Origin of the sequence: Arachidicoccus rhizosphaerae, from assembly GCF_900107765.1 — a bacterium.
Classification (GTDB): Bacteria; Bacteroidota; Bacteroidia; order Chitinophagales; family Chitinophagaceae; genus Arachidicoccus; species Arachidicoccus rhizosphaerae.
Map to the genome: position 1 here is coordinate 115343 of NZ_FNQY01000007.1, position 106433 is coordinate 221775.

A 106433-nucleotide genomic window follows, 5' to 3' on the forward strand; every position below is an offset into this window, starting at 1 on the left:
ATGTTACCATCTTCATCCATTTGTAAACCGCCGTCAAGAGGATCAGCTGCGAATAAATTCGCATTAAGACTGCTCATTGGTCCAGATCCGTACATTGCAGGAATGTTTGCCATAGCAATATTGTTGAAGCTTTTAATTCCACTAAGGTTGATGGTTGTGCCGTCATCTAATGTTCCAACAATATTGGACAATTTGTAAACTGGAGTGAAGGGTAAATTCGGGTCAGTTTCAACAGTTATATCCAATTTTCCAGTATATGGAGAACCGACTGCTGCATTAGTTAAAGAATTATGTAAAATGGATGCAACATTTACAGTTATTGTGTCATTGGCAGATCCTTCAGTACAACCATCTCTAGATGATCTGGCGTAGAAATTATGTGTGCCAGCCGTTAATCCTGTTTGAGTGGTAGAAACAGTAGAGCCTGTGCCATTTGGATTATCGTACCATAAAATTGCGTCATTATTTGCATTCTGAGCTGCAGTTAGAGTTACACTTTTCCCTACATAAGTATAAATTGTAGAATGTGCTACATTATTCGTTTGTGGGGCCGGAACTAGTACACCCATTGAGTAAATGGCTAGAGTGCCATTCCCAAGTAGAGATGACGTTTGGGCAATCCCGCCATAAGTTATTTTAATTCGGTCAAAATCACCAGCACTTGTTCCTTGAACTGGAGCTGTAATGATTGTCTTGGTAGTTGAACCAGGGAGTAGAGCTAGATTAATTAAACTTGAATTTACTGCAACTGGATCTCCTACTGCGGTAGTGCCATTATAGGCTTGTATGGTAAAACCTGATAGCAAATCTAAGTTTAAAACTCCTCCAGACGGATTATTAAATACCACACGTACACTATCTCCAGCTTTACCAGGAGTGCTTAAAATATCTGTTAGATAAGCTTCACTTAAGGCATTTACCCCAGTGCTAAGAGTGGCTGCTGTATTATCATCATTGTCAAAGGCATTGGCTTCATCAGCTACTGTAGATGTCACATTGGCCAATGCGACACCGCTTGCGGCTTCAACTCCAGATAGATAATCAATATTTGTTGGGCAGCCAGCATTTCCAGCTTCTGAATTTAAAACATAGGCATGGAATAAATCCGTAGTCGATAATAGACTTACGGCTGCAGACAATTTAATATACACTCCATTGCAATTAGAAGGAGCTACTATAGCTAATTCATTAGTTCCTGAGCCATTTAAAAGGGTTACTAAATTCGTAGAAGTGTAAACGGAAGTAGGTGTTGTGACCCATGCTCCCAAAAAGCCTGTGGGGGCCATTGTAAATGTCCCTATTTCAATATTTCCAAGTGCCGAAACTAAATCTGAGCTAGTAGAGAATTTTATATAAATGGTTTTTCCAGCAGAGATTGTTTCTAAATTATCTCGGGTTCCATCAGTAGAAAACCCAAGATATTGGGTACTATGGGTTAATCCTAATACTTCTGCTGTAAGATCTAACGTTGAATATGTTTGCGTGTTTCCATCTATTGCATTCTCAGGGTTAGTTACACTAGCTAATAATAGTGTCGCATCAGTAGATTGGAAGTTGGCATATTCCCTAACTAAATGTGTCTGTGCACTAGCCGTTCCGATTAGTCCGCAAACACCGGCGAGGCTAGCAAGAGCCAGTATTCGTTTTGGATTTCTAAGTAAAAATGTTTTCATGGTACAATTGAATTTTGCTGTTATGAATATGATTGAAGTGTAAAGTTATTTTTGGTATTGTCAATTGCTGACAATGCGATTGGTAGTAAGGGACTTACAGCAAGATAATTATGGCAGGTTTTAAATAAAAAATCACCGGAACTATGAAGGGATTTCATAACTCAGGTGATAATGAATTGAATTACTATATGTTAGAAAATTGCTTTCTTAATTATATGTTCTGCTTTGGCTTGCTTATATTCTTGAAAAATGTCCAAAGTACTGATAAAGAATTTTTAATTGTTAGTTTAAAAAGGCGATAGATATCAGTTTAATGTATGTCGTACTCTTTTTATTTACTTATCTATTTTATTGTGTTTTTATTCTTTCTCCTTTTATTATTTTCAGGCTTTGTGCTTTAAATAAAAATCATATAATCACTGGGTCAGATTGAGGTAGGTATCCATCATGGTCACCAGTTTCTCTTTTAGCTTTTGCTGTAGTAATTCAGGGCCCAGTACTTTTACCTGATTGCCCCAGCCAAAAATCCAGTCTACCAACTCTGCATTAATACCAAGATTCATACACATTTCCCATTTCCCGCTTGACATTTGACCAAACCTTTGCGTGCAATGCCAGAACCTGTTACTGATATAGGATCCTGCAGAGTTATTAAACTCTAATTTTATCTCATAAAGCTCATGATCAAAATTGGGAGCCACTCCAAAACGTTTATTGGCTTCAGCATAAAAGTGATCCATATATTTCTGGATGCTGAATATATTTTCAAGTATATCAAACTGTTTGATGGCGGATAAATCGTAAATCATGAGCTCAAGTGAACTTTCTATTAGTAGAAGAATATAGATGCTCCCATTATGATAGAGAATTTGCATGGGCATCATGATAACGGGTAACTTCATTTGAGAATTGGTAGTCTTCGTATTGACGTCTACCTGCATAATCTTTAATTTCCGACTATGCTGCATGGCCCAGATTAAGGTGTCCAGATTATGCTGTTCCGTTTCACTATACACATACTCGTTAAAACTGGATGTTTTTATCTGAGCCTGTGGCATGGACTGCATGTGGTATTCAAACTTACTCTTACTTTGGGCCTTAAATAAAACTTCTTCTATTTTCTCAATTGATCCCTGCCTTTTCTGTGTTAAGGCGCAGGGCGCAAGGTTTTTTAATAACAAAAAGCTTTTAATGTCACTTTCGCCAAATTCATGGGCGCTTTTGTCATATTCAAATTTCCAGGTCTTTTTGTTATAATCTCCGTCAATAGTAATAATCCTGCCATCATTTAATGGAAGGTTCTTAATTTCTTCTAGGTACCGATATAAGGTACGATCAGAGATTTCGATATTTTCATACCGAATCCAGTCCCGCATACTCTCGAAAGTCACGGGAAATCTTTTGATCTTTTCAATTATCCTTGTTATCGCACTCAATTTGTCAAGCATGCAAATAATATATATTTCTAATTCATCAGATTAAAAAATATACCTTCCCTATTAGGTCTATTGTTCAGGTATGGGAACAATAGGCCCTTTCATGTTGCTTGTTAGGTTGTGCGTCAGTGGAGTATTTGTTCAAAATAACCGGTTGGTAGGGTTATTTAATCTAATATCAAGCTAAGGGTATAGACATATTGATATTCAAACGGTTATTTTGACTTCGTTTTACACCACGAAAATAGATCGACGATTGTCAGAATCTGACAATATAATTATCTGTAATGTATAAATCGTGAATGCAAAGCCTGTTTAGTTGAATTTTCCTCATTTTGCCTCCCCTTTTAATTTTGTGCTAGCCTTTATTCTGGTGTCTAATGTTGTTTAATGCCAGTCCGCGTCTGTTTGTATTTCAAAAGAAAACTGGGCAAAACCCCGTAAGTGTTTTCTTTTCAATTATAAAGTTAAGGGATTATGTTACATGTTGGCCGATAAAATAAAAATAATAGAGAAAATGTTTTGATATTGGAAACGTATGGCAAAAAAGTATAACTCCTTTAAGAAGCTGCATTAATTAACTGTCAATGTAGTTTCTTAAAGGAGGAGGAGCAATAAAAAAACTGACATCAAATTATTAATTATTTAATGTCAGTTCTTCTGTTTAGCATGTATAAAAAATCTATCAACTATCTGACAAATTCAAAAAATTGGTGTTCTGCTTCCAGGAAGTACCGGCCTTTTTTCAGTTGACTGATTTTAAAATGCGCCTGGTTATCCTTTGCTGTTTGGATGAGTAATAATTTTCTGGCATGACTGAAGACTTTAACCGGACCAGATGCGCCGCTGACAATCATGGTATTTTCTTTTTCATCAATGACGAGTTCTATCATCTTCTTGTTTGTGTTTTCTGGAGTGGTTGCTTCTGCGACTCCTTGGATTTGTTTCAAGAGTTTTAATGCGGTCCTGTCCTCCTTATTACTACCTTGTAAAACGCTCGTAAATGATTTTACCTGTAGCCCTTCTAGGGGTAAATCCATATATTTTCTAATGTTTTGTAGCCAGTTGATATAAAAAGGCTACAAAGGTGATGAGATCTAATTGGTTCCTAAGGAAAAGCTTATTACTCTTTTTCAATCGACACCTGGAATTTAGTTTCCCATGGAATTTATGCTAAATTAGCATTAATTATTATGCCAAAGAGTCGATGATGTAAAAAATAATTCATAATTAACATTTATTATTAATATGTTTTTATGATTTGCATATTGAATATTAGTAAGTTATGTAGTAAAATAATAAACATGTCAGAAAAGATAATTCTGGATCAGCAATTTGAATACCTGTCTCAGCAGTCGCAGGGGTGGCCATCGGAGGTAAATGAATTCGAAAACTGCATGTTTTCTAACTGTAATTTCAAGGAAGCTGATTTTTCAACCCTAAAATTCTACGAGTGCCGGTTTGAAAACTGTGATCTGAGCTTGGCTAAGGTGGAACAGACTATATTTCAACAGGTGCAGTTTGAAGGATGTAAGCTTAGCGGTGTTTTATTTGATAGTTGTCACCCGTTTGCCCTGGAAATATCCTTTGCTGATTCTAAGCTGGATCACAGCAGTTTTTATGCCCTTAAAATGAGCAAGGCGAATTTTCTGAACTGTTCGCTTCGGGGGGTAGATTTTACCGGTGCCCAATTGAAGGATGCCCGGTTTACAGGCTCTGACTTATGGGAGGCTAAATTTGATCATACGCTATTACAGAAAGCTGATTTTAGCGGTGCCATACATTATCAGATCAATCCTGAACAAAATCAGATAAAAGGTGCAGTTTTCTCTAGGGATGGACTAGAGGGCTTATTATCCATTTATCAGATTAAGATTGTATCCTAGCAATATTTATAAAGAGGAAATAAAGATTCTCTTCATTAAAAATAATCCACTAGTGTGATTTTGGGTGCATTAATTATTTTTACTTAATTGCTCCTGTACGCTTTGTTTATATTTCTCACCAATTTTAATCTCCAGATCACCGATCCAGATACTACTGAGTGAAAAAGAAGAAATAACATCCATTGCTGCGATAAAGGATCGTTGTATCCGCATAAACTTTTCTGGTGGAAGTTTAGCCAGTAATGATTTTTGAGTACTCAGGGTAATTATTGGCTTTAAGCCAGGTGTCTTTAAATGAATAGCTGCGTAATCTTTCAATCCCTGAATATATTTTATATCAGGGATGGCAACGCGGACCTGTTTGTAGCCGCTTTTTACAATAAGGGACTCGTAGTCATCGGAAGAATCATTAAGCGTTTTCGGGGTTAAATTTGTTTTTGCTTTTAATGCGGCTTTAAGGAATTCCTCATATTCGAAGGGCTTTAATAAATAATCCAAAGCATTTACCTGATAACTTTCATAAGCATATTGGTTGAAGGCAGTCGTGAATATAATTTTAGGAGGAGACGCCGTTTTACTCTTTTTTAAGGCCTGAGCCAGTTCTATTCCTGAACTGCCCGGCATATGTATATCCATGAAAACAATATCGACATTTTCTGTGAGGATAGCCTGCAGTCCTAAAGATGCTTTCTGGTAGGAGCCAATAAGTCTTAAGAAACCGGTTTGTTGCACGAAAGAATTGATCAGCTCCAGTGCTAATGGTTCGTCATCAATAGTGATGCAGTTGAGTATCATGACAATTGTAACTTAAAATTTAATTCAAATAAATGCCTGTCCTGGTGCTTTTTTATTTGCAGGTCATATTTCCCATTATATAGTAAGTCTAATCTTCTGATGGTATTTTGTATGCCAATACCGCCATGTTTTTTGGGGTTATCTTCCATTGGATCTGATGGCTCTTTATACGAATTGATTGTCTTTAGCCCGATGCCATCATCAAACTGTTCGACATGAATGCTTATCCGGCCGCCACTTTCTTCATGCAGGCCATGCTTAAAAGTATTTTCTATAAAAGGGATCAGCAGCATGGGCGCCAGGTCCATGGGTTTTACGGGTGAAGGGTACTTAAAATCTATCTGGGTATCTGTAGGTAGCCTAAGCCGCATTACCTCAATATAATTTAGGATAAAAGTCAGTTCTTTGTCCAGATTTGTCTTAGGTTGCGCCGTTTCATAAAGGCTATAGCGCATTATTTTTGACAGCATGGAAAGGGCGCTGCGGGATTTATCTGCCTCTTTATAACTCAATGCATAAATGGTGTTGATGGTATTAAAGAAAAAATGAGGATGGATTTGTGCTTTTAAAGTAGAGAGCTCCATACTAAAATTTTCTCTTTCCAGCTTTAGCAAGGCCTTATTATCTTTATTTACTTTTGTTATCAGGGAGATGCTGGTACTAATTCCCAGTGTTATAACCGTTGTTGCCAGACCAAAACGGTCAAAATAACTTTTTTCCATGCCTTTGAGCCAAATGCCTTGCATCTGGGTGGGCAAATCAAGAATATTATCGACCCCTGCCATAAAAAATCCTGCAGAAATCATTATAATGCCAATAGTCAATGTATACAAACTGTAGTGTTGTTTAAGCAATAGTTTGGGTACTAATAAGTAGGCATTCAAATAATAAGCCACTAACATTAGTAAAAAGTGGACAACCTGTTTTATTACAAAATCACCGGGAAGAGCGGGGACATTGTACCGGTAGGATGGGTAGATAAATAATAGTATGGCTACCAGTATCCATATTAGTAGATGTAATATTAGTTTTAGATATAAATCTTTAGATAGTCCCTTCATTGTCTTTTATAAAATCGTGTTGCAAAATTAATCCTAAACACTTCTTAGGGTTGTCGAAAAAGGGAAAATCATTTTTTCCCTTAAATGCTGATTAAAACTAAGCGTTTAATAATCAAGAATATCGATAGATTTTGATAGTTTGTCGATTAGTCCCAAAATCAACAATCAATTTCCGCATTTCGAAAACGATACGGCCTGAGGCTAATATACTTTCGCGCAGAATTTAAAATTGATAACCATTCAAGGAGTTAAATCGTGCTTAAAAAGAATCTTTTTTACCATTTCTTACCTGTATTACTTTGTTTACTTATATGTACGCTTGGGTCCATCAATTTTTCAGGTTTTGGGCAGCGGATGAATGCAAAGGACTCCAGGGTGTCGGTTATTCAGGGAAAAATTTTAGACAGTGAAGATCGTCCGGTTTCTGGGGTGGATGTTTTTATTGGAGGAAGTGGTAAAAAAGCAGAGAGCGATAGCATGGGGTGTTTCAGTGTGCACTTTCACAATAGCCCGAAACCGAAGCGTGACGGTATGATGGATAAAAAAGACAAATCTGAAATTGTCCTGATTTTCAGTAAAATAGGCTATGGTGATATAAAAAGAAAAATTGAACTTCCTATTGATAAGGAACAAGTTTTATCCATCCGGATGACTGAAGGGAAAACCCGACAGTTAGATGATGTTGCCGTAAATAGTAAATCTGCTATCCAGACGGTGAGAGAGTCTCCATTTAATGTGGTAGCGCTGAATGCCACTTCAAAATATAACTCTACGATGGATCTCGGGCATCTGCTGGGAAAAGCCTCAGGGGTGAAATTAAGAGAAGCCGGAGGGCTGGGATCGGAACTGAACGTTTCCATTAATGGATTTACTGGCAGAAATATCAAAGTTTTTATTGATGGTGTAGCTATGCAAGGAAATTCTTCTTCTTTTCAACTGAATAATATTCCAGTATCTTTTGCAGAAAGAATAGAAGTCTACAAAGGGGTCGTTCCAATAGAATTTGGTTCTGATGCGATCGGGGGCGCCATTAATATTGTAACGAACAGAACCACCAATACCTTTTTGGATGCTTCCTATTCATATGGCTCCTTTAATACACATAAAACCAATGTTATTTTTGGACACACCACACCCAAAGGTTTTTCTTTTCAGGTAAACGCCTATCAGAATTATTCTGATAATAGTTATAAAATAAAAAGCCGTCTGATGACTGCGGGCGGTAATATCGGACGAGATACTTTATGGTTTAAACGCTTCCATGGAGCCTATCATAATGAAGGGATGGTGGCCAAATTAGGGTGGGTAGGCAAAAAATGGGCAGACCGTCTCTTTTTCGGTGCTACTGTAAGCCAGGATTACCGGGAAATTCAAAATGCGCCAGGTGATATAGAACTCGTTTACGGGGATGTCCTGGCTAAGTCCAAGGGGATACAGCCCAATGTAGAATATTATAAAAGGGATTTGATTGTCAAAGGATTAACGGTTAGGTTTTCCGGCAATTATAATTTTACCAATAATCATACGGTGGATACCTCCAGTTATAAATATAACTGGCTTGGACAGAGAGTGATGGCCATGAGTAAAGGGGAAAGAGGAATTGATGGGCTGGCCGATTATGATAACAATAACTATGCGACGTCCTTGAATCTTAGTTACCGGATCAATAAGGTTCACTCCTTTACGGTAAATGATGCCCAGACAGGATATGCAAGAAAAATAGAATCAGATCTGCCTGAGGAGCAGCTGAGTGAATTTGAGAAAATGCGCAGAAAAAGTCTTAAGAACGTTTTAGGCCTGGCTTATCGATTTAGACCCAATAATAATTGGAATACCAACCTATTTGTGAAAAATTATTATCAAAAGGTCGATGGCCCTTATAATAAAGGTGACGAGGCGCATCCTGATTATGCGCTCCGGTCAGAAAGTGGTAATACAACAGGTTATGGTTTTGCGGCTACTTATTTTTTTAAGGATCTGCAGTTTAAAGCATCTTTGGAAAAAGCCTATAGGTTACCTTCTGATAAGGAGCTTTTCGGAGATGAAACAGAAGAAGCAGGTAATGCGGACCTAAAACCGGAGCAATCTTTAAATTATAATTTAGGTATAACCCTAAATAAGCAGCTACCAGGTAAAGACGTGCTATACGTGGACGTCAGTGGCTATTACCGCGATACTAAGGATTATATCCAAAGAATTATCCTTCCGAGATCCGAAGTTTACTCTGCAGTAAATTTCGGAAATACCAGAAATCTTGGAGTAGATATCGAGGCACGTTATTATTACAAGGATAAAGCCATGATCGGGGGCACTTTTACGACCATGGACCTGTATAATAATGAACCCAACAGAGACGCCTTAGGAGATGTCACAAGTGCAACCTATAAGGATCATATGCCAAATGTTCCTTATAGGTTCGGTAATCTGGATGCCGCTTATTATTGGCATGGGCTGGGAGGAAAAGGCAATGTATTAAATATTGAATATAGTCTTAATTATGTAGGGAAATTTTATTTGAACTGGGAAAGCCTTGGAAATGCCTCCAGTAAATTAGTAATGCCAACCCAGATCTCTCATGACCTGAGTATTACCTATACCATGCACCAGGGTAAATACAATCTTACTTTAGAAGCGCAAAATCTTACGGGAGCAGAACTATCAGATAATTTTGGTATACTAAAACCCGGGCGAGCCATTTATGGAAAATTCAGGGTTTATTTAATGTCAAGGAAAAAACAACAGGACGATAGCCCCGTCAGCAGACACAGGCATGGCCGTTCCAGGGAATGAAGAAATTAAAAATCCTGAAAACTAACCTAAAAATCGGATCAAATTTTTCAAATCTATAATCGTAAAAATTAAAAATTAATAAAATGAAACATTTCTCCTCGAAGTTAATGGGTTACTGTGCGGCCGTGATTTTAATGGCAGGCTACAGCAGTTGTAGCAAAAGTGATGTTAGCGGAAGCGATTCCACGACTCCGGAAACAGAATCCAGTAGTAAATATTTTGTGGCAGCTACCATTGACGGGTTTACTTATGTAATGGCTGTCAATGATTTATCTAAAGATACCACTATTACGACCCAATATCCGGGAACCATTGAGCATGAAGGTACATATACTCAATGGGGGTATAATGGAACAACCGCGTTATTTGCGATCGAATACAGACAGGGCAATCCGGCTCCTGGCTCCGTATTTCAGTTAAGTGCAGCAGGTGCATTAACTCAGACCAATGATTTTATTCTGGATAAGGGCTTCAATACAATTGGATCCTTTAGTCATTACCTTGTAGCAGCGGCCAATAATGAAACCCTTACTTCGCCATATGCTGATAAAACAGGCTCGGTATTTTATGCCTTTGATCTGGATAATGATAATTTAATCACTCCTTATCAAGTTTTAGCTGAGAACTTTATTGGAGACCAGACCGCGAATTTTGTAGGAGTCGCTGACGCCGGAAGTGATAACTTTTTCACATCCGTTATGCTGACGGCCACGACAGATGAGCATCCCGTAAATTTGGATAGTATTTACGTCGCAAGAATAGGGGCTGATATGCAGGTACAGCAAATTTATAAAGACGATCGCCTTAGCTACTCTGGAGGGAAATTCAAATCAGCCAGATATGGACAACTGGCCAACGATGGAGACGGCAATACTTATGTTTTCTCAACTGGTTATGATGAAACCACTAAGAAGTCTGGTGCGCTGCGTATTAATAAAGGAGCAGATAGCTTTGATCAGGACTATTATTTTGATATTGAGTCCGCAACAGGTGGCTATAAATTGCGCAAAGTCTGGAATATTAAAGGCGATTATTTCTTGTTAGAACTCTATAATGAAACCGACGGAGTAACGTCTAATACCAGCGCTACTCACTATGCAATAGCGAATATGCAGGCTAAAACAGCCACTTTGATTACAACAGGTTTCCCAAGTATCGATAACATTACGGCTACAGGTTGGCCCTTTACGGCAGATGGGAAAGCCTATATCCCGGTTGTGACTACCAGCGGTTATCCAACTGTATATGTGGTAGATCCTGCTACTGCAGTAGCGACAAAGGGTATTTCGATTTCTGATGTAACTGCAATACCTGGTTTGGGTAAATTGACCGCTCAATCCGGCCTTTAATAAATAAAACAGGCTTGGTAAGACAACGGTCTTACCAAGCTTATAATCATCGTTTAAAATTTATTATTTAAATGAAAAAAATATTCATACTGGCAGCAGCCTTATATGCTGGTCAGCTTTTTGCCCAGGATGCAAAACTAATGGATCGCTCTTTTTGGAGTACCAGTCCGAACCTAGAGACTATTCAGCAAGAATTTACGGCTGAGCATTTCAATTTTGCCGATATTAAAACCGGGGAAGATCCGTTGAATCTGGCTATCAATAATAATGCCGATGGGGCAATTATTAAATATCTGGCTACCAGGCCAAGTGTCGACTTACAAAGAGGGATTCATGAGGGTAGAACCTATTTACATTCTGCTGCCTCAAAGGGGAATGCGGAAGCTGTAGATATTCTTCTGAAGCAAGGTGCTGATATGTATTATGAGGATGTGCATAATCAGACTGCTTTAACCTTCGCTGCCTTTATGGGTAAAATAAATCTGCCTGTATTAGAAGCTTTTGTCTCAAACGGACTGGATATTCAGAAAAAATATGAAAATAAGTCTGATGCCAATATTTTATTGTTGGCTGCTTCAGCTGACAGTGGTCTTTTGATGACAAATTATCTGGTTAGTAAAGGTGTCTCACTGCAATCTACGGATAATGAAGGAAATACAGTAGCTGATTATGGCGCTAAGTTGGGGAATGTGGCTGTTGTTAAAGCACTTATTAAAAAAGGAAGCAAAATTGATAATAATGCCTTATTTATGGCAGCCCAGGGTCCTTTCAGGAGTGCGAATACCATTGAGATTTATAGATATCTGGTAGAGGATGTGAAACTGGATCCCAAAGCAGTTAATGGCAAAGGTCAGAATATATTACATCAAATAGTCACTAAACAGAATCAGGAAGAGATTATTAAGTATTTTGTTAATAAAGGAGCAGATATTAATCTGGCTGACAGGGAAGGTACAACTCCGTTTATGGGCGCAGCCGCTATCAAAGATGCTAAAACGCTTTCTTTCCTACTAACTAAAGTAAAGGATATTAATGCGGCGAGTAAGGAAGGAAAAACTGCGCTGATGAATGCTGTTCAAAACGGCAATGCTGCAGGTGTGGAACTTCTTTTAAAGGGGGGAGCGAAGATAGACGTTGTTGACAAACAAGGAAATCCGCTAGGATATTATTTGATCGAGTCTATTAAAAAGCCAAGAGGTAATAAAGGAATGCCACAGATGGCATCTCAAAATGGAAAACCGAATGCCGGATTTGCCGGTAGAGGGAATGCCGGATTTGGTGCAGGTCAAAATGGGAAGGCTGTAAACCCAATAGCAGATTTTAAAGGGAAATTGAACTTACTGAAAGCTGCCGGCCTTGACTTTACACTACCGCTAAAAGAAGGTGGAACGCTTTATCATTTGGCCATAGAAAAAAATAATTTGGAATTGTTAAAGGCTATGCAAGGTTTGGGTATTGATGTAAATGCTAAAAATAATGAAGGTTTAACGCCGCTGCATCAAGCGGCGATGCATGTGAGTAGCCCGGATATATTAGAATATTTATTGTCGGTGGGAGCAGATAAGCGCATTCTTACAGGTTTTGATGAGTCTGCTTATGATCTTGCAAGTGAGAACGAGCAGTTAAAGGCAAACGGAGCTTCTTTGGAATTCTTACAATAAAAAATAGGTAAAATGAAACATCAAATAAAGCTTCTTCTACTAATGATGGTTTTTCTGGCTGGCGTAAAGAAAAATGCGCAGGCACAGGGTCCCGTAAAATATAAATGCATGGTTCAGATGAATAATTATTTAGGACCTGCTGCTTATATCGCGGTGTATTTAGTGGATAAGGATAATGTATACCAAAAGACGCTCTATGTCATAGGAGAAGATGCCAAGTGGTATCCTGATCTTAAAAAATGGCATAAGGCGTTTAATAATAAAAAAACAAATATCAGTGCGATAACAGGCGCCTCTATTTCAGGTGGAGATAGAAGTGTGGTCACGTTGGATGTGGATCCTTCTAAATTCGGGACCGGTTATAAAATTGTTTTTGAAAGCGCAGTTGAGGGAAAGGACTATCATCAGATTGATGCGGAAGTGGCTTTGACGCCAGAAGGATTGGCTGCAAAAACAGAAGGTAAAGGGTATATCCGTTATGTTCGGTTCAGCACAAAATAGGATTAAATCAACATCAGCATGATTGTATCAATTTGGAGAAATAGCCATCTTGCATTGGCTATTTCTTCTTTTTTAGTTTTGTTAGTGGCCTGTGTAACGGGTATATGCCTGGCCTTTGAGCCGGTTATTCAAAAGACGGCCGGCTTTAAAAGTGCGGCACTAGATACGTTGAATGTAGGCCAGGTTATAGGCGTGGTAAAATCAACCTATCCCGATGCAACTGCAATTGAACTAGATGATAATGGTTTTGTTAGTGTACGCTACACGAACCCCCGGCAAAAGGAGGTTCATGATTATATAAATCCGGTGGATGGAAAAGTGCTCGGCCCGGTGCATACGCAGTCTCCATTTTTTCAATGGATGACAGCTGCCCACAGATCCTTGTTTTTACATGAAACCGGTAGGGTGATTGTGGGTATTACCGCTTTTTTATTATTAATGATCGCTCTGTCAGGCATTGCATTAATTATTAAAAGGCAAAACGGATTCATGCGTTTTTTTGCAAGGATGGAAAAAAAGACAGGTGCGGCATATTATCATGCGACCTTCGGTCGGCTTTGTCTTATTTTTATTCTGTTTATAGCTATATCCGGAACTTATCTGGCTGTTTACAGATATCAGTCCCCCCAGCCCAAAGCCACACAGCATATTGATGAAAATAAACTGACGGAGGACCCCGTTTTAAATACAGCGGAATTTTCGGTTTTTCGTAAACAACCTTTCAGGAATGTAAAGCTTTTGCAGTTTCCTTTTTCTGATTTCCCGGAAGATTATTATTACCTGCAGTTAAAGGATAGGGAGCTTTGCGTCAATCAGTTCAATGGAGTAGTCCTTTCGGAGGTTTATTATTCCACCGCCTATCAGTTGCAAGTGCTTAGTTTGAGATGGCATACAGGCAGGAATTCAATTATCTGGGCCATTCTATTAGCGATTAGTTCCGGATACATCCTGTTTTTTATTTATTCAGGTTTTCGAATCACGCTAAATAGAAGGCAGGGGCGGTTAAAAAATAAATGGAGAGCAAATCAAGCTGACATCATAATCCTTGTGGGCTCAGAAAACGGTTCCACCTTTAGGTTTGGGAAGATGGTATATCAGCAATTAATAAGGCAAAATCAAAAAGTTTATATCACGAATTTATCTCAATATCAAAGGTTTGATCAGGCGAAGCATTTGCTGATTATGACAAGCACCTATGGTCAAGGAGTAGCTCCTTCAAATGCGGTTAAATTTATAGATAGGCTGAAAGACCCGAAATTACAGCCGTCGCAAAAAGTCTTTTGTTCGGTGGTGGGATTTGGATCCAGGGCCTATCCGGATTATTGTAAATATGGGTCAGATCTCCATGAACTGCTTTTGGGTGCTGCGTGGAGCGAGCATCTACTGCCTTTTATGACGGTCAATGATGTCTCACTTCAGGACTTTGAAGAGTGGTTGAGGGCCTGGTCAGAAAAAGCAGGTATTTTAATCGAGTTGGATAAGAATGCCTTTAAAACCCAATCCGTTAATCTAAATGAATTTAAAGTACTGGACAATTCCGGGTTGAATACGGAACAGAACTTTACCATGCAGCTATGTCCGGCAAAAAATAATTTTAATAAAAAGCACATTCAATCAGGTGATTTACTAATTGTTTATCCTAAAGGCGACCATAGAGAGCGGCTGTACTCAATAGGCCTTGTCGGAGAGAAGATTGTTTTGTCTGTTAAATTAATGCCTGGAGGATTGGGTTCAGGATATTTATATGCGCACCAAAAGGGAGACATAATAAAGGCAAAGGTGCTGAAAAACAGCCATTTTCATTTTCCAAACAAGGCGAAGCGACTCATTATGATTTCTAATGGTACAGGAATCGCTCCTTTTTTAGGCCATATTTATGAAAATAAGCGGGGGATTCCAATTACGCTGTTTTGTGGTTTCAGGACCTGGGATACCTTTAATTTATATAAAGATACAGTGGAGGAAGCCATAACCCAAGGACGTTTGGAGAATTATTGTGTTGCGCTTTCCAGAGAGAGACAGCAGGTGAGGGATTTTATAAATGAAAATAATAAAATAGGACTTCAAAAATATGTCAGCCATCTGCTGGTGGATAGTGGCGCGGAACTGATTGAAGGCATCAGGCAAAATGCTGTTATTATGATTTGCGGTTCACTAGCCATGCAAAAAGACGTATTGCAGATTATTGATACCTTATGTTTGAATAATCATTTACCTGACTGCCAGTCGCTCATTGATAGCGGTCAAATTCTCTCTGATTGTTATTAAAAGAATCCTATTTAAAAGCTGGATCAAGTAATATAAAATGAAAAATAAGGCTCACCATAAAGGTCGTATGACTCGTCTGGTTTTCGTTATGGCCATACTTATTACAGGTCTGCCGCCGGTTATTTCGGGGCAGGCCAATAGTTCTTCATTGGCTGTCAAGCGGACCGCTACTTTAATGGGCAGTAAATTTGATATTACCATAGTTGCCAAAGATTCTATTACTGCACAGAGACTGATAGATAGTGCCATTGAAGAAATCTCCAGAATTGAATCTTTAATTTCTGAGTGGAAATCAAATTCCGAAGTCTCGATGGTGAATAGAAATGCAGGTATTAAACCTGTTAAAGTAAGTAAAGAATTATTTGACTTAACCAAAAGAGCGTTGAATTATTCCCTTATGAGTCGAGGTGCTTTTGATATAAGTTTTGCCTCACTAAATAAAGTCTGGCGGTTTGACGGTTCTATTACCACTATTCCCTCCAAAGAAGAGGTATTGAAATCAATTGAAAAAGTAGGTTTTCAACATATTATTTTAGACTCCCTTGAATCCACTATTTATTTACAGTTATCGGGCATGAAAATAGGATTTGGCTCCATCGGAAAAGGGTACGCTGCCGATAAAGCCATGGAGCTAATGCGCAAAAAAGGAGTCAAGGCAGGTATTATCAATGCCGCCGGAGATATGCAGACCTGGGGTGTACAACCTAACGGGAAGCAATGGACGGTTGGGCTGACAAATCCATTTAAGAAAAGGAAAACTATAAAAAAACTTAATTTAAGTGATATGGCTATCACCACATCCGGAAGCTATGAACATTTTATTGAGCTAAATGGTGTCCGCTACAGCCATATAATTAATCCTGTAACCGGATATCCGGTTACAGGATTGGCTAGTGTTACTATATTAGGACCAAATGCGGAGATATGTAATGCTATTAGTACTTCAGTTATGGTGATGGGTTTAAAACAAGGTTTGTCATTGATCGGACAATTTCCGGGATATCAGTATATAATCATTACAGATAAAGGGAAGATGTATAAAAACAAAGGACAGCACTTTTAGGCATTGTATTTTTAAGGTTGTATGTATGTCATATGACCTGTATGTTTTAGCAAAAACTATTCATCCTGTGCCATTACGGCAAGTACTTTAATAAAAGGCCAGTAACCTATTAACTGTATATAATTTACAGGGGATACTGAGTTTGATGTGTTTTGTGCCATTTTTATATCGTTTTCCAAAAGGTCAACTCGCTTACCAATTGGTGATTTTGAGACGTAGACCGGAAGTTTCCAAATTCTAAGCATCTAACCAAGATACAAGTGAAATATGATATCGACATCCACTTATCCTATTGATAGAGTTATGCTGATTAAATTTTAGTTGTTATCAATTTGGAAGAGATTCGGAAGCGGCGGACTGCTGCTCCTTTTCAGAAACCTCCATTTCACCTGTACCATCTATAAGTTCTTTGGAGAATGTTCTGGAGGATTTAAGGCCCATGGATTTTAATTTAACAGCCTGATCCACTAAGTTACCTTTGCCTGTCATCATCTGCCCCATGGCTTTTTGGTAGGTAGACTGGGCCTTGCCTAATTGATCCCCCACTGCTTCCATTGACTGGCTGAACCCAACCAGTTTTTCATAGATGCGTTCCCCTTGCTTTACAATTTCCAGGGCATGCTGACTCTGCATTTCTCTTTTCCAGAGGTCATCCATCAGTTTCAGACAAGCGATCAGATTCGTTGGACTGATCAGCAGAATCCTTTTACTATAGGCATGTGCCCAGAGCGCAGGGTCTTCATGGATGCCGAGTAAATATGCCGGCTCAATGGGTACGAATAGCATGGTAAAATCAAGGGCCTCTTCGATCTGGTCATAGTTTTTGCCATGCAGCTGATCTATGTGCTGATACATGGATTGCAAGTGCTCTTTGAGTGCCAGTTCTTGCTGCTGCTTTGTCTCAGCGGCAACGTATCTGTCATAAGCCAGTAAAGAAACCTTAGAGTCTACGATTATGGTTCTGGAACCCGGAAGTTTAATGAGTACATCGGGCCTTAACTGTTTACCTACAGCATCTCTGATGGTATTTTGTAAGAAGTATTGCCGGTCTCTTACCAGACCGGACTGTTCGAGAATGCTTTCAAGGATCATCTCGCCCCAGTTACCTTGCTTTTTTACTTGTCCTTTTAGTGCCGTGGCCAGATTGTTAGCCTGTTCACTTACCTGATTGGTCTGTTTGATTAATTCAGATATTTTCGTCTCCAGCTGAGTCCTGTCTTTAATGTCCTGCAAATGCGTATCCTGAATGGCTTTTTTAAAGCCGGCGATATTTTCGGTTAAAGGCTGCAAAATAGCGTCCAGGTTGGTTTTATTGGCCTCGGTAAATTGCTGGGTGCGGTCCTTTAATATATCGGTGGCTATTTTTTCAAATTCCAGATGGGCCTTTTCATGGAGTTGCTCAATTTGCGCTTGTTGTTTGCGCTCATTTTCCAGCAAGCTTCGGTTCTGAGCCATTAAATCGGCTTTTTCCGTGCGTAGTTCCATCAGGGCATCTTGCAGACGACTGACCTGCTGACTTTTGTAGTCCGCGTCTGTAGATAACTCCTGATGGCGCAGTTCACCGGCTTCCAGTCTGGCCCTTAAAGAGGCCAGCGTTTGGTGGAGATTTTTATTTTCTTCACGCAGTTCATGATAGCGCGCCTCACCTTCCTTTTCTTTTTGCGTTAAAGCCTGGATCTGCAGTTGCGCCTGGATCAATTTCTCTTTTTCAACAGCCAGGGTCTGCGCTGCCAGTTGACGCTCCTGCGTTTCCCTTTGGTAGGCAGCCTTAGCTACCCAGCTGCTTCGCATCCATAAAAACAGGATAATGCCACCCAGGATAAGACCTGCCATAAAGACGATTCCAATGATGAAGGTTTCCATAATCAATGCTATAATTTATACTAAGTAAAGGTAATAAATTTAGGATTGATGCGACATGTTTTTTGTTGTGCCCTGCATTGAACGGGGCAAAAGAATCAACAACAGGGTTAAGGCAGTGGCCAAATATCCGCATTGTAGTCTGTAAGTTATTGGTTACCATTTGATTTTTTGCATATAATCCGCTTTTTAACCCGGTGGAATGGTCAGCGTCTGGACTTAAACAATCCGATTTATGTTTAATTGCTTTAATTTTGGAGGATGAAACATGTTGTTTTTAAGGATTTAGGCAGGATGTCCTATAAGGATGCCTGGGATTTTCAAGAGGCGAAACTGCTCGAGAAAACCACCCTCAAAAGAGAAGGGCAGGCAGATAAAATCCAAAATGAACTCTTTTTTGTAGAGCATAACCCTGTTTATACCTTAGGAAAAAGCGGTCATGAAGAAAATGTACTCATCTCAAAAGAAAACCTGGAAAAAAGAGGGATAGAATATTTTCATATCAACCGGGGAGGAGATATCACCTATCACGGACCCGGACAGATTGTGGGGTATCCCATCATCGACCTGGAGCAGTTCAAAACAGATCTGGGCTGGTATTTACGCTCTTTGGAGGAGGTGATGATCTTAACCCTGGCCGATTATGGATTAAAAGGAGACAGAAGCCCGGGAGAGACAGGTGTCTGGCTGGATCCGGACAAAAAAGGCTTTGAAAGAAAAATCTGTGCCATGGGTATCCGCTGCAGCCGCTGGGTTACCATGCATGGCTTCGCCTTTAATGTCAATACGGATATGCATTATTTTGATTTTATAATTCCCTGTGGTATCCAGGGTAAGAGAGCAACGTCTCTTCAACAGGAACTCGGCCATCCTGTGGATATGGAGGAAGTGAAATCCCGGATGAAAAAACATTTTGCGGAGGTCTTCCAGGCGGAATTAGCAGAACTTTAAGGGTTGATATTTGTTACAGTGTTGCAATTTGTGTCATTTTGCAAAATGCAATGACGTTGCAATTGCGTTAATACGGTGTCATTGTAGCAATTAAACAATTCAGTCAACGCCCGGTAATGAAGTGGCAAAGGCCGAAAATCAGGGTCTCCTCCATTACCCGGAAATAAATAAAACACAATGCAGTATAGAACGGCAAAGTATCCTTTATCCCTTTCCTTTTCTCCTTCTTCTTTTTTTTCTGTTACTATCTTCCTGGTCCTGTTGTTGGTGCTGGGCAGCACGGGGCAGCTGAATGCTAAAACACCCAAAAGCCTGCTAGGCACTGATTCAGTGAGCGGTCATGCTTTTACTGCATCATCTGGAGAGGATGTCTTTACGGAAGGAACGCTGGAAGGCGTTATTACGGATAAAAAGACCGGAGCGCCTATTTCAGGAGCCTCTATATTCATTCCGGATTTAAAAATAGGCGCCGTAACGGACAGCGCCGGTCATTATGCTTTTAAGCATCTGCCCAAAGGCATCTATCTGGTACATATAACCGCTATCGGCTATGGCGCGGTCAACCAAAAACTGAATTTCGATCATCCCCAGCATCTGAATGTGACCATGCAGGAGTCCTGGGTAGAAGCCGACCAGGTCATCGTAACCGGGCTTTCTAAGGCTACTACCTTAAAAAGAGATCCTGTGCCGATGGTGGCCGTCAGTAAGACTTATATGGATATCCATGCGGCTTCCGGTAACGTCATTGCTGAACTGGCTAGTGTGCCTGGCGTAAGCGCCGTCACAACAGGCCCTAATGTGGCCAAGCCCTTCATCAGAGGACTGGGTTATAACAGGGTGGTGACCGCAGAGAATGGCATCCGGCTGGAAGGACAGCAGTGGGGTGATGAACATGGCATCGAAGTCGATCAGAATGCCATCAATAACGCAGAAATTATTAAAGGACCGGCCAGTTTAAGTTTTGGGCCGGATGCCATAGGCGGCGTCGTGAATCTGATCACCGCACCTACGGTGCCGGAAGGTTCTATTAAAGGCTCTGTCACCGGCCTTTATGGAACCAATAATGGGCTTGTGAATGGCTCTGTCGCTTTACAGGGCAATCAGGGCGGCTTTGTCTGGGGCGCGGTGGCCTCTGCTAAAAATGCCAAGAACTATCAAAATCAGCATGACGGCCGGGTGTATGGTACTAATTTTAAAGAAAGGGATGCCCGTTTTATGGTAGGTCTGAATAAAAAATGGGGTTATAGTTATCTGCACGCTTCCCTTTTCGATGATGAGCAGGCGATTCCTGACGGTAGCAGGGATTCAGCCACCAGGGCTTTTACCAGACAGATAACTGAAGCGGATGAGCAAAGGCAGATTGTTCCGGCCTCCGTTTTAAATAGCTATGATATCCCTACGCTGCACCAAAGAGTACAACTTTACCGCATTTACAATACCAGTAATATTAAATTAGGGGGTGGTAACCTCCTATTGAATCTGGGCTATCAGTATAGCCACCGCAGAGAATTTACCCATCCTGAAAAACCGGAACTTCCTGGTTTAAACCTGGAGCTACAGACATATACCTATGACGCCAAATATAATTTTGTGATGGGCACCGGCTATGAAGCTACCGTGGGTATCAACGGCATGTATCAGGATAACGGCTTTGGGGAAGGTACGGATTTTCCGATTCCGGCCTATCATCAGTTTGATTTCGGGCCATTTTTTGTAATAAAAAGAACGTTTAATAAACTGGATCTTTCTGCGGGTGCCAGATATGATACGCGGTCCTTTAAAGGGAAGGCGGCTTATATAGATAATACAGATGAGACCTATCCCAGACTCTATACCGGGGCTGATCCTTTAAACCAGCCCGGTGTTGAGCAGCAGTTCCAGGCCATGAAGCGAAATTTCAATGGTCCTTCCGGCAGCCTGGGTGCTACTTATAATTTCTCCAATAGCTTCCTTTTAAAAGGTAATATTTCTACGGGTTTCAGATCTCCCAGCATAGCGGAACTCTCTGCCAACGGGGCAGATCCCGGCAGTCAGATTTACCATGTAGGCAATCAGGATTTTAAACCGGAATACAGTGTACAAGGTGATCTGGGTGCCTTTTTAACCCAGCCTAAATGGACGGCCAGCGCTGAGCTTTTCGTCAATCATATTGAAAACTATATTTACCAGCAACAGCTTTTGGATGCCACCGGGCAGCCCGAAAGAGTGGACGCCGGCGGCAACAGCGATCCTAATGGTCAGTATAGCAAGTTTGGCTATGTACAAAGTAAAGCAAGGATCATGGGGGGAGAATTTAATATCGATATTCATCCCTTTAAATGGCTGCATTTTGCCAACTCCATGACACTTACCTATGGTACCAACCTGGGCACCGGAACCCCGGTAGCTGACAGTTTAAAATACCTGCCATTTATTCCGCCCATGCACACCCATTCTGAACTGAGAGGGGAGTGGCAGGAAGGTTTTGGCCCCTTTAAAAATCTCTATGCCTTCTGCGGTTTTGATCATTATAATCAGCAGGATCGTTTTTTTGCCGCCTATGGAACGGAGACTTATACTGCCGGTTATAACCTCCTGGGTGCTGGCATCGGAGCAAAGGTTGCCTCTGCCAAAGGCAGGGAGCTGTTCTCTTTATATATCGAAGGCACTAACCTGTTGGATAAGAGCTACCAATCGAATATGAGCCGGTTAAAATATTTCGATAACCCGAATGTACCGGAAGGTGTCCAGCCCGGTATTTTTAATATGGGCAGAAATATCAGTTTCAAAGTCGTTGTTCCGCTGTCCTTTAAAACGCTGACAAAAGTTGCCGGTTAAATAGCGGCAACGGGTTTAAAATCATCTCTTTAGCGGATGAAAATTGTCGGATTAACTGTGGCCGGCCAGTCCCTTCTCTCAAAAAGGTATTTTTGGAGAAGGGATTTGTCTTTTTAGAAGCAAAGTAAGGGTAAGGACCCCGATTGCCGGGCAGAAGGCCGTATAAGTGTTACAGATACAATCAATTAATGCTGCACAGTTAATTTTAACGCTATGAAGGTTAATTTACGGGCATATAAGCTCGGTCAATCTGCTTAATTTTAGCCTGTTTTAAGGGAAAACCTGACGATAAATTTATTGGATATGAAAGCAAGCAGCGCTTTACACCTGAGCATGGTATTTTTGATGTTATGGCTTTTTGCCAGTCCTGCCCTTGCGCAGAACGGGGATCAGATTCTGGATGGGATAGGGGAGACGGGTCTTGTGGCCCGGTATATCTTTAAAGGAGATATCAAGGACTGGTCTCGCAATAATCTGCATGCCACGTATAAAAACGGGGCCGCGTCCTTTGTCAAAGATAAACAGTTCGGTGAGGTCGTGATGCTGCCCGGACAAAAGAACGCTTCTATCAGTTTGCCTGAGGGCACTTTGTCTGATATGGAATCCATCAGTATTTCCTGTTGGGTATATCTGCCTGCCGGCAAGGGTGGGGGCTATTTATTTGATTTTGGAACAGATAGCAATCGGCATTTTTATCTGAGCATGGATAAGGCCGGATGGACCAGCGGCTTAAAATCGGGTCGCTATAAAGTAAGCGTGGAAAATAATCAGGCCCTGGAGCCCGGTCACTGGCAGCACCTGGTGGTGGTAGCAGATATGGCCGCAAAATCTTTCCAGGCTTATCTCAACGGAGAACCGGCCGGACATCCGGGGCAGCTTTCAGGGGATCTGACCGGTTTTCTGGATAATCTTTCAGGTGATGCAAGGCTGCATATTGGCAGTTCCATTAATCAGGATAATAGCCCGCTCGCCGCGCGCCTGCATGATTTTAGAATCTACCGCATTGCGCTGACCAGTCAGCAGGTGGGCGCTATCTATACGGGGGCGCTTAACGGGGAGCATCAGAGCAGGGTCAATCAGCATAAAATGGAAGATGATCTGCCAAGATTTGCAAAGGGTCAGCCTGAGCTCTATAATCAGTATCTGACGGGGGTGGAGGACGTGTCGGTCACTACCCAGGCAGGCGATCTGCCCAGGTTGCCAAGTTATGTGAAAGGTACCTACCGTAAAGATATAGAAGGCCCCTTGGTGCGCGTCATCTGGCCCACGCCTACAGATAATAGTCAGGCGGCAAAAGCAGGGACCTATACCCTAACCGGTCAGGTGCCGGGAACGGAGCTGCACCCTAAAGCGCATATCCATGTCGTTGACAGCAAAGCTATACCTGCCCCTGCGTTAAGTCTCGTTCCCTTCGGGCTTGATAAGGTAAGGCTCGATGCAGACAGAAACGGACATCCGACAAAGTTTATAGAGAACCGAGATAAATTTATTACGGTTCTTGCAAAGACAGACCCTAATTCTTTTTTGTATATGTTCCGTCATGCCTTCGGGCGTCCGCAGCCTGCCGGCGCAGAGCCGCTGGGGGTATGGGATAGTAAAGACTGTAAACTCAGAGGTCATGCTACGGGGCATTATTTATCGGCCCTGGCACAGGCCTACGCCTCAACCGGGTATGATCCGGCACTGCAGGCAATATTTCGCCAGAAAATGACCTATATGGTAGAGGTGCTGGACACCCTGGCCGGACTATCCGGCAGGCCTGTTAAGGCAGGGAGTGCCTATCAGGCCGATCCGGTACTGGTACCTGTTGGACCCGGTAAATCTGATTATAATTCAGATTTAAGTGATACCGGCATCCGTCACGATTACTGGAACTGGGGGGTAGGCTTTATCAGTGCTTATCCGCCCGATCAGTTTATCATGCTGGAAAAAGGCGCTAAATACGGTACCCAGCCGGATCAGATCTGGGCGCCTTACTATACCTTACACAAAATACTGGCCGGTCTTTTAGAGGTCTATAAAGTAACCGGTAATAAAAAAGCGTTGCATATCGCCAAGGCAATGGGTGACTGGGTCTATGACCGGTTAAGTAAACTGCCGCAGCAGACACTGATTAAAATGTGGAATACATATATTGCCGGTGAATACGGTGGGATGAATGACGTGATGGCCGGTTTATATGAAGTAACCGGGGAGAAAAAGTATTTAAAAACAGCGCAGCTTTTCGATAATATCCGTGTTTTCTATGGGGACAGTACCCATAGCGGAGGGCTGGCTAAAAATGTGGATTTATTCAGGGGGCTGCATGCCAATCAGCATATCCCGCAGATTGTAGGCAGCATAGAAACCTACCGGGCTACCGGTGATCCGGATTATTATAAAATCGCAGATAATTTCTGGTATAAAGCGGTCAATGATTATATGTACAGCATCGGCGGGGTGGCCGGCGCACGCAATCCGGCCAACGCGGAATGCTTTATCAGCCAGCCTTCGACCCTTTATGAAAACGGATTTTCTGCCGGTGGTCAGAATGAAACCTGTGCTACCTATAATATGCTGAAATTAACAGATGACCTTTTCATGTTCGGGCAGGATGCGGCGCTGATGGATTATTATGAAAGAGCACTCTATAATGATATCCTGGCATCAGTGGCGGAAAACAGCCCGGCCAATACCTACCATATACCGCTAAGGCCGGCTTCCCGTAAGCAGTTTGGTAATGCGGACATGACTGGGTTTACCTGTTGCAATGGAACGGCGCTTGAGAGCAGTACCAAACTGCAAAACTCCATTTATTTTAAGGGTAAGGACAACCAGTCGCTGTATGTGAATTTATATATTCCTTCCACCCTGGACTGGGCAGATAAGCAGATCAAGGTAGTGCAATCCACCAGTTTTCCTTATGAGGATCAAACAGATCTGACCATACAGGGAAAAGGCAACTTTGATTTATATGTCCGGGTACCCGGATGGGCCAAAAAAGGCTTCACTATTAAAATCAACGGGAAAGTGCAACAGCTCAAGGCGACCCCAGGCACTTATGTCAAACTGAGCAGATCCTGGAAGGATGGCGATAGAGTCACCCTGATCATGCCTTTTCAGTTTCACCTGGATCCAGTGATGGATCAGCCCAATATTGCCAGTTTGTTTTATGGCCCTGTTTTACTGGCCGCACAGGAGACGGAGCCCAGAACCCAGTGGCGTGATATTACCCTGGACCCGGATGATCTGGGTAAAGACATCAAAGGCGATCCCCGCAAACTAAGATTTGAAATCGGCGGTGTTCAGTTTAAACCGTTTTATGACAGTTATGAAAGGTATTCCGTTTATCTGAATGTGCACCTGCAACCTAAGGCGCAATAAGGGTAATAGGCGGCGCTGGTAAAGTGCAGATCAGCGCAGATCAGCGCCGCTTTACCAGCTCTATTAGTTTAATATTCTGACGGTCATAGGTATAACTGATAAAGACATGGCCATTCGGGGCCTGGATAACGGCGGGATAACTGTATTCTCCTTTGTCATGTGCTTCCAGCATCAGTATATCCTGCCAGTTAATACCATCCATTGAAATGGCGACATTTAAATGAGCCCTCCCGTCCCACCAGTTTTTACCGCTGCCGGCAGGGTTATAGACCAGCAGCTGGGTGCCGTCTTTTAAGGTGACGGCGTCAATGCCTGAGTTCGGATTACGTAGCGCCGTTTTCTCAAGTTTTGACCAGTGCAGGGCATCCCCGGACCAGGACTGAAGGATATAATTCTGATTGCTTCTAAGCAGTGCCTGATAGCGCTTACCATGATCATAGCTGAGTATCGTTGGTTGAATAACACCCCAGGAGTTGGCGCTGTCGATAGGGTAGGAAGACCAGCTGTGCTCGCCGTCTTTTGTGATTTCTACTGCCGCATACCATTTACCATTTTCCTGTTCCACGCTACTGGGGCAAAGCAGCACGCTTCCAGGACCTGGAACCGGTTTGTTTTTGATAGGACCTAATATGCCTGCAGGAAGCGCCTGCGCGTGGCTCCAGTCTTGCCCGTTGTTGCGGGATATTTTATAGTATCCTTTCCAGGTCCTGGGGCTGCTGCCTTTTTTGTAATATAACAGAATGCTGCCGTCTTTACGGGTATATAGCACCGGGTTCCATAAAGGTACCCGGGCCCCGCCCGAAGTGGAGGCGTCCGGATCGCCAGTGGCAACCTGAACAGGCCCTGTATAAACCCCTGGGCCTGACCGGCTGGTCACCCAAATACCCACATCCTCTGCCCCCTCATGGCTGCCCCCGAAGCAGGCGATAAGCAGCCTGCCGTCAGCGGTCATGGTAAGCGTGGACGCATGGCAACTGGCAAAAGGCGCGTGATTAAAAACAAGACTGCTGTCCAGAATCTGCCAGGTGGCTTTCGTCTTTTCGTGTAGTAAGACGTCTGTCTGCTGCGCTTTTAGAGGCGCTACCAGGCTCAGTCCGAGTCCGAGCGTGACTCCGAGTCCGAGTGCCGTGGTAAGCCGTAAAATACTTATAGGATTGCTTTTATGGGAGGGTGTCATTGCGGCCTGGTTTTAAAAAGTGTTGTATGAAGGTAGATTCAGCAGACTAAAGGTAATATAATAGAAAAACAGAGCGGACATGAAAGGTGCTATACCGGTCAGTTCGCTCTGTTTTTTCAAAATCCTTAATGGGTTAATAGCCTGCGCCATCCTTTTGAAAGGCTGCTGCTTTTTGCTCCGGACTTAAATGTTTGTATTGGTAAATGGCATTTTCCCAGTCTCCGTAATTGGGGTTGGGCAGCACGATAAACCGCTTGCCGAAGAGTTCTTTGTTATTTAGCACGGCAGCAGCACGGGCAGCCTCACTGGGGTGGTTGTCAAATAAAGCGGAGAAGTCCGTCAGGTTATCACCAAGCAGCAGGGCGATGGTGTAATTTTGGGCAATACTGTCTCTGCGCGCCTGCTTGCTGGAACTGCCGCTCATCGTCAAAAGATGTGCAGCATCTGCATTTGGGAAGTTGAACTTTTGCAGGTTTTTAAGGGTGGCTGCCCTTGCCGCCTGATCCCTGTTGGTGACGTAAAAAATCGTGACTCCCTGGCTTGCTGCCTGATAAAAAAAATGCCAGGCGCCCGGGATGGTGTCGGCCGAAGCTTTACTGACCCATTCATTCCAGCTGGCCGGATCAAAATCCTTGCCCTGCAAGGCCTGATGGATGGCGTAAGGACTATTGTCTAAAAAGGTTTCATCAATATCGGTGACAATAGCCAGTGGCCGGGCAGGCTTCTGAGTCGTCAGTATCTCTTGCAGCCTGAGATCAGCCAGCTGATAAGCCTGCAAGCTTAAGGCTTTATATTCTGCGGACTTCTGCATCCATACTGCGGTAAATAATTTAGCGTCACTGATGCTATGCGCTGTGCTGCCGGTAGCCTGCACGCCATCATTTTTAATGGTGATACAGCCGTATCCTGCCCCTAGCAGTAAACTTAAAAATATAGCGGATCGTTTTATTCTTTTCATGATCATCTGCTTTAGTCAATCCTTCACCATTGCCTGCATGCTCAGAGCAGGTCAGGCTGATTACATTTTATCTACAATTTTCTTATAGCTGGTCGTAATACCCCGGATAATAGAAGAACTCAGGCCTCTGTGCTCCATTTCGTTGAGCCCTGCGATGGTGCAGCCTTTAGGGGTGGTTACCTTGTCAATTTCCTGCTCCGGATGCGTATGATGCTGCAGTAATAAGTCTGCGGCCCCTTTGACCGTCTGAGCGGCGATGACGGCGGCTACTTTGGCATTAAACCCGATCTCTACACCGCCCTGGATATTGGCCCTGATATAGCGCATGGCAAAGGCCGTTCCACAGGCACCCAGTACCGTTGCTGCATCCATTAGTTTTTCATCTATTTCTACGGTTTTACCCAGCTGGTTAAATAAATCTGTTACAAATTTTTGCTGTACATTGGATACCTTATGCATACAGGTACAGGTCATGCTCTCCTGAATGGCGATGGCCGTATTGGGCATGGCCCTTACGATGGGGAGTTTATCTGCCGTCAGTTCCACTAGGTCCTGAATCCAGATGCCGGTTACCACGCTGATCAGGGTGTGACGGCTGCCATCCAAAACCGGGCTGATTTCCTGAATGATTTCGCTGACCTGGAAAGGCTTAATAGCCAGGATAATATAATCGGCGCTGGCTACGGCCTTTTGGTTATCATTTAATACATGGACGCCTTTTTCTTTTAATCCATCTAAAAGTGCGGTGTTCCTTCTGGTGACATATAAATTCTCAGCCGTGATAAAACCGCTGTTCAGTAATCCTTCTGCGATGGCGGATCCAAGGTTGCCGCCACCGATAATCGCAATACTAGACATGAAAATATTATTTAATGATGAGTGGATGCTTGTTTTTGACGCTAGTTTCCATTATTTGCCTCGAGTTGACCCAGGGCAAATTTGATCCGGCTAACGGTTTGTTTAGCTCCTATTGTTGAGGCTATATCAAATACATGCGGCCCGAATTTACCCCCAACCAGCATAATGCGCAGGGGCAGCATCAGTTCGCCCGGCTTTAACTGACTGGCCGCAGCCAGTTCCTTAAAACTATTCTCCAGGTTTTCGGGGGTAAAATCCTGAGTGAGTTCATAACTGCGGATCAGCTCAACAAAAAAGCTGTTCTTTTGTTCATTCCATTTTTTAAGGATGGCGTCCAGATCCAGTGTAGTGGGTGCCTTAAAGAAAAAGCCGGTTTGTTCCACAAAATCGGTGAGCAGCGTACAACGGTCTTTTACCTGATCTATGATGCTTAAGAGTGTGTCGTTATTCCCTGTTGTATCAATACCTGCGTTATGCAGGTAATACTGCACATGCGGCAACAGCTTATCAGCACTACTTTTTTTAATCCATTCCTTATTGAACCAGAGCGCCTTTTCATAATTAAATTTAGCGCCCTTTTTATGGATACGTTCTACAGAGAACTTTTCCAGGAGTTCTTCCATGGAAAATACTTCCTGCTCCGTTCCGTCATTCCAGCCCAGGACGGCCAGCATATTGACAAAAGCCTCCGGTAGAAATCCGAGTTCTCTGTAACCCTTGGTAAAGTCTCCGGTTCTGGGGTCTGTCCAGTTCATGGCAAAGACCGGAAATCCCAGTCGGTCGCCGTCTCTTTTGGAAAGCTTGCCGTTGCCGTCCGGTTTCATGATCAGCGGAAGATGTGCCCAGGTGACCATGTTTTCCAGGCCAAACAGGTATTTCCAAAGCAGAATATGAACCGGAGAGCTGGGAAGCCACTCTTCTCCCCGGAAACTATGGGTGATTTGCATCAGGTGATCATCTACGACAACCGCTAGGTGGTAGGTAGGCATACCATCTGCTTTCAGCAGCACCTTATCGTCCGTCTCTGAACTGTTGAATTCTACTTCACCGCGAATCAGATCAGTAAAACGAAGGGTCTCATTCTCAGGCGCCTTGATTCTGATTACATAAGGGGTGCCGCCGGCGATTAAGTCTTTAGTTTCTTGTTCGCTGATTGTTAGTGAGTTGCGCATTTTGTCCCGCAGCGTACTATCATATCTGGGGGACGGGTTGGCTTCGGTTTTATAGTCATTACGCATGGCTTCCAGTTCCTCAGGGGTATCGAATGCATAGTAGGCGTGACCGTCTTTTACGAGTTGTTCTGCGTACTGGCCGTAAATAGCCTTACGCTCACTCTGGCGGTAAGGGCCATACGGGCCGCCGGTGGCCGGACTCTCATCCGGATTCAGTCCACACCAGGCAAGTGTGTCATATATATACTGTTCAGCACCCTCCACAAACCTGGTCCGGTCTGTATCTTCAATACGCAGGATAAACTCCCCGTTGTGCTGCCGGGTAAACAGATAATTAAAGAGGACGGTACGTACACCGCCAAGATGCAGCCCTCCGGTAGGGGATGGGGCAAACCGGGTTCTTACTTTTTTGCTAGAATTCGTCATTTTGTCTATGTTATCCATAAAGCGCAAAGATAAGGTGATTCGAAATAAGCCCACCTGCAAAATGCAGGGGTCTATTGCGCTCTATTATAGATGGGCTGAAAACCTGAAATATCAGAAAATAAAGTAAAGACAAGATTTTGTTAAGTATTGGTTCGTTTGAGGTGCCTTGGCCACTGATTTGACGGGGCCAGCATCAATTTTGCCGGATATGGGATATGCAGTACATTGCAAAGGCAATCACGCGCAATCATCAGGGGGGAGCCCCCAATATTTAAAATACCTACCATGAAACATTTACCCTTACCCAGTAAGCTATTTATAGAAAACAGGCGCCGTTTTGTCAAAGAAATGAAACCAGATAGTATCGCGATCTTTAACAGCAATGATCAGATGCCTGAAAATGCGGACGCCACCCTTGGATTTGTCCAAAATAGCGACCTGTATTGGCTCACCGGTATAGAGCAGGAGGATACCATGCTGTTGTTGTTTCCGGATCATCCGGATCCAAGCTGGCAGGAAGTGCTGGTGTTAGTCCGTCCCAATGAACTCAAGGAAAAATGGATTGGTCATAGGCTGACTGCGGCGGAAGGGAAAGAAATTGCCGGGGTTCAGGCTGTTATCTGGCTGGATGAGCTGGAAAGCTTTCTACCCGGACTTATGCATATAGCGGAGTATGTTTATTTGAATACCAATGAACACGATAAGGGTGCCACGCAGGTGGCTACCAGGGATTACCGGTTTATAGAACAAATAAAGGCACGCTACCCTTTGCATCACTATGAAAGAGCGGCCAAAGTCACCCGCCGGCTTAGGATGGTTAAAACGGCTGAGGAAGTAGCCGTGATTCAAAAAGCCATTGATATTACAGATCAGACCTTTAGAAGGCTGCTGGGCTTTATCAAACCAGGGGTATATGAATACGAGATAGAAGCAGAGATCCTGCATGAATTTATACGTAACCGTGCCAGCTCAGAAGCTTATCCCAGCATTATTGCCAGTGGAGACCGGGCCAGAATCCTGCACTATATCGATAACAACCAGATATGTGAATCTGGGGAACTTATCTTAATGGATTTTGGTGCCCGTTATGGCGGCTATAATGCAGATCTGACAAGAACGATCCCTGTCAGCGGCGTGTTTACCAAAAGGCAAAAGGAACTCTATAACGGCTGTTTGGCACTACATAAATACTGCGCTTCCCTGTTAAAGCCCGGTATTACACTGGATAAATATCATGAAAAAGTGGGTCAGGAGGCTACCAGGATCTTCCTTAAACTGGGATTATTGAAAAAAGAAGATATCAAAAACGAGGATCCGGGCAATAAGGCTTACAGAAAATATCTCTATCATGGCATCTCTCATCATCTGGGGGTCGATGTGCATGATGTGCACGATAAATACACGCCGCTGAAAGTAGGAGCCGTACTGACTATTGAACCTGGTATTTATATACCGGAAGAACAGACCGGCATCCGGATAGAAAATAATTATTTACTCACCAGAAGCGGCAATAAGGATCTGATGAAAAATATACCTATTACGGTGGACGAAATAGAGCGGCTGATGAAAAGAAAGTAAAGCATTCTAATAACAGATATTGAATTAGGCTGTTGAGAATTTGAGGGGCATTGTATGCCCCTTTTTTTCTGATTTACCGTTCTTTTGTACCCTGCTTCTGACTCCTGACATTTTTCAATATTAACCTGGGTTCAAATTAAAGAGAAGAACAGCGTTTTTGGAGTGATGGAGCTAACTGTATGTTCGGTACTCATGGTGGTTTCCCATGAGTTTTCATACCTTCGTTGTATGTTACGCAAATATCCGATTGGCTTGGGCATTCAGCCTGCCAGTCTTGAAGGTTTTGTGTTTAATTATTGAGGGAATAATGGACTTAGAAAAGACAAAGGGGCCTGGTTTCGGGGTCAAAACTCCAGCAAGAGCCCTTTTAAGGACTCAATTCTATATAAAATGCTGCTTCCGGCCAAATCCAGCATTTTATTTGTAGTTTTGTTTCCCTTAAAATTTATTCATGAGAAAACACATAGCCAATTGTTTTACCCTGTTAAATCTGGTATTTGGATGCTTAGCAATAATTCAGATACTGGCGGGATTACCCGGTCTGGGGTTAAGCTTTGCTGCTGGAGGGGCGGCTGAGGCGGATCTGGTAGCCCGTATGTGCGTGGCTTCATTGTTTATCTGTCTTGCAGGGGTCGTGGATTTCTTAGACGGCCTGATTGCCCGCCTGTTAGGGGCTGCCTCCGAGATGGGTAAGCAGTTGGATTCATTGGCTGATTTAGTGAGCTTTGGGGTCGCTCCCGGCCTTATCCTATACCAGTTTCTGCTAATCGCCTTTAGTAACGGCAACCTGGCAGCCGGAGCGTCCATGAATTATTGGTATTTACTGCCTGCTTTGCTGGTACCACTGGCAGGCGCTTATAGACTGGCCCGGTTTAATCTGGGAACCCATTTTTCGACTGAATTTGAAGGTCTCCCGATTCCTGCAGGCGGTATTCTGATTGCCTCTTTTCCCCTGATTTTTAAAAATACAGACAATCAAGCGCTCCAGCAGCTGATGCATACCTCCTGGTTCTGGTATGCAGTGACACTAATAGTGAGTTTTTTAATGATATCTACCATTGCGATGATGAGCCTGAAATTCAAGAACTTATCGTTTATTCAAAACTGGCCTAAATTCTTACTGCTAATACTGGCCATCGTTTTAGGGATTAGTCTTCATTGGTTGGCAGTGCCACTGGTATTTATTGTATATATATTACTGTCTGTCATAATGTTACGAAAAGGCACTCCCTTATAAAATGAGTGGAAATTAAAATTAATGTTTAACCAACGTTTTACAGTTTCCCTGATTAAAATTTCAAACAATTCCGTTATTTTTACAAACTATAATTTAATCCTATATGCCTCAGTTTCATTTTATAGAGCAATCCGGATTTTACAAAGGCAAGGTAAGAGATGTCTATTATATTGGTACGGACCGTCTGGTGATGGTGGCCAGTAACCGGATCTCTGCTTTTGATGTGATTTTACCCAGACCAATCCCCTATAAAGGACAGGTCTTAAACCAGGTGGCAGCTTATATGCTGAATGCTACCAGAGATATCTGCCCCAACTGGCTGCAGGCTACGCCGGCGCCCAATGTGTCCGTTGGACGCACCTGTATTCCCTTTAAAATTGAAATGGTCGTCAGAGGAAATCTGACGGGGCATGCCTGGCGTACTTATAACAGTGGTCTTAGAGAACTCTGTGGGGTTAAGTTGCCGGAAGGCTTAAAAGAAAATGACTTTTTCCCAGAGCCTATCATTACGCCATCTACCAAAGCAGATGAAGGCCATGACGAAGATATCTCAAAAGAACAGATTATTGCTACTGGCCTGTGTACGGCAGAGCAGTGGGAACAGTTGTCCGCTTATGCACTGGCGCTTTTTGCAAGAGGCCGGCAGATGGCAGATAAACAAGGACTCATCTTAGTAGACACTAAGTATGAATTTGGGTTATTGGATAATCAGATATACCTGATGGATGAAATCCATACGCCGGATTCTTCCAGATATTTTTATAAGGAAGGATTTGAAGAGCGGCAGGCGTCGGGAGAAAGACAAAAGCAGCTCAGTAAGGAGTTTGTCCGGGAATGGCTCATCGAAAATAATTTTATGGGTAAAGAAGGACAGACGGTGCCGGAGATGACAGACAGCTGGGTCAATCAGATTTCTAAAAGATATATTGAGTTATTTGAAAAGGTAACAGGACAGAAGTTCCTGCCTCAGGATTGGTCTGAGCAGCAGGTGCTGAATGCAATTAATAAAGAGCTGGGACACTAAGTGGGAGAAGACTTCCATAAAAAGACAAAAATTTACATTATGATAATTACCGTAAGAGAGAAGACCCCTGAATTAGGGCAAAACAATTATGTAGCTCCAACGGCTACTTTGATAGGTGATGTTAAAGCGGGAGATGATTGCAGTTTTTGGTTCGGCAGTGTCGTCAGAGGCGATGTGAACTCAATCAGGCTGGGAAATAAAGTAAATGTCCAGGATAATGTGGTGATTCACTGTACCTATGAGAAGTCTGAAACCATCATTGGTAATAATGTCTCAATTGGTCATAACGCAGTAGTGCATGGCTGCACGATTTATGATAATGTATTGGTGGGGATCAGTGCTGTTATTATGGATGGAGCCATCATTCATAAGAATTCCATTATAGCAGCGGGCGCTGTGGTGCTTAAAAATACCATTGTAGAAGAAGGATGTATTTATGCCGGTGTTCCTGCGAAAAAAATACGGGAAATATCTCCGGATTTACTGGAAGGAGAAATTGAGCGAATTGCCGATAATTATTTGCTGTATACCAGCTGGTATAAAGAAGATAATGTACCTAAATAAAAGGCAGATCCGGGTTTAGCCATTTAGAGGTTAAGCTGGGCAGATAAAGTTTTCGTAAGAGGTGTAGACAGGAGCCGCTAAACGGCATCCTTTCGCACCTTTTTTTATGAGGTACCGGGGGAAGCATTTGCTGTAATAAGGATAAGGAAGCGGTCAGGTTAATAGGTGATTTCTGAGATGGTATCCAGAATTTTACAATAACTGATATAGCGCTCTTCGGCAATTTCGCCCATCACCACCGCTCTTGTAACGGCGCAGTCCGGTTCGTCCAGATGCAGGCAGTTATTAAATTTGCAATCATGAAGTCTGGAGCGCATCTCTGGAAAATAATGAGACAGCTCTTGCCGGGAAATGTCCAGTACCCCGAATTCTCTGATGCCGGGGGTATCAATTACCCGGCCGCCAAAGGGTAGATCAATCATTTCCGAGAAGGTAGTTGTATGCATACCTTTACCACTCCAGCCACTGACAGCACCCGTTTTAAGGGTGACATCCGGATGGACGGCATTAATAAAAGTGGATTTGCCTACACCGGAATGTCCGCTGATCAAGGTGGTTTTGTCTTTGAGCAGGTATTTTAAATCTCTCAGGCCCTGCTGCGTTTCCATACTGATCAGCATGACTTTATAACCGATTCTGGTATATAGGTCATTGTATAGCTCCAGCAGGTCGATTTCTTTTTTGCGGTAGATATCGATTTTATTGAATACCAGTATAGCAGGTACGTGAAAGGCTTCAGCTGAGATTAAAAACCGGTCGATGAAACCTCCGGAAGTCTTTGGATTGCGCAAAGTGGCAAATAAAAGCGTCTGGTCCAGATTGGCGCCGACAATATGATGCTGGTTCTTATTGTGCGGCGAGACCCTTGCAATATAATTATCCCTTTCTTTTATCTCGGTAATGACGACCGACTGCTCGGATTCTGTGTCTGGAATGATTTCTACTATATCTCCGACGGCAATGGGATTGGTGGACGTGATGCCTTCCAGTTTCATGGCGCCTTTGATGCGCGCACGATAGGATTTTCCGTCATGCGTCTTGACGATATACCAGCTACCTGTAGATTTATAGACAATTGCTTGCAATGGTCGTAGGCTTTTATTGTGGATACGAAGATATTACAATTGCCCGAAATTGCTTCTTGATGGGTATAAAATGTGGAAATGGCCAAAATCTTCCCTGGACTTGTTTGTTTTTTTGAATTGGACGGCGTTGATATATATGTTTTTATTTTTACTAATTTTCTTTGCCTTAAAATACCCAAATCAGGGTAATAATGCTGATTTGAAAAAGTCTGAAGTTTTGTTAACCGCTTGTGTTACATAATTCAAATTGTCATATAAGGCCATATGACTGGCTCCATCTATTATCATTATTTCTTTGGGCTGCGCGGCTTTCTCAAAGGCGTCCTTTGTCATCCATAATGTTGCTGCCTCGGATCCAGAAATCATGAGTAGTGGTCTGGGTGTTATTTGTCGGATGAAGGCAAAGGCGTCAAAGGTTGCGATCAGCTCTACACTTTGCCAGGTCAGCGTTTTAGCAGATCTGGGGTGTTGTCCCCTGTCCGTATTGTAATATTCCCAGCCTTCGTATACATGTTGACCGAGTGTTCTGGCCTCCTCTTCGTTTGCAGGGAACAAAGGAAAGGAGCCAGCAAGAGCACCCTTAAGGACTGCTGCCTTATCTGATGCTGCTGCATTCAACATGTTCGCGATAACTGACGGAGCTTGTTTTCCATCTCCGCCATATCTGAGTTGTCTGTGAATGTCAGCGGCAATTACAGTAGCTACGGCCTTAACGCGTATATCAGAAGCGGCAGCGCTAATTACGTAGCCGCCTGAAGCACAAATGCCGAATAGCCCGATTTTATCAGGATCCACTATATCTAAAGTACTTAAATAGGTTACCGCACATTTGAAATCTTCGACACGCTGCCCGGGATCTTCCTGTCCGCGTGGATAACCTTCACTCTCTCCCTGATAAGCTGCATCAAAGGTTAAAACAATCCACCCTCTTTCGGAAAAAAGTCTGGCATATAAAGCGGCCGTCTGCTCTTTAACCCCGCTGCCGGGGTGGCCGACAATAATGCCAGCCGTTGGGAAAGTAGCTGACTGTGGAATGTATAATTCTGCTGCGATATTCAAGCCTTTGGATTGAAAGCAGACTGCTTGTCTTCCTGTTATGTTCGTTCCCATCATTTATTTTTTTATTGGTGATAAAGTCTTTTTACTTGTGCAGGTTGGTAATTCGGGGCTGGGGCTTTGCTAGGGCTCCGGTTTGCCAGGAAGCCTTTTTGTTCCTGGTCAAAATGATGATGCCGAAAAATAAACCTGTTCATAATTTTTGTCACTTACCTGGGGTAAATGTTACGGTAAAATTATGCTGCCAGGATGCGGAGTAAAGCGGTCAGTTTATTGAACCGGTCAAATGTCCGTCTGAAGCCTGATTTTCAGCTATTGAACCGGACAGGGAAGGTCATCACATTAGGGAAAGGCAGTACTTGTTTTGTTAATCTAGTGTTATGTAGTTGCTGGTGAGTCATCCTTCTAATAAACGATTATTATGATTATTTGATACTATAATTAATTATTATTATGATTATTTAAAAATATAATTTATTATTATTATGATTATTTGATAATTGCCTATATTTGCTTTAGTTTTAAATTTTAAAAAGAATGATTATTCAGCGAAGCTTGCAAAAAGCAATTTATAATCGAATGTTCAAGGGAAAGGCTATACTGCTTTTCGGACCCAGACAATGTGGTAAATCAACCTTGATACATCAAATATTAGAAGATAGGCCCTTTTTATACCTTAATGGTGATGAAGGAAGTACCCGGGAGGCATTAACAAATACCAATGTACCTCTATTGAAGACAATTATTGGAAATCATAATATAGTATTTATTGATGAGGCCCAACGGATTCCAAATATTGGACTGACTTTAAAAATTATTACTGACCAGATAAAAGATATACAGGTAATTGCAACGGCGTCTTCTGCCTTCGAGTTAGCGAATCGTGTTAATGAGTCTTTGACAGGAAGAAAGTATGAATTTATGCTTTATCCCCTGAGTTTTGCGGAAATGGTCACACACGATGGTTTTTTGCATGAAAAGGTCATGATTGAGCATAGATTGATATATGGATATTATCCAGAAATTGTGGTGAATCCCGGTGATGAGAAATATTTGTTGAAATCCTTATCTAGTAGTTATTTATATAAGGATTTATTGGTGCTTGATAATATTAAAAAGCATTCAGTCCTGGAGAAACTTTTAAGAGCATTAGCACTCCAGATTGGGAGTGAGGCGAATGTCAATGAAATTGCTGGTATTGTGGGCGTTTCTCGCTTGACCGTTGAGAAATATATTGATCTATTGGAAAAGGCATTTGTCATATTTACTTTACCTGCTTTAAGCAGGAATGTTAGAAATGAGATAAAGAAAGGGAGGAAGGTCTATTTTTATGACTGCGGCGTCAGAAATGCAATTATTAATAATTTTAAACCAGTATCGCAAAGAACAGACGTCGGCGGACTCTGGGAAAATTTTGTAATAGCGGAAAGAATAAAATATTTGCAGTATCAGGGTATTGATGTTAAGCAATATTTTTGGCGAACCACACAACAACAAGAAGTCGATTTGATTGAAGAACATGAAGGAGGAGATCTTTTTGCATTTGAATTTAAATGGAATAAAAAGGCCAAAGTAAGGTTCCCCAGTACATTCGTTGATAACTATCCGAATGTAAAAACTTTTGCGATCTCTCCGGAAAATATCGAAACATTCTTATTGAAAATGCCTGAATAAATGGAGCAGTCCATGATGGAGTCCTGCTGCCAGTGGAGCACTAGGTCTTGGACGTGAATCAGCAGTGGCATTGGAAGCTGTTGTTATCAAAGATAAGGAATTTTTATCTGGCCTGATGCAAATGGGCACCGGCCACGTGATGGGACTGGAAAATAAAATGGCGGATACTGATCAGACAACCGCAAAAGTAATTATGCTTTTTAAACGACCCAGAATTTCATAAAGTTAGTTTTGCAAATTCTAATTGTCCTGAAAAAAATGAATCTGTTCATTATTTTTACTGATTACCTGGGATAAATGTTACTGTAAAATTATGCTGTCATGATGGGGTGTAAAGCAGCAAGTTTATTGAACCGGTCAAATGGCCATCTGAAGTCTGATTTTTAGTCAGTGAACCGGACAAGTATCTGCGTCTAGTCACTTTAAGACCAGCTTCAGATAAAGCTGCTAAAAAGGGGAAATAAAAAGTATGCGTTTGATTCTTTACTAAAGACGCTGGAACGGATTTAGATAAGCTAAGACGAGAAGTGGTTCGTACAGACCGCTTCTAAATGGTGAGGGGTTACCAGCAATAAACAAGGGGACCAAATTTGGCCCCCTTGTTTATTGCTGGTAAAGTATTTGTCCCTGCCTAAAAAATAATGGAGGGTTGTGCTGTGTGTCAATTTATTGGACTTGTGATTCGCTATCTTCCAGGGCACGGGTAATCTTTTCTTTTTTGTACCACTTAAAGCCTATAATGGAGAGAATGCTGATAGGGATTACCATCAGATATAAAATGCCTTTATTGAGCCCGGCTGCTGGACCGTCACCAAGTTGCTGGGCAGTCTTGGTACATAGTGCACATTGTGCCATCAGTTGAGTACTTCCTGCTAATAATAATACAGCCAGTAGTACGAGCCCGGTGTATATTTTTTTTAGGCTGTATTTTACCATTGATTGTTGTCCATTATTCATCTGATCCTCCTTCATTTTAAAAATACGCGAATAGCATTGTGACAAAGCTATGCTTTCTTTAGCTAACGCTCTGCTTTGCTGCTTTTGTTTGTTTCAGCTTCCGGTAGCCCTGAAAAACACTCATAAAGAAGCCGATAACCATAACGATTACACCTAACCAGACTGCTCCAATCAGCGGGAACTCAATGACTTTTAAGGTTAAGGAGTCGTTTAAGGAATTGCTTTCCTTAACGCCAATCTCCAGTTTGCCGTCCTTGTCATTTAATACCTTATTGAACCTGATCACCAGACCCTGTGCGAGCACCGTGTCGGCAATGACACTTGCTTTGTCCTTATCAATCAATACTTTAGGTGTAGCCGGGAATTTTGAGCCATCTTTAGTAATAACGGTCATGTCAAGTCCCATTTCCATACTGGAATCACTGCCCATTTTGGTTGCAGACTGTGTGACATTCACTTTATTTAAGACGATCATCCCGTTTGAGTAAAAGGTGGTGTCTCCGACTGCCAGTTCTGCCGGCCTGAAAGTGGTGGTATCTGTTCCTTCCTGCTGCCAGGAAGAAACGTATGTATAAATATCCTTATTCCAGTAATGTTTGGAATCTGGCGTTGCGCCATAACCTTCCTGCTGGCGGTTGTTCTTTAACCAATAAGGATGTAAGGTAAATTCTTCTCCATTGGTTTTACCCTTAAAATGAATGGTGAAAACCCTTTGTTTATCCCTGGTATTCATGGAATCCCCCATAAAGGTGACCATATATTTACCCATATCAATAGGGACGCCTTTAAATAAGGTGATATTTTCTGCGGGATCTTCTGTATCTGTTTTTTCAAATAAGGCGATTCCTGTAGTATTATGACTGAGAATCAGCTCTTTACTCGATGAAATGAGTACCCCGAACAGCAGGAGTCCAAAACCAATATGTGCCACACTGGCACCAGCGGTTTTAATTTTACCACCCAGTACAGCAACGATATAACTGAAATTACCCACGATGGCATAGAGCGCAGAAAAGGTAGCCAGGTAAATAGCGACCAGAAATCCAGCGCCGTGCGTATAATAGTCCAGTTTGAAAATAAGGCAAAAGATAATAGTGAGTGCCAGTGCGATCACGGTTGGAATCGTAAGGCTTTTGGCAAGTTGCTTGCCAGTTGATTTTTTATATTTAAAGAACTGTGTAATAGCCGTTAAAATGCCGACGACAAAGGCGATAAAAATCTGAATCTTATTGTAAGCAAATTTGGGGTCTTCCGGTTGTGCGATCTTGGTGCCGAAGATTTTATTGAAAACCGGCATGGAAGTCTGCCCAATGATCATTAATGCGGATAAAAAAAGCACCAGTGATCCAATAAACATCCAGAATTCCCGGCTGTATAACTCTTCTTCCTTTTTTACAGTGGGCATGGTGTTTTTGTTCTTAAAGAACAGGTACATGGCCGGTAAGAAAAATACCAGAATAAAACTGATAAGCTGTGCACTCATGTCAGCTCCGGTAAAGGCATGCACAGAGGTATCTCCTAGGATGCCACTTCTGGTAAGGAAAGTGGAATAAAGTACAAAACTGAAAGAAAGGATATAAAATATATAGGTGGTCCTTAAAGAATATTTGGAATGATTATACACCAGGTTACAGTGCAGACCGGCGACCATAATCAGCCAGGGAACCATGGAGGCGTTTTCAACCGGATCCCAAGCCCAGTAACCGCCAAAGTTCAGGCTCTCATATGCCCAGGCGCCACCCATCATAATACCCAGACTTAATATACCGCCACTGAAAGCAGCCCAGGACAAGGCGGGTTTGGTCCAGCTATGATCCTTATTCATCAGACCGCTGAAACAATAAGCAAAAGGTACAATGGTAGAAGCGAAGCCTAAAAACAGGATGGGCGGATGGATGACCATCCAGTAGTTTTGAAGCGTAGCATTTAATCCCTGCCCGTCTTTAAGATATTTTAGGTAGTCCTGCTTAAACAGGCCAGTTGCCTGGTCAATAAATACAGGTGCATTGTCTAATATCCCTTTTTGACGCATTAAAAGAAAGGGATCGCTACCGATTTTAAGGCCAAATACATAGACGCCGATAATCATGGTGGCGAGGCAGAACTGGGCAAAACTGACAACTGTCATCACCGGTGCTTCCCATTTGCCTCCCTTGCGGATTACGATGATTCCTAAAAGGCAATGCCAGAAAGTCCATAATAGGAAAGAGCCTTCCTGCCCTTCCCATAGACAGGAGAAGATATATTCTGTCTGGAGCGTTTTATCAGAATGACTCCAGGCATAATAATATTCAAATAAGTTATTGGAAAGAATATAATAGAGGCAACCAATGGTGGTAACTACTGCTGCAGCTTCAATGAAAAACGCAACTCTGGCCATTTTAAGCCAGCTTTTCTTTTCGGTTTCAATGAGGGCTCTGTTCGCTTTAAAAAAGGCAAAAGTCGCTATGAGGGAGACCACGAGGGAAACCACACTTGCGAAGTGTCCCAATTGGCCGGGGAAAAGATGCTCACCTGTATAGGTCATGTCTCTGGAGTATAAATCTGTGATTAGAATGGAATAGGAAACGATGGGTTACTGTCTTGCCGGTTTTGCAACAGAAGACTGTCCGGATTTTAGCGGCTGGCGCTAAAATCTTCCTTCATGGCATTGGGATTGTCCTTGTATTTAGAAGGACATTTTAAAAGAATGCCACTTTGCTCCCGGATCTGGAATATGCCGTCTTTATCCATTTTGCCTTTCAGCACAATGCGTTCACTTTTTTCCATATCCGTTGGTTTTTCGTAATAGTAGGCAACGGCCATACGCTCACCAAGGGTATCGGTTACCTGGAAGGTGAGATAATTAGGATTTTTGACCGGATCGTAGTGAAGGGTGTTCTTGTCCAATTTGGCAATAACAGTCACCGTTTTGCCTTCTTTAGCCTTTGCTGTTTTAATGGTCTCATAAGTGGTGAAGTCTCCTAACTGACTGATTAGTAATGCAATTACAATTGCGATAACGACCAACACAACGATATTTAATTTCTTCATATCTGAATAGAATTAATAAAATGGTCCCAAACCTTGAATTTCTGGCGCAAAGGTAAGGCAAAAAAGCGTTGTACAGCGGTAAATAGCTATATCCAAAGGGGAATTAACTAATCCTTGAAGGCCTGAAAATCATATGATTCTCAGAGTCAAAATGCCCCAACGTCCTGTTACTGATAGCTTCATATATAAAAATTACTTTGGGCCTTACAAGCAATAGAAAATCAATATCTTATCATTGGTTTTATCTATGAGATGCAATGCCATAAAAGAAAACCGTATTTAAAATCACCTGAATGGCTGTAAACGAATGGGTTGGAATTAGCATTTGATTCAATAGAATTACAAGCTACTTCATCCATATCACAGTAGGAAGATTTCTACAACTAAAGGTAGTTTCATAAGTAAATGAGCTGAGGACAATAAGTTATTTAAATACGCAATCTGTTATCTTTTTAACAGCCTTCAAATAGAAAAGTTGTTTGCAAGTTAATGGGCGAATTAACGCAGATGACCTCAAGATTATAAAGAAGTTGAAAAGTCCAGCTCTCCCCAATTTTGTCATACAAACAAATATTATCTCCATTTCTGATCGAAACATTATTTTTTGAAATTCGGGGCGCTTTAACTGCAAATTTGTTAATGTATGATAAAATTTTGCCGAAAAGCCCCCCTTTTATTACCATTTTACCCCTTAAATGTTAAAATCTGACTGTTAATTTTGGCTTAATGATTAGGGAATGGAAATTGAATAAGGTAACAGAACGATTGCAATTTCTCCTAAAAAGAATCACACTAAATCAAATCAATGCTCAAAATGATTAATGGCAAGGCATCACTTAGGAGGCTGTTCATTATTCATATTTCACTTCTAATTGTTTCAGAAATTAAACTGATTTCTGATTGTTCAGGGTTAAAAACTTTTATTTTTTAAACTTCAATCAATGCTAAAAAAGAATGCACAGCCACAAGACAAGATGTTTTGTAGGCTTTTTAAGCGTCAAGGCTACTATTATTTGGGGAGCCTTTTGGTTTTTCTTTTAATCTCTGTAGCAGGGATTTCCCAGTCAAGGATGATTGCAGGTCAGGTAATGGATGAACATGGTGTTCCCATTGCAAGCGCATCTGTAAAGATTGCCGGATCGCCGGGTGGTTCTGTGACAGATGATCTGGGTAAATTTGAATTGAAATTATCACCTCCTGCAACGCTTATAGTTTCCAGTCTGGGGTATGTTACTCAGGAAATTAAGGTTACTGATCAAAGTGAGTTGGAAATTCACTTAAAAGCAAACGATGATAATAAGCTAGGAGAAGTAATCGTGGTCGGATATGGCACTCAGAAAAAAACAGACGTAACTGGGGCAGTCACCTCTGTTTCTGCGGACAGGTTATCGAAAATTCCAGTTACGAATGTTATGCAGTCGGTGGAAGGAGCGGTTCCTGGGCTGACCGTGACCTCGACTTCAGGTGTTCCGGGAAGTTCACCATCATTATTAGTAAGAGGGCAAAATTCCATAACCGCAGGTTCAGGTCCATATATTATAGTGGACGGGATTCCATTAATCAAAACTGTCGGTTCTTCTTTGAATGATATCAATCCAAATGATATTGAATCCATAGTAGTCTTAAAAGACGCTTCTGCCACAGCGATTTATGGAACTCAGGGCTCCAATGGAGTAATCCTTGTGACTACAAAAAGAGGCAAAACTGGCAAGCCGCAGATTCGATACAATGGATATACAGGCATTGAGAATATCGCCCATGTGCTTCAACCCAGGGATGGAGCGTCCTATGTTCAGAAATATGCCGATTATATGACAGCCACAGGTCAAACTCAGACCAGCCCGGTCCCGAATTATGGTGAACTAGATAATTATAATAATGGTACAACAACAGACTGGATCAAAGAAGCAACTCGTACAGGAATTCTTCAGGATCATAATCTGAGCGTTTCTGGCGGGACGGATAACGTACGCTATTATTTTGGTGGAGAATACCTGAAACAAAAGGGAGTTGTGGAAGGATATCAATATCATAGAGCCAGTTTCCGGTCTAATCTGGATGTCAAAATCACCGATTTTCTCAAAGTAGGAACCTCCTCTTTTTTTACAGCTAATGATTATGGTGGTGGCCGTGCCAATTTGCTTAATGCGACGGCAATGAGCCCATATGGCAATGAATATAATGATGACGGAAGCTATGCTATATTCCCGATGTATCCAGAGTTATTGTATACCAATCCATTAGTAGGTCTGACTACTTCAAATATGAGTAAGACTGTAAATATTAATGCCAATGCTTATGCTGAAGTTGATTTAGGAGGGCTGCTCAAAGGTTTAAGGTATCGACTGAATGCAGGGTATATTTATTTCCCTGAAAGATATGCAACCTATACGGGTAGAGCGGCAAATGATATGCTGGGTACTGCTAGTGTGACAAATGCACACACCTCTAATTATACAATAGAAAACCTATTGTATTATAATGCTGATTTTGGGAAAAATCATTTAGACTTTACGGGTCTTTACAGTGCACAGCAACGAAAATACATGACCACTACAGCAGGAGCTAAGGGTTTCGTCAACGATGTGCTGACATATAATAATCTTGGGGCTGGTGCAACTCAGACCAGCTCATCCTATAGCGACAAATATGGCTTGAATTCACAAATGGTCAGAGTTAATTATAATTATGACAGCCGCTATCTGCTGACACTTACTGCTCGCCGTGACGGATCTTCAGTATTTGGAGCCAATACGAGCAAATATGGAATATTTCCCTCTGCAGCTTTTGGCTGGAATATTTCTAATGAGTCATTTATGAAATCCGTTGATTTTGTAAACAATTTAAAGCTGAGGGTTTCCTATGGTAAGACAGGTAACGAGGCGGTAGGTGTGTACAAAACCATTACCACTGACAATTCCATTCGGCAACCATTTGACGGAATCAGTACGATTGGCGTTGTTGCAGGAAATCTAGGCAATGATAATTTGCATTGGGAATCCACCAAAACCTTTAACCTGGGATTAGATTTTAGCTTATTCAATCACCGAGTAGATGGAACCATAGATTACTATAATAATAAGACTTATGGCTTACTTTTAAGCCGCAGCCTGCCAATTATTACCGGATACAGCTCCGTGCTTGACAACATTGGCAAAACATCAAATAATGGTCTGGAAATCAGTTTGAATACTAAAAATGTAGAATTGGAAAAGTTTGGCTGGGAGACCTCCCTTTCTTTTTCCACTAATAAAAATAAGATTGTTGATTTATATGGAGATGGAAAGGATGATTTAGGAAATCGCTGGTTTATCGGCCATCCAATTGGGGTTATTTACGATTATAAATTGGAAGGAGTATGGCAGGAAGGTGAAGATCCATCTAATCAGGATCCTGGTGCTAAACCCGGTGACCTGAAATTCGCGGACCTGAATGGAGATCATCAGATAACAGCAGAAGATAAATCAATTCTTGGCCAGACGACTCCTAAATGGACTGGAGGCATGACCAATACCTTTCACTATGGTAATTTCAGTTTAAGGGTTTTTATACAGACCGTACAAGGAGTATTGAAAAACAATCCTGATCTGAATTATGCAGATGAAACAGGAAGGCGTAATACGCCCGAGGAAGTTGGCTATTGGACACCTGAAAATAAGAGTAATACGAGGCCTTCTTTGGCTTATAATAATACGCGGGGATATGGGTATCCTTCCAATGCGAGCTATACCCGCTTGAAGGATGTAACGCTTAGTTATGTCTTTTCACAGTCCTTGTTAGATAAATGGAATTTGGGAGGACTGACATTTTATGTAAGTGGAAGGAATCTGATTACCAATACAGATTGGATTGGCTGGGATCCGGAATCCAATTACTCAACAAGAGGCTCAGGAGACTGGGTAAATAATTATCCAGTGACCAGGTCCTTTGTATTCGGAATGAATATCTCTCTAAAATAAATAGCGTAAAATCATTATCATGAAAAAATTATTAATCATATTCGGACTGACGGGATGCATTTTTAGCATGTGGTCATGCCATAAAAGTTTCCTTGAGGAGACACCTCAGTCTTCTTACACTCCTGTTACACTAAAGGATTCTCTGGGTTTTCAGGCGGCTTTGGTTGGTTTATACAATCAACTTGAAAATTATTATTCATGGTCGTCCAGACAAGGTTGGCCAAGTGTCTGGCAGGTGGGGACAGATGTAGCCAATGCCACAGCTAATCAGGAAGGAGTAGAGATACCCTATTATAATTATGGAGAACTTACTTCTACTGATGTAGCTTCACAGCATATCTGGACCTTAAATTATCAGATGATTAATCTGACAAATATTATTCTTGATAATGCGGAAGCATCTGATTTAACAGGTATATCAGAAAATAATAAAAAAGCCATTGAAGCAGAAGCAAAATTTTTCCGTGCCTTCGCTTATAATTATCTGGCTACTTTATACGGAGGGGTACCTTTGGTCACACATGCGCTTGCCGGGCCTAAAACCGATTTTACAAGAGCAAGTCTGGATTCAGTAAATCAGTTAATAATTGCTGATCTGGAATATGCAAAGGTGAATTTGCCGGATATTGAAGATGTTCCAAGTAATACCAATGGAAAAATGTACGGCCGGGCCAATAAGTTCATGGCTATGCAATTATTGGCGAAGGTGTATTTACGTTCAGGTCAGCCCGCCTTAGCAGAAGAAAATACAAAAGCTATCATTAATAGCGGAAGATTCAGCCTTGTAACCAAGCGCTATGGGGTTAAATCAGAACAAGCGGGTGACCCTTTTTCTGATATGTTTGTATATGGCAATGAGCGCAGAAACCAAGGTAATACGGAAGCCATCTGGGTACTAGAACTTGAAAATCCAAGTTCAGTTGTTGGCGGAGTATCGGATAATCCACAACAGCGCAGGGTCTGGGGAGCAGCCTATTACAATATAAGTGGGATGGTTATTTGTGATTCATTAGGAGGTAGAGGGATTGCTAGACTTCGTTTGAGTAATTGGGTGTTATATGGCCTTTATCAAAATGAGGATATGCGAAATTCTCAGTATAATATCCGCAGACGTTATTACTATAATGACCCAACAAATGCAAATTATGGAAAGATGGTTCCCTTTACAGGACCAGATACTTTATTTAAGATCTGCCCAAGCACCACCAAATGGGGGCAGTATGATCCAAATGATGATTTTGGTTATGCAATGATCAAAGATTTTATTTTGATGAGATTAGGAGAGACCTATTTATTACAGGCTGAGGCACAATTTGACCAAGGAAAATTAGCAGATGCTGCAGCGAGCATCAATGTACTTCGAGCCAGAGCTTTTGAAGATTACCCCACAGAGGGCAAAGTCGCTTCAGGTGATATCACCATGGATTTTATTCTGGACGAAAGAGCCAGGGAATTGATAGGTGAGGAAAATAGAAGAATGACACTCATGCGAACCAAGACATTGGTAGAGCGGGTGAACCGATTGAACCTTAATGATGCGCAACACCCAGTTACCGGTGTTAGTCAAACGAACCTCTTGCTTCCGATTCCTTTAGATGAAATTCAGCTAAATAAGGATGCCGTCCTGGATCAAAATCCAGGTTACAATTAATATTATGGGATAGATTTGAAAATTTTTGTTTACAAAGAATAGTCTTAATATTTATTTGTAATTCAATCAGTTATTCGTTTATAAACGGTTTAATTAGAGATAAAATAAGGATTGCCACATATCTTAGGTATGTGGCAATTTTTCATTACAGTTAAATATTTTCAGGTGTTCAGTTACAGATGAAACTCTATGTATTTATTTATTTTTAATATATAGTGTGTTTTTTATAAGAATACTATCATTGTATTTAAATGGAAATGTATATATTTTTTTGTTTTTATTTTAAATATTTGTCAATTGTACAAATATTGTCTATCTTCGAAATCGCGATGAACCAAAATTGGCTATGCTGATTTTAAGCTGCATAGACAACCATCAAAATCAGGTAAAATACGCGACTGTGGAAAAAACGGTTGATTAACGAAGGCAATAATGAGATTTTTGATTAAAAATCATACCACAGAAAAGCGGTTAAATCAAATTGTGTTTATCGCAAACTATTGACATTTAATTAATTGTATTGAATTTTGGCTGGAAATTTCTTGTAGAAATTATCTGCCAGGGCTTATTTGAGATTCATTAATATTTGTCAATTGTACAAATATATTGATCTTTTGAATGGAGGAACAATATGTTTGAGGCAGTTAATTGATTAATAAGGGCAATCAACAAAAAATGAGAAAATACGTAAGGTTAACGGCAATTTTAATTTTATGCGGCTGGCTGAGCAGCCTGCGTGCACAAACGGATTTTAAATCATGGGCCGGGACACCCCCTATGGGGTGGAATAGTTGGGATGCATATGGCCCGACGATTACCGAACCAGAGGTAAAGGCGAATGCGGATTATATGGCTAGCCATTTAAAAGCCTCCGGCTGGCAATATATTGTTGTGGATATTCGCTGGTATGTATCCAATGATAAAGCAGGCGGATACAATCAAACGGATCCTATTTATAATCTGGATAAATATGGAAGATATATACCTGCCGTAAACAGATTTCCATCCGCAAAAGATGGAAAAGGGTTCAAGGCATTGGCTGATTACATTCATGCTAAGGGACTAAAGTTTGGCATTCATATTATGCGTGGGGTACCTAAAGAGGCTGTTGCAAAAAAAATGCCTATTAAAGGTACCAGTTATACGGCGGATCAAATCTATAGCCCGGAAAGGCAATGTGAATGGCTGAAGGATAATTATACCATTGACAGCACAGCTGCTGGAGCCCAGGCTTATTACAATTCCATTTTGGAACTTTATGCCAGCTGGGGAGTGGATTTTATCAAGGTAGATGACCTTTCCAGGCCTTATCATCAGGCCGAAATTGAGATGATTAGAAAAGCAATCGACAAGACCGGCCGGCCTATTGTATTTAGCACTTCTCCCGGAGAAACACCTATATCGGCAGCTATTAATGTCGGACAAAATGCCAATATGTGGCGCATGGTGGATGATGTCTGGGATACCTGGCCACATATAACCCATTTAATGAAAGTAGCAGAACAGTGGTATCCTTATATTAAACCCGGAAACTGGCCGGATTGCGATATGATCCCCCTGGGGAGAATCTCTATCAGAGGAGAAAGAGGAGCGGACCGAATGACTCGCCTGACTAAGGATGAGCAGTATTCTTTGATGAGTTTCTTTTTGATTTTCCGATCTCCTTTAATGTTTGGTGGGGATTTGCCAAGCCTTGATACATTTACCTCCGGCCTTTTAACCAATAAGGCTGCGCTTAAAATGCACAAGGAAGGTACTCAGGTCAAAGAACTTTATCAAAAAGATGGCCGTTTGGCTGTGACTTCAATCAATAGTAAGACCGGAGAGCGCTACCTTGCTCTATTTAATATCTCTGACAGTGTAAAACCTTTGACACTGTCCGTTAGCTTGGCAGATCTGGGCCTGAAAAAAGCCACACTGACTAATATCTGGACAGGTAGAAAAGAAGGAAAAATTATTAAAACCATACAGGTCAGTCTGGCTCCTCACGCCTGTAAATTATATAGCTTACAATAATTAAAAAGAAATGCGCTTATTTAAGAAATTAGCATTTGGGTTAATAACGTGTATACCTTTAATGGCATGGCCTGGGAATTCTCATGCCCAAAATGAACCTGCTCGTGAAAATAAGCCCGATGCAGGTTACTTATTTGCCTATTTTGAAGGCAAAGGTACCAATCAGGAAGCCTTGCGTTTTGCGGTAAGTCAGGACGCTGTTCATTGGAAAGCACTGAATAACAATAATCCTGTGATTGGCTCTGATTCGATCTCTGCTACTGGAGGTATCCGGGATCCGCATATATTAAGAGGAGAAAAGGCGGATGGTTATTTCCTGGTGGCCACAGATATGAATACTCGGAAAAACGGTTGGGATTATAATCCTGGCATTGTTATGCTTCATTCAAAAGATTTATTGAATTGGAGTCATAGCAAAATAGAACTTTCCAAGCAATATCCTAAGAAATTTGCAAATATCAAATGGGTCTGGGCTCCGCAGACTATTTTTGATCCAAAAGTCAATAAATACCTGGTGTATTTTACAGTTCGGTTTAAGGACAACGAAAAACTGGATTTTTATGCCGCCTATGCCAATAAAGACTTTAGCGGATTTGAAGGCACTCCCAAATTGTTATTCAGTCCGGAATTTGGAGGCATAGATGCTGATATTATATACAAGAATGGGCTTTATCATTTTTTCTTTAAAGGCAATACCAAAAATGCAGCGGGCAAAGAAATTAAAAATGGCATTAAGCAGGCGACTAGTCAGAAGCTCTGGGGACCTTGGAAAGAATTACCGGGCTATATAGACGCTTTTGCTGATAAAGATACCAGTGTTGAAGGGTCCAGTGTTTTTAAACTAAACGATAAAGACTCCTATGTGCTGATGTATGACCTGTATGGAGTGGGCAAGTATGCCTATCAGACATCGGCTGATTTAAACAATTTTTCAAAGGAACCAGCCTATTTTACCAAAGACTTTAATCCAAGACATGGCAGTGTTATCTCTATAAGCAAAGCAGAAGCTCGCCTACTGCAGTCCAAATGGAAAGGAGTGCCTGCAGATTTATTAAGACCCAATGAAACCGGTGATCTTTATCATTTTACTTCGAACGGAAATCCTATTGTTACTCATGAATTTACAGCTGATCCGGCAGCTTTGGTAACAGGAGACACGATGTGGTTATTTACGGGAAGGGATGCAAATGGAGGTCAGACCGGATATCATATGAGAGAATGGCTGGCATTTTCTTCGACAGATATGCATCACTGGACAGAATACCCAACGCCCATGAAATCAGCTGATTTTGACTGGGCAAAGAGTAAGGCCGCCTGGGCGGGTCAGGTAATTCCTAGAAACGGTAAATACTACTGGTATTTCTGTACCAATTGGTCTGGAATCGGGGTAGCGGTGGCAGACCGCCCTGAAGGCCCGTATAAAGACGCCATCGGTAAGCCATTATTGACTAATAAGGATTGTTTTGCCTCTTCTCACGGATGGGCTTGCCTGGATCCGAGTGTTTTCATAGACGATGATGGACAGGCCTGGCTCTTTTGGGGGAACAGAGAGTGTTATTATGCCAAGCTAAAGAAAAATATGACCGAAATTGACGGTCCGGTCAAGCAGATGATGTTTCCTGGTTTTGAATTTACGGAAGCGGTCTGGATGCATAAGTATAAAGGGAAGTATTATCTGAGTTATTCTACGGGATTCCCTGAGAAAACGGCCTATGCCATGGCGGATAATATTGAAGGGCCATATGTTTATAAAGGGATAATCAATGAACTGGCCGGTAATTGTAACACAAATCATCACGCAATCCTGGAATTTAAAGGGCAATGGTATTTTATTTATCATAATGGAGGTGTGGAACCTGATGGTGGCAGTTTTAGCAGATCAGTCTGCTCTGAATTTTTGAATTATAACCCAGATGGAACTATCCAGAAGATTCAAATGACGACCGCTGGTACGGATCCCGGATTTGTACCCTTTGATAATAAGAATAATCCGGTATTAAAAGGATTTTATGCGGATCCGGATATCATTTATTCTTATAAGGATAAAAAATATTATCTCTATCCGACAAGTGACGGTTTTACCGGCTGGAGTGGAACTTATTTTAAAGCTTTTAGCTCTGACAACCTGAAAGAATGGAAAGATGAAGGTGTTATTCTGAATTTGAAAAAGGATGTATCCTGGTCCCATACCAATGCCTGGGCACCCACTATGATTGAGAAGAAAACCGCAAAGGGTTATCAATACTTTTATTATTTTGTAGCGGGTCAACAAATCGGTGTAGCGAGTTCAGATAGTCCTACCGGTCCGTTTAAGGATAGTGGTAAGCCGTTGATACCCAAGGAAACCAAGGGTGGGCAGGCTATTGATCCTGCCGTATTTCATGATCCGGTAAGTGGTAAAGATTATTTGTATTGGGGCAATGGCTATTTAAAAGTGGCTGAACTAAGCGAGGATATGGAAACCTTAAAGGAAGGAAGCCTTAAGGTGATTACCCCTGACCATACTTTCAGGGAAGGAGCTTATGTCTTTTATAGAAATAAAAGGTATTATTTTATGTGGTCGGAAAATGACACCAGAAGTCCGGATTATAGAGTACGGTATGGTTATTCGGATAGCCCGGATGGTCCCATTACCATTCCTAAAAATAATCTGATTTTACAGAAAAGTCCGGAAAACGGTATTTATGGAACCGGACATAATTCTGTAATCCAGGTGCCTGGTAAAGATCAGTGGTATATCGTCTATCACCGGTTTCACAGGCCAACCGGAATACATATGGGAGACGCTGCAGGCTATAATAGAGAAGTGTGTATTGATGCATTGGAATTTAATCCGGATGGTAGTATAAAACCTGTTATCCCAACTTTGTAGATTAATTGCTAATGAATAGTTTGTTGTGTATAGCAATTGAAATCACGTAATGGAACCTAAAAGAATCTATATATTATATTCGTTACTGCTCTTTTTCGTGATATTGAGCAGTGTTAGCCATGTATATGCACAGCCAAAGCCTTTAAAGGACGGGAATATCCAAAAGCAGGGAATTGGCGTGGATACTTTGTCTTTTGAGAATATTGGTGTAGAGGACGGACTTTCCAATAATGCTGTAACTTGTTTGATGCAGGATCACTATGGACTCATTTGGATGGGTACCTATGATGGCCTCAATCGTTATGATGGTGCTAATTTTGACGTATTCAGAAACAAACTCAGTGATAGTTTTTCTGTCATAAATAATCACATTACTGTATTAAAGGAAGGTAAATCCGGCATTATTTGGGTTGGGACTCAAATGGGTTTTGCTCAATTTGATTATGCGGATTTTAAGTTTCATACTGCTTATTATAGGCCATATGGAGAGAATAGCGCATTAAAAACCACAGCTAGAGTAAAGGATATATTGGCTGATAGCCTGGGTAATGTACTTGTCGCCACGGAAAATTACGGACTTTTATTTAAATCTTCCAGACAAAGGATTTTTAGTCAGGTGCTGCTCAATGGGAAATCAAGTTTAAATATAACTGCAATCAGTCCTTTTAGGAATAACAGTTATTTAGTGTATATAAAGGATCAAGGACTCTTCAGGTTTGATGGGGATAAATGTAGTTTAACCCCGATGGCAATTAATATGCCGGTTGCTACCAGATTACTTTATGAGCCGGAAGAAGGACAATTGCTCATTGGCTCAGAAGAAGGGTTATTTAAGTACGAATTGGCCACAAAAAAAATTAGCCTTTATTGTCAAGCATTATCAAGATCGAATATTACACATCTTTTAAGGGATAGGAAAGGTGTGTTATGGATATCAACTGACGGCAACGGGGTGGCGGTATTATCAAACGTAAATAATCCGGATAAAGACCTACAGTTTATTAAGGCTGGTCGGGAAAAGAATCAGTTAAAGAGTGCAGCGGTTTATGGTGTTTTTGAGGATCATAAAGAAAGAAAATGGATAGCTACTTTAAGAGGCGGTGTCAGTTTATTGAAAACCGGGAGTTCCGCGTTCAAAACATTCAGCAAAGATGATTTTAATCCTGCTTCATTAGTCAGTAATTTTATTCTTTCATTCTGCGAGGATAAAGCTCATAATGTCTGGATTGGTACGGATGGTGGCGGTATTAGTTATTGGAATCCGGTTACCAACCAGTTCAAAAATTATGTTCATAAACAAGATGATCCTGGTTCCATTAGTGGAAATTATATTGTCAGTATCATAAAAGATTATAAGAATGACATATGGATTGCCTCTTTCAATGGAGGTATTGATCGGTTAACACCAGGTAGCAATCAGTTTACACATTATGTCTGCTATAATCCTTATAAAAACAGTTACGCGAAGAATTTTTGGAAACTCTTTGAGGATAGTAGGCACCGTATATGGTTGGGCTCCACATTGGGTGATGTTTTATTTAAATTTAATTCGGAAAAAAATAAATTTGAAGTATTTGATACAACGTTGATCAATATTCATACGATGTATGAAGATACAAAAGGCAATATCTGGCTGGGGAATTATGATCAACTGATTAAATTGGATACACTTCATAATAATCATGAATATATACATGTAGGTTTTCCCGTCAGGTCTATTATTGAAGATGATCAAAATAGACTTTGGGTAGGTACAGAAGGCGGTGGGTTAATGTTGTATGATGCTAAAAATGAAAGTTTTAAAAGTTACACAATGGACGACGGCTTTTCAAGCAATTCCATTTTGAACCTACTCAAAGATAAAAAAGGAAGGATTTGGTGCAGCACCTATAACGGGCTGAGTGTGTTTGATCCGAAAAGTAAATCTATATACAATTACCATGATCATGATGGCTTGCAAAGCAATCAGTTTAGTTATAACGCGGCCCTTGCCTTGAGTAATGGAAATTTTTTATTTGGAGGAGTTGCCGGGTTTAATGAATTTACACCTGAAGAGGTTAATAAAGTAGCTCCTTCGGTCCGGGTATTGATTACCAGTTTTAAAGTCAACAATGTGCCTGTGGAACAAAGTGGTTTTTTGCCTAAGGGCAGTTCTGCTGTTGATTTTACTTCTATTACAACACCTTTTAATCAGGCAAGCTTTCAGATTCGCTTTGCGGCCTTAAATTATGATGCACCAACTAGTGTACAATATGGATATTATCTGGAAGGTTGGGATAAAGCCTGGACATATATTGGTAATAACCACAATATATCTTATTCCAGACTAAATGAAGGCGAATATATTTTGCATTTAGCAGTACTGCAGCCAGATGGAAAGCCACTTCTTTCGACAGAAAGAATTCTAGAAATTCGAGTCTTGCCACCGTGGTATCGTAGCTGGTGGGCCTATCTGATTTATTTACTGGCAGTTGTTGGTTTAATTTACGCCTATCAGAAGTATAGACAACGACGTACAAAACTTTTATATGAAATGAAGCTCACCCGCATGAACGCCAATGCGGAACGGGAATTGAATGAAAGAAAAATTGCCTTTTTTACTAATATTTCGCATGAGTTCAGAACGATGTTGACACTTATCATTAATCCTATAAAGGAGTTAATGGAACATGCGGATGAAACAGGACAGCCCGAAACGGTAAGAACTGCCTATAAAAATTCAAGAAGAATGCTGGGACTTATTGGCCAGTTATTGTTATTTAGAAAGGCAGATAGAGAAGAAACGCAACTCCATATTTCTAAACTGAATCTAGAGGAATTGTGTAGGGAAGTGTTTGATAGTTTTGCTTATCAGGCAAAAAGCCAGCAGATTGATTATCGATTTGAAGTAAAAGAGTTGTATCCTAATAAAGTTTATGAAGGTGATATAGCTAGCGGTCTTTTTGAGCGAGATGCCTTGGAAATTTATGGGGATCAGGAAAAAATAGAGATTTTATTATTTAATTTGATTTCCAATGCCTTTAAATATACGGCCCCCAAAGGACGAATTATTTTGAGCTTGGAAGAACGTGCAACAGATGTTTTAATAAAATTAGAGGACACTGGCAAGGGTATCGCAGCTCAGGAAAAGGAAAAGGTGTTTCAGAAATTCTACCAACGTCATGATAGTGGAGAAAGAGCCAAGCCAGGTTTTGGAATTGGTTTGTTTTTGGTAAAGGAGTTTGTTGGATTACATCATGGAACTGTCACTTTAGACAGTGTCGTTGAAAAGGGTACATCTTTTATTATAGGACTTCCTAAAGGAAAAGATCACTTTGCAGGAGAAATGATTCATGAATCTGTGGAACAAAGTAATGGCCTTGCAGAGGATATGCTGGATAAGGAAGCGTTGTTAGACTTTGAACAACAACAACAAGGCCCATCTTTATATGTTTCAAAGGAAAACAGTACTTCTTTTAAGGATAAAGACGAAAGCCAGGTAGAGCTTGTGTCTGATCGTCAAAGAATTCTGATTGCAGATGATAACAGAGAAATTAGGACCTTTGTTTCCAGTCTTTTCAAAGGCTATGAGGTAATGGTTGCTGAAGACGGAAACAGGGCCTGGGAATTGATTCGGGATAAAATACCTGATTTAGTCATTTTGGATCTTATAATGCCTGGAATGACAGGGGATAATATCTGTAAATCTTTAAAATCTGATGAAAAACTCAGTCATATTCCTGTTGTTATTCTTACTGCGGAGGAGTCTTCTGATATAAGGCTAAGATGTGTGGAAGCAGGGGCGGATGACTATATTACAAAGCCATTCGAGAAAGAATTACTGATGGCCAGAGTGGGCAATCTATTAAAAGCTAAAAATAGCCTTCAAAAATATTTTTACAACGAGATAACTCTTCAGGATAATCAAAATAAACTTACTTTAGAAGATAAAGTCTTTTTGGATGGTTGCATGCGCATTGTAGAAGAACACCTGGATGATGATCAGTTTAAGGTGCAGATTTTGGTGGATGAAATGTGCATGAGTCATTCAAGTTTATATAAAAAAATACACGCTTTGACGGGATATTCCGTCGCTGGCTATGTTCGATTTGTTCGCTTAAGAAAAGCAGCGGAGTTATTTGTAAATACCCAGAATAATGTAAATGAAGTCGCTTTTATTGTTGGCTTTAATGATGTGAAGTATTTTAGATCGCAATTTCAGAAACTGTTTAATATGACACCTTCTGCCTATATTAAGAAGTTTCGTAAGCCATTTGCCGGTATGTATACCAGAAAACGTTCGGCCGATACCTGATAACTTCAGGATAATATTTGCTTTAAGATATTTTTAGCTACATATTGCGCCTATGAATTTCTTTGCTTTTCAACAAGGGCAGCCTTTGTGTGCCTCTGAATCATCAGAGTTTTTTGTTGTGCAGAAACGGTGGATTGACTGCTTGTTTAAATCTTAAATATTATTAGTGTCTATTTTAAGAATCTAGCTTACTAAATTGGACTCATAGCATTATTTAAGAACTCTGTTTATGTTTAATTAACAATTATTCGATCATTTCTGTTAAGAATTATCAAATTGGCCCCTAAAATTAAACAAATGTCACCCATGATTAATAATTGTATAATTTACTTTTGCTAAAAGTGTAAAGATGACATGCAAAATTTTCATTTGTTTTTCGAATATTCTATAAGAGATTTTCTGCTATAAACCAATGTGTTAAGATTGTATGAACCTCTGAGCGATTGAATAATTTTTAAAAATCCCCTACTATGAACAAATTTGAAAAAAAATCTTTGTTTTCTGCCGGGAGATATGCCATAACAAGGCTATTACGGCAGTCTATTGTTGTTCTGATGCTTATGGTGGTCACAAATTATGCGGTGGCGCAAAGTGATCATTTGGTCCATGGTGTAGTTGTCGATGAACATAATTTGCCTGTTTCAAATGTCTCGGTACAGGCTAAAAATGCCAAAAATGGCACTATCACAAATGCGCAAGGTGAATTCAGGCTGGAAGCCTCATCTGAAGACAGCCTTGTGTTTTCTTTAATTGGTAATCAAAGTCAAACCCTATTAGTAGGTAATCGGTCCGAATTCAGGGTAGTGCTTATTAGTAATGAAGCTGCCTTATTAAATGATGTAGTTGTGGTGGGTTATGGAACCCAGAAGAAAAGCGATTTAACCGGATCTGTATCCATCGTGAATGTTGAGGACATGAAAAAGGTCTCCAATAGCAATATGAGTACGATGCTTGAAGGACGTGTCGCGGGGGTGAATGTGACTACAGATGGTGAGCCGGGCGCTGATCCTACGGTGAGGATACGTGGTATTGGTTCCTTCGGAGATGTTTCTCCTCTTTATGTCGTAGATGGTGTGCCGGTTGGGACTACTATCAGAGACTTTTCCCCAAATGATATCGAAAGTATGCAGGTTTTGAAGGATGCTTCTGCAGCTGCCATTTATGGTTCCCGGGCGGCTAACGGAGTGGTGATCATTACCACGAAGCATGGCCTGAAAAACACGAAGTTAAAAGTGAACTATGCGGGTTATGTTGGGATGGACAACGTGCCCAAGAAAATAAGTCTTTTAGGAACTTCCGATTATCAGAAAATCAATAATTTAAGTCGTGAAAATGCAGGCTTGCCACTATGGAGCGCCAATGATCCAACGTCGTCGGACTATATCTCCCCCGATTCATTAAATACAGATTGGCAAAACGCGACTTTTGTTACGGGTATGCGCCAGGACCATGCACTGGGTTTATCAGGTGGAGGCGAAAACTCTACTTATAATATATCCATGGATTACTATAACCAACAAGGTACTTTTACAGGTGTTGGTCCCAAATATAATCGGTATACGCTGCGTATGACTAATACGACCGAGCTGGGTATATTTAAATTTAATGTTTCCGGAGTTTATTCCCATTCTGATCAGAATACCCTGAATACCACCAATCAGGTGGGAAGCTTTTTTGGATCTGAACCACCCATGGTTTTACAGATACTGACCATGATTCCCACCATGCCCGTTTATGATGCATCTACAAGTTCCGGATATGGTAGTTATAATACGACCACGCAAGGTGAAATGTATTCTTTGAATATGGTTGGAATGAATAATATGCTTAAAAGAAGCACAATTGTCGACCGAATGCTATTAAGTGGTACAGGTGAAGTTGACTTTGGAAAGCTGTTTTTATTAAAGAATCAGGGACTTAAATATAAGCTCAATGTCTCCTGGGATAAAACCTATGCCAAAGACTTTAACTGGGTGCCTACTTTTGATTTTACTCCTTTTTATACCAATACGATTGCAAAATTGGATCAAGGCTACCGGAATTATACAACTGCTTTAATAGAGAACATTCTGACCTATACGGCTCAGTTTGGAAGGCATAATTTGGAGGTTACCGCGGGACAAACCTATCAGAATGATAATTACAATACGCTGACTGGTCATGGTGAAGGGTTTGCTGAACCTTACAAAATGGAGTTGTCCAATGCCGAAAGTACGACAAGCTCAAGTTATAGCAGCAGTCATTATATATCCTCTCTGTTAGGCAGGCTTAACTATAATTTTGATGAAAAGTATTTACTCTCTGCAACCATCAGACGGGATGGTTCTTCAAGATTCAGTGAAGCGAATAGATTTGGTTATTTTCCCTCAGTTTCAGTAGGTTGGAAAATTAACAAAGAAAAATTCTTTAGAGTTGATGAACATATCATTTCTGAATTAAAATTAAGAGCCAGTTATGGTGTTTTAGGTAATGAAAATATCGGCGAGTATGCCTACCTGCAGGCTGTCAATCGAAATTATGTATATAATTTCAATAATTCAGTGGTATTTGGTGGGAGTGAAGCTTCTGTAGTAGATGATAACCTCAAATGGGAAAGTAAGAAAATGACCAATATTGGTCTAGACATGAGCTTATTTGATCATCAGTTTGATTTTACGGCGGAATACTACAAATCAAGAAGTTCAGATTTGCTGGTAGGCGTGAATATTCCTTTATCAGTAGGCTCCCTGAATAGTGCGCCAACGGTTAATGCGGGTACTATGGATAATTCAGGACTTGAGTTTTCAGCAACATATCGGAATCATAAACATGAATTTAAGTACGATATTTCTGCTAACGCATCCACCGTGCATAATAAAGTTATTAGTTTAGGTAATAATGGACAACCAATTTATGGGGCCGGATCAAGAACACAGGAAGGCCAGGAAGTAGGCCGTCAGTTTGGATATGTGTATGAAGGTATTTTTCAGACAGCTGATGAAGTCAGTAGCGCTGCTTTTCAATCTGCCGGAACCGGAGTTGGAGATATTAAATTTAAAGACCTGAATGGTGACGGCACAATCGATGCTAGCGACAGAACTGATTTAGGGAGTTCCTTGCCACATCTTTCCTACGGATTAAGTTTTATGGCTTCTTACAAGAATTTAGATTTTTCGATTATGGCCAATGGAGTAGGAAAATTCCTGGTGGATGATGCCATTTATCGTTCTTTGATGCATTCAGATGGCGGCCTTAACTGGTCAACTGACATTCTGAATAGCTGGTCAACGGATAATACAAGTACTAATATTCCCAGAGTAGTCTACGTGGATGAGAACGGTAATGGTCGTGACTCCGACAGACCAGGATGGCTGCAAAACGGAGCTTATACCAAAATATCCACCATATCAATCGGATACACAGTGCCTACCAGGAAAATATTTTCCTCCTTCAGAGCATATGTAACCTGTCAGAATGTTTACACCTTCTCTGATTTAAAGGATTATAATCCTGATTTTTCTGGTGGGGTATGGAATCCGGGATATAATTATGCGTCTTATCCGACACCAAGAACTTTTATGATTGGAGTCAACTTTAATTTAAAATAACCTGCTAAAAGAAATATTATGAAACTTTTGAAATATATATCCGTAGCTGTAATGGCAGCTGTTCTATTCGGGTCTTGTGACAAAAAGTTAGATGTAACGGATCCCAATGCACAGACCTCGGCAGATTTTTGGAAATCGGAAAGTGATATTGCCGAAGGTGTTGTAGCGACCTATAATTTGTTATTGGTAGATGGTACTTTTACCAGAACCCTACCGGCCTTAGTAGATGTACGTGGTGATGATGTTAATTCTCAATCTCCCTGGACAATCTATCCGCTGACAGGTAATTTTACGGTACAGGCTGATTATGGAGGGGGATTGGATGTTGAATCCTGGATTTGGCGTGACTTCTATCAAATGATTGCCAAGGCCAATTTGGTTTTTTACAACGCGCCTAATGTGACTTTTTCAAGTGAAGATTATAAAAATAGGTTACTTGGCCAGGCTTATTATTTAAGGGCATTGGCCTATTATGAGTTAGCAGAGAATTATCAGGTCGTACCATTGGTACTTTCCAAGCCATTGGACCAAACAGAGTATTTCCCTTCTACAGCGTCTGAGGATTCAATTTGGTCGGCCATAGAATCTGATTTATTAAATGCGCAGTCCATGTTGCCTACTTCCTACGATAATGTTATAGGAGCAGATCAGGGTCAGAAAGGTCGTGCCACTTGGGGGGCAGCTACAGGCTTACTAGGTAAGGTTTATATGATAAGAGGTGAATATACAAAGGCGGCTGCTGAATTTAAGAAAATGATTGATTCTAATATTTATAAACTGGTATCTAATTATGGGGATAATTTCACCATGAGTAATGAGAATAACGCTGAGTCTGTTTTTGAAATTCAGTTTGGGGATTTTGGTGTTGATGCCAACTGGGTGGAACCTTCCACTTCTTCATGGACGCAAGGTTCAGCACTTGATTACCCTTATGGAATGACACAATTTGGCGCATGGGGAGATTTTCATCCAACGCAGTGGCTTTATTCTGAATTTAAAAAAGAACGTTGTAAAGATGGTAAACTAGATCCACGTCTTTACTGGACTTTGGTGACATATGAACAGGAATATGATACGGATGGCGATGGCAGGTCGAATACTATTTTTGGTACTCAACCTTATTCCACGAATGTTCTTGATAAATCCAATAGTTCAATTTACATAGCAAAGTATACTTATGCAAGAATACCGGGGCATACGATTGAGGGAGATGGTAAAGTTCCCGGATCAGGAATTAACTATCGGTTTATGCGTTATTCAGAAATTCTCCTAATGTATGCTGAAGCGTTAAATGAACTTAACGGGCCAACAGATGATGTATACAAATATATACAGATGGTTAGAGATAGAGCCGATTTACCCGATTTGGCCACAACCCAACCTAATATGACCCAGGATGAAATGCGTGATCAGATTGCGCATGAACGTGCATTGGAATTTGGCATTGAAGGAATTCGTTTCTTTGATATCATGCGTTGGAAATGGCTGTCAGATCCTACCAAGTTGTCAGCATTAAAAGCACATGATTCGGAATTTAATACCTATGTTTCCGGTCATGAATATTTACCTGTGCCACAAGGGGAACTTGATACTAATCCCAATCTGACTGGTAACTCAGCTAATTAACTTAAAAACCGGGATAAGCGACATCTTTTTAAGTTTAAACTGATGTCGCCTTATTCTGGTTTCAATTGATCCATAAAAGTGTTTATTTATGAAAAAGGTCCTCCTCTTTTTAACAACAACAATACTGATGTACGCTTGTTCCAAGGACGCTAGTGTGACAAAGACTACTCCTGTAACGACAGATACAACAACAAAAACGACGCCTACGACGGATGATAATGGTTTTGATATTAATACCATAGAAGATACTTATGCGGATGTTTCTTCCTTTAATTATTACACCAAATGGGGTTCCTATAATGTACATGACCCCTCTATCAAGAAATTTGGTGATTATTATTATTGTTATAGTACGGATGCCGCTTATGGAATTACCGTTCGACCCGGAATTCAGGTGCGTAAATCCAAAGATTTGGTTGAATGGGATTTCGTTGGTTGGGTATTTAACGGTTTGCCTACACTTGGATCCAACTATATTACCCAGAAGGGAGGAACGCCTAATGACGGAATCTGGGCGCCTTATGTAATGAAGGTGGGTGCTGAGTATAGACTTTATTATGCGTTATCTTCATCTACAGCCAGGTTAAGTGCAATTGGTCTTGCAACTGCCAGTTCACCCACTGGACCATGGACGGAAAAAGGTCTTGTGGTGACCTCGGCAAATGATGCATCCATTCAAACCAATGCAATCGACCCTACTGTCATTGCTACTAATTCAGGGGAATATTATATGTATTACGGTTCTGCCTGGGATGGGATTTATGTCCTAAAACTGGATCCTTCTACGGGGCTTGCCGCCAGTTCAGGAGATAAGGGAACTCGTATTGCCAATAGAGGTTTCACCAGTGGGGCATATAATGGAAATATTGAAGCCCCGGAGATTATCTATAATGCTGAGCTTAAAAAATATTATCTTTTTATTGCTTACGATTGGTTATCTACAAAATATAATACAAGAGTCTGCAGGGCGGATAATCCGACCGGACCTTTTTATGATTTTAATGGTGCCGATGCCAATACTAGTATTGATCACGGTCCGATGATCACAGCTCCCTATAAATTTACTGGACATGCAGGCTGGCAAGGTGTATCTCATGTTAGCGTCTTTGATGACGGTGCAGGGCAATATTTTATTGCCCATCAAGGCAGGCCAAGTGCCAATATCTATTTTATGGATTTACATGTAAGAAAATTATTTTGGACAGCAGAAGGCTGGCCTGTTGCCTCTCCTGAAAGATATGCCTGGGAAAGTAATGATGCTATTGCCAAAGACAGTCTGGTTGGAACATGGGATTATATTGTTTTAAATTACAAGGTGGTTCCTGGTTATGAAGCAGAACAAAGCTCCCCAGATCTACAGGTGGCAACTACGCTGAGCGTTAAAAGTGACGGAACTGTAAGTAATGGCACAAGGACCGGAACCTGGACATACAGCGCACCCACATTACAGATTAGCTGGAGTGATGGCCTGACAGATAAGGTAGATGTTCATAGAGGTCACGACTGGGAAAAGTCCGGTCGCCCGGCCACCTTCCTTTTTACAGGTTTGAATAATAATGGTACGGCTGTATGGGGAAAATTGTTATAATTTTATTGGACAATCATATTAAAGACTAGCGTATGTTGAAAAAATTGATGACGGTCACGATACTTAGTGCCGTATTTGGATGGGGCATAGCCCAGAACAAATTTGTAGTTGATGTGGCAAAGCCTATCTCCAAAATACAACCTACCATGTGGGGCGTTTTCTTTGAGGATATCAATTTTGGTGCTGATGGCGGCCTCTATGCCGAACTTATTAAAAACAGATCGTTTGAGTTCATCAAGCCATTGATGGGATGGGAAGTGCTTAATGGAAATAACGAAGATGTGCTTATTTTAAACAGAGTCAGAGAAAATCCTAAAAATCCAAGATTTGCACATATATCTATTAAACAAGGACAAAAGCCATTAGGGTTATCTAACGAAGGATTCCGGGCAATGGGGGTAAAACAGGGAGTAGGCTATAGTTTTTCCCTGCAAGCCAGAGTCAAATCTGGTCAAAAAGGTATGATTAGAGGTGAATTGGTTGGCGCTGATGGTAGTACCATCGGAAATGCCAGTCTTGAAATCGCTGGGACAGACTGGAAAACCTATAAAGTTGAGTTTAAATGTAGTAAAACGGACCCTAAGGCCCATTTTATCGTATGGTTTGAAAAAGAGGGTACTTATGATGTAGACATGATTTCATTATTTCCGCAGGATACCTGGAAGGGAAGACCCGGAGGACTCAGAAGGGATCTGGTACAACTTTTAGCGGATATGAAGCCCGGGTTTATTAGATTTCCTGGAGGATGCATTGTGGAGGGCCGTAATCTGGCCAATAGATACCAATGGAAAAATACAGTTGGACCGATTGATCAAAGACAAGTCATTATGAACCGTTGGAATACTGAATTCGCACATAAACCAACACCGGATTATTTTCAGTCCTTTGGTCTTGGGTTCTATGAATATTTTCAATTGGCCGAAGATATAGGAGCTGAGCCATTGCCTATTATCAATTGTGGAATGGCTTGCCAGTTTAACAGTGCAGAGACTGTTGATACCTCTGATTTGGGCACTTATGTTCAGGACGCACTTGATTTGATAGAATTTGCGAATGGTGAACTGAACACCAAATGGGGAAGACTAAGGGGAAAGATGGGGCATGCCGCACCTTTTCATCTAAAAATGATGGGAATTGGTAATGAGAATTGGGGCCCTCAGTATCTGACAAGGTTAAAAATATTTACGGACGCTATTCACGAAAAATATCCCCATATAAAATTTGTCAATAGCTCAGGTACAGATCCTAGTGGTGACCGGTTTGATTTTTTGAATACCAGACTTCGTGAAATGCATGCCGATATTATTGACGAGCATTATTATAGAAATCCCAGCTGGTTTTTGGCGAATGCCCGCAGGTATGATAATTATCCTCGTAATGGCAGTAAAGTATTCGCTGGTGAATATGCCGCTCAAAGCGATAAAATTGCGAGTCCAGATAATAAAAATAACTGGGAATGCGCCTTGTCAGAAGCGGCCTTTATGACTGGGCTTGAAAGAAATGCTGCGGTTGTTTCAATGGCCTCGTATGCACCCTTATTTGCCCATATTGATGCATGGCAATGGACACCTGATCTGATTTGGTTTGATAATCTGAAAGCATATGGTACTCCTAACTATTATGTGCAGAAGCTGTTCTCTATCAATAAAGGAACAGAAGTAGTACCTATTACCCTGAACAGTGATGTTGTGGCCGGACAGGACAGCCTTTATGCGACTGCTTGTGTAGATGAGCATACTAATGAATTGATTATTAAGTTTGTAAATGCTTCCGGTGTTGCAACACAAAATGAGTTTGATTTAAAAGGGGTTACAAGAGGTTCTGGCGTAGTTACCATCACTACACTTAAAAGTGACAATCTTAACCAATGTAATTCTCTGGAACATCCGGATGCAATTGCTCCTGTTAATCAGGATTTTAACCAAAATGGAAACAATCTGAAGTTGGAAGCCGCACCTTATTCGCTGACGGTTATCCGTATTGCACTAAAATAAAAGTTGATTTTATGAAGCATTCTTCTTTTTTTGATAAAATTCACTGGAGGGTTCTTACTTCTTTACTGCTTCTCATCTGCGGGTATACCCAGGGGCAGCGCCCACAACCTGAAGCTCCTTATGGAATCCATGATCCGGTAATGATAAAACAGGATAGCACTTATTATCTTTTTTGCACCGGAATGGGAATAAGTTGTTATAGTTCAACAGATATGAATCATTGGACAAAGGAGGCACCGGTTTTTAAAGAGCCTCCGGCCTGGGCCGTTAAGGCAGTGCCTGGATATAAAGGGCATACATGGGCTCCTGATATTTCCTATCATAATGGTAAGTATTGGCTATTATATTCAGTATCAGCTTTTGGTAAGAGCACTTCCTGTATTGGCCTCGCTGAAAATGTAACTTTAGATCCCGATTCAAAGGATTTTAAATGGGTGGATCATGGCAAATTGATTCAATCCGTTCCGGGACGGGATGATTGGAATGCCATTGATCCAAATATGATATATGATCAGGATAATCACCCATGGGTCTGCTTCGGTTCCTTCTGGGACGGTATAAAAATGGTACAGTTAAAGGATGATTTATCAGCTTTGAAAGAACCGGAAGCATGGTTTAGTTTGGCCAAACGACAAAGAGCTTTTAATGGCCAGGATACTGCTGCAGGCGACGGGGCGATTGAGGGCCCTTTTATCTTTAAAAAAGAAAACTGTTATTATCTGTTTGTTTCATTTGATTATTGTTGCAGGGGACTAAATAGTAATTACAAAGTAATGGTGGGAAGGTCCAGGGAACTTAAAGGTCCTTATCTGGATAAAAATGGAGTACCCATGACTGAGGGCGGAGGCTCTGTTGTCGTCTCTGGCAATAGGAGGTATCCTGGGGTTGGTCACTGTGGCGTTTATGATTTTAATGGGCAGGATTATATTATTTTTCATGGATATGACCGCGTGAAAGGAGGTATGCCCCGTTTATTGATTGAAAAATTAAAATGGGACGCAAATGGGTGGCCCTATATTGACGGTTTAGATTAAGAAGTTGGTGTTTTGAGGATAAAATTGCCATATTGAGTTTTTAATGAATATTTAATGAAAGGGAGTTCCTATAACAGGGCTCCCAATTTTTTTGCCTGAAACAGGAATGAGTGATTCTTCAGTTATTTTAAATGTCTGACAAGACAATAATCAATCCCACTATTTTAACCATTGGGCTGGAAAGAATGGGAAATCGTATAAATGCTTTGTGTTAACAGTTTATTTCTTTATAACTGTTAATAAATACTAAAATGTACCTCATTTTTGACCATTTTGCCCCCTATTTTCACATTGCATTCAGGTTAATTTTGTTTAAATGTTAATGTAATGTTGTCGACAACTGTTAATATAAACTAACAGCGTAGGCTTTTAATGAGAAAGTGGACTAACTGTAAGATTAACGAATGAATAGGTTATTTTAAAAATTTCAACCCAGAGATTATGTATTTTATATATGAAAAAATAAATATAAGTGGGCAGTGCTCTGCGCTTTTTGATGCTTTCCATACATGCAAGGGGGAAAGGTCCAGTAACCTGTCTGTAAAGGTTATAATGTGGCCATTTACCTGGTTGTGTTCCTCAAAGGGAAACCCGCCATAGTGCTTATATTTTTTTATCAAAAAAAATAAATGTCATAAATACATATATGGCAAATAATTAAAAGCTGCTTTTGAATTTAATTATTAGAATATGAAGCAGTTATTAAAATCTGCAATAAAAATCAGGGACTTTTTTAACCATAAACTTTAAATCATGACAAGAGAGCCTTATGTAGAGGATAAGTGCAATAAAGTACTTCAGACTTTCCGCTTTTACGATTATATACCCCCGCTAAGAATGTTACATAATATTGTCTCTTCTGGCTGGATAAAATCAAATAAATATATCCTGTGCTGCTTATTTGTAGGATTATTTACCCTTGGGCAATCATTCGCTCAGAAATTTCATGTGGATGGAGTCATCCGCAATGAAGATGGAAAAGGAATGCCAGGTGTCAGTGTATTAGAAAAATCAACGTCTAATGGCACAACTTCAGGAACCAATGGAGAATTTGAATTAAGTGTGCCTAAAACTTCCATTCTCGAATTTTCCTTTGTGGGGTATCCGATCATGAATGTCAAACTGGATACCTTGAAAACGGGAAGTGATGGAAACTACCACTTAAATGTCGTCATGGTCCGAGACACGGCCTCCAGTCTTAGTGATGTGGTTCTAGTTGGGTATGGTACACAGAAGAAGAGTACAGTGATTAGCTCTGTCACCATGGTAGATCCTAAAGAAATTAAAGGCCCGACCAGTAATTTAACCACGATGTTGGCAGGTAGGATTGCGGGCATGATTTCTTTCCAAAGAAGTGGGGAACCCGGAAAAGATAATGCCTCTTTCTTTATCAGAGGCGTAGGGACTTTCGGTGCCGGAAAAGTCGACCCACTGATTTTGATTGATGGTATTGAGTCTTCAACCACAGATCTGGCCAGATTGCAGCCAGATGATATTGCAGGCTTTTCAGTGTTGAAAGATGCAACTGCAACTTCTGTATATGGTGCCAGGGGGGCCAACGGCGTTATTTTGATTAGTACGAAGACTGGTCAGTTAGGTAAAATGAAATTTAATGTAAGGGTTGAAAATTCCACATCTTCAAATATTGAGGATATTAAATTAGCGGACAACATATCCTTTATGAAGCTTGCTAATGAGGCGGTTATTACCAGAAATCCTTTGGGCGTCCTGCCATATGCACAAACTAAAATAGATCATACAGCAAAGGGGGATGATCCCTTGCTTTATCCGAATAATAACTGGATCGATGAATTAACTAAACCATCAACCAATACCTTTCGGGCAAATGCGAATGCGAGCGGAGGTGGTGAAAAGGCGAAATATTATCTTGCAATGACTTATAGCTTAGATAATGGGAATTTAAAAAATAATTCATTCAATGGTTTCAATAATAATATCAAACTTCAGACCTATTCCATTCTGTCAAATGTTACCCTGAAACTAACAAAAACTACTGAAGCGGTAGTTAGCCTGAAGGGATTATTTGATGATTATAATGGCCCGATCGATGGAGGGGAAGCCGTCTATAATAGTGCCTTATGGAGTAATCCGGTTGCTTTTCCGGCTGTTTATCCCGCAGAATATATGCCTTATGCAAAACACCCACTATTCGGTAATGCTGTGATGCCAGGTACAACCAGTGCGCTATATAGTAACCCATATGCGAGTTCTCTCTCTGGTTATCAGACATATAATTCAAGTACCATGACGGCACAATTGAGTTTGAAACAGAATTTAAATATGATTACACCCGGATTGTCTGCAAGAGCCATGGCCTATACGACCCGGTTTGCCTATTTTGATGTTTCCAGGCAAATAAGTCCATATTATTATGCTCCGGTTGTAAGCGACGGTGTATTGAATGGGATTTATTTAATTAATGACGGGAGCGCTGGTAATGTTTTTCCTGATCCAACAGAATATCTAACTTATTCTCCTGGAAAGGACACGGTAAATACCACGATTTATACCGAGGCTGCCATTGATTATTCAAGAACTTTTAATAGCAAACACAGTATAGGTGGTATGCTCATTGGAACTATGCGTAATTATTTAAACGGGAATGCTGCCAATCTCCAATTGTCGCTTCCCTCCAGGAACCTGGGCTTATCCGGCCGTTTCACTTATGGTTATGATAATCGTTATTTAATGGAGTTTGATTTTGGGTATAATGGATCAGAACGGTTTGCTGCTAAAAACCGGTTTGGTTTCTTTCCATCCATTGGAGGCGGTTGGGTCGTTTCCAATGAAAAGTTTTTTGAACCGCTCCTAAACGCAGTCAGTAACCTGAAATTTAGATTCACTTACGGGCTGGTAGGGAATGACCAAATTGGCGATGCTAACGACCGGTTCTTTTATTTGTCACAGGTAGGCCTTGACGGAGCAAGTACCGGTAATTTTGGGACCAATTTTACCTATAGTCGCCCTACTGTTTATATTGACAGGTACGAGAATGATAATATAACCTGGGAGCGCTCTAGACAGACCAATTTAGGTATGGATCTGACTTTGTTTAAGGATTTGAAAATTACGGTAGATGCATATAAGCAATATAGGTATGACATTTTAATGGTTCGCTCGACCATACCAACGACAATGGGCTTACAGGCTGCGATTTCTGCAAATACCGGAGAGGCCTCCAGTAAAGGAGTGGATATATCTCTTGATTATACAAAGAACTTCAGTAATTCTTGGTGGCTGAGTGCCAGAGGAAACTTTACCTATGCCACCAGTAAAGTGCTGGTAAATGAGGAGCCAGATTATTCTGCTGCCAATGCCAATTTATCTAAAGTTGGAAATTCTATGAATCAGATGTATGGCCTTGTGGCTGAAAGGTTATTTACAGATGATGTAGAAGTGGCCAACTCTCCGGTTCAATTTGGTGATATAATGGCTGGTGATATCAAATACCGTGATATTAACGGGGATGGTAAAATATCCAGCGAAGATTACGTGCCGATCGGCCTGCCTACAGTTCCGGAAATTGTTTATGGATTTGGCTTTTCAATAGGGTATAAGAATTTTGATCTGAGTGCTTTCTTTCAGGGAGATGCCAGAACTTCTTTTCAGATTAATCCCGCTGATATTACACCATTTGTTAACCAAAATGGTTTGTTGAACGTGATCTCTAATGACCACTGGTCTGAAAACGACCGAAACCCATATGCTTTTTGGCCAAGATTGAATAATATATTTTCTGAGAACAATGATCAATCTTCCTCCTGGTGGTTAAGGGACGGTTCTTTTATGCGATTAAAATCAGCGGAACTAGGCTTTAATTTTCCAGCGAAGTTGCTGAAAAGATATGGAATGACTAGTTGCCGGCTTTATTTAAATGGCACAAATCTATTTACGTTTAGTGCCTTTAAATTATGGGATCCTGAAATGGGGGCCTCTGGACTTGGTTATCCAATCCAAAGAGTAATGAACGTCGGTGTTCAGATTGGCCTTTAGTTAGATTTTTTAAACATTAATTCGTTTTTTATGAACTATATAATTAATAATGCAAAAAGAAATTGTAGCATTTGGTTACCTGCGAAGGATAAAATCTTTTATGGTATGCTCTTTCTGCTTTTATTTTCCATGGGGGCCTGCAAGAAAACCTTTCTGAATGTGGTGCCTGATAATGTGGCAACGATTGATAATGCTTTTACCTCCAAGACGGAGGCGGAAAAGTATCTGATGACCTGTTACTCTTATATGCCTGTTGACGTAGATCCAACCTATAATGTAGGTATTACTAACGGTGACCTGGTATGGATAGAGGATAACGCTATTAATATTCGAAATACCAATGTATTGCAAATGCCCAGAGGAGCTCAGAATACAGCGGATCCTATCGCAAACCTTTGGGATGGCTACAGAGATGGCGTCATGAATAGTAGTGGAAAAGGGATGTTTAGAGCTATCAGGGATTGTAATATATTTATTGATAACGTCAGTGATCAAACAAAAATACCCGATCTGGATATTGATACGCGTATTCGTTGGATTGCTGAAGCTAAGTTTTTGAAGGCCTACTATCATTTTCTACTATTCAGAGCTTATGGGCCAATACCAATTATAGATAAGAATCTGCCAATTGATGCACCATTGAAAGAAACACAGGTTAAAAGACAACCTGTAGATAGTGTGGTTAATTATATTGCCGATTTGCTAGACACAGCCGCTAAGAATTTGCCGGCTATGATTTACAGTGAAGCGTCAGAATTAGGTAGGATAACAAAGCCAATTGCACTTGGATTAAAGGCAAGGTTATTAGTGACAGCGGCCAGTCCGTTATACAATGGGAATACGGACTACGCAGGTTTTACTGACAATGACGGAACGCATTTGTTTAACCCTACCTTTAGTGTAGAGAAGTGGCAAAGAGCTGCTGATGCATGTAAGGCTGCTATTGATCTTTGTACCTCTCAGGGGGATTCTTTATACGTGTTTCCGCAACAAACCTATGCGTTAACAGATACCACTATGACGCAAATGAGCATTAGAAACGCGACTAGTGAACCCTGGAATATTGAACTCATCTGGGGTCTAACCGTAAATAATATGGATGGATTTAATACTTTCTTCCAAAGGATGGGCGCCGCACCTTTCGATCGTACCTTTATTAACAATGGAGGCATCACCTACGGAGCGGCGGCTATGGGGCCAACACTAAAATGTGCTGAACTTTTCTATACAAAAAATGGTGTTCCTATTAATGATGATAAGACGCTTGATTTTTCTAATATATCCGCATTAAGAACGGCTACACACGAGGAAAGGTTTAATATTAAAGAGGGTGAAGTAACTGCCCGGCTTAATTTTGATAGAGAACCTAGATTTTATGCAGATCTCGGCTTTGACAGAGGCATCTGGTATATGTCAAACAGCCCATCAAAGACTGACGAAAATACCTATTACCTGTTTTGTAGGGCCGGGGAATTTGGTCAGAATTCACCTATTCCTATTTGCACCTATTTTATGAAGAAGATTGTGAATTGGAAAATGGACTGGAATACGGGAACTTTCCCCCAATATCCTTACCCGGAGATGAGGCTGGCAGGGCTGTATCTTTTATATGCTGAGGCTTTGAATGAAGCGAATAGTACGCCTGCAGATGACGTGTATAAATATATTAATTTGGTGAGGGCCAGAGCAGGTTTACCTACAGTTCAGTATTCATGGACACATTTTAGCAAGACTCCGACAAAATATACCACTCAAAGTGGAATGAGAGAAATCATTCAAAGAGAAAGGAGTATTGAATTATGTTTTGAAGGACAGCGGTACTGGGATTTAATTAGATGGAAGCGAGCCGCAACTGAGTTGACAGGAAATGTGACCGGTTGGGATAGATCTGGTAGAACGGCTGAATTATTCTATAGAGAATTAACTTATTATACCCGGCATTTTGTTGCGCCCAGAGATTATCTGTTTCCTCTTATGGATAATGATTTATTAAATAACCCCAATTTGGTTCAGAATCCAGGCTGGTAAGGTCTTTAAGTTTTTTGATATTAAAACATAATTTTATGTATAAGCTAAATTATTATATATATTTATTTTTGGTGTTTTGTTGCCTTTGCAGTTGCGGAGAAAAGCAATTGAATAAACCGGTGGTGACTAATACTAACCCTCCCGGGTTAGTATCTAATGTCGAAGTCCAAAATGAAAATGGTAAAGCCCTAATTAGTTATACCCTCCCGTCGGATCAGGATTTATCTTATATAAAGGCCGAGTATGAAACTTCACCCGGTGTATCCGCGGAAGTGCTAGCGTCGCGTCACACAAATGTGTTAACGGTGGACGGCTTTGGGGACACCTTGAGCCATGTTGTAAAATTAATCTCTGTAAATTCAAGCGGTGTTGCCTCAGGGTCAGTGGAGGTTACCGTTAATCCAAAGACTCCTGGTTACTTATTAGCCGCCAGGTCATTAAAGATTGCAACCACATTCGGTGGATTTACCCTCAACTGTTCTAATCCGACAGGCGATGATTTGGCGATTATCCCGATGGTGGATACGTCTGGAAATGGAAATTGGGTTCAAACGGTGGGCATGGATAATGTTTATAGTAATGATACTTCCATTGCTACTGCTATCCATAACCAGCCTTCTATTGAAAGAAAGTATGCATTTACGGTCAGGGATAAATGGCAGCATTATTCAGATACAATGGTTGTTTCTTTGACACCGATTTTTGAACAGAAAATTGATAAATCTACTTGGGCCACGATGACCTTGCCTAACGACGCTCAGATTTTAAATAATGGAGGCTGGTGTTATGAGTATTATATGTGGGATGGCAATGAACATCCAGGATGGCCACAAACCTATTTTACGGTGGAAAGTGCCACAACACCACAAACTGCAACGATTGATTTGGGAAGTGCTCATACATTCAGCAGATTTAAAATTAACCCATATTTAGAGGTTGGTAATTTTTACTACGTAAGAGGCAATCCGAAAGATTTTGAAATATGGGGCTCCAACAGTCCTGATTTGTCTGATCCGGAACCTGACATTTTATCTGATCCATCCTGGACTAAACTTGGAACTTTTCACGTGGTAAAACCTTCCGGTTCTCCAAGTCAGACAGAGACAACGGCGGATCAGGAATCTGCTTATAACGGTTGGGAATTTGATTTCCCCGCAGGACTTGGCTCATACAGGTATATAAGAATCAGACAATTGTCGAATTGGCAGGGAACCTATTTTATATGTATTTCTGAGTTCACCTTATGGGGTAATTAATACTTTTTGAACAATTAATTACCGTCTTACAACTTTTAAAGTGATATAAAATGAAAAATTTAAATATTATAAAATGCTTCATGGCAGTATTAGCGCTCTCCACTGTTGTTGCATGTTCTAAAATTGATGATTACAGGACCGAGTTTATGTCGGGTGGGCCGATCATCTATACCAGTAAAATGGACTCCGTACAAATTTTATCGGGGAAAAACAGAGTTGAATTACAGGGGCTCTTCACATCTGATCCCAATATTGTCAGCTATAAGGTGTTTTGGAATGGGGGCTTAGACTCCCTGGAGATGCCGGTAACCAGATCCTCCGGTGTGGATACGGCAAGGGTCATAATAGATGGGTTGCCGGAAGGGCAAATGAGCTTTGAGATCAGAACTTATGACAATGAAGGACATAGTTCAGTCCCCGTTACTGAGACCGGAAGTGTGTACGGGGATTATTATCAAAGTTCTTTGGTCAATCGTGGTATTGAAGAAGCAGCCATGCAAGATGACGGGTCTGCATTAATCACCTGGGCTGATGTAAATAGCGACGCGGGTGTCCAGAATATGGAAATTACCTATATGGATAACAATGGACAATCTCATGATACGATTATACCATCCATAATTGAAAATCAGCAAACTACACTGCCTGATTTTAAATTAGGAACGGGGATATCCTATATTACTTCTTATATACCCAATCCCACCGCAATTGATACTTTTTATGTTGAACAAGGTGTACATAGTGTCCAGGCAGATGTTACAAATTTATATTTGTCGAATGTTGGACCTGGTTTTCAGTCTGCAACCTTTGATGGCAGATGGGGAACGCTTGCTGCCCCATGGAAGGAAAATGATGCTGCCAAAAACAAAGATGGCGGAACGAATGGGGGCTTTACCTCAGATTCAAGGTGGGGCTATTCCGGTCAATTGAATTGGGAAACATGGGGGAATACGCCGGTAGTGGATGGTAAACTTTATCAGGCTACTTCTGCTCCGTTGCCTGCTGGAACCTATACCATAACTTTTCAATATTATTCAGAGATTCAGTCGAACTCCTCCGTTTATTGCATCGCAGCAACCGGAGATAAAGGGATTCCTTCTTTAGACGGTTTGTCTGATGCACTGGGATATACTTTATTATATAATGGAGCGACCGTAGGTGCGACCTCTCCGAATCTCGAAGAAACCAAGAGTTTTTCTTTTACTTTAGATACGCCGCAAGTAGTTACCATTGGCTTTTTAGGCAATCTGGTTGGCAGCGGTGATCCGGGTAATTATTTTGTAGTTGGGTATATTAAACTAATTCAAAACTAATAAATTGGATGACATGGTATTAGATTGATTCAGAGGTAAACAGGTGTATTCATTCTTGTTTATTGTTGAAAATGAGGGGTATTTATCAATAAATACCCCTTTTCTACCGTTTTGACCCCTAAGCGTCTTTAGCGGCAAGTTTATTTTTGTTAGCCAATCTTATTATCAATATATAATATAATAGGTTGAAGGATAGGATAGTTCGAATTAGAAAGTTTATAGAAAATATACATATATGAAAGAGAAACTTACATGGAAAATTTGCTCCTTGATAATCGGTTGCCTTGGTTTTTTAATGATGGGATGTGGCAATAATAAGGGAACCACACAGCATAGTTTTGCATTAGGAGATACTGCTTTTTTGCTGGATGGAAAACCTTTTCAGATTATTTCTGGAGAGATTCATTACCCAAGAGTACCCAGAGAGGCTTGGCGGGCCCGAATGAAAATGGCCAAGGCAATGGGCTTAAATACGATCAGTACCTATGTATTCTGGAATGTGCATGAGCCTGAGAAAGGAGTATTTGATTTCTCCGGTAATAATGATATTGCTGAATTCGTAAAGGATGCCAAAGAAGAAGGCCTTTGGGTAATCCTAAGACCATCCCCTTATGTATGCGCTGAATGGGAATTTGGCGGTTATCCGTATTGGCTGCAAAATGAGCAGGGATTGATTGTAAGAAGTACTGAATCAAAGTATCTTAATGAATATAAAAAATATATAGATGCGGTAGGAAAACAATTAGCTCCGCTCCAGGTAAACCATGGAGGAAATATCATTATGGTTCAGATTGAAAATGAATACGGTTCTTACGGGAAGGACAAGGATTACCTGGCTTTAAATGAAAAAATGTTCCGTTCCGCCGGATTTGATGGATTACTGTACACCTGTGACCCTCCTCAGGATTTACCGGATGGTTATCTGTCGGGGTTATTGCCTGCAGTGAACGGTTTAGTGAAGCCGGATGCGGTGAAGGCATTGGTTAGAAAATATCATAATAATAAAGGGCCGTTTTTCATTGCCGAGTGGTATCCTGCCTGGTTTGACTGGTGGGGTACAAAGCATCACCGGATTGCCCCGGAGTCTTACGGCGCCGAACTTGATTCGGTCTTAGCCGCAGGTCTCTCTATTAATATGTATATGTTTCATGGAGGAACAACCAGAGGTTTTATGAATGGCGCGAATTTTAAAGACAGTACGCCCTATGAACCGCAGATTAGTAGTTATGATTATGATGCTCCATTAGATGAAGCCGGAAATCCTACGGAAAAGTTTAAGATTTTCAGGTCTGTCATTGAAAAGCATCTGCCTAAAGGAACAATGCTTCCACCCGTTCCCGCCAGTAAGCCGACAATGGCCATTAATAATATAGATCTTACCAAGCGAACCTATTTATTGGATGCTTTACCTGCTGCAGTTACTTCTGATACGCCGATAACTTTTGAACATTTACATCAGGCTTACGGCTATGTCCTATATAGGACAATTGTGGATGGTGATAAGTCTAGTACGTTGAAGGTAAATGAATTACGTGATTATGCCGTGGTATTGGTAAATGGGGTTCCACAAGGCACGATTGACCGCAGACTGGGTCAAAACACTTTAAATATTCAATTGCCGCCAGGTAGAGATACACTGGATTTATTTGTGGAAAACTTAGGAAGAATCAATTTTGGTCCATATCTGCTACAAAATAATAAGGGTATTATAGGCAAGGTATTACTAGGAGGCAGAGCGTTAAATGGATGGTCCATGTTTGGTTTTCCATTTAGCAGCCTGAAAGATTTTAAATGGCAGCATACAGCATCTTTGAATAAAGGACCGGTATTATTGCAGGGGAATTTTAAATTAGATAGCCTGGCAGATACCTATTTTGATATGAGTAGCTGGGGAAAAGGTGTTGTTTGGGTAAATGGACATAATCTTGGCCGCTACTGGAAAGTAGGTCCGCAGCAGACAATTTATGTTCCCAAAGAGTGGCTGAGTGTTGGTGACAATACGGTCACTGTCCTGGAAGAATTAAAGGCTGATAAGAAAAATCTTTCAGCCATCGCACATCCAATTTTAGACAGTTTGCAAAAGTAGAATTTCGTTAAATTCCATACATCTACAAGTAGATTCAATCAATCATCTCATTTAAAATACCGTCTTTTAGAAGTTCAGGATTTCTAAAAGACGGTATTTTTTCGTAAGATATCTATAGTCATTCTTTAAGATTAGCCTGCAGGAAGTTCACAGGAATTAATAAAAATACAATTGGATATTTTAATAATTAAAAGGAATGAACTGTTGTGAAATGGTTAGTAGCCACTGAAAATAACCAAAATACCCCCTCCAAATTATCAATTGAACCCCCATTTGAAGTTAATGCAATTATAATTTGCGCAAGAGTTCGTTAAATAATTCGTAACGACCCTGACAGCGGATTTCAATTCTTGAAAATTATAAACAATTAAAAATGGAAAGGTTAATTCAGTTTTTGAAGCGTGGAATCAGCAAATTGCAACATTCAATGCAATTACTGGCAATCACATTTCTCCTGCTGGGTATACAACAAATTGCGTGGGGGCAAAAAAAGGAGCAGTTTGGAGGAAAAGTGGTGGATACTAAAGGACAGGCTATAGCAAATACAAGTATATCGGTAATGGGACAAAGTGGGGGAGTCATATCGGACAGCCTGGGCCAGTTTTCTATACAGGCGGCCAAAGGCGACACGTTGTTGTTTTCCCATATTGGTTATGGTGATTTGAAATTAGTAGCTGCAAGTCAGTCGCTTTTCGAGGTGACTCTTATGGAAAGCCAGACCAATACACTCAACGACGTTGTGGTTGTTGGTTATGGAACATCCACCAAAAAGAACTTAATTGGTTCTGTATCAGTGGTGGAAGGCAGTGACATTGTAAAAAGCCCGCAGCCAGATATCTCCAACTCGCTTGCAGGCCGGTTTTCGGGTTTGATTGCTAGTAACCGAAGCGGAGAGCCGGGCTACGACGGCTCATCCATTAATATTAGAGGTCTGGCCACAACAGGTAATAATGATGTCCTAGTAGTCATTGATGGAGTTCCCGGAGCCATTGGGGGCTTTTCAAGATTAAACCCTAACGACATCGCAAGTGTGACCGTTTTAAAGGACGCCTCTGCTGCTGTGTATGGTAGCAGGGCTGCAAATGGTGTTATTTTGGTCACTACTAAACAGGGTGTGAGCGGAAAACCTATGATTTCATATAGTTATAATCAGGGGTTTTCTTCCCCTACCAGGTTGCCCAAAATGGCAGATGCAGCTACTTATGCCGCTATACTTAATGAAATAGATTATTATAATAATCCAGATGGTGGTTTGAATCAACATTATACAGATGAAGAAATTCAGAAATTTAAAGATGGTTCAGATCCGATTAACTATCCAAATACGGATTGGCAAGAGGCGACTTTGAAAAATTTTGCCTTGCAAAACCATCAGGCGCTTAGTGTACGGGGAGGAAGTGATAAAGTTAAATATTACCTTTCCTTGGGAACCGTCAACCAAAATAGCCTGTATAAGGATGGGGCAACCAAATACAAACAATATAATTTCAGGTCAAACGTCGGAGCACAGGTGACCAAAGATCTTAAAGTGAACCTGTCGTTATCCGGAAGACAGGAGGATCGTAATTATCCGATCGCATCGGCAGGTGATATTTTCAGATCCATTTACAGAGCATATCCCATTGTTATTGATCGTTATCCAAACGGGCTGCCATCTACAGGGATCGAAAACAATAATCCTGTTGTTATGGTAACGGATGCAAGCGGGTGGACAAGAAATCCAACCTCTACTTTCAACGGGATTTTAAGTGCAACTTATGATATTCCTTTTATTAAAGGGATGTCTGTAGACGGATTTTATTCAGTGGATAAATCTTTCAATTTTACCAAAACCTTTAATCAGCCTTATGCTTTATATACTTATAATGCAGATGAGGATACTTACGATAAAACGATTGCCGGAGGATCTGCCGGAGCTGCGAGATTAGATGAAGGGCAGGTAAATACGAATCTGATTACGGAGAATATTAAACTGAATTACAAAAATAACTGGGGCGCTCATCATCTGGATGCTTTTGTGGGTTATGAACAAAGTGAAAATAGTTCAGAAACTTTTGGTGCATCCAGAATTAATTATCCTACTATTCTTACACCGGAACTATCGGAAGGAGGAGCGGCTTCTACAGATAAGGATAATTACGGAAGCAGTTATGACTTTACCAGAAAAAGTATCATAAGCCGTGTCGCTTATAACTATATGGAAAAGTATTTATTAGAAGGACAAATGAGAATTGACGGATCTTCTAATTTCCCTGAAGGGCATCAATATGGGTATTTCCCATCTGTGTCAGCTGGATGGAGGATTTCAGAAGAGCCATGGTTTAAAAATTCAGTAAGCTGGATAAATGATTTAAAATTACGTGCCTCATATGGTTCCTTGGGTAATGATAATGTTGCTCAGTTCCAATATTATAATAATTATTCTTTTAATAATACCTATGTTATCGGAGACGGTACCGTTCATCCTGGCATTGATTTAACCAAACTAGCCAATGAAAGTATCACCTGGGAGGTCGCAAAGAAAATGGATATAGGGCTTAATGCTATTATCGCAAATAATTTTAATCTGGAATTGATCTATTTCCAGCAGAAACGTTCTGACATCCTGGCCACCAGAAATGCTTCTATACCTTCGGTCTCTGGTATTGTGAACCCATATAGTGGTGATCCACTTGTGCCTGATGAGAATATCGGAAAAGTCAATAATGAAGGTTTTGAGGCAACTTTAGGATATACGCATAGCGGTGCCTTTCACTTTAATATTTCCGCTAATATGACTTATGCGAAGAGTAAGGTGGTATTTATTGACGAGGCGGCAGGGACCTTAGATTATCAGAGTCAAACCGGACATCCGCTTAATTCCTATTTACTTTATAAATCCATCGGAATATATCGTACGCAGGAAGAGTTGGATAAATACCCTCATGTTTCCGGTGCCGGACTCGGTGATTTAATTTATGAAGATTATAATGGTGACGGAGCCATTACTGCTGATGATGAAGTGAGAACAAAATATGGCAATATACCACAGATAGTCTACGGCTTGGTATTTAGTTCAGGATATAAACAATTTGACTTTTCTTTTGTTATCGCAGGGCAGGCTGAAGTGAGCCAATATGTCCTTCCGGAGTCCGGACAGGTAGGTAATTTTTATAGTAGTTGGGCTGATAATAGGTGGAGTCCTAATAATCCTAACGGGACCTATCCAAGGGTGGATACAAGAGCTTCTTCTGCAATAAGCGGAGGCTTATATAATAGCACTTTTTGGTTGAATGATGCCTCTTTTACACGTTTAAAGAATGTGGAATTCGGGTACACCTTTCCAGGAACCTTGTTGAAGAAAATCCGGATGTCTCAGGTCAGGGTATATGCAAGTGCTTCTAACTTATTTACAATGACCAAGGTTAAAGATTACGATCCGGAAGGAAGTAGTGGAAGCGGACAGTTTTATCCACAGCAAAGAATTATAAACTTAGGTGTAAATGTCAATTTCTAATATAAAATTCATTTAAAATGAAAGCAGTTAAAAATATAAATATAAAATATTCATGGATATGGACGATGGCTTTAGCTATGGTAATAGGAGGGAGTGCCTGCAGTCATGATTATCTGGATATTACACCAACGGACAGGGTCTCTGATGCGGCCATTCTGGGTGATTCTGTTTTATTTGAGGATTACGTGATTAACCGGTATATGGGGATCCAGCAGACAGATAAAGAGGCAGAAGGGACGCCTCCTGGTTTTGGAAGAGGATTTGAATATGCGCTCTGGTCCTCCCTTACAGATGAATCCATCTATACCAATGATGACAATACCTGGTTAATTCAAAGAGGACAAATCGCCCCCGAAAATACAGGCATTGCCGGTACTTTTTGGGGTAGAAGTTATAGAGGAATACGGGATATTAATTATGCCTTAAACCATATTAATGAAGTTCCCATGAGTGATGACCTTAAAAACAGACTGACAGGGGAGTTAAAGTTTCAGCGTGCATTTAGATATTTTGACCTGATTCGTAATTATGGTAAAATTGTTTTAGTGGGAGACAGGGTTTATAGTTTGGAAGATGATTTTTCTTCAACGGATTCATTATATGTAAGATCATCTATTAAGGATTGTATTGATTATGTTTCCAAAGAATTAGACGATGCTGCCAGCCTTTTACCTATTGATAATAGTAATACCAATTGGGCCTTGGGGAGAGCTACCAAAGGAGCAGCACTAGCCTTAAAATCAAGGTTGTTGCTCTATGCTGCAAGTCCTTTATATAATGTGGGTACCTGGGCAGATGCAGCAAAGGCGGCAAAGGATGTGATGGATCTCAAACAGTACAGCCTTTATCAAGGGGGCTATAGAAATCTGTTTTTAACTGCCACGAACAATCCGGAAATTATCTTTGAAAGATTATATACAACGGGTGCCGTACATGTTGCTTTGGAAATTGCAAATGGCCCTAATGGATATGATGGCTGGGGCGGCAATACACCCTTACAGAATTTAGTGGATGCATATGAAATGGCAAACGGTAAAGCCATAACAGATGCAAATTCAGGTTATGATCCAAATAATCCTTACTTAAATAGGGATCCTAGATTTTATGCAACCATTTTATATAATGGTGCGCCTTACAGGGGTGATACAGTCTGGACATATACCCCTGGAGGAAAGGACAGTAAAGATGGTCCGTCCAATTGGAATACGTCCAAAACAGGATATTATCTGAAAAAATTTATGAATGATAATCTCCCTATTGTGAATCCATGGGGGATAGCCGGAACCCAGCCCTGGATCTATTTTAGATATGCGGAAATATTATTAAACTATGCAGAGGCGGAAAATGAGGCCGTTGGCGCCACCAGCGATGTATACAGTGCCATCAATTTGGTGAGAGAAAGGGCCGGAATGCCAGATCTGCCTGAGGGATTAGATCAAAATGGGATGCGAAGTGCCGTGAGATACGAACGCCAAATTGAATTGGCTTTTGAAGAGCAACGTTATTATGACGTGAGAAGGTGGAAAATTGCGGATGAAGTTGAAAACGAACCAGCATATGGTATTACAGTTACCAAGAGCAATGGTAAGTTTTCTTATACAAAGATGACGGCTTTGTCTGGAAAGGCTTTTTCGGATAAGCAGTATTGGCTGCCAATTCCAAGAGAAGAAATTCTAGCCTCAGATAATAAGCTTGAGCAAAATGCGGGATATTAGTAATTTTAATCCTGATGAACCTTTTGATCAAATTAAATAGCATTTTTAAGATGACCAGCTCCTGTGTTCCAAAATTTATCCTGAAAACTGTATGTCTGCATGGCATTGTATTATCACTTTGTGGTAATGCATTTGCAAGGGATTATAAAAATGTGCATCATCCTCAGTATAAGGATACGGTAGATATTCAAATTGATCCAAAGCAAGAATATCAGGTGATGGATAATTTTGGGGCCAGCGATGCCTGGAGTGGCCAGTATGTTGGTTTGTGGGCTGATAGCATTAAAAATAAAATTGCTGATTTATTATTTAGTCTTAAAATGGATGGCCAAGGGAGTCCAATGGGTGTTGGATTATCTGCTTGGCGCTTTAATATCGGCGCTGGGAGTGCTGATCAAGGAGAAGGGAGCGGCATAAAGGACCCTTGGCGTAGGGCAGCTTCCTTTCTTTTACAGGATGGGCAGTATGATTTTTCCAAGGCTAAAGGGCAAATGTGGTTTCTGAAGGCGGCTACAATGAGAGGCGTTAAGGATTTTATAGGGTTCTGCAACAGTGCTCCCTATCCGGTGACAATCAATGGCCTTACTTATAGTAATAGAGGGCGAACGAATTTGGCGCCGAATAATTATGGTCAGTTTGCTGATTATTTAGTGAAGATTATCAAAGGTGTTCAGCAAAAAACCGGTATTCTGTTTAATTATATCAGTCCGGTGAATGAACCGCAATGGGATTGGAGTGATGGAGGCCAGGAAGGAAGTCCTTACAGAAATAAAGAGATTGCTTCCATTGCCCGGGTTCTTAATGAGCAATTAATTAAAAATAAGCTTTCGACCAAGATTTCCATTGCCGAGGCCGGAGAAATTGACTATTTGTATGAAGGTGCAAATAAGCCAGAAAGAGGAACGCAGATTCAGCAATTTTTAATGCAGGATACGGATCAGTCCTTACTGGGCCTATCAAATTTATCGCATAAGATATCTGCGCATAGCTATTTTACCACATCTCCCTTTACAAAAGCCATTTTAATGAGAGAAAAGCTAAGCCAGATGCTCGATTCTGCCAGGATGCGTTCAGGGGTTGCTGATATTGGCTATTGGATGAGTGAATATTGTATATTAGGCGATAATGCGGGGGAGATTGATGGTAATCATAGAGATTTAGGGATGACTTCGGGGCTTTATTTGGCTAAAGTTATCCATATGGATCTTTGTTATGCCAACGCAAGTGCCTGGCATTGGTGGTTGGCGATTTCTCCATATGATTATAAGGATGGTTTGATCTACGTAGATAAATCGGTCAGCACGGGGAAGTTTTATGATAGCAAGATGCTCTGGGCTTTTGGGAATTATAGCCGGTTCATTCGTCCGGGTTATATCCGCATTAAAGACTCTGTTTTGAATAATGGTTCGAAAGACACTGGTCTGCTTATCAGCTCATTTAAGGATGCAAAGAAAAATAAATTGGTTGTCGTCCTGGTGAATCCAAATCAGAAGGAGCAGGTAATTCGTTTTGGTGATTCTAATATGGCGTATAATATTAAAGATCTGTATATTACTTCTGCCAAATATAATCTGCATCATATTTCAGTTGATGTCCACAAGAAAATCTATATCACCCTGCCTGCTGAATCAGTGGTGACGATGACAGGTAGACTGAATTAGGCTGTACAACTATTAGGTGGTCTTTAAAAATCTGAAAAATGCAAAACTTTTACAAATGGAGAATGGTCATTGGGCTGGTGTGCTTTTTTTTGATTATGAAAGCAACTCAGGCGCAATTGCCTTCCAGCGCAACATTATTTAATAAAGATTGGACATTTTATAAAGGGGATATTTTTAATATTGATTCTTTGGATGAGCTGCCGGACTCAGCATGGAAGTCTGTCAGCTTACCGCATGACTGGAGTATTCAGGCAGGCTTTAGTCCATCCTGGGCAAGTGCTACAGGCTATTTGCCGGGAGGAGTTGGCTGGTACAAAAAGCGTTTTATGTTGAATCATGGTGAGACCGGGTTATTGCAGTATATTTATTTTGGAGGGATATATAAAAATAGTAAGGTTTGGTTAAACGGACATGAACTGGGAGAAAGACCAAATGGATTTAGTTCCTTTTTTTATAATATGACCCCATACTTACGCGCGAATGGTCAAAATGAACTTCTGGTATTCGTTGACCATTCTAAATATGCAGATTCCAGATGGTATACAGGTTCCGGTATGAATAGGAATGTTTATCTGTTAAGCCTGCCTCAGGTTCATATTCCTATTTGGGGTGTCGCTGCTTCGACTCAAATGGATAATAAGATGAAGGCGCAGGTGCGTCTTCAGATTACTGTTCAAAACCAGACAAAACAATTAAATACAGTAGTAATTGAAAATAAACTCGTGGATGGGAATGGAGCGGCAGTCGCTTTCTCAAAACAGATGGTAGCTTTAGCTTCAGGCGAAAATATTATTGTGGATACGAGCCTTTTAGTTTCAAAGCCGGCATTATGGTCTGTTGATCATCCTTATTTATATACACTGGAAACAACATTAAAGTCAAAGGGCAAGCTGACAGAGGTATTTAAAACACCACTTGGAATTAGACACCTGAGATTTACTGCAGACAGTGGCTTATTCTTAAATGGGGAAAATATCAAATTAAAAGGTGTGTGTATCCATGATGACGCAGGGTGTTTTGGAACCGCTGTGCCAATGGGTGTATGGCAGGAACGACTTGCCTTGTTAAAGGCTGCCGGCTGTAATGCCATTCGGATGTCTCATAATCCCCATGCAAAGGCTTTATATGATTTATGTGATCGTATGGGATTTCTGGTCATTGATGAGGCTTTTGATGAATGGGAATTAGGTAAGCATAAATGGATTACCGGTTGGAATAATGGCGTTCCCGGAACAGACGGTTACCATGAGGATTTTAAACAATGGTGGCAAAAGGATTTAGGCGATATGATCAGAAGAGATCAGAATCACCCATCTGTTATTATGTGGAGTATAGGCAATGAGATAGATTATCCGAATGATCCGTATTCTGACAAAATTCTAAATGAAGGGCATTATCCACAGATTTACGGATCGGGATTTATGGGTGATCACCCGGATGCTGCCAGGTTAGGCCGCATTTCCCATGAGCTTGCTTTATTTACGCGGTCCATGGATTCAACCAGGCCGGTTACAGCTGCACTGGCTGCGGTCATGATGTCAGATAAGGCCGGTTACACGGGTAACCTGGATATTGCAGGCTATAATTATCAGGAATATCGTTATGAAAAAGATCATAAGGAATTCCCCAATCGGATTATCTATGGGAGTGAAAACGGACATGGTTATGATGGGTGGCAGGCTGTCGCTAATCATTCCTATATTATGGGGCAGTTTCTTTGGACTGGTATAGATTACTTAGGTGAAGCCAATAAATGGCCCGGCCATGGAAACGAGGCAGGTTTAATAGATCTGGCTGATTTCAAAAAGCCAGAATACTATTTCAGAGCGTCCTTATGGTCGGCTAATCCTATGATTTATATTGGGACATCTAAACCGTACAGGCATTTGAATTTACGAAAAGGAAGGCACGGGATGGCACAGAAAAACTGGAATTATCAAAAGGGAGATTCCGTGAATGTCTATTGCTATACAAATTGCAGTAAAGCCACCTTATTGCTAAATGATACTTCCCTGGGTACCAAATGCCAGAACGATTCAACACATGTTATCATGTGGAGGATCGCTTATCAGCCAGGTAAATTACTTGTAAAAGGGGTGCAAAATGGCAAGACGGTCACAGATGAAATCCATACCTACGACAGAGAAGATCATATTCAGGCAAGCTGCCACGAATTAGCCGGATTGCCTGAAGAGAAAAAAATCTATGCGATAGATATGCAGGTTGTAGATAAATCAGGGTATGATGTCCCGACTGATTCCATCAGGATGATGGTGAAGGTTAGGGGAGGAGGCCAGCTGCTGGGTCTTGAAAATGGTAATATTGCGGATAGTGAAACTTATGGCGGTAATAGCAGGCGTGTTTTTAACGGAAGGTTGCGTGCTTATGTGGAGCAAGATGCACCGACAAGGGTGATTCAGATAGTGATCAGCAGCGCCGAAAACCAGAAAGTCAGCCTGAAACCCACTAAGTTTGAGATTAAGCCTTAAGGGATGTCTGTTTAAAGAAAATGAAACCTAACCTTTTAGACGGGGGGATAAAATACAAAACATTGATAAAGGGGTTAATTGTCTGTTGGGAACCGACATTTTAGCGAAAGAAGTATTGTCGGATAGCAGTGAATATATTTTAACGATTAGGTTATTATATATTCAATTGTTGTATATTTGGTTAAGCCATACAATGGCTTTTTTTATGCGGACGGAATTTATCATGAATGTTAATGGATCTCATTTTTCAATTAATCAAAAATGAAGCATACTCCTTTTGAAAAGCATGGCAACAAAGTGCTTTATGTCAAGATCGCCAATGATTTTTTAAGACAAATAGATGGTGGTAGTCTAAAAATTAATGACAAACTGCCCTCAATCAATACACTGAGCAAAAAGTTACAGGTTGCAAGGGAGACCATTGAAAAGGCATACAAGCTGTTAATTGATGAAGGGTATGTACTTGCCATTCCGGGTAAAGGTTATTTTGTCGCCAGCGCAGGGCAGGCCAAACTGAAAATCCTTTTCGTGATGAATAAAATCAGTTCCTTTAAAAAGATCGTATATTATAGTTTTCTTGATACGATTGGCGGCAAAGCAAAAATTGATCTGAAAATACATCATTATGACCCTGCGTTGCTCTCAGATATTCTGGACCAGGAACTCGGCAACTATCATTATTATGTTATTATGCCTCATTTTTTCACTTCCACCACTTTAGCAGAATCTAAAAAAGTACTGGAAAAGGTACCCAAGGACCAACTGGTACTTTTGGACAAGCAGGTCAGCGGATTTGGTCAGTCCAAATCCGTCTATCAGGATTTTAAGGATGATATCTTTGATGGATTGAGTGCCGCCGGCAAAGCACTCAACAAATACCATACGATTACTTTAAATTTTCCTGAAAATAGCCATCACCCTACCGGGATTATTAGTGGCGTAAAACGTTATTGTAAGATCCATGAGAAGGATTTCAAAATGATGACCGGAGCGCTGAAGACGGATTTGGAGAAAGGCACCTTGTATATTTTTGTAGATGATGACGATATGGCGAGATTCATCAAGCAGGTGCGGACCACAAAACTGGTTCTGGGAAAACACATTGGCCTGATATCTTTTAATGAAACGCCTTTTAAAGAATTATTGGATATATCTGTACTGACCACTGATTTTGAGAAAATGGGAGAGACGTCTGCCAGATTAATACTTGAGCATAAAACCGATTCCATCAGAAATGATTTTAGGTTTATTCGCAGAAATTCCATCTGATCTTCTTGTAAAATATACTGGAGTTTATTCAACCTCAAGCTACCGGATAAATGATAAGATTATATAAAATGTCAGGCAGGCTACTGCTGGCGCTAGTATCTATGTGTGTGCTACAAGTGAATGCACAAATCACGGGCAGCACAAATAAGAGTGGTACTTTGCTTTTCGATGCGGACTGGAGGTTTGCACTGGGAGATTTTTCAGGTGCTGAAAACAGTGGTTTTAATGATAGCAATTGGAGGCTACTTGATCTTCCTCATGACTGGAGCATAGAAAGTAATATAGAAGCAGATCATCCGTCCGGCAATGCCGGAGGTTATTTTGCGGATGGAACAGGCTGGTATCGCAAATCATTCCACGTACCCGCAGACTGGAAAGGCCGGGAATTATCCGTGTATTTTGGCGGTGTTTATATGAACGGTGAAGTCTTTATCAATGGAAAGTCATTAGGTATTCATCCTTATGGTTACACGCCTTTTCGGCTGAATCTGACCCCATATCTTCATTACGGCGATAGTAATGTTCTGGCCGTCAGGGTGGATAACTCAAAACAGGTCAACTGCCGCTGGTATAGCGGATCAGGTATTTACAGGCATGTCTGGCTGGAACTTAAAAACAAAGTACATCTGGATCCCTGGGGCGTGCAGATCACCACACCTGTAATTTCGGGTGGGAAGGCAACGGTCCGCATCCAATCAGCGATCGTAAATAATGACGATGTTGAAAGAAGAGTCAGGCTGATCACTACGGTGATGGGTAAGCCGCATGCCGGCCGGGTACCTAAAGCAGAAAAGCTGGTAACGCTGCAGCCTGGAGATACGACGGTGATTGTTCAAAACATCGAAGTTAGTCAGCCTAAGCTATGGGATTTGGCATCGCCTTATTTATATATGCTGCAATCAGAGATACAGGAGCAGGGTCGGGACCTAGACCAGGCGGTCCGGGCATTCGGCATCCGGTCGATTAAGTTTACGGCAGAAAAAGGTTTTGAGTTAAATGGCCGTATGGTAAAGCTTAATGGGGGCTGTGTACACCATGACAATGGCTGTCTCGGGGCAGCGGCTTATGACAGGGCGGAAGAACGCAAGGTAGCGTTGTTAAAGGCTGCCGGATTCAATGCGGTACGCACAGCGCATAATCCTCCCTCGACGGCCTTTCTGGACGCCTGTGACAGATTAGGAATGTTAGTGATTGATGAAGCCTTTGATGGTTGGCGCACCGGCAAAAATAAATATGATTATGCCCTGTATTTTGACAGCTGGTGGAAAAGGGATCTGGATGCCATGGTGCTACGCGACAGAAATCACCCATCCATTATCATGTGGAGTATCGGCAATGAAATCATTGAACGTAAAGAACCTGAGGCCGTTGAAACGGCAAGGATGCTGGCCGGAGAAGTGAAGGCAAAAGACAGCACAAGGCCTGTTACTTCGGCTATGACGACCTGGGATCAGGATTGGACTATTTTTGATCCGCTGATGGCTGCCCATGACGTTGCCGGTTATAATTATCAGTTGCAGCGGGCCACAGCTGATCATTTGCGTGTTCCCGGCAGAATCATCGTGCAGACGGAGTCCTATCCGAGAGACGCTTATGAGAATTGGGAACTGGTCAGTAGCCATCCGTATATTATCGGAGATTTTGTCTGGACAGCCATGGATTATCTGGGCGAATCCAGTATTGGCCGGTATTATTACCCTGGCGAACCTGAAGGGCAGCACTGGGAAAGAGAATTCTATCCCTGGCATGGCGCCTACTGCGGTGATATTGACTTAATGGGTGACAGAAAGCCTATTTCCTACTACCGGAGTCTATTATATAATGATTCGCAAAAACTTTACCTGGCCGTAAGGGAGCCAAACCCGCCTGGTGGAACAATAAAAGAAACACTCTGGTCTGTATGGCCTACCTGGAGAAGCTGGACCTGGCCTGGGTATGAAGGCAAAAATATGGAGGTGGTCGTATATTCCAGGTATCCGGCCGTACGGCTGTATTTAAACGATCGGCTTATAGGTGAAAAACCCTCCGGTGCAGCAGCTGCCTTTAAGACTGTTTTTTCAATACCCTATCAAAAGGGAGTTTTAAAGGCGGTGGGCATCCAAAAGGGACAGCAGATGCTAACGGATGTGCTTCAGACAGCCGGGCCGGTGGCCGGTATCCGGCTTGTGGCTGATCGCAGGCGCATGGATGCCAGCGGGCAGGATCTGAGTTACGTAAAGGTGGAACTTGTAGATAAAGACGGTGTCATCCAGCCTAATGGTGATTATACACTGGGTTTTGAAATCAGCGGGCCCGGCACAATCGCTGGCCTTGACAATGCCAATTTAAAGGACCCGGATCCGTATGTTGGACATTCGAGAAAGACCTGGAAAGGGAAGGCTTTAGCTGTTATTAAAAGTAGCCATCAGCCCGGTACCATTGAACTGCGCGTTCATGCAGAGGGGTTACCCGCAGCTACCTTAAAGATTCAGTCGCAAAAAGTTACTGCAAAGCCTGCCAGGTTATCTTTAGTGACGCAATTTTGAAAACCAAACACTGATTTATTGTAAATCCTTACAGCAATAAAAAACATATTGATTATATTTCCTATCTTCAATTTATGGAAGAAAATGGGGGTGCCGGCAGGCAGATGCTGAACCGGTTATTTAAAAATAAAGGCGCGGTTTTAGGTCTGGTAATTATTGTACTGGCCATATTTATTGCCGTATTCGGTTATTTTTTGGCCCCCGACAGTTCTCCTGATGCCAATAGAATGATCCCTGCCATTGCCAATAAAAAGCCCGCCTTCCAGATGACTTTTATTAAAGTCAAAAACAACAGGCCGGCTGAAACGGTCAGTTTCTTTCAGCATTTACTGTCCGGCAAACCGGACAGCTATCAGTATATTCCAATTGTATCTGTCAATAAGCAGGGAGATACCTATTATGTGGAGCAGTATATTGATGAGGATGTGACTGAAAAAGCATTTTATAATGCAGACCAGCTGGCACCTGCTCCCATCGTAAACCTTAATTTTTGGTTGGGGACCGACAAATTTGGACGGGATATCCTGAGCCGCCTGATCCTAGGTACCAGGGTGAGTCTGGCAGTCGGGCTGGTAGCCGTTTTATTATCGCTGACCGTCGGCATATTTTTAGGTGCGGTAGCCGGGTACTACGGGGGAAAGACAGACAACCTTGTCATGTGGTTTATAAATGTGGTCTGGTCCATTCCGACTTTGCTGCTTGTTTTCGCCCTGACGCTGGCCCTGGGAAAGGGGTTCTGGCAGGTATTTATTGCCGTGGGTCTTTCTTTATGGGTTAGTGTGGCAAGACTGGTCAGGGGACAGGTTATGTCCATGAAATCCCTGGAATATATTGAAGCGGCCAAAGTGCTGGGGTTTAGCAATTCCCGCATTATCTTAAAACATTTGCTTCCCAATATCATTGGTCCTGTAATGGTGATAGCGGCGAGCAATTTTGCCTCGGCCATTATCATTGAAGCAGGGCTTAGCTTTTTAGGCCTGGGGGTTCAGCCGCCCATGTCCAGCTGGGGTTTAATGATTAAAGAAAATTACAACTTTATTATTACCAGTAATCCGGCCCTGGCTTTAATACCGGGTGTGGCGATTATGATACTGGTGCTGGCCTTTAACCTTTTGGGCAATGGCTTAAGAGATGCTACTGATAGCTCCGCTATAAACTAATCATAAAGGATGTTGTTAACTGTGGTGCGGTTTAGCCCTTTCATACTGCAGGGGATACGGCGCGTCAGCGTCCAGTTCCATCTGGGCCTGCAGTGGGAAATACGGGTTTCTGAGTAGTTCCCTGGCCATGAGGATGACATCGGCAGCCCCTGCGGCAAGGATGGCTTCCGCCTGTGCTGCTTCTGTAATTAGGCCCACCGCCCCCGATAGCATACCTGCCTCTTTTCTGACAGCTGCGGCGAAGCTGACCTGATACCCTGGTGCCACAGGAATCCGGACGCCCGGGATCAGGCCACCGGTAGAGGTGTCGATGAGTTCCACCCCTAGTTCCTTCAGGACGCGGGACAGCCTGACCGTTTCGGCTATAGACCAGCCCGCGTCTTCATCTGCCCAGTCAGTGGCCGATAGCCTGACCCATAGACTTTGACTGCCGGTCAGCTGCGATTTGACGGCATGGGTAACTTCTCTTAGAAAACGAATTCTGTTTTCAAAACTGCCCCCGTATTCATCTGTTCTGTGGTTGCTTAAAGGAGATAAAAACTGGTGAATCAGATAACCATGTGCGCCGTGTATCTCAATGACATCAAATCCTGCTTCTACCGCACGTCTGGCGCCGTCCGCAAATGCTTCAATCAGGCTTTCAATCTGCTGAATGGTGAGTGCGACAGGCGGTTCATCCAAAGGGTTGAAAGCAAGGGCGGAAGGTGCCAGCGTGTTCCAGCCACCCGTGGAAGGGGTTAATTGCGTTCTGCCTTTCCAGGGTGCCATTGTGCTGGCCTTCCTGCCGGCATGCGCCAGCTGGATACCCGCAAGCGCTCCCTGCGTATGAATAAAATCAGTAATCTGTCTAAGTTTTACAATATGCTCATCTTTCCAGATACCCAGATCCTCCGGAGAGATTCTGCCCTCCGGCGTTACCGCGGCAGCCTCCGTGATCACCAGGCTTGCGCCACCCACAGCCCGGGTACCTAAATGGACCAGGTGCCAGTCACTGGCGAAGCCGTCTATGGAACTATACTGGCACATCGCTGCGACGACCAGCCGGTTCTTAAGTGTCAGGTGTTGTAAAGGAAGTGGTGTAAATAGCAATGACATGACTTATAAAATTATTGTTACGATGATGAATTTGTTGTGGCTCCCTTTCGTCCAACAGGGGAAATTCAAAATTATAACTTTACAACGGCTCCCTGTCGGATAAAAAGCTAAAATTTCAGGGTAAGCGGGTGCCTTAGAAAAAATAGACTTTCTTTAGGTAAACTTGCTGTCTTGATTTTCCAAAAGGCTGCTTTGAGCTATCTTTGCCCCATGATAACATCCCATTTATCCGGTAAAGACCCCAGTCAGAAAGCATCCGGGCCATCTAAAGAGGTTGCCTCCATGCCTTTAAGTGATAACAGTTCTACTGATCAACTGCAAAGCAGTGCAGATGATCAACAGGACACAGACCAGGAATTAGAGGCACTCTATGAGAAAAAGGTCTATATTATCGATGGGGGACAGCAGCCCCTGCGTATTGATAAATGGATGCAGGCCCGTATTGAATATGCTACCCGCAGCAAAGTTCAAAAAGGAATTGATGCAGGATTTCTGACGGTGAATGGTAAAACCGTCAAAAGTAATTATAAGGTCAGACCGGGAGATGAGGTCGTCTGGTTGCATTATTCCAATCCCGAATATTCAGAAATTAAGCCGGAGCAAATGGATCTGGATATTGTATACGAGGATGATGCCGTGATGGTAATTAATAAAGTTCCAGGTATGGTCGTCCATCCGGGCGTAGGTAATTATACCGGAACCTTACTCAATGGGGTGGCCTATCATTTATTACAGCAAAACCCCGAAATCAATGATGATACCCTGCCCAGGTTTGGACTCGTCCACCGTATTGATAAGAACACTACAGGGCTTATTGTGCTGGCTAAGACGGCGGAGGCAGCTTCTCATCTAGCCAAGCAGTTTTTTGAACATACGGTAACCAGAAAATACGAGGCCGTTGTCTGGGGAGATCTTAAGGAGGAGGAAGGAACCATTAATGCGCATATTGCCCGCCATGAGCGGTTTCGTAAGATGTTTACCACCTATCCGGATGGCGATAAAGGCAAGCATGCCATCACCCACTACAAAGTCTTACAGCGTCTTAATTATGTAAGCGTGGTGGAATGTATTTTGGAAACAGGCCGAACGCATCAGATCCGTGTCCATATGAAGTCCATTGGTCACACCTTATTTAATGATCATGAATACGGAGGAGATAGAATTCTGAAAGGGACCATTTATACCAAATATAAACAGTTTGTGGACAATTGTTTTGAGTTATGTCCTCGCTGTGCCTTGCATGCCAAAACCCTGGGGTTTACGCATCCGGTAACGAATGAGCGTATGTTTTTTGATTCCCCGCTGCCAGCGGACATGGAGGGCTTAATAGATAAATGGACCAGATATATTCAGCATCGCCCCCTGACAGAAGATTAGTTGTGGTTATTAATGAGATTATATATAAATAGGTAATATTATATTTAAGTGTTAATCCCGGAATGGCCTAATAAGGGGTGAAAATCCTCGTTGTCAGGTTATAGAATTATAAATTTTAAGAGTCAGAACGTCATGGTTTGCCAATTAAATTTTACATTGCACTCTTATCTTAAAAAATTATCAGTATGCAAACAGCAAAAAAAGGTGATAAAGTAAAAGTACATTATCACGGAAAGCTAACCGACGGAACCACTTTTGATAGTAGTGAAGGCCGTGCACCGCTGGAATTCGAAGTTGGAAGTGGACAGGTGATCCCTGGCTTTGACGAAGGGGTAACCGGATTACAAATAGGAGAAAAGAAAACTGTTAATATTCCTGCAGCCCAGGCTTATGGCCAGGTGTCTGAAGATCAGATTGTTGAGTTTCCTAAAAGTCAGTTTCCTCAGGATTTAACCCCTGAAGTGGGTATGCCGCTTCAGATGAGTAACGATCAGGGACAGACTTTCCAGGTCATCATTAAAGAAGTGAAGGAAGATTCTGTTGTACTGGATGCCAATCATCCGCTGGCAGGGAAAGATTTGATTTTTGATATTGAACTGGTGGATATCGTTCCAGGTAAGTCCTCTATCATTATGCCTTAATAATCTTAAGGTTTAGCACTTAAGCATTTCAATAAAATACCCTTGTCCAAATAACAAGGGTATTTTTATGCCTAGAAATGCCAGGGTCATCGTCATATTTTGAATTTATATTTTGATTTGTAGGTTTGTTTTTTCTAGGAGGCACGGAGGGAAAAATAGACCCTTATTCAGGGCAAGGCAGCTTATTCATTGGAACAATGGATGGTTCAGTTATGGATTTCTCCTAAAAATGAAGCAGGGTCCTTATGATAGACATCATATTCCTGTCATAAGGACCCTGCTTCAGCAATTGGGATCTATTTTAAGACCTCGGCCAGTTTGTTTTCCAGATCATCGCCCCTTAAGTTCTGGGCAATGATTTTACCGGTTGGATCAATCAGTACATTAAAGGGAATGCCTTCAAATTGATAAGCACTCACGGCTGCACTATTCCAGTATTTAAGATCACTCATGTGGTTCCAGGTCAGCTTATCGTGCATGATCGCCTTAGTCCATGCATCTTTATCCTTATCCAGAGAAACGCCCAGGATGGTAAAGTTCTTGTCTTTAAACCTGTTGTAAGCTTTCACCACATTTGGGTTTTCTGCGCGGCAGGGGCCGCACCAGCTGGCCCAAAAGTCCACTAACAGATATTTTCCTTTAAAATCACTGATTTTGATATCCTGGCCGTCCGGGCTTTTCATGCTCAGATCCGGCGCACTTTGCCCCATCAGCGGATAATTATTCGGATTACTGGAGGCAAGGCTAACTTTTAACTGACTGGCAAGGCCCGCCAGGGAACCGTCTTCCGGGAATCTTTCACTTGCCTTTTGGGTAATGGGTAAAAGGTCTTCGGGTTGAATGGAGCGGGGAGCCATCAATTTCAGGACATAGAAGGCCGCAATAGGAGAAGGCGTTTTCTCGACATAATGCTGAATGTCCTTGTTCATTTGTACGATTCGCTGATCTCTTTGGGTGCCCAGTACGTCTCTTACGGAATCATCCTTAATGGTGGGGGTCGCTATTTTGTGAATGGAGTCCAGCGCTCTGAAAGTCTCTACGATAGAGGAATCATCCGTTCTGTAGGTGGCCAGGAACTGGTAAAGGCCCGTCGTACCTTCCGAACCCTTGATCTCTGGAGTCATGGGATGATCGCCATTAATATTCAGGGTTGCTGAACTGGCATCATTGATAAACAGGAACGGGTAGCCGGCTTCCGGCTGAATGACAAATAGATGCTGCCCTTTAATTTTGGAAGTTTTAAAGCTATAGGTACTGTCTTTTATGATATCAACTGAGTCCAGTATTATAGGTGAGCCGGTCGCAAAATTGATCTGTTTTAGAAAAACCTTCTTTGACTTGGCATGTGTGATTTTACCCTGCACGGTAAAGTCTCCGCCCTGAACATTTCCGGAGCCGGTGCCCTGGGCACAGCTGACCAGACAAATCAGACAAAAGACACTGCAGATAAAGATGAAATTTTTATAATGCATAACTATTTAATATTATATAGACTTGGGTTTAAAAATAGATACTGTTTTTTACATATCAGGGTTGTACAAAGGGATTACCAGCCCTTTCATGGGCAATGGAGGTTTTGGGGCCATGTCCCGGATACACAACGGTTTCAGGCGGCAAATTGAATAATTTTTCCTTAATGCTATGTAAAAGTTGCTCGTGATTGCCTCCCGGCAGATCCGTTCTGCCGATACTCTCTAAAAATAAGGCATCACCGCTGATCACAAATTGCTGGGCGCTGCAATAAAAGGCCAGTGATCCGGGGCTGTGTCCCGGCACCAGGATTACTTCCAGCTCGTCACTGTCCAGTTTTATCATGTCTCCCGGCTCAATAAAAGTAAAATCGCCTTTATACGCTGCGAATTCCAGACCGTACTTACTGCCTACTTCTTCGCTTTTGTCATGTAGTTGCTTTTCCAGCGGATGAATCTGGGGGGTAAGCTGATAGGCTTCAGCCAGCCATTTATTGCCAAATACATGATCCAGATGGCAGTGGGTATTGATGAGGGCTACCGGCTTAATGCCCCTTCTTAAGATAAAATCCTTTAAGGTCTGGGTTTCTGCCGGGAAGAAGGTTCCCGGGTCAAAAATAAGGGCATTGCCCTTTTCGTTGTAAAGGACATAGGTATTCTCCTGAAAAGGATTAAAGGTGAAGATTTCTATAGTAAACATACAGATGAATTAATGATGGTTTTATGTAAGAGATTAGGATGGAGCTGCTTTGTCAGAGTTTTATTTTCCCGGTTCAATGAGCCACTGGATTTCTCCGAACTGAAAATAGGGAACCGGAGCGCCTGTGATCCAGAGCCGGCCCTGGGCGTCTACGGCTTCAATGACGACCTCAAGGTCCTGAGGCGCCTGCGTCGCAACGCCCTGATAGCGAATGGGAACCGTTTGATTTTTAGCATATAGAACCTGGTTGTAATCCGAGAGCAAAGTGCCGGCGTCCTCAAGGAACTGCTGATAGCGTTTTTCCAGAAAGGTGCACAGCTCCCGGCTGCTGTCCTCAATGTCATAAGATTTGCCGGTGATCTGTCTAAGAGAAACTGCCTTGCCCGCCATCTGGTCGCTAAACTGGGTCTGGTTCATATTAATGCCCATTCCGGCGACGGCCCACTGCCAATTTTTCCCTTTTATATTATTTTCAATTAATATGCCGACTGCCTTTCTGTCCGACCAGTAAATATCATTCGGCCATTTTATCCTGGTTTTTTCACCGCCGTAATGGCTGAAAAAATCAAAAACGCCGAGGGCGATGGCCATGCTGAGTTCAAAATTCCGGGTGAGAGCAACGCCTTTCATGTCCAAAATGACCGACAGGGCTATGTTCTGGCCCGGGGCACCCTGCCAGCTACGCCCTCTTTGTCCTTTTCCCCTGGACTGAAACCTGGCGAGGATGGCATGGCCGTGTTTTGCCAATCCTTGCAAGGCCAGGGTGGTGGCATAGTTGTTGGAACTCTCTACTTCGTCCAGAATCGTTAAGGGATTACCAATCATGGAATTTCAGTGAAATTAGCGAAAAGAATTACTACTTTTGCGAAGATAGGTCAATCAGCCCCGATTTCAGGGAACTAGTAAAAGTTAAAATTCTGGCTGGACAGCAATGTTTATCCAAATTAAGCTATTTTTAAATTAATCTAATTTTAATATTGACGACAAAAGCGACAAAGGAAACTCCGGCAAAGGTGACCAGGCTGGCAAAAAATGCTAAACTGATCAAAACGATCATTGCAGCCATACAGGCCAAAAAAGGTGCGAATATCCTTTCTCTGGATTTGAGAAATATACCGGAAGCAGTAGCTGATTTCTTTATCATTTGTGAGGCGGACAGCACTACACAGGTAAAAGCCATCGGAGACTATATAGAAAAAGAAGTAAAAGAAAACTTAGGTGAAAACGCCTTCCATGCGGAAGGTAAAGGTTCGCTGAACTGGGTACTGGTTGATTTTGTAAATGTTGTGGCACACGTGATGTTGCCGGAGACCAGAAGGCTGTATAGCCTGGAGGAGCTCTGGTGTGATGCGCCGGAACAGAAATATGAATCCTGACCCACCTCAAATGTTAATAATCGAGCAATTACATAAACAACTGCAATAAGGTTTGCAGGATTTCAATCATTTATGGCACAAAACAACGACAAAAGAAGAATACCAAACCTAGGCGGAGGCCTCGGGTCAAACAATGGCCGTAAACCTTCAAAAGGTCCAAGTATTTACTGGATATATGGTTTGATTGTTATTGCTATTATCGGGTATAGCTATTTTGCTAAACAGAGTCCCGATAGAGTAACCATCACACAACCGGTCTTTACACAAGACTTACTGGCACAAGGCGATGTTACCAAACTCGAACTGGTCGACAATGCGGAAAGCTATGTCCGGGTCTATATCAATAAAGACAGCTTGGGTAAACCATTTTACAAACAGACCTTTAAAAACCGCCTGGTCAATCTGGATAATTACGCCGGTGAACCGCTGTTTCAGTTCCGGGTAGTAGACCTTAAAAGTTTCCAGACGCAACTCAATGATTTTCTGGCGGCCAATCCGCAGATTAAGCAACCGGATATAGGTGTTGTAAGCGATACCAATTTCTGGAGCAGTCCGATATTCAGTACGTTGATTACGCTGGTCGGCCTGGCGCTGATCTGGATTCTTATGATGCGTAAGATGAGTGGCGGTATGGGTGGCGGCGCCGGCGGTGGCGGCGGCATCTTCTCGGTAGGTAAATCCAAGGCGCAGTTGTTTGAGAAAGGTTCCAAAATGGATATCACTTTCAAAGATGTGGCGGGCCTGGATGAGGCCAAGGTAGAAGTAATGGAAATTGTGGACTTCCTTAAAAGTCCGAAGAAATATACCAATCTGGGGGGTAAGATCCCTAAAGGAGCGCTGCTGGTAGGTCCTCCCGGTACGGGTAAGACCCTGCTGGCTAAAGCGATGGCCGGTGAGGCGCAGGTACCGTTTTTCTCCATGTCAGGCTCTGACTTTGTGGAGATGTTTGTAGGGGTAGGGGCCAGCCGTGTTCGCGACCTCTTTAAACAGGCCAGAGAAAAAGCGCCTTGTATCATCTTTATAGATGAAATTGATGCCATCGGCCGTGCAAGAGGTAAAAATGCCATGATGAGTAATGATGAAAGGGAAAATACCTTAAATCAGCTCCTGGTGGAAATGGATGGGTTTGGAGGAGACAGCGGTATTATTATCCTGGCTGCCACCAACAGACCGGATGTGCTGGATAGTGCATTACTGCGCCCGGGTCGTTTTGATCGTCAGATCTCTATTGACCGTCCGGATGTAAAAGGAAGAGAAGATATCTTCCGTGTGCATTTAAAACCCATTAAAGTATCCCAGTCTCTGGATATTCATAAACTGGCAGAACAGACACCGGGCTTTGCCGGTGCAGACATCGCCAATATCTGTAACGAAGCAGCGCTGATCGCTGCCAGAAAAGGTAAAGACGGTGTGGATATGGCTGATTTCAATGATGCTATTGACAGAGTCATTGGCGGACTGGAAAAGAAAAATAAGATCATCGCTCCGCATGAAAAAGAAATCATCGCTTATCATGAGGCAGGACACGCCATCTGCGGATGGTTTTTGGAACATGCCTATCCTTTATTAAAAGTGACGATTGTTCCAAGAGGAACCGCTGCCCTGGGTTATGCACAGTATACGCCCAAAGAGCAGTATCTCTATAATACGGATCAGTTACTGGATCAGATTTGCATGACGCTGGGTGGTCGCGCCTCAGAACAGATTTTCTTTGGTAAAATCTCCACCGGAGCCTCCAATGACCTGCAGCAGGTTACCCGTACCGCTTATTCCATGATTACCGTGTATGGTATGAATGAGAAAGTGGGGAATCTGAGCTATTATGATCCGCAGCAGGAAAATCAGTTCACCAAGCCTTTTAGTGAAGAGACGGGTAAACTGATTGACGAGCAGGCAAGAGAGCTGGTTGAAAATGCTTATAAGCGTACTTTGGCCTTGCTGACGGAACGTAAGGAAGAAGTGGAAAAACTGGCTAAAGCACTGCTGGAAAAAGAAGTATTGTTCAAAAGTGATGTAGAAGCCTTAATCGGTAAACGTCCGCATGACGATGAACCGGTGGAAGAGGATCCGCAACCAGCGGGCCTTAGCGAAGGCGTACCACCGTATGACGGTTCTATCAAGCAAGTGCCTTCTGCTTCCAGCGAAGAACAGCAAAATAAAAGCAGTATCGCCTGATCTTTAAGGTGCTGAACAGAGATCGATTGAGGCAATACATACAAGCATAAGAGAAAATGCCTATCTGACCAGTTTTGAGCTGTGTAGGTAGGCATTTTCCCATTACTGCCGTACCTTTAATACAGAAAAACAGAGATATCCCGAACATGAAAACCTTAACGGCCAAGGAACAGATATTAAACCGGATTAAAAAATCACTTTCCCAGAGCACACCCATGCCTTTCCCTGAGAAACAGAGCATGGGCAGACAACAAGTGATACAGCCTAAAACCGAAGAACTCACCGTACTGTTTGCAGAGAATTTTTCTGCCGTACAGGGGCAGTTCATCTACTGTGTGGATGAGGCGGAACTGGTGGCAAAAATCTCCGGTTTGCAGCAGCACAGAAACTGGCCCCGGATTTTTTGCCGGGAAACAGCCCTGATTGATTTATTGCAGAAGCATGATTTCAGGGGGCTGGAGTTCAGTCCGCAGGCAGCAGCGCCGGTCGCCATTACCGGTTGTGAAAAACTGATTGCCAGGACAGGCAGCATTATGATGAGTAGCCGTCAGACCAGTGGCAGAACAACCAGTGTTTATACCCCCATTCATATCTGTATTGCCTTTACCAGTCAGCTGGTCTATGATATTGAGGAAGGCCTGACTTTTATTCAGCAGGGACAAAAAAATATGCCTTCACTCATTACGCTGGCTACCGGTCCCAGCCGAACAGCAGATATTGAAAAGACCCTGGTGGTAGGTATACACGGACCTGGAGAAGTTTATTGCTTTGTAGTGGAGGATCAATTATAATTTGACTAAAATCATTATGACAGATACAGCCACTCAGCCCATCCTTTTACAGACCGCCAGCCCGGATAAGCAGATTTATTTTCTGTCCGATTTTCATCTGGGAGCACCGGATTATGAAGCCAGTCTGATCCGGGAAAAAAAGATCCTGCAATTTCTGGATAGCATTGAAGGCCGGACGGCTGAGTTATTTATTCTGGGAGATATGTTTGATTTCTGGTACGAATACAAGCAGGTCGTGCCTAAAAACTATGTGCGTCTGCTGGGAAGGCTGGCAGCTATTGCAGATCACGGCACGCGTATTCACTTTTTTGTGGGCAACCATGATATGTGGATGAACAATTATTTTGAAAAAGAATTAGGCATACAGGTGTATTTCCAGGAGCAGACCTTCCGGTCGGGAGATAAAAGTTTTTATGTTGCTCATGGAGACGGGTTAGGCCCCGGAGATAAAGGATATAAGTTTTTAAAGAAGATCTTCAGAAGTAAATGCTGTAACTGGCTCTTTGGCAAATTGCACCCGGACTGGGGTATCGGCCTGGCTAATTACTTCAGTCGTAAAAGCAGAGCTAAGACCGGTACGGCAGATGATACCTGGATGGGGGAACAGCAGGAGTGGCTGGTGATTCACTCCAGGGATATTTTGCGAAGGACGCATTTTGACTATTTTGTCTATGGACACAGGCATTATCCCATTCAGCTGGATTTGACAGCAAGTGAAGGACAACAACCAGGAGGTAGTCAGTATATCAATTTAGGGGACTGGATTACTAATTTTACTTATGCCAGTTTTGACGGCACTAAAATGCAGTTGCATAAATGGGATATATAATCACATATGGCAAAAAGGAGCCAGGTCTTGCGGTACAAGAGCTTAGGCTTCCCCGGCGTTTAAGCACCTTAAAATGTGCCTATACAGCTATTGCTATGGCTGCTTGCATGATACTGCTTTTTATAAACGTTGCTGCTTGGGCGCAAACGGGTAGTCAAAGAAATGACGAGACCCTTATATCTGGTTTTCCGGCAGGATTAAATATTCAGGGTGATTTTCGGCATTTTGAACTGGACAAGCTGGGTAATTTATTTTTAATCAGTGAACAGGGCAGTAAGATCACGCAGTATAATAAGGCAGGGGAATTAGTCAACCATTATGATAATGTCAGCAGTTATGGGGCTATCAGTGAACTGGATGTGACCAACCCTTTGAAAATTGCGGTCTATTACAGGGACTATGCGACCATCGTCGTGCTGGATCGTTTTTTAAGCCCGGTAAATACCATTGATCTAAGAAATGCAGGTATATGGGAGGCCGAGACGATCGCTAGCAGTTATGATAACCAGTTCTGGGTCTATGATAAACAAGACGCCAAGATTAAAAAAATAAACGGGCAGGGAAAAGTAACCTTTGCCAGTAATGATTTAAGACAGGTATTTGATGACGGTGTAAATCCCGTCAAACTACTGGACAGAGATGGTCTTTTGTATGCCTATGATCCTAGCTACGGTTGGTATATCTTTGACTATTATGGCGCCCTAAATCAAAAAATACCGGAGAAAGGATTAAAGGATATAAGTGTTACGGAAGGCATCTTAACGGGTAGAAAAGAAAAAGGCGGACAGGCTTATCTCTGGATGCTTAACTCGGACCCGCGTCAATTAGAAGCTGTCCCGATAGAGCAGCAGATTTTCAAAGACGGATCTTATGGCGTTGATGTTCCTTCTGGCAACTCAGCTTCAGCTATCCAGGTTCGTCAGACACAGTATTTAGGCCGGTCTGCAGAAATGCTGGTATTAACGAATAATGGACTTGGAAAAATACCTTTAGCAGTCAATAAGTAATCGGGGCGGGGACTGTTAAGGGGGGATCGATCTTAAATCTTCAATAATATTTATCTAATCAGGTTTAACTTATGGCGGAGAATTTCTTACAACAGGTAGTCTTAAGCAACAAGATAGAACAGTGGCTGATTGCACTGGGTATTATTGTATTTATGGTTTTATTCGCGCATGGCATTTCCAGGCTCGTCGCCTGGTTTAGCGTAAAGTATCTGACCAAGGTAGACCATGCGAACTTTAAAGAAACCATCAACGATCGTTTGGTCAGGCCACTGAGTCGGTTTTTATTCTGGCTTATAGCCGTGATTGCCTTGAATAACCTGGTATTCCCAAAAGTGCTGGATTTTATGGTTTTCAAAATGCCTTTTAGTCATCTGGTTCAGAAACTGGCATTATCCTTTGTTATATTTCTATTTTTTAATATGCTGATCGGTGTGGTGTATATGATCGCTACAGTTTTTAAAAGGTCTGCGACCAGAAAAGCGGACCGATCGCTGATTCAGCTCGCATCTTTACTTTCTGATTTAATCCGGGCAGTTTTGGCCGCCTTATGTATTCTGGTGATTGTAAAGACGCTGTTTAATATCACGGCGGCATCCTTTGCTACCAGTATTGGTCTGGTCACTGCAGCATTGGCACTGGCAGCCAAAGACACGGTAGAGAATATTATCTGCTCAATTATAATACTACTGGATAAGCCCTTTTTACTCGGGGATTATATTACGGTAAGTGGCGTCAGTGGCAATGTGGAAAGAATAGGCCTTCGAAGAACGGTGCTGAGAACGGATAATAAAACGCTGGTCAGCGTTCCCAACAGGGACCTTACCGGCAATAAGCTGGAGAATGTCAGTAACCAGACATTTAGAAGGTTCCGTCAGGAGATCAGGTTAATTCCGGGAAGTCAGGCGGATCAGTTGGAGGCTTTTGTGAAAGCCATTAAAGACATTTTAAAAGAACAAGGCAATACCATCACTTCCAATACTGTCTATTTGAAAAATACCGGTAACCAGGGCCATATCATCTATATGGAATATTTTGTATCCATTAGTATGACGAGCGCGGATTTTTATAAGTTGAATGAAAAGATTAATTTGTCGGTAATCTCAAAAATGGAACAACTGCAATTACAGCAGGTAGTATTGATGGCGGATTTAAATAAGTAGAGCCGAACAGCCTGAAAGAAATTTTCTTGTTATAAAAAATCAGCACCCCCTTTTTAAAAGGACAATCTGCCCCCCTGCCGGCGGCTGTTGATGGCTCTTCTGATTGTCTCATCTATTGCTGGATCCCAGGCCCTAAGTATAGCCTATATATCTATTAAGCGCATTGATAAAATAATAAAAAAAACATGCTGTTTTAACCACCTTGATTTTTTAGGTGAGTAAGTACTATGGGTGCTATGACGCTTTGTATGGAAAGCTCAAAAATACGGCATTTCTATAATACGAGTCCATTTTTGGGATGGACTCCTTATTCATGCTTTTTAGTGCCCTGTCGATTATTTCAATTAATGTAGATATTCAACGGATGATTGGCTTTCATCGAAGGATGACTTGGAGCATAACGGTTATTGCAATGCGTTTCATAAAAGAATATTGCCGTTTTAAGAAATACCCATGCGAAGCGTCAAAGCTCCATTTTGGGCTACCTATTAGATTTCTTTGTGCTGCTCATTTTGGATGGCCAGGACAAAGGATTCGTCAACAGACACTACCTTAGCGATTTCCGCAACGGATAATTGGGTCATCTCTAAAAGGGATTTTATCCATTCGGTTGTCAATTCAATTCTTTCTTTTTCTCTCCCTCTTGCTTCTCCGATTGCTTCACCTTCTTCACGTGATGTTTTATTGGTGGCATAATCATCAGCTAACCGTTTGAGGCTAAGTTCGTAATCTTCTTTCTGCTTTTTTGACATATTTACTATTCCTGTGTTCAAGCAATAAGCGCAACGCTACCTTCGAAGCGTAAAAATACTTCATTTGCAGTATCATAACCAAATTTTCTAATTGGTCTATTGTTGATTTCCTTCTCGACCCTTTTTATTTCCCTGTTATCAATTTTATTAAAGTCAGTTTTCTTCGGAAAAAATAGTCTGATTACGCCGTTTCTGTTTTCAATTGTCCCCTTGTCCTGAGAGGTATATGGCCTCGTAAAATATGTCTTTACATTTAATGCTTTTGCAATCTCCTCATGTTGGGAAAACGCCAGATCATTGTCAAAAGTCATTGTTTTTATTGGCGGATATCTTTTCATTCTTTTGATGAGTTTTTTGGTGATTTTGTTTGCATCTTTCCCTGTCAACTTGTCTATAGTGGTTTTTAATGTTGCCCTGTCCACAGTAACTAATAGAGCTGATTTATGCCCCTTACCCATCACCAGATCAACCTCTATATCTCCAAATCTAATTCGTTTTTCAACAATCTTAGGGCGTTTTTCAATAGGTACCCGATTAGGAATCCTGTCTCTGGTATGCTTGTAGTTTCCCCGCTTCCTTCTTCTATGCCCATGTTTCAGCTGTTTATGCAGGTCTTTAAAAGGCCTATCTTCAGCCTTATTTGTGTGCTTACACTGCCAGATAAATTGGTAAATAGTTTCATGGCTAACACCTGACACACCCTCCTTTTTCCACTGGGCTGATGCCAGTTCAGGACTGTATCGCCGGTCTACCATCCAGGTTTTCAATTGGAGCTTCAAATCTAAAGTAAATTTATGACGCTTAGGTTTGAGTCGATGCCGCTCCCTCGTTTTGTGCTCTGCTTTCTCTGCATTATACACTTTTGCTCCAATACCTCTCTGAGGCATATTTCTCTTCAATTCTCTACTAATGGTGCTCTTATGAACCCCAATAATGTCCGCTATCTTAGACTGCAAATATCCTTGCTCATGCAACGCGGCAATTGTGTATCTTTGCTCTAGGGAGAGCTGATTGTATTTCTTTGTCATGTCGTAATAACAAAGGTAATTTTTTCGGCTCTACCCGCCCGGGGTTCCATTCAGCTTCGGCTACGCCTCCGCTACACTTCACCCCGGGCGGGTAACAACCCTGTTGCACTTATCATTTGAACTTGCG

General features: G+C 41.6%; 66 protein-coding genes (1 of these 66 cut by a window edge). 45 read left to right on the forward strand and 21 right to left on the reverse strand.

Translation table 11 applies throughout. The annotated features are described in order from the left end of the window. From BLU80_RS07785 to BLU80_RS07795, 3 genes are all read right to left on the reverse strand, one after another. A protein-coding gene (locus tag BLU80_RS07785) for a T9SS type A sorting domain-containing protein (RefSeq protein ID WP_091396157.1) crosses the window boundary here: on the reverse strand, positions 1 to 1673 show its 5' portion. 625 nt of this gene lie to the left of the window's left edge; the window shows 1673 of its 2298 coding nt (coding positions 1–1673); its start codon is at positions 1671 to 1673; the stop codon falls past the left edge of the window. A 416-nt stretch (positions 1674 to 2089) separates the two neighbouring features. Continuing rightward, the gene (locus BLU80_RS07790; RefSeq protein ID WP_091396161.1) at positions 2090 to 3121 is read right to left on the reverse strand and encodes a helix-turn-helix transcriptional regulator; all 1032 of its coding nucleotides are present in this window, start codon (positions 3119 to 3121) and stop codon (positions 2090 to 2092) included. 677 nt (positions 3122 to 3798) lie between these two features. After that, positions 3799 to 4149, reverse strand: coding sequence for a hypothetical protein (locus tag BLU80_RS07795; RefSeq protein WP_091396163.1), 351 nt, complete (start codon positions 4147 to 4149; stop codon positions 3799 to 3801). Positions 4150 to 4413: 264 nt separating this feature from the next. On the opposite strand from BLU80_RS07795, the gene BLU80_RS07800 reads away from it, so the two are divergent. Continuing rightward, complete coding sequence (locus BLU80_RS07800; protein WP_170831177.1) at positions 4414 to 4995, forward strand: pentapeptide repeat-containing protein; 582 nt, start codon at positions 4414 to 4416, stop codon at positions 4993 to 4995. A gap of 69 nt (positions 4996 to 5064) precedes the next feature. Here the strand turns inward: BLU80_RS07800 and BLU80_RS07805 are convergent, their stop codons facing one another. Then, positions 5065 to 5790, reverse strand: coding sequence for a LytR/AlgR family response regulator transcription factor (locus BLU80_RS07805; RefSeq protein WP_091396170.1), 726 nt, complete (start codon positions 5788 to 5790; stop codon positions 5065 to 5067). Further along, on the reverse strand, positions 5787 to 6851 hold the full coding sequence (locus BLU80_RS07810; RefSeq protein WP_091396173.1) for a sensor histidine kinase: 1065 nt from the start codon (positions 6849 to 6851) through the stop codon (positions 5787 to 5789). The genes BLU80_RS07805 and BLU80_RS07810 overlap by 4 nt, the downstream gene beginning before the upstream one ends. A gap of 354 nt (positions 6852 to 7205) precedes the next feature. On the opposite strand from BLU80_RS07810, the gene BLU80_RS07815 reads away from it, so the two are divergent. The 6 genes from BLU80_RS07815 to BLU80_RS07840 all read left to right on the forward strand — a co-directional run bounded on the left by BLU80_RS07815 (position 7206) and on the right by BLU80_RS07840 (position 16483). Further along, the gene (locus tag BLU80_RS07815) at positions 7206 to 9641 is read left to right on the forward strand and encodes a TonB-dependent receptor (protein WP_091396176.1); all 2436 of its coding nucleotides are present in this window, start codon (positions 7206 to 7208) and stop codon (positions 9639 to 9641) included. A gap of 83 nt (positions 9642 to 9724) precedes the next feature. Beyond that, complete coding sequence (locus BLU80_RS07820; RefSeq protein ID WP_091396181.1) at positions 9725 to 10990, forward strand: DUF4374 domain-containing protein; 1266 nt, start codon at positions 9725 to 9727, stop codon at positions 10988 to 10990. Positions 10991 to 11061: 71 nt separating this feature from the next. After that, a complete protein-coding gene (locus BLU80_RS07825) occupies positions 11062 to 12651 on the forward strand; it encodes an ankyrin repeat domain-containing protein (RefSeq protein WP_091396185.1) in 1590 nt (529 codons plus the stop codon). A gap of 12 nt (positions 12652 to 12663) precedes the next feature. Continuing rightward, positions 12664 to 13152 carry a DUF2271 domain-containing protein gene (locus tag BLU80_RS07830; RefSeq protein WP_091396188.1) on the forward strand — a complete coding sequence of 163 codons (489 nt, stop codon included), beginning with the start codon at positions 12664 to 12666 and terminating at the stop codon, positions 13150 to 13152. A gap of 18 nt (positions 13153 to 13170) precedes the next feature. After that, positions 13171 to 15420, forward strand: a complete 2250-nt coding sequence (locus tag BLU80_RS07835; RefSeq protein WP_091396192.1) for a PepSY domain-containing protein — start codon at positions 13171 to 13173, stop codon at positions 15418 to 15420. Positions 15421 to 15457: 37 nt separating this feature from the next. After that, positions 15458 to 16483, forward strand: coding sequence for an FAD:protein FMN transferase (locus BLU80_RS07840; RefSeq protein WP_211481790.1), 1026 nt, complete (start codon positions 15458 to 15460; stop codon positions 16481 to 16483). A gap of 327 nt (positions 16484 to 16810) precedes the next feature. Here the strand turns inward: BLU80_RS07840 and rmuC are convergent, their stop codons facing one another. After that, a complete protein-coding gene (gene rmuC / locus BLU80_RS07845; protein WP_091396196.1) occupies positions 16811 to 18346 on the reverse strand; it encodes a DNA recombination protein RmuC in 1536 nt (511 codons plus the stop codon). 258 nt (positions 18347 to 18604) lie between these two features. On the opposite strand from rmuC, the gene lipB reads away from it, so the two are divergent. The 3 genes from lipB (at position 18605) to BLU80_RS07860 (ending at position 25474) form a co-directional block, all read left to right on the forward strand. Next, positions 18605 to 19294 carry a lipoyl(octanoyl) transferase LipB gene (gene lipB / locus BLU80_RS07850; protein ID WP_091396198.1) on the forward strand — a complete coding sequence of 230 codons (690 nt, stop codon included), beginning with the start codon at positions 18605 to 18607 and terminating at the stop codon, positions 19292 to 19294. 177 nt (positions 19295 to 19471) lie between these two features. After that, on the forward strand, positions 19472 to 22111 hold the full coding sequence (locus tag BLU80_RS07855) for a TonB-dependent receptor (protein WP_091396202.1): 2640 nt from the start codon (positions 19472 to 19474) through the stop codon (positions 22109 to 22111). A 303-nt stretch (positions 22112 to 22414) separates the two neighbouring features. After that, on the forward strand, positions 22415 to 25474 hold the full coding sequence (locus BLU80_RS07860; RefSeq protein ID WP_091396205.1) for a beta-L-arabinofuranosidase domain-containing protein: 3060 nt from the start codon (positions 22415 to 22417) through the stop codon (positions 25472 to 25474). A 40-nt stretch (positions 25475 to 25514) separates the two neighbouring features. On the opposite strand, the gene BLU80_RS07865 is transcribed toward BLU80_RS07860, so the two are convergent. The 4 genes from BLU80_RS07865 to gltX all read right to left on the reverse strand — a co-directional run bounded on the left by BLU80_RS07865 (position 25515) and on the right by gltX (position 30065). Continuing rightward, complete coding sequence (locus BLU80_RS07865; RefSeq protein WP_091396208.1) at positions 25515 to 26651, reverse strand: sialidase family protein; 1137 nt, start codon at positions 26649 to 26651, stop codon at positions 25515 to 25517. 133 nt (positions 26652 to 26784) lie between these two features. Further along, positions 26785 to 27609, reverse strand: coding sequence for a 5'-nucleotidase, lipoprotein e(P4) family (locus tag BLU80_RS07870; RefSeq protein ID WP_091396211.1), 825 nt, complete (start codon positions 27607 to 27609; stop codon positions 26785 to 26787). Between the two features lie 60 nt (positions 27610 to 27669). Next, positions 27670 to 28467 (reverse strand): pyrroline-5-carboxylate reductase, encoded by a 798-nt coding sequence (proC, locus tag BLU80_RS07875; protein ID WP_091396214.1) that lies wholly within the window; start codon positions 28465 to 28467, stop codon positions 27670 to 27672. Between the two features lie 41 nt (positions 28468 to 28508). Then, a complete protein-coding gene (gltX, locus tag BLU80_RS07880) occupies positions 28509 to 30065 on the reverse strand; it encodes a glutamate--tRNA ligase (RefSeq protein ID WP_091396216.1) in 1557 nt (518 codons plus the stop codon). 285 nt (positions 30066 to 30350) lie between these two features. Here gltX and BLU80_RS07885 point away from each other — a divergent pair, with 285 nt between their 5' ends. The 4 genes from BLU80_RS07885 to BLU80_RS07900 all read left to right on the forward strand — a co-directional run bounded on the left by BLU80_RS07885 (position 30351) and on the right by BLU80_RS07900 (position 34468). Beyond that, positions 30351 to 31643 (forward strand): aminopeptidase P family protein, encoded by a 1293-nt coding sequence (locus BLU80_RS07885; protein ID WP_091396218.1) that lies wholly within the window; start codon positions 30351 to 30353, stop codon positions 31641 to 31643. 451 nt (positions 31644 to 32094) lie between these two features. Next, the gene (locus BLU80_RS07890; RefSeq protein ID WP_091396221.1) at positions 32095 to 32880 is read left to right on the forward strand and encodes a CDP-alcohol phosphatidyltransferase family protein; all 786 of its coding nucleotides are present in this window, start codon (positions 32095 to 32097) and stop codon (positions 32878 to 32880) included. Positions 32881 to 32983: 103 nt separating this feature from the next. Further along, positions 32984 to 33904 (forward strand): phosphoribosylaminoimidazolesuccinocarboxamide synthase, encoded by a 921-nt coding sequence (locus tag BLU80_RS07895; protein WP_091396224.1) that lies wholly within the window; start codon positions 32984 to 32986, stop codon positions 33902 to 33904. Positions 33905 to 33943: 39 nt separating this feature from the next. Next, positions 33944 to 34468, forward strand: a complete 525-nt coding sequence (locus BLU80_RS07900; RefSeq protein WP_170831178.1) for a gamma carbonic anhydrase family protein — start codon at positions 33944 to 33946, stop codon at positions 34466 to 34468. 158 nt (positions 34469 to 34626) lie between these two features. Here the strand turns inward: BLU80_RS07900 and rsgA are convergent, their stop codons facing one another. Both rsgA and BLU80_RS07910 read right to left on the reverse strand, forming a co-directional pair. Continuing rightward, positions 34627 to 35553, reverse strand: a complete 927-nt coding sequence (gene rsgA, locus BLU80_RS07905; RefSeq protein ID WP_091396228.1) for a ribosome small subunit-dependent GTPase A — start codon at positions 35551 to 35553, stop codon at positions 34627 to 34629. Positions 35554 to 35733: 180 nt separating this feature from the next. Continuing rightward, a complete protein-coding gene (locus BLU80_RS07910; RefSeq protein ID WP_244518805.1) occupies positions 35734 to 36666 on the reverse strand; it encodes an alpha/beta hydrolase in 933 nt (310 codons plus the stop codon). A gap of 480 nt (positions 36667 to 37146) precedes the next feature. Here BLU80_RS07910 and BLU80_RS07915 point away from each other — a divergent pair, with 480 nt between their 5' ends. Continuing rightward, positions 37147 to 38283, forward strand: coding sequence for an ATP-binding protein (locus BLU80_RS07915; RefSeq protein WP_211481791.1), 1137 nt, complete (start codon positions 37147 to 37149; stop codon positions 38281 to 38283). A gap of 666 nt (positions 38284 to 38949) precedes the next feature. Here BLU80_RS07915 and BLU80_RS07920 read toward each other — a convergent pair. The 3 genes from BLU80_RS07920 to BLU80_RS07930 all read right to left on the reverse strand — a co-directional run bounded on the left by BLU80_RS07920 (position 38950) and on the right by BLU80_RS07930 (position 42273). Next, positions 38950 to 39240 carry a hypothetical protein gene (locus tag BLU80_RS07920; protein WP_244518807.1) on the reverse strand — a complete coding sequence of 97 codons (291 nt, stop codon included), beginning with the start codon at positions 39238 to 39240 and terminating at the stop codon, positions 38950 to 38952. 58 nt (positions 39241 to 39298) lie between these two features. After that, positions 39299 to 41767: a cytochrome c biogenesis protein CcsA gene (gene ccsA / locus BLU80_RS07925; protein ID WP_091396234.1), complete on the reverse strand. Its 2469-nt coding sequence runs from the start codon at positions 41765 to 41767 to the stop codon at positions 39299 to 39301. A gap of 89 nt (positions 41768 to 41856) precedes the next feature. Continuing rightward, on the reverse strand, positions 41857 to 42273 hold the full coding sequence (locus BLU80_RS07930) for a cytochrome c maturation protein CcmE domain-containing protein (RefSeq protein ID WP_091396237.1): 417 nt from the start codon (positions 42271 to 42273) through the stop codon (positions 41857 to 41859). A 941-nt stretch (positions 42274 to 43214) separates the two neighbouring features. Here BLU80_RS07930 and BLU80_RS07940 point away from each other — a divergent pair. The 22 genes from BLU80_RS07940 (at position 43215) to BLU80_RS08050 (ending at position 91906) form a co-directional block, all read left to right on the forward strand. Then, a complete protein-coding gene (locus BLU80_RS07940; RefSeq protein ID WP_091396243.1) occupies positions 43215 to 46232 on the forward strand; it encodes a SusC/RagA family TonB-linked outer membrane protein in 3018 nt (1005 codons plus the stop codon). A gap of 19 nt (positions 46233 to 46251) precedes the next feature. Beyond that, complete coding sequence (locus tag BLU80_RS07945) at positions 46252 to 47883, forward strand: RagB/SusD family nutrient uptake outer membrane protein (protein WP_091396247.1); 1632 nt, start codon at positions 46252 to 46254, stop codon at positions 47881 to 47883. Between the two features lie 675 nt (positions 47884 to 48558). Next, a complete protein-coding gene (locus BLU80_RS07950) occupies positions 48559 to 49899 on the forward strand; it encodes a glycoside hydrolase family 27 protein (protein ID WP_091396251.1) in 1341 nt (446 codons plus the stop codon). A 61-nt stretch (positions 49900 to 49960) separates the two neighbouring features. Further along, a complete protein-coding gene (locus BLU80_RS07955; RefSeq protein ID WP_211481792.1) occupies positions 49961 to 52771 on the forward strand; it encodes a family 43 glycosylhydrolase in 2811 nt (936 codons plus the stop codon). A gap of 49 nt (positions 52772 to 52820) precedes the next feature. Further along, positions 52821 to 57065 carry a hybrid sensor histidine kinase/response regulator transcription factor gene (locus tag BLU80_RS07965; RefSeq protein ID WP_091396254.1) on the forward strand — a complete coding sequence of 1415 codons (4245 nt, stop codon included), beginning with the start codon at positions 52821 to 52823 and terminating at the stop codon, positions 57063 to 57065. Between the two features lie 470 nt (positions 57066 to 57535). Beyond that, complete coding sequence (locus BLU80_RS07970; RefSeq protein ID WP_091396258.1) at positions 57536 to 60652, forward strand: SusC/RagA family TonB-linked outer membrane protein; 3117 nt, start codon at positions 57536 to 57538, stop codon at positions 60650 to 60652. Between the two features lie 18 nt (positions 60653 to 60670). Then, positions 60671 to 62278 carry a RagB/SusD family nutrient uptake outer membrane protein gene (locus tag BLU80_RS07975; protein ID WP_091396262.1) on the forward strand — a complete coding sequence of 536 codons (1608 nt, stop codon included), beginning with the start codon at positions 60671 to 60673 and terminating at the stop codon, positions 62276 to 62278. A gap of 88 nt (positions 62279 to 62366) precedes the next feature. Continuing rightward, on the forward strand, positions 62367 to 63866 hold the full coding sequence (locus BLU80_RS07980; RefSeq protein ID WP_091396267.1) for an arabinan endo-1,5-alpha-L-arabinosidase: 1500 nt from the start codon (positions 62367 to 62369) through the stop codon (positions 63864 to 63866). Between the two features lie 32 nt (positions 63867 to 63898). Beyond that, the gene (locus BLU80_RS07985; protein ID WP_091396271.1) at positions 63899 to 65860 is read left to right on the forward strand and encodes an alpha-L-arabinofuranosidase C-terminal domain-containing protein; all 1962 of its coding nucleotides are present in this window, start codon (positions 63899 to 63901) and stop codon (positions 65858 to 65860) included. An 11-nt stretch (positions 65861 to 65871) separates the two neighbouring features. Beyond that, the gene (locus tag BLU80_RS07990; protein ID WP_091396276.1) at positions 65872 to 66894 is read left to right on the forward strand and encodes an arabinan endo-1,5-alpha-L-arabinosidase; all 1023 of its coding nucleotides are present in this window, start codon (positions 65872 to 65874) and stop codon (positions 66892 to 66894) included. A 753-nt stretch (positions 66895 to 67647) separates the two neighbouring features. Beyond that, on the forward strand, positions 67648 to 70908 hold the full coding sequence (locus tag BLU80_RS07995) for a SusC/RagA family TonB-linked outer membrane protein (protein ID WP_091396279.1): 3261 nt from the start codon (positions 67648 to 67650) through the stop codon (positions 70906 to 70908). 30 nt (positions 70909 to 70938) lie between these two features. After that, on the forward strand, positions 70939 to 72936 hold the full coding sequence (locus BLU80_RS08000) for a RagB/SusD family nutrient uptake outer membrane protein (protein WP_244518809.1): 1998 nt from the start codon (positions 70939 to 70941) through the stop codon (positions 72934 to 72936). Positions 72937 to 72971: 35 nt separating this feature from the next. Beyond that, entirely contained in the window at positions 72972 to 74192 is a 1221-nt protein-coding gene (locus BLU80_RS08005; RefSeq protein WP_091396282.1) for a DUF5000 domain-containing lipoprotein, read from the forward strand. 80 nt (positions 74193 to 74272) lie between these two features. Beyond that, complete coding sequence (locus tag BLU80_RS08010; RefSeq protein WP_244518810.1) at positions 74273 to 75505, forward strand: DUF4998 domain-containing protein; 1233 nt, start codon at positions 74273 to 74275, stop codon at positions 75503 to 75505. Between the two features lie 235 nt (positions 75506 to 75740). Beyond that, the gene (locus BLU80_RS08015) at positions 75741 to 77591 is read left to right on the forward strand and encodes a glycoside hydrolase family 35 protein (protein ID WP_244518811.1); all 1851 of its coding nucleotides are present in this window, start codon (positions 75741 to 75743) and stop codon (positions 77589 to 77591) included. Positions 77592 to 77964: 373 nt separating this feature from the next. After that, entirely contained in the window at positions 77965 to 81087 is a 3123-nt protein-coding gene (locus tag BLU80_RS08020) for a SusC/RagA family TonB-linked outer membrane protein (RefSeq protein WP_244518812.1), read from the forward strand. A 17-nt stretch (positions 81088 to 81104) separates the two neighbouring features. Then, a complete protein-coding gene (locus BLU80_RS08025) occupies positions 81105 to 82802 on the forward strand; it encodes a RagB/SusD family nutrient uptake outer membrane protein (RefSeq protein WP_091396290.1) in 1698 nt (565 codons plus the stop codon). Positions 82803 to 82816: 14 nt separating this feature from the next. Further along, the gene (locus BLU80_RS08030; RefSeq protein ID WP_211481793.1) at positions 82817 to 84463 is read left to right on the forward strand and encodes a glycoside hydrolase; all 1647 of its coding nucleotides are present in this window, start codon (positions 82817 to 82819) and stop codon (positions 84461 to 84463) included. A gap of 38 nt (positions 84464 to 84501) precedes the next feature. Beyond that, positions 84502 to 86952 carry a glycoside hydrolase family 2 TIM barrel-domain containing protein gene (locus BLU80_RS08035; RefSeq protein WP_091396293.1) on the forward strand — a complete coding sequence of 817 codons (2451 nt, stop codon included), beginning with the start codon at positions 84502 to 84504 and terminating at the stop codon, positions 86950 to 86952. 261 nt (positions 86953 to 87213) lie between these two features. Continuing rightward, positions 87214 to 88221 carry a GntR family transcriptional regulator gene (locus BLU80_RS08040; protein WP_091396296.1) on the forward strand — a complete coding sequence of 336 codons (1008 nt, stop codon included), beginning with the start codon at positions 87214 to 87216 and terminating at the stop codon, positions 88219 to 88221. A gap of 68 nt (positions 88222 to 88289) precedes the next feature. Beyond that, complete coding sequence (locus tag BLU80_RS08045) at positions 88290 to 90746, forward strand: glycoside hydrolase family 2 TIM barrel-domain containing protein (RefSeq protein WP_091396299.1); 2457 nt, start codon at positions 88290 to 88292, stop codon at positions 90744 to 90746. A 74-nt stretch (positions 90747 to 90820) separates the two neighbouring features. Then, entirely contained in the window at positions 90821 to 91906 is a 1086-nt protein-coding gene (locus BLU80_RS08050) for an ABC transporter permease (protein ID WP_091396303.1), read from the forward strand. A 15-nt stretch (positions 91907 to 91921) separates the two neighbouring features. Here the strand turns inward: BLU80_RS08050 and BLU80_RS08055 are convergent, their stop codons facing one another. Then, a complete protein-coding gene (locus BLU80_RS08055; RefSeq protein WP_091396308.1) occupies positions 91922 to 93001 on the reverse strand; it encodes an NADH:flavin oxidoreductase/NADH oxidase in 1080 nt (359 codons plus the stop codon). A 210-nt stretch (positions 93002 to 93211) separates the two neighbouring features. On the opposite strand from BLU80_RS08055, the gene BLU80_RS08060 reads away from it, so the two are divergent. Together BLU80_RS08060 and BLU80_RS08065 are read left to right on the forward strand one after the other, a co-directional pair. Next, positions 93212 to 94378: an RluA family pseudouridine synthase gene (locus BLU80_RS08060; RefSeq protein ID WP_244518814.1), complete on the forward strand. Its 1167-nt coding sequence runs from the start codon at positions 93212 to 93214 to the stop codon at positions 94376 to 94378. Between the two features lie 185 nt (positions 94379 to 94563). Beyond that, positions 94564 to 95019, forward strand: a complete 456-nt coding sequence (locus BLU80_RS08065; RefSeq protein ID WP_091396314.1) for an FKBP-type peptidyl-prolyl cis-trans isomerase — start codon at positions 94564 to 94566, stop codon at positions 95017 to 95019. Positions 95020 to 95315: 296 nt separating this feature from the next. On the opposite strand, the gene BLU80_RS08070 is transcribed toward BLU80_RS08065, so the two are convergent. Genes BLU80_RS08070 through BLU80_RS08080 form a run of 3 tightly spaced genes read right to left on the reverse strand, consistent with a single transcriptional unit; the run spans position 95316 to position 98013 of the window. Next, positions 95316 to 96491 (reverse strand): TlpA disulfide reductase family protein, encoded by a 1176-nt coding sequence (locus BLU80_RS08070; RefSeq protein WP_170831179.1) that lies wholly within the window; start codon positions 96489 to 96491, stop codon positions 95316 to 95318. Between the two features lie 55 nt (positions 96492 to 96546). Next, entirely contained in the window at positions 96547 to 97188 is a 642-nt protein-coding gene (locus BLU80_RS08075) for an MBL fold metallo-hydrolase (protein ID WP_091396318.1), read from the reverse strand. 60 nt (positions 97189 to 97248) lie between these two features. After that, positions 97249 to 98013, reverse strand: coding sequence for a biotin--[acetyl-CoA-carboxylase] ligase (locus BLU80_RS08080; RefSeq protein ID WP_091396325.1), 765 nt, complete (start codon positions 98011 to 98013; stop codon positions 97249 to 97251). Positions 98014 to 98165: 152 nt separating this feature from the next. Between BLU80_RS08080 and rsfS the strand changes: the two genes are divergently transcribed. From rsfS to BLU80_RS08110, 6 genes are all read left to right on the forward strand, one after another. Then, positions 98166 to 98564, forward strand: a complete 399-nt coding sequence (gene rsfS / locus BLU80_RS08085) for a ribosome silencing factor (protein WP_244518816.1) — start codon at positions 98166 to 98168, stop codon at positions 98562 to 98564. Between the two features lie 72 nt (positions 98565 to 98636). Continuing rightward, the gene (gene ftsH, locus BLU80_RS08090; RefSeq protein ID WP_091396335.1) at positions 98637 to 100739 is read left to right on the forward strand and encodes an ATP-dependent zinc metalloprotease FtsH; all 2103 of its coding nucleotides are present in this window, start codon (positions 98637 to 98639) and stop codon (positions 100737 to 100739) included. 146 nt (positions 100740 to 100885) lie between these two features. Next, positions 100886 to 101530, forward strand: a complete 645-nt coding sequence (locus BLU80_RS08095) for a LutC/YkgG family protein (RefSeq protein ID WP_091396340.1) — start codon at positions 100886 to 100888, stop codon at positions 101528 to 101530. Between the two features lie 16 nt (positions 101531 to 101546). Next, positions 101547 to 102359, forward strand: a complete 813-nt coding sequence (locus tag BLU80_RS08100; RefSeq protein WP_091396343.1) for a UDP-2,3-diacylglucosamine diphosphatase — start codon at positions 101547 to 101549, stop codon at positions 102357 to 102359. Further along, entirely contained in the window at positions 102347 to 103366 is a 1020-nt protein-coding gene (locus tag BLU80_RS08105; RefSeq protein ID WP_091396348.1) for a hypothetical protein, read from the forward strand. The genes BLU80_RS08100 and BLU80_RS08105 overlap by 13 nt, the downstream gene beginning before the upstream one ends. Positions 103367 to 103437: 71 nt before the next feature. Then, positions 103438 to 104526, forward strand: a complete 1089-nt coding sequence (locus BLU80_RS08110) for a mechanosensitive ion channel family protein (protein WP_091396353.1) — start codon at positions 103438 to 103440, stop codon at positions 104524 to 104526. A gap of 488 nt (positions 104527 to 105014) precedes the next feature. Here the strand turns inward: BLU80_RS08110 and BLU80_RS08115 are convergent, their stop codons facing one another. Further along, positions 105015 to 105278, reverse strand: a complete 264-nt coding sequence (locus BLU80_RS08115; protein ID WP_091396357.1) for a hypothetical protein — start codon at positions 105276 to 105278, stop codon at positions 105015 to 105017. A gap of 17 nt (positions 105279 to 105295) precedes the next feature. Then, on the reverse strand, positions 105296 to 106306 hold the full coding sequence (locus BLU80_RS08120; RefSeq protein ID WP_091396361.1) for an IS30 family transposase: 1011 nt from the start codon (positions 106304 to 106306) through the stop codon (positions 105296 to 105298). Positions 106307 to 106433: the final 127 nt, after the last annotated feature.

Coding starts and splice junctions, on each gene's coding strand:
- BLU80_RS07800 (WP_170831177.1), top strand. CDS start 4,414: ATGTCAGAAAAGATAATTCTGGATCAGCAATTTGAATACCTGTCTCAG.
- BLU80_RS08120 (WP_091396361.1), bottom strand. CDS start 106,306: ATGACAAAGAAATACAATCAGCTCTCCCTAGAGCAAAGATACACAATT.
- BLU80_RS08070 (WP_170831179.1), bottom strand. CDS start 96,491: ATGCATTATAAAAATTTCATCTTTATCTGCAGTGTCTTTTGTCTGATT.
- BLU80_RS07805 (WP_091396170.1), bottom strand. CDS start 5,790: ATGATACTCAACTGCATCACTATTGATGACGAACCATTAGCACTGGAG.
- rmuC (WP_091396196.1), bottom strand. CDS start 18,346: ATGGAAACCTTCATCATTGGAATCGTCTTTATGGCAGGTCTTATCCTG.
- BLU80_RS07840 (WP_211481790.1), top strand. CDS start 15,458: ATGAAAAATAAGGCTCACCATAAAGGTCGTATGACTCGTCTGGTTTTC.
- BLU80_RS08005 (WP_091396282.1), top strand. CDS start 72,972: ATGTATAAGCTAAATTATTATATATATTTATTTTTGGTGTTTTGTTGC.
- BLU80_RS08020 (WP_244518812.1), top strand. CDS start 77,965: ATGGAAAGGTTAATTCAGTTTTTGAAGCGTGGAATCAGCAAATTGCAA.
- BLU80_RS08080 (WP_091396325.1), bottom strand. CDS start 98,013: ATGATTGGTAATCCCTTAACGATTCTGGACGAAGTAGAGAGTTCCAAC.
- BLU80_RS08030 (WP_211481793.1), top strand. CDS start 82,817: ATGAACCTTTTGATCAAATTAAATAGCATTTTTAAGATGACCAGCTCC.
- BLU80_RS07835 (WP_091396192.1), top strand. CDS start 13,171: ATGATTGTATCAATTTGGAGAAATAGCCATCTTGCATTGGCTATTTCT.
- BLU80_RS07965 (WP_091396254.1), top strand. CDS start 52,821: ATGGAACCTAAAAGAATCTATATATTATATTCGTTACTGCTCTTTTTC.
- BLU80_RS07900 (WP_170831178.1), top strand. CDS start 33,944: ATGATAATTACCGTAAGAGAGAAGACCCCTGAATTAGGGCAAAACAAT.
- BLU80_RS08015 (WP_244518811.1), top strand. CDS start 75,741: ATGAAAGAGAAACTTACATGGAAAATTTGCTCCTTGATAATCGGTTGC.
- BLU80_RS07910 (WP_244518805.1), bottom strand. CDS start 36,666: ATGATGGGAACGAACATAACAGGAAGACAAGCAGTCTGCTTTCAATCC.
- BLU80_RS08105 (WP_091396348.1), top strand. CDS start 102,347: ATGGGATATATAATCACATATGGCAAAAAGGAGCCAGGTCTTGCGGTA.
- BLU80_RS07890 (WP_091396221.1), top strand. CDS start 32,095: ATGAGAAAACACATAGCCAATTGTTTTACCCTGTTAAATCTGGTATTT.
- BLU80_RS08040 (WP_091396296.1), top strand. CDS start 87,214: ATGAAGCATACTCCTTTTGAAAAGCATGGCAACAAAGTGCTTTATGTC.
- BLU80_RS08095 (WP_091396340.1), top strand. CDS start 100,886: ATGAAAACCTTAACGGCCAAGGAACAGATATTAAACCGGATTAAAAAA.
- BLU80_RS08025 (WP_091396290.1), top strand. CDS start 81,105: ATGAAAGCAGTTAAAAATATAAATATAAAATATTCATGGATATGGACG.
- BLU80_RS08055 (WP_091396308.1), bottom strand. CDS start 93,001: ATGTCATTGCTATTTACACCACTTCCTTTACAACACCTGACACTTAAG.
- BLU80_RS07950 (WP_091396251.1), top strand. CDS start 48,559: ATGAGAAAATACGTAAGGTTAACGGCAATTTTAATTTTATGCGGCTGG.
- BLU80_RS08035 (WP_091396293.1), top strand. CDS start 84,502: ATGCAAAACTTTTACAAATGGAGAATGGTCATTGGGCTGGTGTGCTTT.
- BLU80_RS07815 (WP_091396176.1), top strand. CDS start 7,206: ATGAATGCAAAGGACTCCAGGGTGTCGGTTATTCAGGGAAAAATTTTA.
- BLU80_RS07870 (WP_091396211.1), bottom strand. CDS start 27,609: ATGAAAAGAATAAAACGATCCGCTATATTTTTAAGTTTACTGCTAGGG.
- BLU80_RS08075 (WP_091396318.1), bottom strand. CDS start 97,188: ATGTTTACTATAGAAATCTTCACCTTTAATCCTTTTCAGGAGAATACC.
- BLU80_RS08045 (WP_091396299.1), top strand. CDS start 88,290: ATGTCAGGCAGGCTACTGCTGGCGCTAGTATCTATGTGTGTGCTACAA.
- BLU80_RS08115 (WP_091396357.1), bottom strand. CDS start 105,278: ATGTCAAAAAAGCAGAAAGAAGATTACGAACTTAGCCTCAAACGGTTA.
- BLU80_RS08010 (WP_244518810.1), top strand. CDS start 74,273: ATGGCAGTATTAGCGCTCTCCACTGTTGTTGCATGTTCTAAAATTGAT.
- BLU80_RS08050 (WP_091396303.1), top strand. CDS start 90,821: ATGGAAGAAAATGGGGGTGCCGGCAGGCAGATGCTGAACCGGTTATTT.
- BLU80_RS07790 (WP_091396161.1), bottom strand. CDS start 3,121: ATGCTTGACAAATTGAGTGCGATAACAAGGATAATTGAAAAGATCAAA.
- BLU80_RS07895 (WP_091396224.1), top strand. CDS start 32,984: ATGCCTCAGTTTCATTTTATAGAGCAATCCGGATTTTACAAAGGCAAG.
- BLU80_RS07945 (WP_091396247.1), top strand. CDS start 46,252: ATGAAAAAATTATTAATCATATTCGGACTGACGGGATGCATTTTTAGC.
- BLU80_RS07995 (WP_091396279.1), top strand. CDS start 67,648: ATGACAAGAGAGCCTTATGTAGAGGATAAGTGCAATAAAGTACTTCAG.
- BLU80_RS07920 (WP_244518807.1), bottom strand. CDS start 39,240: ATGAATAATGGACAACAATCAATGGTAAAATACAGCCTAAAAAAAATA.
- BLU80_RS07855 (WP_091396202.1), top strand. CDS start 19,472: ATGCAGTATAGAACGGCAAAGTATCCTTTATCCCTTTCCTTTTCTCCT.
- BLU80_RS07830 (WP_091396188.1), top strand. CDS start 12,664: ATGAAACATCAAATAAAGCTTCTTCTACTAATGATGGTTTTTCTGGCT.
- BLU80_RS07955 (WP_211481792.1), top strand. CDS start 49,961: ATGGCATGGCCTGGGAATTCTCATGCCCAAAATGAACCTGCTCGTGAA.
- BLU80_RS07915 (WP_211481791.1), top strand. CDS start 37,147: ATGATTATTCAGCGAAGCTTGCAAAAAGCAATTTATAATCGAATGTTC.
- BLU80_RS07860 (WP_091396205.1), top strand. CDS start 22,415: ATGAAAGCAAGCAGCGCTTTACACCTGAGCATGGTATTTTTGATGTTA.
- BLU80_RS08110 (WP_091396353.1), top strand. CDS start 103,438: ATGGCGGAGAATTTCTTACAACAGGTAGTCTTAAGCAACAAGATAGAA.
- BLU80_RS07975 (WP_091396262.1), top strand. CDS start 60,671: ATGAAACTTTTGAAATATATATCCGTAGCTGTAATGGCAGCTGTTCTA.
- ccsA (WP_091396234.1), bottom strand. CDS start 41,767: ATGACCTATACAGGTGAGCATCTTTTCCCCGGCCAATTGGGACACTTC.
- BLU80_RS08100 (WP_091396343.1), top strand. CDS start 101,547: ATGACAGATACAGCCACTCAGCCCATCCTTTTACAGACCGCCAGCCCG.
- BLU80_RS07810 (WP_091396173.1), bottom strand. CDS start 6,851: ATGAAGGGACTATCTAAAGATTTATATCTAAAACTAATATTACATCTA.
- BLU80_RS08065 (WP_091396314.1), top strand. CDS start 94,564: ATGCAAACAGCAAAAAAAGGTGATAAAGTAAAAGTACATTATCACGGA.
- BLU80_RS07985 (WP_091396271.1), top strand. CDS start 63,899: ATGTTGAAAAAATTGATGACGGTCACGATACTTAGTGCCGTATTTGGA.
- proC (WP_091396214.1), bottom strand. CDS start 28,467: ATGTCTAGTATTGCGATTATCGGTGGCGGCAACCTTGGATCCGCCATC.
- BLU80_RS07885 (WP_091396218.1), top strand. CDS start 30,351: ATGAAACATTTACCCTTACCCAGTAAGCTATTTATAGAAAACAGGCGC.
- BLU80_RS07930 (WP_091396237.1), bottom strand. CDS start 42,273: ATGAAGAAATTAAATATCGTTGTGTTGGTCGTTATCGCAATTGTAATT.
- BLU80_RS07865 (WP_091396208.1), bottom strand. CDS start 26,651: ATGACACCCTCCCATAAAAGCAATCCTATAAGTATTTTACGGCTTACC.
- gltX (WP_091396216.1), bottom strand. CDS start 30,065: ATGACGAATTCTAGCAAAAAAGTAAGAACCCGGTTTGCCCCATCCCCT.
- BLU80_RS07970 (WP_091396258.1), top strand. CDS start 57,536: ATGAACAAATTTGAAAAAAAATCTTTGTTTTCTGCCGGGAGATATGCC.
- BLU80_RS08060 (WP_244518814.1), top strand. CDS start 93,212: ATGATAACATCCCATTTATCCGGTAAAGACCCCAGTCAGAAAGCATCC.
- BLU80_RS07795 (WP_091396163.1), bottom strand. CDS start 4,149: ATGGATTTACCCCTAGAAGGGCTACAGGTAAAATCATTTACGAGCGTT.
- BLU80_RS07990 (WP_091396276.1), top strand. CDS start 65,872: ATGAAGCATTCTTCTTTTTTTGATAAAATTCACTGGAGGGTTCTTACT.
- BLU80_RS07820 (WP_091396181.1), top strand. CDS start 9,725: ATGAAACATTTCTCCTCGAAGTTAATGGGTTACTGTGCGGCCGTGATT.
- BLU80_RS07825 (WP_091396185.1), top strand. CDS start 11,062: ATGAAAAAAATATTCATACTGGCAGCAGCCTTATATGCTGGTCAGCTT.
- BLU80_RS07940 (WP_091396243.1), top strand. CDS start 43,215: ATGCTAAAAAAGAATGCACAGCCACAAGACAAGATGTTTTGTAGGCTT.
- BLU80_RS07980 (WP_091396267.1), top strand. CDS start 62,367: ATGAAAAAGGTCCTCCTCTTTTTAACAACAACAATACTGATGTACGCT.
- BLU80_RS08000 (WP_244518809.1), top strand. CDS start 70,939: ATGAACTATATAATTAATAATGCAAAAAGAAATTGTAGCATTTGGTTA.
- ftsH (WP_091396335.1), top strand. CDS start 98,637: ATGGCACAAAACAACGACAAAAGAAGAATACCAAACCTAGGCGGAGGC.
- lipB (WP_091396198.1), top strand. CDS start 18,605: ATGAAACATGTTGTTTTTAAGGATTTAGGCAGGATGTCCTATAAGGAT.